General features: G+C 46.2%; 83 protein-coding genes, 1 tRNA gene, 2 rRNA genes and 1 pseudogene (1 of these 87 only partly in view). 42 read left to right on the top strand and 45 right to left on the bottom strand.

From position 1 onward, the window contains the following. From rrf (EOPP23_RS14125) to EOPP23_RS14110, 4 genes are all read left to right on the top strand, one after another. Positions 1–97 (top strand): 5S ribosomal RNA (gene rrf / locus EOPP23_RS14125); the annotation flags it as partial. 83 nt (positions 98–180) lie between these two features. After that, a 5S ribosomal RNA gene (rrf, locus tag EOPP23_RS14120) occupies positions 181–296 on the top strand. Positions 297–641: 345 nt separating this feature from the next. Next, positions 642–1,211, top strand: coding sequence for a GPR1/FUN34/YaaH family transporter (locus tag EOPP23_RS14115; protein ID WP_153766629.1), 570 nt, complete (start codon positions 642–644; stop codon positions 1,209–1,211). Positions 1,212–1,382: 171 nt separating this feature from the next. Then, a tRNA-His gene (locus EOPP23_RS14110) sits at positions 1,383–1,458 on the top strand. Between the two features lie 24 nt (positions 1,459–1,482). On the opposite strand, the gene EOPP23_RS14105 is transcribed toward EOPP23_RS14110, so the two are convergent. Further along, positions 1,483–3,066: an FGGY-family carbohydrate kinase gene (locus EOPP23_RS14105; protein WP_153766628.1), complete on the bottom strand. Its 1,584-nt coding sequence runs from the start codon at positions 3,064–3,066 to the stop codon at positions 1,483–1,485. A gap of 127 nt (positions 3,067–3,193) precedes the next feature. Here EOPP23_RS14105 and EOPP23_RS14100 point away from each other — a divergent pair, with 127 nt between their 5' ends. Further along, a complete protein-coding gene (locus tag EOPP23_RS14100; RefSeq protein WP_153766627.1) occupies positions 3,194–3,910 on the top strand; it encodes a glycerophosphodiester phosphodiesterase family protein in 717 nt (238 codons plus the stop codon). Positions 3,911–3,946: 36 nt separating this feature from the next. Here EOPP23_RS14100 and yjgA read toward each other — a convergent pair whose 3' ends face one another. After that, complete coding sequence (gene yjgA / locus EOPP23_RS14095) at positions 3,947–4,468, bottom strand: ribosome biogenesis factor YjgA (protein WP_153766626.1); 522 nt, start codon at positions 4,466–4,468, stop codon at positions 3,947–3,949. Between the two features lie 163 nt (positions 4,469–4,631). On the opposite strand from yjgA, the gene pmbA reads away from it, so the two are divergent. Next, complete coding sequence (pmbA, locus tag EOPP23_RS14090) at positions 4,632–5,987, top strand: metalloprotease PmbA (protein WP_153766625.1); 1,356 nt, start codon at positions 4,632–4,634, stop codon at positions 5,985–5,987. 14 nt (positions 5,988–6,001) lie between these two features. Here pmbA and mgtE read toward each other — a convergent pair whose 3' ends face one another. The 11 genes from mgtE to EOPP23_RS14035 form a co-directional block, all read right to left on the bottom strand. Next, positions 6,002–7,363 (bottom strand): magnesium transporter, encoded by a 1,362-nt coding sequence (mgtE, locus tag EOPP23_RS14085; protein WP_153766624.1) that lies wholly within the window; start codon positions 7,361–7,363, stop codon positions 6,002–6,004. Between the two features lie 24 nt (positions 7,364–7,387). Beyond that, positions 7,388–7,657, bottom strand: a complete 270-nt coding sequence (locus EOPP23_RS14080; RefSeq protein ID WP_153766623.1) for an HPr family phosphocarrier protein — start codon at positions 7,655–7,657, stop codon at positions 7,388–7,390. Further along, positions 7,657–8,514 carry an RNase adapter RapZ gene (gene rapZ, locus EOPP23_RS14075; RefSeq protein ID WP_153766622.1) on the bottom strand — a complete coding sequence of 286 codons (858 nt, stop codon included), beginning with the start codon at positions 8,512–8,514 and terminating at the stop codon, positions 7,657–7,659. Before rapZ ends, EOPP23_RS14080 begins: the two co-directional genes overlap by 1 nt. A gap of 236 nt (positions 8,515–8,750) precedes the next feature. Beyond that, a complete protein-coding gene (locus EOPP23_RS14070) occupies positions 8,751–9,203 on the bottom strand; it encodes a PTS sugar transporter subunit IIA (RefSeq protein WP_153766621.1) in 453 nt (150 codons plus the stop codon). 15 nt (positions 9,204–9,218) lie between these two features. After that, complete coding sequence (gene hpf, locus EOPP23_RS14065; protein WP_153766620.1) at positions 9,219–9,530, bottom strand: ribosome hibernation-promoting factor, HPF/YfiA family; 312 nt, start codon at positions 9,528–9,530, stop codon at positions 9,219–9,221. A gap of 148 nt (positions 9,531–9,678) precedes the next feature. After that, positions 9,679–11,136, bottom strand: coding sequence for an RNA polymerase factor sigma-54 (locus EOPP23_RS14060; RefSeq protein ID WP_153766619.1), 1,458 nt, complete (start codon positions 11,134–11,136; stop codon positions 9,679–9,681). Between the two features lie 288 nt (positions 11,137–11,424). Beyond that, positions 11,425–12,150: an LPS export ABC transporter ATP-binding protein gene (gene lptB, locus EOPP23_RS14055; RefSeq protein WP_153766618.1), complete on the bottom strand. Its 726-nt coding sequence runs from the start codon at positions 12,148–12,150 to the stop codon at positions 11,425–11,427. An 85-nt stretch (positions 12,151–12,235) separates the two neighbouring features. Continuing rightward, positions 12,236–12,736 carry a lipopolysaccharide transport periplasmic protein LptA gene (lptA, locus tag EOPP23_RS14050; protein WP_153766617.1) on the bottom strand — a complete coding sequence of 167 codons (501 nt, stop codon included), beginning with the start codon at positions 12,734–12,736 and terminating at the stop codon, positions 12,236–12,238. Positions 12,737–12,889: 153 nt separating this feature from the next. Then, positions 12,890–13,462, bottom strand: coding sequence for an LPS export ABC transporter periplasmic protein LptC (gene lptC / locus EOPP23_RS14045; protein ID WP_153766616.1), 573 nt, complete (start codon positions 13,460–13,462; stop codon positions 12,890–12,892). A 229-nt stretch (positions 13,463–13,691) separates the two neighbouring features. Next, on the bottom strand, positions 13,692–14,663 hold the full coding sequence (locus EOPP23_RS14040; RefSeq protein WP_153766615.1) for a KpsF/GutQ family sugar-phosphate isomerase: 972 nt from the start codon (positions 14,661–14,663) through the stop codon (positions 13,692–13,694). 104 nt (positions 14,664–14,767) lie between these two features. Then, positions 14,768–15,718: a calcium/sodium antiporter gene (locus EOPP23_RS14035; protein ID WP_153766614.1), complete on the bottom strand. Its 951-nt coding sequence runs from the start codon at positions 15,716–15,718 to the stop codon at positions 14,768–14,770. A gap of 598 nt (positions 15,719–16,316) precedes the next feature. Here EOPP23_RS14035 and EOPP23_RS14030 point away from each other — a divergent pair. Genes EOPP23_RS14030 through EOPP23_RS14010 form a run of 5 tightly spaced genes read left to right on the top strand, consistent with a single transcriptional unit; the run spans position 16,317 to position 19,415 of the window. Beyond that, positions 16,317–17,129: an ATP-binding cassette domain-containing protein gene (locus tag EOPP23_RS14030; protein ID WP_153766613.1), complete on the top strand. Its 813-nt coding sequence runs from the start codon at positions 16,317–16,319 to the stop codon at positions 17,127–17,129. Between the two features lie 11 nt (positions 17,130–17,140). Further along, positions 17,141–17,923, top strand: coding sequence for a lipid asymmetry maintenance ABC transporter permease subunit MlaE (mlaE, locus tag EOPP23_RS14025; protein WP_194842611.1), 783 nt, complete (start codon positions 17,141–17,143; stop codon positions 17,921–17,923). A 1-nt stretch (position 17,924) separates the two neighbouring features. Beyond that, positions 17,925–18,392, top strand: coding sequence for an outer membrane lipid asymmetry maintenance protein MlaD (gene mlaD / locus EOPP23_RS14020; protein WP_153766611.1), 468 nt, complete (start codon positions 17,925–17,927; stop codon positions 18,390–18,392). Between the two features lie 40 nt (positions 18,393–18,432). Further along, on the top strand, positions 18,433–19,101 hold the full coding sequence (locus EOPP23_RS14015) for a phospholipid-binding protein MlaC (protein WP_153766610.1): 669 nt from the start codon (positions 18,433–18,435) through the stop codon (positions 19,099–19,101). Beyond that, entirely contained in the window at positions 19,101–19,415 is a 315-nt protein-coding gene (locus tag EOPP23_RS14010) for a lipid asymmetry maintenance protein MlaB (protein ID WP_153766609.1), read from the top strand. Before EOPP23_RS14015 ends, EOPP23_RS14010 begins: the two co-directional genes overlap by 1 nt. 54 nt (positions 19,416–19,469) lie before the next feature. Here EOPP23_RS14010 and EOPP23_RS14005 read toward each other — a convergent pair whose 3' ends face one another. The 7 genes from EOPP23_RS14005 to EOPP23_RS13975 form a co-directional block, all read right to left on the bottom strand. Further along, positions 19,470–20,684, bottom strand: a complete 1,215-nt coding sequence (locus EOPP23_RS14005) for a phenylacetate--CoA ligase family protein (protein ID WP_153766608.1) — start codon at positions 20,682–20,684, stop codon at positions 19,470–19,472. Positions 20,685–20,952: 268 nt separating this feature from the next. Next, the gene (locus EOPP23_RS14000; protein WP_153766607.1) at positions 20,953–21,768 is read right to left on the bottom strand and encodes an ABC transporter ATP-binding protein; all 816 of its coding nucleotides are present in this window, start codon (positions 21,766–21,768) and stop codon (positions 20,953–20,955) included. A 76-nt stretch (positions 21,769–21,844) separates the two neighbouring features. After that, positions 21,845–23,095, bottom strand: a complete 1,251-nt coding sequence (locus EOPP23_RS13995; RefSeq protein WP_153766606.1) for an ABC transporter substrate-binding protein — start codon at positions 23,093–23,095, stop codon at positions 21,845–21,847. A 74-nt stretch (positions 23,096–23,169) separates the two neighbouring features. Beyond that, positions 23,170–24,243: a branched-chain amino acid ABC transporter permease gene (locus EOPP23_RS13990; RefSeq protein WP_153766605.1), complete on the bottom strand. Its 1,074-nt coding sequence runs from the start codon at positions 24,241–24,243 to the stop codon at positions 23,170–23,172. Positions 24,244–24,258: 15 nt separating this feature from the next. After that, positions 24,259–25,152: a branched-chain amino acid ABC transporter permease gene (locus EOPP23_RS13985; RefSeq protein WP_153766604.1), complete on the bottom strand. Its 894-nt coding sequence runs from the start codon at positions 25,150–25,152 to the stop codon at positions 24,259–24,261. Further along, positions 25,149–27,170: a long-chain fatty acid--CoA ligase gene (locus EOPP23_RS13980; RefSeq protein WP_153766603.1), complete on the bottom strand. Its 2,022-nt coding sequence runs from the start codon at positions 27,168–27,170 to the stop codon at positions 25,149–25,151. The genes EOPP23_RS13985 and EOPP23_RS13980 overlap by 4 nt, the downstream gene beginning before the upstream one ends. Continuing rightward, positions 27,170–27,970 carry an ABC transporter ATP-binding protein gene (locus EOPP23_RS13975; protein ID WP_153766602.1) on the bottom strand — a complete coding sequence of 267 codons (801 nt, stop codon included), beginning with the start codon at positions 27,968–27,970 and terminating at the stop codon, positions 27,170–27,172. The genes EOPP23_RS13980 and EOPP23_RS13975 overlap by 1 nt, the downstream gene beginning before the upstream one ends. A gap of 413 nt (positions 27,971–28,383) precedes the next feature. Here EOPP23_RS13975 and EOPP23_RS13970 point away from each other — a divergent pair, with 413 nt between their 5' ends. The 5 genes from EOPP23_RS13970 (at position 28,384) to murA (ending at position 34,141) form a co-directional block, all read left to right on the top strand. Next, complete coding sequence (locus EOPP23_RS13970; RefSeq protein WP_153766601.1) at positions 28,384–29,880, top strand: CoA-acylating methylmalonate-semialdehyde dehydrogenase; 1,497 nt, start codon at positions 28,384–28,386, stop codon at positions 29,878–29,880. 10 nt (positions 29,881–29,890) lie between these two features. Then, positions 29,891–31,051: an acyl-CoA dehydrogenase family protein gene (locus EOPP23_RS13965; RefSeq protein WP_153766600.1), complete on the top strand. Its 1,161-nt coding sequence runs from the start codon at positions 29,891–29,893 to the stop codon at positions 31,049–31,051. Between the two features lie 98 nt (positions 31,052–31,149). Beyond that, complete coding sequence (gene mmsB, locus EOPP23_RS13960) at positions 31,150–32,031, top strand: 3-hydroxyisobutyrate dehydrogenase (RefSeq protein ID WP_153766599.1); 882 nt, start codon at positions 31,150–31,152, stop codon at positions 32,029–32,031. Between the two features lie 569 nt (positions 32,032–32,600). Continuing rightward, positions 32,601–32,852, top strand: coding sequence for a BolA family protein (locus EOPP23_RS13955; protein ID WP_153766658.1), 252 nt, complete (start codon positions 32,601–32,603; stop codon positions 32,850–32,852). A gap of 26 nt (positions 32,853–32,878) precedes the next feature. After that, positions 32,879–34,141 carry a UDP-N-acetylglucosamine 1-carboxyvinyltransferase gene (gene murA / locus EOPP23_RS13950; RefSeq protein WP_153766657.1) on the top strand — a complete coding sequence of 421 codons (1,263 nt, stop codon included), beginning with the start codon at positions 32,879–32,881 and terminating at the stop codon, positions 34,139–34,141. Between the two features lie 138 nt (positions 34,142–34,279). On the opposite strand, the gene EOPP23_RS13945 is transcribed toward murA, so the two are convergent. Continuing rightward, a complete protein-coding gene (locus EOPP23_RS13945; protein ID WP_153766598.1) occupies positions 34,280–35,329 on the bottom strand; it encodes a hypothetical protein in 1,050 nt (349 codons plus the stop codon). A gap of 130 nt (positions 35,330–35,459) precedes the next feature. Beyond that, positions 35,460–36,440, bottom strand: coding sequence for a hypothetical protein (locus EOPP23_RS13940; RefSeq protein ID WP_153766597.1), 981 nt, complete (start codon positions 36,438–36,440; stop codon positions 35,460–35,462). A gap of 176 nt (positions 36,441–36,616) precedes the next feature. Between EOPP23_RS13940 and hisG the strand changes: the two genes are divergently transcribed. From hisG to EOPP23_RS13915, 5 genes are all read left to right on the top strand, one after another. After that, complete coding sequence (hisG, locus tag EOPP23_RS13935; RefSeq protein ID WP_153766596.1) at positions 36,617–37,270, top strand: ATP phosphoribosyltransferase; 654 nt, start codon at positions 36,617–36,619, stop codon at positions 37,268–37,270. Between the two features lie 5 nt (positions 37,271–37,275). After that, positions 37,276–38,577: a histidinol dehydrogenase gene (hisD, locus tag EOPP23_RS13930; RefSeq protein WP_153766595.1), complete on the top strand. Its 1,302-nt coding sequence runs from the start codon at positions 37,276–37,278 to the stop codon at positions 38,575–38,577. A gap of 126 nt (positions 38,578–38,703) precedes the next feature. Continuing rightward, positions 38,704–39,954: a serine/threonine-protein kinase gene (locus tag EOPP23_RS13925; RefSeq protein ID WP_153766594.1), complete on the top strand. Its 1,251-nt coding sequence runs from the start codon at positions 38,704–38,706 to the stop codon at positions 39,952–39,954. Positions 39,955–40,231: 277 nt separating this feature from the next. Continuing rightward, entirely contained in the window at positions 40,232–41,257 is a 1,026-nt protein-coding gene (locus tag EOPP23_RS13920) for a protein kinase (protein WP_194842605.1), read from the top strand. Positions 41,258–41,341: 84 nt separating this feature from the next. After that, positions 41,342–42,028 (top strand): TVP38/TMEM64 family protein, encoded by a 687-nt coding sequence (locus tag EOPP23_RS13915; RefSeq protein ID WP_153766592.1) that lies wholly within the window; start codon positions 41,342–41,344, stop codon positions 42,026–42,028. Between the two features lie 15 nt (positions 42,029–42,043). Here EOPP23_RS13915 and EOPP23_RS13910 read toward each other — a convergent pair whose 3' ends face one another. After that, entirely contained in the window at positions 42,044–43,174 is a 1,131-nt protein-coding gene (locus EOPP23_RS13910) for a S1C family serine protease (RefSeq protein WP_153766591.1), read from the bottom strand. Between the two features lie 227 nt (positions 43,175–43,401). On the opposite strand from EOPP23_RS13910, the gene EOPP23_RS13905 reads away from it, so the two are divergent. The 4 genes from EOPP23_RS13905 (at position 43,402) to cysN (ending at position 48,003) form a co-directional block, all read left to right on the top strand. Next, positions 43,402–44,160 (top strand): Nif3-like dinuclear metal center hexameric protein, encoded by a 759-nt coding sequence (locus EOPP23_RS13905; protein WP_153766590.1) that lies wholly within the window; start codon positions 43,402–43,404, stop codon positions 44,158–44,160. Between the two features lie 162 nt (positions 44,161–44,322). Beyond that, complete coding sequence (locus EOPP23_RS13900) at positions 44,323–45,240, top strand: hypothetical protein (protein WP_153766589.1); 918 nt, start codon at positions 44,323–44,325, stop codon at positions 45,238–45,240. 199 nt (positions 45,241–45,439) lie between these two features. Further along, complete coding sequence (gene cysD / locus EOPP23_RS13895) at positions 45,440–46,387, top strand: sulfate adenylyltransferase subunit CysD (protein ID WP_153766588.1); 948 nt, start codon at positions 45,440–45,442, stop codon at positions 46,385–46,387. Beyond that, positions 46,387–48,003: a sulfate adenylyltransferase subunit CysN gene (gene cysN, locus EOPP23_RS13890; protein ID WP_153766587.1), complete on the top strand. Its 1,617-nt coding sequence runs from the start codon at positions 46,387–46,389 to the stop codon at positions 48,001–48,003. Before cysD ends, cysN begins: the two co-directional genes overlap by 1 nt. Positions 48,004–48,106: 103 nt before the next feature. On the opposite strand, the gene EOPP23_RS13885 is transcribed toward cysN, so the two are convergent. After that, a complete protein-coding gene (locus EOPP23_RS13885; protein WP_153766586.1) occupies positions 48,107–48,511 on the bottom strand; it encodes a hypothetical protein in 405 nt (134 codons plus the stop codon). A 273-nt stretch (positions 48,512–48,784) separates the two neighbouring features. Between EOPP23_RS13885 and EOPP23_RS13880 the strand changes: the two genes are divergently transcribed. From EOPP23_RS13880 to EOPP23_RS13865, 4 genes are all read left to right on the top strand, one after another. Further along, a complete protein-coding gene (locus EOPP23_RS13880; RefSeq protein WP_153766585.1) occupies positions 48,785–49,984 on the top strand; it encodes a glycine C-acetyltransferase in 1,200 nt (399 codons plus the stop codon). A 146-nt stretch (positions 49,985–50,130) separates the two neighbouring features. After that, positions 50,131–51,156, top strand: coding sequence for an L-threonine 3-dehydrogenase (gene tdh, locus EOPP23_RS13875; RefSeq protein ID WP_153766584.1), 1,026 nt, complete (start codon positions 50,131–50,133; stop codon positions 51,154–51,156). A 159-nt stretch (positions 51,157–51,315) separates the two neighbouring features. Continuing rightward, the gene (locus EOPP23_RS13870; protein WP_228550714.1) at positions 51,316–52,050 is read left to right on the top strand and encodes an HAD family phosphatase; all 735 of its coding nucleotides are present in this window, start codon (positions 51,316–51,318) and stop codon (positions 52,048–52,050) included. A gap of 316 nt (positions 52,051–52,366) precedes the next feature. Beyond that, complete coding sequence (locus tag EOPP23_RS13865; protein ID WP_153766583.1) at positions 52,367–53,758, top strand: tryptophanase; 1,392 nt, start codon at positions 52,367–52,369, stop codon at positions 53,756–53,758. Positions 53,759–53,826: 68 nt separating this feature from the next. Here the strand turns inward: EOPP23_RS13865 and EOPP23_RS13860 are convergent, their stop codons facing one another. Beyond that, complete coding sequence (locus EOPP23_RS13860; RefSeq protein WP_153766582.1) at positions 53,827–54,165, bottom strand: hypothetical protein; 339 nt, start codon at positions 54,163–54,165, stop codon at positions 53,827–53,829. Between the two features lie 266 nt (positions 54,166–54,431). On the opposite strand from EOPP23_RS13860, the gene EOPP23_RS13855 reads away from it, so the two are divergent. Further along, positions 54,432–55,388, top strand: a complete 957-nt coding sequence (locus EOPP23_RS13855) for an SDR family NAD(P)-dependent oxidoreductase (RefSeq protein ID WP_153766581.1) — start codon at positions 54,432–54,434, stop codon at positions 55,386–55,388. Here the strand turns inward: EOPP23_RS13855 and EOPP23_RS13850 are convergent. The 3 genes from EOPP23_RS13850 to EOPP23_RS13840 all read right to left on the bottom strand — a co-directional run bounded on the left by EOPP23_RS13850 (position 55,382) and on the right by EOPP23_RS13840 (position 59,076). Further along, positions 55,382–57,424 carry a heavy metal translocating P-type ATPase gene (locus tag EOPP23_RS13850; protein WP_228550713.1) on the bottom strand — a complete coding sequence of 681 codons (2,043 nt, stop codon included), beginning with the start codon at positions 57,422–57,424 and terminating at the stop codon, positions 55,382–55,384. The two genes, EOPP23_RS13855 and EOPP23_RS13850, sit on opposite strands and share 7 nt — an antisense overlap. A gap of 353 nt (positions 57,425–57,777) precedes the next feature. Beyond that, complete coding sequence (folE, locus tag EOPP23_RS13845; protein WP_153766579.1) at positions 57,778–58,332, bottom strand: GTP cyclohydrolase I FolE; 555 nt, start codon at positions 58,330–58,332, stop codon at positions 57,778–57,780. Positions 58,333–58,500: 168 nt separating this feature from the next. Continuing rightward, entirely contained in the window at positions 58,501–59,076 is a 576-nt protein-coding gene (locus tag EOPP23_RS13840; RefSeq protein ID WP_153766578.1) for a hypothetical protein, read from the bottom strand. 217 nt (positions 59,077–59,293) lie between these two features. Here EOPP23_RS13840 and EOPP23_RS13835 point away from each other — a divergent pair, with 217 nt between their 5' ends. From EOPP23_RS13835 to EOPP23_RS13820, 4 genes are all read left to right on the top strand, one after another. After that, positions 59,294–60,319, top strand: coding sequence for an amino acid ABC transporter substrate-binding protein (locus EOPP23_RS13835; RefSeq protein WP_153766577.1), 1,026 nt, complete (start codon positions 59,294–59,296; stop codon positions 60,317–60,319). Between the two features lie 93 nt (positions 60,320–60,412). Continuing rightward, positions 60,413–61,573: an amino acid ABC transporter permease gene (locus tag EOPP23_RS13830; protein ID WP_153766576.1), complete on the top strand. Its 1,161-nt coding sequence runs from the start codon at positions 60,413–60,415 to the stop codon at positions 61,571–61,573. Positions 61,574–61,583: 10 nt separating this feature from the next. Beyond that, the gene (locus tag EOPP23_RS13825; RefSeq protein ID WP_153766575.1) at positions 61,584–62,669 is read left to right on the top strand and encodes an amino acid ABC transporter permease; all 1,086 of its coding nucleotides are present in this window, start codon (positions 61,584–61,586) and stop codon (positions 62,667–62,669) included. 76 nt (positions 62,670–62,745) lie between these two features. Then, complete coding sequence (locus EOPP23_RS13820) at positions 62,746–63,513, top strand: amino acid ABC transporter ATP-binding protein (RefSeq protein WP_304598733.1); 768 nt, start codon at positions 62,746–62,748, stop codon at positions 63,511–63,513. A 32-nt stretch (positions 63,514–63,545) separates the two neighbouring features. Here the strand turns inward: EOPP23_RS13820 and EOPP23_RS13815 are convergent, their stop codons facing one another. The 8 genes from EOPP23_RS13815 to EOPP23_RS13780 all read right to left on the bottom strand — a co-directional run bounded on the left by EOPP23_RS13815 (position 63,546) and on the right by EOPP23_RS13780 (position 72,365). Further along, positions 63,546–63,974: a phosphoadenosine phosphosulfate reductase gene (locus tag EOPP23_RS13815; RefSeq protein ID WP_153766574.1), complete on the bottom strand. Its 429-nt coding sequence runs from the start codon at positions 63,972–63,974 to the stop codon at positions 63,546–63,548. A gap of 82 nt (positions 63,975–64,056) precedes the next feature. After that, positions 64,057–65,007 (bottom strand): LysR family transcriptional regulator, encoded by a 951-nt coding sequence (locus EOPP23_RS13810; protein WP_153766573.1) that lies wholly within the window; start codon positions 65,005–65,007, stop codon positions 64,057–64,059. Positions 65,008–65,147: 140 nt separating this feature from the next. After that, positions 65,148–66,440 carry an OmpP1/FadL family transporter gene (locus EOPP23_RS13805; protein ID WP_153766572.1) on the bottom strand — a complete coding sequence of 431 codons (1,293 nt, stop codon included), beginning with the start codon at positions 66,438–66,440 and terminating at the stop codon, positions 65,148–65,150. A 313-nt stretch (positions 66,441–66,753) separates the two neighbouring features. Then, entirely contained in the window at positions 66,754–69,606 is a 2,853-nt protein-coding gene (locus EOPP23_RS13800; protein WP_153766571.1) for a hypothetical protein, read from the bottom strand. 217 nt (positions 69,607–69,823) lie between these two features. Then, positions 69,824–70,390, bottom strand: coding sequence for an elongation factor P-like protein YeiP (gene yeiP, locus EOPP23_RS13795; protein WP_153766570.1), 567 nt, complete (start codon positions 70,388–70,390; stop codon positions 69,824–69,826). A gap of 56 nt (positions 70,391–70,446) precedes the next feature. Continuing rightward, positions 70,447–70,893 (bottom strand): DUF3301 domain-containing protein, encoded by a 447-nt coding sequence (locus tag EOPP23_RS13790; protein ID WP_153766569.1) that lies wholly within the window; start codon positions 70,891–70,893, stop codon positions 70,447–70,449. A 39-nt stretch (positions 70,894–70,932) separates the two neighbouring features. Continuing rightward, complete coding sequence (gene nagA / locus EOPP23_RS13785; RefSeq protein WP_153766568.1) at positions 70,933–72,087, bottom strand: N-acetylglucosamine-6-phosphate deacetylase; 1,155 nt, start codon at positions 72,085–72,087, stop codon at positions 70,933–70,935. Positions 72,088–72,173: 86 nt separating this feature from the next. Continuing rightward, entirely contained in the window at positions 72,174–72,365 is a 192-nt protein-coding gene (locus EOPP23_RS13780; RefSeq protein WP_153766567.1) for a hypothetical protein, read from the bottom strand. 371 nt (positions 72,366–72,736) lie between these two features. Here EOPP23_RS13780 and ald point away from each other — a divergent pair, with 371 nt between their 5' ends. Both ald and EOPP23_RS13770 read left to right on the top strand, forming a co-directional pair. After that, positions 72,737–73,858, top strand: coding sequence for an alanine dehydrogenase (gene ald / locus EOPP23_RS13775; protein WP_153766654.1), 1,122 nt, complete (start codon positions 72,737–72,739; stop codon positions 73,856–73,858). Positions 73,859–73,984: 126 nt separating this feature from the next. After that, complete coding sequence (locus tag EOPP23_RS13770; protein WP_153766566.1) at positions 73,985–74,704, top strand: molecular chaperone; 720 nt, start codon at positions 73,985–73,987, stop codon at positions 74,702–74,704. On the opposite strand, the gene EOPP23_RS13765 is transcribed toward EOPP23_RS13770, so the two are convergent. From EOPP23_RS13765 to EOPP23_RS13755, 3 genes are read right to left on the bottom strand one after another with little or no spacing between them, the layout of a single operon-like run. Further along, the gene (locus EOPP23_RS13765) at positions 74,691–77,105 is read right to left on the bottom strand and encodes a TcfC E-set like domain-containing protein (protein ID WP_153766565.1); all 2,415 of its coding nucleotides are present in this window, start codon (positions 77,103–77,105) and stop codon (positions 74,691–74,693) included. The two genes, EOPP23_RS13770 and EOPP23_RS13765, sit on opposite strands and share 14 nt — an antisense overlap. Before the next feature lie 57 nt (positions 77,106–77,162). After that, positions 77,163–78,176: a hypothetical protein gene (locus EOPP23_RS13760; RefSeq protein ID WP_153766564.1), complete on the bottom strand. Its 1,014-nt coding sequence runs from the start codon at positions 78,174–78,176 to the stop codon at positions 77,163–77,165. Further along, entirely contained in the window at positions 78,173–78,769 is a 597-nt protein-coding gene (locus EOPP23_RS13755) for a hypothetical protein (protein WP_153766563.1), read from the bottom strand. Before EOPP23_RS13755 ends, EOPP23_RS13760 begins: the two co-directional genes overlap by 4 nt. A 331-nt stretch (positions 78,770–79,100) precedes the next feature. Between EOPP23_RS13755 and EOPP23_RS13750 the strand changes: the two genes are divergently transcribed. Further along, positions 79,101–80,375, top strand: a complete 1,275-nt coding sequence (locus tag EOPP23_RS13750; protein WP_153766562.1) for an O-acetylhomoserine aminocarboxypropyltransferase/cysteine synthase family protein — start codon at positions 79,101–79,103, stop codon at positions 80,373–80,375. Positions 80,376–80,547: 172 nt separating this feature from the next. Here the strand turns inward: EOPP23_RS13750 and EOPP23_RS13745 are convergent, their stop codons facing one another. Continuing rightward, positions 80,548–81,387, bottom strand: a complete 840-nt coding sequence (locus EOPP23_RS13745) for a hypothetical protein (RefSeq protein ID WP_153766561.1) — start codon at positions 81,385–81,387, stop codon at positions 80,548–80,550. Positions 81,388–81,660: 273 nt separating this feature from the next. After that, positions 81,661–81,741: pseudogene (locus EOPP23_RS21825) on the bottom strand (DUF3859 domain-containing protein); the annotation flags it as partial. Between the two features lie 429 nt (positions 81,742–82,170). On the opposite strand from EOPP23_RS21825, the gene tnpB reads away from it, so the two are divergent. Together tnpB and EOPP23_RS21815 are read left to right on the top strand one after the other, a co-directional pair. Continuing rightward, positions 82,171–82,350 (top strand): IS66 family insertion sequence element accessory protein TnpB, encoded by a 180-nt coding sequence (gene tnpB / locus EOPP23_RS21820; protein ID WP_370514767.1) that lies wholly within the window; start codon positions 82,171–82,173, stop codon positions 82,348–82,350. Between the two features lie 89 nt (positions 82,351–82,439). Next, the gene (locus EOPP23_RS21815) at positions 82,440–82,592 is read left to right on the top strand and encodes a PLP-dependent transferase (protein WP_153766559.1); all 153 of its coding nucleotides are present in this window, start codon (positions 82,440–82,442) and stop codon (positions 82,590–82,592) included. On the opposite strand, the gene EOPP23_RS13725 is transcribed toward EOPP23_RS21815, so the two are convergent. Further along, positions 82,589–84,598, bottom strand: coding sequence for a hypothetical protein (locus tag EOPP23_RS13725; protein ID WP_153766558.1), 2,010 nt, complete (start codon positions 84,596–84,598; stop codon positions 82,589–82,591). The genes EOPP23_RS21815 and EOPP23_RS13725 overlap by 4 nt on opposite strands. Before the next feature lie 171 nt (positions 84,599–84,769). On the opposite strand from EOPP23_RS13725, the gene EOPP23_RS13720 reads away from it, so the two are divergent. Next, positions 84,770–85,228, top strand: coding sequence for a GNAT family N-acetyltransferase (locus EOPP23_RS13720; protein ID WP_153766557.1), 459 nt, complete (start codon positions 84,770–84,772; stop codon positions 85,226–85,228). Here EOPP23_RS13720 and EOPP23_RS13715 read toward each other — a convergent pair. Then, positions 85,212–85,598: a DUF3859 domain-containing protein gene (locus tag EOPP23_RS13715; protein ID WP_153766556.1), complete on the bottom strand. Its 387-nt coding sequence runs from the start codon at positions 85,596–85,598 to the stop codon at positions 85,212–85,214. The two genes, EOPP23_RS13720 and EOPP23_RS13715, sit on opposite strands and share 17 nt — an antisense overlap. A gap of 123 nt (positions 85,599–85,721) precedes the next feature. Further along, positions 85,722–86,552 carry a DUF4922 domain-containing protein gene (locus EOPP23_RS13710; RefSeq protein ID WP_153766555.1) on the bottom strand — a complete coding sequence of 277 codons (831 nt, stop codon included), beginning with the start codon at positions 86,550–86,552 and terminating at the stop codon, positions 85,722–85,724. A 196-nt stretch (positions 86,553–86,748) separates the two neighbouring features. Here EOPP23_RS13710 and EOPP23_RS13705 point away from each other — a divergent pair, with 196 nt between their 5' ends. Beyond that, on the top strand, positions 86,749–87,327 hold the full coding sequence (locus EOPP23_RS13705; protein WP_153766554.1) for a hemerythrin domain-containing protein: 579 nt from the start codon (positions 86,749–86,751) through the stop codon (positions 87,325–87,327). Positions 87,328–87,578: 251 nt separating this feature from the next. Beyond that, the gene (locus EOPP23_RS13700) at positions 87,579–88,712 is read left to right on the top strand and encodes a hypothetical protein (protein ID WP_153766553.1); all 1,134 of its coding nucleotides are present in this window, start codon (positions 87,579–87,581) and stop codon (positions 88,710–88,712) included. On the opposite strand, the gene EOPP23_RS13695 is transcribed toward EOPP23_RS13700, so the two are convergent. Then, positions 88,709–89,024: the 3' end of a protein kinase gene (locus EOPP23_RS13695; protein WP_153766552.1), read on the bottom strand. 1,031 nt of this gene lie beyond the right edge of the window; only the last 316 of its 1,347 coding nucleotides appear in the window; the start codon falls outside the window, past its right edge — the gene reads right to left on this strand; it ends in the stop codon at positions 88,709–88,711. The two genes, EOPP23_RS13700 and EOPP23_RS13695, sit on opposite strands and share 4 nt — an antisense overlap.

Here is an 89,024-nt window from a genome sequence, read left to right as displayed (position 1 = left end):
TGGAACCACCCGATCCCATCCCGAACTCGGAAGTGAAACGATACATCGCCGATGGTAGTGTGGGGTTTCCCCATGTGAGAGTAGGTCATCGCCAGGCACTTAATTAAAAATGCTGAGTCTATAATTCAGTATTTTTGTTTCAAAGCGATTAAAAGTAAGACTTTGAAACGACCAGTTTTGTCTGATAACCATAGAGTATTGGAACCACCCGATCCCATCTCGAACTCGGAAGTGAAACGATACATCGCCGATGGTAGTGTGGGGTTTCCCCATGTGAGAGTAGGTCATTGTCAGGCATCAAATTCCTTGAGTCTACTCAAGAAAAGATAAAGCCCGGTTGATTATTCAATCGGGCTTTTTTCTTCTCGACTGTTTATTATGCTCCAGCTAGTTTTTCAGCTATTGCTATCCAGCCTGCGAGAAGTTCCCAAACCGAGTGTCGTATTTCTCACATCATTCCGGTTCATATATTCAGAATAACGTTCATTGGTTGTACGTACCCGAGGCAGGCCTGTTGGTTAATACCAGCTAATTACAGGTAGTTGTTTACGGCGCACTTGTTATTCGAATTTTTTACTACAGATCTTCAGAAAAGATCTAATTTCAAAGTTCACCTTTTAATAAGTTGTAAAGTAAACGCTATGACAGCAAAAGATCCATACGCTAATCCGGCTCCTCTTGGTCTGATGGGTTTCGGTATGACCACCGTATTGTTGAATATTCACAATGCCGGTTTTTTCCCTCTCACCGCAATGATCCTGGCAATGGGCCTGGCCTACGGTGGTGCCGCTCAGGTTATCGCCGGTATTATGGAGTTCAAAAAGGGTAACACCTTTGGCGTAACAGCCTTTACTTCTTACGGCCTGTTCTGGATCAGTCTGGTACTACTGCTGGTATTCCCTGAGCAGGGTATTGGTCAGCCGACGTCTGCCGGTTACATGGGCTGGTATCTTGTGATGTGGGGTATCTTCACCTTGTTCATGTTCTTCGGAACCTTGAAAACAAACCGTGTACTGCAGTTTGTTTTTGCCTCACTGACGCTGTTGTTCTTCCTGTTGGCAGCAAAAGATTTTACCGGTTCTGCCGCTATCGGTCACTTTGCTGGGTGGGAAGGTATTATCTGTGGTTTCAGTGCTATTTATCTGGCTATGGCTGAAGTGATTAATGAACAAATGGGCAGAGAAGTGCTGCCAATCGGTTCTGTAGCGTAATCAGTTTTTATTAATCACTTCAGGTACTTGAACAGGTCCTGAAGTGATTTCGGTTTTTACCTGTTATGCAAATTTTTACTTGCATGGGAAGCGGCTTTCCTTATAATCAGCCGCGTCTTCAGGGAGAACAACTTCTCAAACGAGAAAAGCTCTTCCGAAAAGAATGAAGTGGTGGGCGTAGCTCAGTTGGTAGAGCCCCGGATTGTGATTCCGGTGGTCGTGGGTTCGAACCCCATCGTCCACCCCACTTTTAAAAAAGCTGATTGTTCATTCAATCGGCTTTTTTTGTATCTGCATTTTGCATAATTCTTCGATACTTTATCTGGTCATGATAAAGCTCTAGAAACACCTCATATTTCTTGCCGTAATAATCCCGCAGATTCTGGTTGGGAAACAGAGCCCTGTCCGTTGCTGAAAATGCTTTTATAGCCTGTTCAGGTTTGTAGTAACCTGAAGCAACAGAAGCAAACAGCGCGCCTCCAAGTAACATGCTATCTGCCTCTTTTGGCATGCTGGCTGGAAGGCCTAGTACATCAAGATGCACCTGCATAAAGAGTTTATTCTTGGTCAGTCCACCTGAAGGAAAGAGCTCCCTTATCTCAAAATCCAGTTTTGTCAGTGTTTCCAGATTTTGTCGAGCTTCCAGTGCCAGCCCTTGAATAGTGGCGAGATAGATCAAGGCAAGGTTGTCGAGGCTACTGTCCATAGTTAATCCTGAAATCATACCTTTCAGACTCATATCCATGAGAGGTGTTCGGTTACCTGCGAAGTAGGGAAGTACATGGATGTTCCGTGTCAGAAGAGGTATATCTTCTGTATTCCCTGCTATTGATAAAAGACGTTGCTCAAGTATTGATGAATAATGCTTTCCCTTCGTTTTTGTAAGTGCCATTAGTTCGTTGTAAGCAGGATGGCTTTCAATGATGTAGTCGATTAAAGCGCCGACAGCAGACTGCCCAACAATATTATGATTCAAGCCTTCTATAACCGACGGAACTGGCCCCCATATTGCGTCATCTGCAATTGCGCTCTTACTGGTGCTGATATAAATACTGGATGTTCCCACGATCATGCTGAGTCTTTGGCCTAAACTGTTCTCCTCATTCAGCTTTGCCCCCAATACTGTAAGGCTGCCCGCACAGCCATCAACGACGCCTGTGGCTACAACAAGGCCGGCAGAGAGTCCGAGTTCTTCTGCTATCTCATCTGACAAGCCTCCGGGGATGGCTGAGATCGCAGGAAGCATAAGACCTTGAACTTTGTGCTCGAGAAAGATCCCAAGTTTGTGGCAGGGGAGAGATAGTTCGGGGTTGAATAATGAATGTGGCGATCGGGTTAGACGTCCTGTCAGTTTCCAGGTCAGAAAGTCATATAAATCAAGAATGCAGCCGCATTGGTTCCATACGTCCGGATAAGTTTCCTGCAGCCAGAGAAGCTTTGGTATGACCATCTCGGGTATTTGCTTTTTAAAAGGGCTGCCAATCATTTCTGGTAATAACTGGTTTATTTTTTCTGATTGTTTGATAGCTCGATGATCGAACCAGCCCAGTATATTGGCCTTATTGTTTGGCGGGAGTAACAGAGGTTGTAGGGACTCTGTTAAAAATACCTGAGAAGCGGTTGTATCCACACCAATGCCAAGAACAGTCACCGTTTCTGTCTGTTCACTAAGAAGCGCTTTAAGGGAGTTCATCATCGCCTGGAAAATATCTTCTGACGACTGTTCCATTATTCCCGCTGAGCGCCATGTGTGGATAGGCAGGACACTGGTGCGAAGAATCTGACCTTTTGGAGTAACCAGAGCAGTTCTTAAACTCTTTGTACCAACATCGATGCTGATAAATGCTGTCTTCATAATGGCTCTGTAGCGATTTTATAGTGACTTATTAATGGGTGAGTAATGGCAGTGATTGTTATTAAAGATCTAATAATAGACACTCACATAAACTTCAGACTCTGAGCCTTCAAGAGAGCTTCTACATATGATTATGGAACCGGTTATTGGTCATCGAGGGGTTGCAGCCCTTGCTCCTGAAAACACGCTGAGCAGCATTCGAAAAGCGGCAGAGCAGGGTGTTAAATGGATTGAGCTGGACGTGACTTTACTGGGCGATGGTTCTGCAGTGATGTTTCATGACGCCCGTATCAACAGAACAACCAGTGGGACGGGGCATCTTCGTAATACCGATATTGAAATGTTGAGACAGCTTGATGCTGGCAGTTGGTTTGGCAGCGAGTTCGCCGGAGAAAAAGTTCCAACGTTGAAAGAAGCGCTAGAGCTGATCAAAGAGCTGAATTTGAGCCTGAATCTTGAGCTTAAACCCAATCGCTGCAATCTCAAACAGCTGGCAGTAACCGTAACTGAAACTCTGGCAGAAACGAAATTCCCTGAAGAAAATCTACTGGTCTCAAGCTTTAATCATAAAGCGTTGGTTTTGTTTCGAAACCGCTCTTCAGTAAGGGTGAGTTGTCTTTATGAGTCGTTGCCACTGAACTGGCGACATAAGGCAAAACAGGTGAATGCTTCTGCTATTCATCTAAATGGTGGTCGAGTGACAGGGAAGAAAGCAGCAAACGTTAAAGCGGAAGGTTATGAACTTTACTGTTACACAGTGAATGACAGTCAGCAGGCTAAGCGTCTGAAAGCATTGGGCGTCAATGGGGTGTTCAGTGATAATCCGGCTTTGATTCGCGGATAGTAAAGACGACAGGGTTACCTGTCGTCTTCATAGGTTTTAAATACCGTCGAGTTCACGAAGGTATTTAAACAGCTTACGGGAAGTAGCAGGTGGCTTGCCTTCCTTCGCTTCCTTCTGGGCATTACGCACCAGCTGACGAATATGCTGGTGTTCTGCTTCCGGGTATTTTTCCAGATACTCGGTCAGGGCTGTCTGGCCTTCTCCAATCAAGCGGTCACGCCAGCGTTCCAGCTGATGAAAGCGACGGTTGTACTCTTCACTGGAAGAATCAAGACTGGCCAGGAATGTCTTGATGGGTTCTATGTCCTGCTCTTTCATCAGCTTGCCGATAAAGCCGAGGTGGCGTTTACGGGCGTTGTAACTGGTGATTCGTTTGCTCTCATCCAGAGCTCTGCGCAGGCGGTCTTCCAGAGGAAGTTTGTCGAGCATGGCTGGCTTCATGTCCATCAGGCGCGAGCCTATGTCCTTCAGCTCATCCATGTCGCGTTTTAGTTCGGATTTACTGACGTAGATGATTTCTTCGTCGTCTTCTAAATGGGATCGGTCTTTTCTTGCCATTATCTATTGATTCTTAAAAGAAGGTCGCTGCGATGAGCGTTATTTAAAGGGGAATTGAGTACATTCTACTTCAGTTCGAACACTGTGTTGAAAATAATTTCACTCAGAGCAGGTCAGCAGGCACAATAATATAAATTGCACACAAAAGGATGGCAGGTCATTCATGGCTGACACCGGAAATGCGGTACTGGATCCCCGAGCAGAAGAGGATCGTCTGAAAAATCTTGTCAGTGATATTCTGGCTGAAGCAAAAAAACAGGGCGCTGATGCCTGTGAAGTGGGTGTCAGTCTCGACGCTGGCCTGTCGGTTGGTGTCCGCATGGGCGATGTCGAAACCGTTGAGTTTAACCGTGACCAGGGTTTTGGTATCACGGTTTATCAGGGTAAACGTAAAGGCTCTGCCAGCACTTCTGACAGTACGCAGGAAGCTATTCGCGAAACAGTAAAAGCAGCCTGTGACATTGCCGGTTATGGTTCTGAAGACCCGTGTGCCGGTCTGGCTGATGCTGACCTGATGGCAACCAATCTGCCAGATCTTGATCTCTATCACCCATGGGGTATCGATGCAGAGCAGGCCATTGAGCTGGCTCTGAAGAGTGAGGAAGCGGGTCGGAAGTTCAGTAAGAAGATCATTAATTCCGATGGCGCCAATGTGGGTACTCACCAAGGCTGTCGTGTATATGGTAACAGCCATGGCTTTATTGGCAGCTATGTCTCCAGTCGCCACAGCTTGAGTGCTGTTTTGATCGGTGAGAAAAATGGCGAGATGCAGCGTGACTACTGGTACACCGTCGCCCGTGATGGTAATGAACTGGACTCCGCTGTTGAGGTTGGTGAAAAGGCTGCACAGAGAACGGTAGATCGTCTGGGACCAAGAAGAGTGCCAACCGCTCAGGTGCCTGTGCTTTTTGCTGCAGAAATCGCATCAGGATTGATTGGTAGTCTGATGGGTGCTATCAGTGGTGGTAACCTATATCGTCAGTCTTCCTTCCTGCTGGATCATCTGGGTAAACAAATATTCCCGGAGTGGGTTCATATTCATGAACAACCGTTGCTTAAGAAAGCCATGGGCTCAGCCAGTTTTGATAACGATGGTCTTGCGACCCGGGCAAAAGACTTTATCACTGACGGTGTACTGTCCAGCTACCTGTTGAGTACCTACTCTGCTCGTAAACTGGGTATGGAAAGCACGGCTAATGCCGGTGGTATTAATAACCTGTTCATGGACAGTAATGCCGGTGATCAGCAGGAATTATTAAAGCAGATGGGTACCGGTTTGCTGGTAACTGAGCTGATGGGACAGGGCGTAAATACAGTAACGGGTGACTATTCTCGTGGTGCAGGTGGTTACTGGGTTGAAAATGGGGTTATTCAGTTCCCGGTTTCAGAAGTGACCATTGCCGGTAATCTCAAAGATATGTTTATGAATATGGTTGCGGCTGGTAGTGATTATGACCGCCGAGGCAATGTTCAGACAGGCTCTATTCTGATTAGCGAGATGCAGCTGGCGGGCGAGTAAATTGCAGTAAGTCCTTATCCGCCGTAGAAGATGGTTGCCAGTCCCAAAAAGGATAGGAAACCAACGACGTCTGATACGGTGGTAAGAATGATTGTGCCAGCCAGTGCCGGATCAATATTAAATGACTTGAGAATGACTGGCAGTGTAGCTCCGGCCATTACCGCCACAGTCAGGTTGATGACCATGGCACTGGCGATAACCAGCGATATAATCGGATCATGAAACCAGAGATAGGCGATTAAGGAAACGCAAAGCGCCCAAAGCAGTCCATTCAAAAAACCTGCAACCAACTCTCTGCTCAATAACCAGCGCAGGTTAGTCGTACTGATCTGCCCTAGCGCCATGCCGCGAATAACCAGCGTTAAAGCCTGTCCGCCAGCATTACCACCCATGCCAGCAACAATGGGCATCAGTACTGCAAGTGCAACGACTTTGTCGATAGTGGCCTGAAACATGCCAATCACTGATGCGGCGATAAAAGCTGTGATCAGATTGATGCCCAGCCAGACGGCTCGACGCCGGGCTGTTTTCAGGGCAGGAGCAAAGGTATCCTCATCGTCATCGAGACCGGCCATGCTCATCATGGAGTGTTCGGCTTCTTCACGAATAACGTCAACAACGTCATCGATGGTGATACGACCAAGAAGGTGTCCACTCTTAGAAACGACAGGGGCCGAGACCAGGTCTTCCCGTTCAAAGCGCTGAGCAACCTGACTGTCTTCCATATTGGCCTGAATCGGCTCCAGATCAGACTGCATTACTTCGTAGATAGTGGCGCTGGGATCTGTAGTCAGTAGTACAGTAAGCGGTAGAGAACCGATGTATTGATCGTGACGATTGACCACGAACAGGCTGTCAGTCGCTTCGGGAATATCCTGGTGACGCCTCAGGTATCTGAGTACAACATCGACCGTGTTGCTGGGGCGTACGGTAATAATATCCGTATTCATCAAACCACCAGCTGTGTCTTCCGGGTAGGAAAGAACGGCCTCTACCCGCTGCCGGTCCTGGCTGTCCATGGAATCCAGAACTTTACGGGTGATGGTGCCTGGCAGCTGTTGCAATAGGTCGGCGATGTCATCAACATCCTGACCTTCAGTGATTGCCTTGAGTTCGGCAATGTTCATCTGATCGAGAAAGAACTGCCGAACCTCATCACTGAGCTCCTGCAATACATCACCCTCAATTTCCCGGTCAATCAAACGCCAGAGCAGACTACGAAGTTTAGGGGGGGATGATTCCAGCAGGTGAGCAGCATCCGGTGCGGGTAGACTGTTCAGCATGCGCCTGAGCTCCGGAGACACACCATGCTCAAGAGCTTCGTTCAGCTCTCGCAGCTCTTTGTCACCAATGCTCAGTTGCAGTTGCTGAACCATAGACTCACACCGGGTTAGAGAAGGTTATTCACCTTCATCAAAATAGTTGTTGATCAGCGCACTGAGCGCGTCACAAGCAGTCTGTTCGTCATCACCGTCAAAAGTCAGGGTCAGTAAGGAACCCTTGCCAGCCGCCAGCATCATAACAGCCATGATGCTTTTGCCATCTACTTCCCTGCCGTTAAAGTGGACCTTTACCTGGCAGGTATAGGAGGACGTGCTAGAGACAAACTTGGAAGCCGCACGGGCATGAAGCCCTAACTTGTTGATGATTGTAATTTCTTTTTGGACCATTACCTGGATAGCTCCCTGTGTCGGACCTGTACCCGTTCAAAGCGTTCTTTCAACCACTGCCCCAAGTACTCGCTGATGAACACTGAGCGGTGTTGGCCACCGGTACAACCAATGGCGATGGTCAGGTAGCTGCGCTGGCCGGATTCAAACCGGGGAACCCATTTTTCAGCAAAGGCTTTCAGGTCATCCAACATATCGTTAACTTCGGGTTCTGAGGACAAAAAGTCCTGAACCGGTTGCTCCAGACCATTATAGGGTCTCAGGGATTCGACCCAGAACGGATTGGGAAGACAGCGTACATCAAAGATAAAGTCGGCATCGGTAGGGGTTCCATGCTTAAAGCCGAATGACTGGATCATCAGGGTCATGGACTTACCGGCTTCACCACAGATACGCTGACAGATCTGTTGGCGGATATCGTGAACAGAGAGTGGTGAAGTATCGATGCGAATGTCAGCTTCTTCAGCCAGGGGGGCCAGCAACTGTTTTTCAAGATTGATGGCTTCAATCAGTGAGGTTGTGTCGTTGCTGAGCGGGTGCTTCCTTCGGGTAGAGCTGTAACGCTTCATAAGCGTATTACTGTCAGCATCCAGAAATACAACCTGGCAGTTGATGCCCTGGTCTTTAAGGTTGGCCAACAGTGAGGGGAAGTGTTCCAGTGAGCCGGGGACATTTCTGACATCAATGCTGACGGCCATTTTAGGTGGCTCGTCGCTGCCCGATTTCAGGCTGACTGGCAGATCCTTCAGCATACTGGCTGGTAGGTTGTCTACACAGTAGAAGCCTTCGTCTTCCAGTGCGTGCAGGGCAGAGCTTTTACCGGAGCCTGAGCGTCCGCTGATGATAATCAACTTCATGGTGTGTTTGCTTCCCACGGTTGGGCTGTGCGGTCTCGATGGGTTTTGAATGGCGGCAAGTCTATCAAAACCAAATGAGATTAAAACCAACTGCCTTTTATTCTTTCAAGCATAGGTAATAGTACCGAAGGTTTCTATCCATTTTTAAAACATGGAATAGAAACGCCTGCTGTAATGCTTTAGCCAGGATGCTTTTATGCAGGGTTAAGTGGGAAGGGTAACGACTCCGGTACAGATTAAACCGGAGCAGTAATAAGCTCAAAAAGTTGTTGAGGGGTTGTTGCTGAGCGAAGGCTTGCTAACAGTTCGCTTGAATGAAAGCGCTCTGCAAGAGCCTGTAAAATATTGAGGTGCTCTTGAGTGCTCTCTTCAGGGACGACCAGAGCGAAGAGCAGATCAACGGGTTGTTTGTCGACAGCATCGTAATTCACCGGCTCTGCCAGTCTGACCATAAAGCCGGTAGGCTCCTGACAGGCTTTACTGCGGCAATGCGGCAGGGCGATACCGTCGCCAAGGCCAGTAGTTCCCAGTTTTTCTCGGCAGACGAAGCTGTTGAACAGATCCTTACCATTGATGGCAGGAACCTGTTCACTGATGCTTTCGGCAATGAGTTCCAGGACTTTTTTCTTACTGGCCCCCTGAGCATCGCAGAGGATACGCTCAGGGGTAATTACTTTTTCAATAATCATACAACGGTGAGTGATCTACAGGTGGCCAGCGGCACCCTGAGAACGGTTGAGGGCCTTTTCCTTATGTTTAACCAGTTGTCGGTCGAGCTTGTCAGACATATTGTCGATGGCAGCGTACATGTCATCAGACTCGGCGGCAGCATTAATGTCTGCTCCACGCACGTGTAGACTCGCTTCAACCTTGTGCTGTAATTTTTCAACACTCAGGGTGACCTGAACGTTGGTTATATTGTCAAAGTGAGCTCCAAGGCGGTCGAGTTTTTTGGTGACATAATCTTTCATAGAGTCAGTCACTTCTACATGATGTCCACTGATGTTGACTTGCATGTAACGCTCTCCTGCTAATCCCGATTCTCGACAATTGACCTGTTCACGGGATCTGTTGAACAGGGTCGATTAAAAGTTTACCACTGTAACTGTCACTTGGCTCTGCTCTGAAGCAAAAAACATTATGCGACTTTTGTGGTATATTTCGCTAGATCAACTGCTTCCGTTCATTGGAAGGAGGTATGTTCAGCGCTTCACGATATTTTGCGATAGTCCTGCGAGCCACCTTAATTCCCTGTTCATCGAGAAAACCGGCAATTTTATTGTCACTCAGAGGCTTTTTCGGACTTTCTTCCGAGACCAGTTTTTTGATCAACGCTTTTATCGCTGTTGAAGAGCATTCTCCACCTGAATCCGTATTCACGTGACTGGAGAAAAAGTACTTCAGCTCAAACACACCTCTTGGTGTATGCATGTATTTCTGGGTCGTTACCCGGGAAATTGTTGATTCGTGCATCTCAACTGCCTGAGCAATATCGGCAAGAACCAGAGGTTTCATAGCTTCTTCGCCTTGCTCCAAAAAACCCTGCTGAAACTCTACGATCTTGCTGGCAACTTTTAGAAGTGTTTCATTACGGCTCTGAATGTTCTTCATAAACCAGCGTGCTTCCTGCAGCTGGTTCTTCATAAACACATTATCGCGACTGTTGTTGGCTCGCTGTATCAGTGAAGCATAGCTGTTATTGATGCGAATTTTCGGCAGAGACTCTGAGTTCAGTTCAACGACCCAGCGATCTCTTGATTTGGTGACAGAAATATCCGGTGTCACGTATTCAGTTTCACTCTGGCCGATATCGGCGCCTGGCTTTGGATTCAATCCTTGAATCAAAGCCAGAGCTTCTTTCAGTTGATGCTCTTTGAGGCGAGCCCGTCGCATGATCTGTGCATAGTCACGGCTGCCCAGAGCCGGGAGGTAGTTGCTCAGAATTAACTTGGCTTCCCGCAGAAAATGCGTGTCTTCAGGCAACTGCTCCAGCTGTACTTGCAGACAATCCTGTAGACTTTCACTGGCACAGCCAACAGGATCAAACTGCTGAATTCTGTGCTTAATCACCAGCAGTTCATCAAGGTCCAGATCTTCCAGTTGTGTTGCCAGAGACTGAAAGATCTCACTCAGCGGTGAGTTGATGTAGCCATCAGTATTGGTCGCTTCAATCAGAGCGATGCCCATAAGGCGATCCCGGTCTGACATCGGTGCGAGATCGAGTTGCCATTGCAGATAATCCTGAAGTGACTCAGAACTGTGTGAACGGGCTAAAGGATCATAATCTTCATCGGGGCTTGCAGCGGGCAGACTGGAATACACATCGTCCCAGCCAGAATCAGTCGGCAACTCATTGGGAATACTGTCAGCCCATTCGGTTTGTTCGGGCTCGGCAGGTGCTTCCTGTCGTTCGTTGAAATCAACGGGTTGCTCACCTTCAGAACTTTGCGATCGTTCCTCTCGGGCGTTCTCATCCGGTTCCAGCATCGGGTTGGATTCCAATGCTTCCTGAATTTCGTGTTGAAGGTCCAGAGTTGACAGCTGTAGAAGCCTGATAGCCTGTTGCAGCTGAGGCGTCATGGTCAGCTGCTGGCCCATTTTTAGCTGTAGGGATGGCTTCATAGGAACAACCGTATACCTTCACTTGGATTTTACACTGAAGACAGTTTCTGCGGTGTACTGTTTCGTACTGCAGGAATCCGCTCCTCCGTGCTGCTCATTATTCTGATGAGGCTGGTTTCAGTGTCATTCGGATTTAATCACAACTGCCAGTTGGGGGGAAGTCTTGAGATTTGATGGAAAAGTTTGGTATGGGCAGTCGAAAAAGGCGGTAAAAGAAGGTAAATAACCCGTTATCAGCCCGGTAAAACTGGGCAAATAACGGTGTCAGGGGAGAAACTGATCAGCAAACTAGAGACTGAACTGATGACCCAGATAGACGTCACGCACTTTCTGATTGGCAAGAACCGTCTGGCTGTCACCTTCAGCAATGATGGTGCCCTCACTGACGATGTACGCCTTCTCACAGATATCAAGTGTTTCCCGAACATTGTGGTCAGTGATCAGAACACCGATGTCACGTTCTTTCAGGTGAGTGATGATGTCTTTGATGTCACCAACGGAGATCGGATCAACACCGGCAAAAGGTTCATCAAGAAGAATAAACTTTGGGTCGGTGCAAAGTGCACGGGCAATCTCTACACGACGCTTTTCGCCGCCCGAGAGGCTCATGCCCAGGTTGGAACGAATATGGCCGATGTTAAACTCTTCCAGCAGTGATGCCGCCTTTTGTAAACGATCCTTTCTGGACAGGTCTTTACGGGTTTCCAAAATGGCCAGCAGGTTATCGGTTACCGTCAGTTTTCTGAAAATAGATACTTCCTGAGGAAGATAGCCAACGCCCGCTCTGGCGCGCCCATGCATAGGTTCGAGAGTCAGATCCTGGCCGCTCAGTTCAACCCGGCCTCCATCGGCTTTCACCAGCCCGACAAACATATAGAAACAGGTGGTTTTACCTGCACCGTTTGGGCCAAGCAGCCCCACGATCTGGCCACTGTCGACAGCCAGTGATACGTCCTTGACGACTTGCCTGCCTTTATAGCTTTTGCTGAGATGTTCTGCCTTGAGCGTTGCCATTCAGAAGAAAACCTTTACCTGTCGATCAGGTTGTACCGCTTAGACAACCTGACCTGAATCTATTTAGTGGGTATGAAAAAGATAGTTATTGAGTTTTATCAGACTTCGGCTGAATAACCATCTGGACACGACCTTTCTGCTTGCTGCCCTGGGCATTGACTGTCTGCTGTTTGAGATCGTAGTCAATACGTTCGCCCTTGAAGGTATCGCCCTGCTGTTTCAGCTGGGCATTTTTGAGCAGATGTACCTTGTCGCCTTTGATACCATAATCGATAGTGTGCCCCCAGGCTTGCAGCAGACCTTTCTTGTTGGCTTGCTCTTCCTGATAGTAAGCGCGCTGTTTATCGCCTTCCGCAACAATCCTGTTTACCTCATTATTGATAGAGTAAACAGTGACCTTGTCACCGGTAATGCGAGTGGTTCCCTGGGTCATGACAACATCACCCTTGTAAACGGACACACCTTTATTGTTATCAATATCCGCTGTATTCGACTCAATCTCAATGGGCTTGTTGCGGTCTGTTGGCAGAGCTGAGACCACAGTAGGAACAATAAGAAGGAGGCTCAGCAGCAGGTTTTTAGTCATCTTCAAATTAATACCGTATTTTGTTTGTAACAGTCGTACTTCTGTCTATTTAAAAATAAGTCAGGATGTCAGCTTTACATTTATCAGGCTGAACATATCTTGTGAACAAGTCATATCGTAAGGTTTAAATATGACATGAGTTGTTCACCGTTATTACTGTTGAGGAGTATGGTTTCCCCGCACTCTTGATTTCAGCTTTACCAGCCCCTGGTTGTAATAGGCTTCCATACCTATAGCCCTTGTTGTACCGGTTGGGCTGGTGATCAATACCGGCTGGTTGGTAACGGCCAATGCCTTCTTCGAATATATAGTCAGGAAATCAGTGTCCATACGCTGTTGCTTGCCGTTCTGTTTAGTGGTTTCGGTAAGAACCACTTTGTCCCAGAGTTCAATATCCAGATTGCCTGGCAGCATTTTGCCATTCAGGGCATCTGCAACGACCCGTTTTTTCGGGTTACTGAAGTTTTCCAGGTGAGGCAGCTGCACAAGCGTTGTGTCATTGTGAGGGTAATGTGTAATCGCTTTGGCATTCAGCGTATAGCTCAGTGAACCTTGAGCATTGTACTGGGTCACATCGGCATTGAGCAGGTAATAGTCAGCGTTCTTGCGAATCGCTGCGGCTTTTTTCTGTGGAACGATATTCAGGCCACTGTCATAGGACCAATAGCCAGCACCAACCAGTGTCAGTAATAGTAAAGCAAGAAGTAGTGAGTTCCGGTTGGGCATCCGTTATATAGCTCCGGGATAAACGTGTGCTCATTGAGAATTAGTCTGAGCTACTTGATAGAATTATATAAGTCTATCATCAAATTCAAACAGTCAGATACCGACACAGAGAGGTATTGATACTGATGATCAGTGCAAAGAGTTCAGGCTGCATAGTACCGACTGAACTCAATGACTAACCAAGGCCGGTTCAATACATCTATCGACCGGCTCAGGCAATGATTTCGACTTAAACCACGCCAGACTTCAGCAAGTCGTGCATATTAATTGCACCTACTACTTTATCATCGCTATCAACACAGATCAGAGCATTGATCTTTCTATCATCCATAATTTTCAGGGCTTCTGCCGCCAGAATATCCGGAGTGATGGTCTGGCAGTGAGACGTCATAACTTCATTGATAGGCGTAGATTTAGGATCGACTCCCTGGTCAAGAGCACGACGAAGGTCTCCGTCAGTAAAGATGCCGGTTACCTTGCGTTGCTCATCGATAATAGCGGTCATACCTAGGCCCTTGCTGGTAACTTCCAGTAGAGCGTCACTCAGAGAGGTACCTTCTATAACGGCAGGAATCCGCTTACCGGCGTGCATGATATCTTTGACTTTCAACAGCAAGCGCTTACCCAGTGAGCCGCCTGGGTGGGAAAAGGCAAAGTCTTCTTCGGTGAATCCCCGGGTCTCAAGCAGTGCAACGGCCAGTGCGTCTCCCATCACCAAAGCTGTGGTAGTACTGGAAGTAGGAGCAAGATCAAGCGGACAGGCTTCTTTCTCTACGCCGGTATTGAGGTGTGCTTCGGACTCTTTTGCCAGAGTTGACTCAGGGTTACCGGTCAAGCTCACCAGCGGTGTACCAAGACGCTTCAGTAATGGCAGCAGGGTAACAACCTCTGCGGTTTCTCCGGAGTTGGAAAGCGCAATAACGACATCTTCACGGGTAATCATACCCATATCACCGTGGCTTGCTTCACCAGGGTGAACGAAAAATGCAGGGGTTCCGGTACTGGCCAGAGTTGCAGCGATCTTGCGGCCGACATGTCCGGATTTGCCCATGCCGGTGACGATAATACGTCCGCGACACTCGAGCATGATACGGCAGGCTGTGGCGAAGCAGTCGTCGATTCTGTCGACCAGGGCCTTAACTGCTTCCAGCTCCATCAGGATTGTACGTTTACCAATGGAGATGAATGGCTCGTCTGTCATGTTTGATATCTTTCAGTCAGGTTATGCCAAGGGTAATTAGAGCCAGAATTGTCAGTCTGGTTCCTTCTTCATGCAGATATTGTTTTATTAACCATACCCGCAGGTTACTGGCTGATAAACAGCCAGAGGTTATAAAGAGCGTAAATTGTCAGTAAAAGGACGCCTGTGGCCCGGCCAATGGATCTTGGTTTTTTACCAACCATGCACAATAGTGCAATTAATACCGTCATTCCCAGCATCACGGGGTAGTCTCGTATCACTACACCAGATTCCAGTAGTGAAGGCGCAACCAGGCCCGGCATGGAAAGTACAGCCAGCAGGTTGAATATATTGGAGCCAATGACATTGCCCAGGGCTATATCGTGGTGCCCTTTCAGTGCGCTGGTTACGGAGGCTGCAAGTTCTGGAAGACTTGTACCAATAGCAACAATGGTCAGGCCAATAATCAGTTCACTGACACCGAGGAATCTGGCGATTTCTGTTGCTCCCCAGACCAGTAACTGAGAACTGCCGAGTAATAACAATAAACCGGATGCAAGCAGGAACCAGGCTTTGCCGGGTGACATTTCAGGGATTTCTTCATCTTCGATCAGTGGATCTTCCGGGTGTTGCTTCTGCCAGCGAATCATCAGATAAAGGGTAACTATCAAACCCATAAGAAGAATGATGCCATCAGCGGCAGTCAGAGCTCCGTCCAGCAGGCAGACACCTGCAGCGAGAGTAATTATCAGCAGCAGCGGGATTTCTTTTTTTGCCAGGGCTTCCTTAACGGGCAGTGGTGCTATCAGCGCTGTTACCCCAAGCACCAAACCCATATTGGCAATATTGGAACCTAAGGCGTTACCGACAGCCAGCGTGGGAAAACCTTGAAGAGCGGACACCAGGGAAACGAGTATTTCTGGAGCTGAAGTACCAATCGAGACAACTGTCAGTCCGATCAACATCGGAGAAATATTCATATTGCTGGCAGTGGCTGCGGCTCCTGCTACAAAGCGATCAGCGCTCCAGGTGAGAATAATAAAGCCGGCAAGAATGGCTAACAGCGCGATCAGCATGTATAGATATACTCTGTAAATTTGTTATTACTAATATTGGATATTTGCCGAAAAACAGTGAAGATTAAGCGGTTGTTGCAGATTTATTTCACTGGTGATCCGCTATAACAGGTTTATGTTGTACGACCGTGATGTAAATACATCGAAAAAATGTAACCGGAAGGTTACCGAATGACGGATAATATTGGTAGCTCTATGGAGTTGTTTCAGTAAGTATCCGAACATATGAATTCATATGTCATTTCCCCGCCAATGGTGGGGAAATGACAATCTGGTATTCGATTAAGTGTGGCTACACACTCAACGAGTTCTACTAGAGAATTCTACTAATAGTTCAAAAAACGTGTGAAAAACGACATAATTATCTGAATGGACATTTTGAAGGCAGCCCTTGTCAGTTACGGTGGCGCTCTTTTGCTGGAGCGTACCGGAAGAGATGTTCCATTGATGCTTTTTAATGCGAAAGCTTTTCCATCACTCTTGGTGAAGGGAATATATGTATTTCGCTTAAAGCTGTTTTTAGCAGTGTTCAGCTGGTCTTATTCAGGGAGAAAGCCATTGAATACTGTACTACCAAGATGCAAGGAATCGCCTGCTCATGTCTGAGGCAAGTGACAATTTTATCGAGATTCGCGGTTTGTCATTCCATCGCGGTGATCGAGCTATTTTTGACAATATTGATCTGACTATTCCCCGTGGCAAGGTGGTCGGCATCATGGGGCCTTCCGGTACCGGTAAAACAACATTGCTGCGCCTGATAGGCCGTCAGTTACGGCCTGATGCAGGTTCGATCATTGTTGATGGGCAGGATCTGGACGACCTTTCAAGGGAAGAGCTGTTCAAGGCTCGCCGTAAAATGGGCATGCTGTTTCAAAGCGGTGCTTTATTCACCGATTTGTCTGTTTTTGAAAATGTGGCCTTCCCCATTCGAATTCATACCAAGCTTCCTGAAGCCATGATTCGGGACATCGTTTTTATGAAACTGGAAGCTGTTGGGCTTCGGGGTGCATGGAACCTGATGCCGGCTGAGCTTTCCGGCGGTATGAATCGACGTGTTGCACTGGCACGTGCTATTGCATTAGACCCTGCCATGGTTATGTACGATGAACCTTTTGTTGGCCAGGATCCGATTGCTATGGGGGTACTGGTTAAATTGATTCGTATGTTGAATGAATCTCTGGGTATTACCAGCGTAGTGGTCTCCCATGATCTGCATGAAACAGCGTCTATCTCTGATTACCTCTATCTGATTGCTGATGCCAAGGTGATAGGGCAGGGAGCACCTGACGAGTTGATGAATTCTGATGAGCCAAGGGTTAAACAGTTTATGAACGGGCTGTCCGATGGACCTGTGCCATTCCATTTTCCTGCGGAAGATTACCGCTCGGCGATTCTTGGGCAGGAGGTCTGATTTTGACGGGTTTGAGTGAACGATTGGCTCAACTTGGGCGATTTGGTCTGGAACAGATTCAATCTGTAGGGCGTTCCGGAATTTTTCTGTTTCTGGCTATTTTCTCCAGAGCCGGTTTCAGTAATCGCTTTTCGCTGCTGACACAGCAGTTATACAGCATTGGTGTGCTGTCGTTGATTATTGTCATCATGTCCGGATTGTTTATCGGTATGGTACTGGCACTGCAGGGCTATAACATTCTTATTCGTTATGGTTCGGAAGGAGCTGTTGGTCAGATGGTGGCGCTAAGCCTGTTAAGAGAGCTTGGTCCTGTTGTAACAGGTTTGTTGTTTGCGGGTCGTGCCGGTTCTGCTCTGACAGCTGAAATTGGTTTGATGAAGACCACAGAGCAGTTGTCCAGTATGGAAATGATTGGTGTTGATCCCCTTAAACGAGTGATTGCCCCACGGTTCTGGGCGGGTGTGATAGCCATGCCTTTACTGGCTGCCATTTTCAGTCTGGTGGGTATTCTTGGTGCCGCTATGGTGGGCATTGACTGGCTGGGAATTTATGAAGGCTCTTTCTGGTCCAGCATGCAGTCTTCCGTCAGGGTGGTAAATGATATCGGTAACGGCATGATCAAGAGCCTGGTATTTGGTTTTGTAGTGACCTGGATTTCTGTTTACCAGGGCTATGATGCGGTGCCTACTTCTGAAGGCGTAAGCCGAGCCACAACCCGGACGGTTGTGTATTCCTCCATGGCCATTCTAGGACTGGATTTTATTTTGACCGCTGTCATGTTTGGAGATCTCTGAAATGCGGATGAGAACAATCGAAATTAGTGTCGGCGGCTTTATGTTGGCAGGGGTGCTGGCACTGTTGGTTCTGGCACTTAAGGTAAGTGGCCTGTCTCTGGACTCAAGTAAGCAAACCTATACTGTCACCGCTATGTTTGATAACACCGGTGCCCTGAAGCCAAGAGCTAAAGTGGTCATGGCCGGGGTTATTATTGGTCGTGTTACCGAGATCGGTCTGGATAAGCACACTTACATGGCTAAGGTTGAGATGGAAATTGACTCCAAGGTCGACAATATTCCTCTCGATAGTACTGCAGCTATCGTGACTGCTGGTCTCTTGGGTGAGAAATACATTGGTGTCAGCATCGGTGGCGAAATTGACTACATCAAGAATAATGGCCGGTTCGAGGACACTCAATCTGCCGTTATACTGGAAGAGTTAATAGGCAAGTTCCTGTTAGGGTCAGTCAACAAGGACGACCAGTGAAACGGGCTTCTCAATAGCAGTTTATTGATGAGAGATAACTATGAGACTGATCAGCGTATTTCAAAAATTCCTTTTAGCGACGGTTCTGCTCTGCTTGGCGGCCAGAGCAATGGCTGCTCCGGTTATGGAGCCGCCAGAGGTAGAAGTTCAGCAAATTACTAAAGAGTTGCTGGATAAGTTTCAGAGCAATAAGGCAGCTTATAAAAAGAACCCGGAAGGTTTCTTTAAAGAGGTCGATCGCCTGTTGTCGCCAGTAGTAGCCTTTGATCAGATCTCCCGCTACGTAATGGGACGATTTGCACACCGTGATCCTGCTCAGGTAGAGAGATTTCAGAAAGAATTTAAAACCAGTCTGATTCGTTTCTACGGTAGGGCTCTGTTGTCACTGGATGACACGACTTTGGAAATCGAAAGTGTTGATAAAACATCCCCTGAAGTCCTGAAGCAGTACCGAGAAGGCAAGCAGGGACGTATTGCGGTCAAGATGAAAGTTAAGACCAGCAACCGCAGTGTTGAACTGTTCTACTCCATGGTTTACATCGACGGTCGCTGGAAAGCCCGTAATGTGACCATCGAAGGCATCAATATCGCCAAGCAGTTCCAGGGACAGTTTGCAGACGCTATGGATAAGCACAAAAAAGTGCCTTACGTAGTGGAGCACTGGTCGGAAATTCTTGAATCCGGCAATAAGAAGGGTGATAAAAACTGATGTCACTGGAACGAATGGATTCAGGCCGCTATTTGCTGAAAGGTGCTGTGAACTTTGAGAATGCTGCTCAGGTTGAAGTTGAAGGTAAGCAGTTGATGGCCAGCGATCTGAAGCAGGAAGAAACGATTCGTATCGACCTGTCTGATTTGCACAAAGGAGACAGTGCGACTCTGTCCCTCTGTCTTTCATGGATTCGTGAAGCACATCAGCATAATACCAGCCTGTGTTTCTCCTCGGTGCCTGATGAGTTAGCTTCACTGGCTAAGGTCTGTGGTCTTGAATCTGTGCTTCAGGACTCTTCCTGCCCTGTTTAATACTCTAAATTTAATGCTCTGAGTTTAATACTCCAGATGATCTGCGCTGAATGATCAGCGCAGATCCTCAATCAGACGTCCATCACTGGTTACTTTTCCAGGTTCAAGCTGACTTACTTTTCCCTTCAAACGACAAACAGCATTAAGGCTGCTTTCTACCAGTGGCAGGTCAATTTCTTTGTCACTTTCGCAGACCAGAGTCATGGCATCACGACCATTAATAGTTTCAACCAGCAATCGTGCTTTACTGATTTCCGGATGACGCTTGATGACTTCCATTACCTGGTTAGGGTGCACAAAAAGACCTTTTACCTTAGTGGACTGATCAGCTCTGCCCAGCCAGCCTTTTATACGACGATTGGTTCGGCCAGAACTTCCGGTTTTAGTTAATTCCGCGGTCAGGTCACCTGTCGCAAAACGAATCAGTGGATATTCTGTGTTAAAGGTGGTGACAACGATTTCCCCTGTTTCACCGGATTCAACAGGTTCACCGGTTCCAGGCTTGAGTATTTCAAAAATAATATCCTCCGCAACCATCATACCGGCTTCATCAACCACCTCATAAGCGATTAAACCTGCGTCAGCCGTCGCATAGGTCTGAAGACAGGAAATACCACGATCTATAAAGGATTGTCTCAGAGCTTCAGGCAGAGGTTCTCCCGTTACCAGAGCTTTCTCGATAGAAGACACATCAATGTTTTCAGCATCGGCTTTATCCAGAAGTATCTTCAAAAAGGAAGGTGTTCCCGCATAGCCATTAGGTTTCAGTGATGAGATAACCTGCAACTGTTGTTCGGTTTGACCAACACCAGCAGGAATGACTGCACAGCCGCAGGCTCTGGCACCGGAATCAATAATAAAGCCGCCAGGACTGAGGTGATAAGAGAGCGTGTTGTGAACAATATCTCCTGACCTGAAGCCTGCTGCGTAGAAGGCTCTGCCCAAACGCCACCAATCTGCTGCTTTGCCTTCGGGTTCATTAATAGGGCCGGGAGACTGAAACAGTCTTGCAACTTTTCCGGGAGCCATCCCGTTCAAACCACCAAAGGGTGCGCTTTGCTGTTGCTGGTGGATCAAATCCGACTTCCTGGTAACAGGCAGTTGTTGTAAATCTACCAGTGATTTAAAAGAAGCCGGATTAATCTCTCCAATAATGTCTGGATAATATTCAGTCTGCTCCTGAACAAGAGTCAGAGTCTCTCTCAAACGTTCAAGCAGATACTCTTCTCTTTCTTCAGGAGAGAAAGTTTCTTTCTGATCAAAATACATAGGTTAATCTCCCTAAAGTACCCAGACATATGAATTTATATGTCATTTCCCCGGCTAAGGCGGGGAAATGACAATCTAGGAGCCTGTCGGACTTAGCCGACCGTAGCGAGAAAAAATCCGGTTTGAGACAGTTTTTATGATTATTTGAGGCGAATAGCGAGCTATTCAACGAAAAGGATCATAAAAAATGGCCAAATCCGGCTTTTTCGCAGTAGGTCAGTGGTAAGTCCGGCAGGCTCCTAATATTCGATTATGTGTGCCTACACACTTACAACCAGCGCTTGCGACGTTTGTAGGACTTAAGGTTTTTAAAACTCTTACGCTCATCAGAGCCGCCAAGGTAAAACTCTTTTACGTCCTGATTGTTCAGAAGCTCGGATTGAGTACCGTCCAGAACTACTTTGCCGGATTCCATGATGTAACCGTAATCAGCGCACTTGAGAGCAAAGTTGGCGTTCTGCTCAACCAGCAGCATGGTGATGCCCTGCTCTTTGTTGATCTTCTCGATAATGCCAAACACTTCTTTTACCAGTAGCGGTGAAAGCCCCATGGAAGGTTCATCCAGCAGAATCATCTTGGGTTGTGCCATCATGGCTCGACCAATGGCCAGCATTTGTTGTTCGCCACCGGACAGATAACCAGCTAGACCAGTTCTTTCTTTCAGACGAGGGAAGTAGTGAAAGACCTTTTCAATCTCGTCTTTAATATTGCTTTCTTTGCGCGTGTAAGCACCGAGGCGAAGGTTTTCGATGCAGGTCATATCTTCAATAATACGACGACCTTCCATCACCTGAAAAATACCGGAACGAACAATATCTTCTGCGTTCTTCTTATCGATACGCTCACCCATAAAGGTGATTTCGCCACGACTGACTTCGCCATCTTCTGTTTTCAGTAGACCGGATATGGCTTTCAGGGTAGTCGACTTGCCAGCCCCGTTAGGCCCAAGCAGAGTAACGATTTCACCTTGAGGTACATCAAGGCTGACACCACGAAGCACCAGAATAACTTCGTCGTAAACCACTTCAATATTATTGATACTGAGTAACGGCTCTGCCGTCTCTATTTTTCTTGCGGGTTCCATAATTCGCTCCGAAGTACCGGAATCGACAGACTCCGGTACGGCTTTTCAGTAGAGGCTAGAGAGTGCTCAGTAAAAATTAATATCCCAGCCAGTCATCACGACGAGGCAGCTCAACTTGGGATATACGGCCCACATCAATATCGCCATTGTCCCACTTGGCCTGATAGATATTGACGGTGTTGATACCACGATGATCATCGCTGGCCCAGTTGGCTGGCAGACAAACACCTTCCATACCTTCAGGTACCCAGTTCTTCTTCACGTACATGCCATTCTTAACGTTCTCACCGGTAATACCGCCATTGTCCTTGGCCCACTTCATGGCTTCAGCCATATAGAGAGTGGTGCAGACACCGCGGATATAATGGTGGGTCTGGAAACTGTCATCGCGCTTACTGCTACGTGCTATCTTTTTTACGTTTTCCAGAGCGGGGACATTGTCTGTCCAGAACGGTGTCATGGCCGGGAATACATAGTTGTCTATGCCTTCGCCTACCGCTTCAAAGGTCAGTTTGTCACCGCCCCAGATGTTGGCCATCAGCTGAATATCGGTACCGACGGTATCGCAGGATTTGATCAGAGAAACTACTGAACCACCAAGGTTAGCTACATAACCATAGTTAGCGCCGTTGGTCTTGATGGATAGACACTGGGCTTTAAAATCACCGGGCTTCATGGAAACAACAACCGGTGGTTTTACATCAAAGCCAATTTCCCGAGCGTATTCGGCACAAGCTTTTTTCGGGGCGTTCGGATAAGGGTGGTTATCACCAATATGCACGAAGCCAGGTTTGCCCGATTTACCTTTCTGCTCCCAGTCATTCTTGGCCCACTGAACCAGTGCACGACAAGTGTCGGAGTAAGACGCACCGTAGAAGAAGTTATACGGCGCAGGCTTTTTGGTTTTAGGGTTCTTGCCTGTTGGGTCTGTCAGGTGACCAGAGTAGGAGGCTGAAAATACTGCCACCTTGTCTTTTGAGGCAAAAGAGATCAGAGCTTCAGTATCGGCAGTTCCCCAACCCTGCATGGCCACCATATCTCTACGGGAAGTCCACTTTTTATAGTTGCTGATAGCCTGTGGAACCTTATAGGCGTAATCGACTGATTCGAATTCCAGCTCGGTGCCATCGATGCCGCCATTTTTATTCAACCAGGACAGGGTGTCCTTGATGCCATCAGCGTAGTGCTTGCCTACTGCAGCCGTCGGACCTGAGTAATCAGCCAGGTGGCCGACAAAAACCTTTTCCTTGGCGTTTGCGTGCATAGTAAGCAGGGTGCCTACTGCAGCAGCAATAACGGACGCCTTTAGAATTCTGGTTTTTTGCATCGGAGTTTCTCCTTTTTATTATTGTTGTTTTGCTTCTGGATTAAGTGTCAGAACACTTTGGTCGTATGTCTGGCTTAATACGCAAAGGGATAAAACTTCCAGTACGACTTGATCTGTTTCCAGCGATGAGCCAGACCATCCGGCTCAAAGATAAGGAACAGGATAATGACCAGGCCGATGGCCATCTCTTTGAAGTAGGCAAGGTTCTCTACCAGAGTGCCCGGCTCCATCAAACCTGTAGAGCCAATCAGTGAAACCGTCGCTTCCAATACTTCCGGCAACAGTACAATGAAAATAGTGCCCAGTAGTGCGCCCTGAACTGAACCCAGACCACCGATAATAATCATGGCCAGAAACTGTACCGACATCATCAGGGTAAAGCCCTCTGCCGAGACAAAGCCGAGATAGTGGCCATAAAGCGCTCCACCAATACCGGCATAGAAAGATGACACGCCAAAGGAAAGCAGGCGATACCAGGTCAGGTTTATGCCCATGATTTCTGCAGAGAGGTAATGATCACGAACCGCCACAAAAGCCCGGCCATCTCGGCTGCGCATCAGGTTAGTGCCCCAGAGGTACATAAACACCAAGGCGAACAGAGCTACATAGAAGAAGGACTGATCACTGTCGAAGTTCATTCCGAACAGGCTGACTGGATCAGCAGCAGCACCGTAAGAACCACCAGAGAACCACTCTGCGCGGGCAAAGAAGTCTTCGATAATAAACTGTGCTGACAGTGTCGCGATGGCCAGATAGAGCCCTTTGATTCGAGCGGCAGGCAGACCAAACATCATACCTACGGCCATGGTCAGTACACCTGCCAAAGGAATGGATAACCAGACCGGAATAGCAAAACTGTTACTGATCCAGGCTGAAGCAAAGGCACCGAAGCCGAAAAAAGCACCATGACCAAGGGATATCTGGCCGGTAAAGCCCACTAGAATATTCAGACCCAGAGCGGCGATACCCAGATAGGAAATCTGAATAAACAGAGTCAGATAGTAGGCATCCAGAAACAGTGGTGCAAAGCACAAGGCTACAACACTGAGGATGGTAGCGAGCAGAATAAAGCGGGTTTCAAATATCCGCGTATCGGCCTTGTATGTGGTCCGAAAGTCACCACAGGGACGCATGGATAGAGTAATCATATTCAACAATCCCTGTTATATACGTTCAATGTCTTTGGTACCGAACAGTCCGTAAGGCTTGAACGCCAGAATGATCAGCAGCACATAGAAAGGCGCAATAGTGTAAAGGTTACCGACGTGTAAGTACTGGCTGTCTATAAACTCGGCCAAATTTTCCAGCACACCGATAATCACACCACCCACTACACCACCAACGATGGAGTCGAGACCACCAAGGATGACCGCAGGGAATACCTTGATACCGATAAACGACAAAGCATCAGATACACCGTTAACCATGCCCATAACAATCCCGGCCGTAGCCGATACCATGGCCGAGATAGCCCAGCTGGCAGCAAAAACTTTGGAGACTGAGATGCCCAGACTACTGGCCACCTGCTGGTCGAAGGCTGTGGCGCGCATGGCCAGACCCATTCTGGAATAACGGAAGAACCAGTAGAAGCCTGCCATCATCAGGAAGGAGAAGATCAGACTCATGATATAAGCCAGTTCGACATTCAGACCACCGATGGTGACGGTGCTGGTTTCAAACACCTGTGGATAACTCTGAGCGGAAACACCAAAGATCCACTTCATCAGCGCCTGAAAGAACATCGACAAGCCAATGGTCACCATAATTACCGAAATAATCGGTTCACCAATCATGGGCTTTAAAAAGATGGCCTGTATCAAAATCCCGAACAGCGTCATAAAGGCAAGGGTTATAATAAAGCCCAGCCAAAAGGGCAGCTGTAACCAGACCAGTGTTGCCCAGCAAATCCAGGCGCCAATTAACAGGAATTCACCCTGAGCAAAGTTCACTACCTGAGTGGACTTATAGATAAGTACGAAGCACATGGCGATAACGCCATAGAGCAAGCCGACAATCAGACCATTGATGGTCAGCTGAAGTAACAGTTCAGTGTTCATGATGCCTGCCTCCAGTCGTTTTTATTAGGTTTTACTTTCAGACTGTTCTTTTCTATAGCTGCATTAATAGCTGCGTCCGAAGTGTGCAGATTGACCACGTCCAGAGTGGTTTGTACACGACTTTGACTGCCATCCTGAAAGGTAATCATGGTGTCGATATCCACCTTCTCCTGACCACCATAAAGCGCATCAATAATGTCAGCGTACTTCTCGGCAATCACGCTTCGACGTACTTTACGAGTACGGGTCAGCTCACCATCATCGGCATCCAGCTCCTTATAGAGCAGCATAAACTTGTTGATGCGCTGGCTTTCCGGCAGGGACTCGTTGACTTCATCAACCGCTGTCTTCACCAGTTCTCTGACTTCGGGTTGTGCCGATAGGTTGGTGTAGTTGGTAAAGGAAATACCTTTCGCTTCCGCCCACTTTGAAACAATGCTGAAACGAATACAGATAATGGCAGTCAGGCATTCACGACCTCGTCCTAGTGCAACAGCCTCGGCAACATAAGGTGAGAACTTCAGTTTGTTCTCAATATATTGAGGGGAATAGCGAACGCCTGAAGCGGTTTCTGCCATATCCTTGATACGATCAATAACGACCAGGTGGCCATTGTCTTTTAGATAACCTGCATCGCCAGTGTGCATCCAGCCGTCACGAACGTCTTCATCGTAAGCTTCCTGATTTTTGTGGTAGCCGGTAAACATGCCAGTGGTTTTTGAAACTATTTCGCCAACACCGTTTTCATCAGGGTCGATAATCTTCAGATCGGCATTATCAAAAACAACACCTACGGATTCGTAATCTATGTCATCGCCCTTGTGTATGGTGTAGGCACCGGCCATTTCTGTCTGACCATAAAGCTGTTTCAGGGGAACACCCATGGCATGGAACAGCTTAAAGGTGTCAGGTCCCATGGCTGCGCCACCGGTAGCGGCTGAACTCAGGTTGGAAAAGCCAAGCCTGTCTTTAAGCGCATTCATTAATACCCAGTCAGCTATTACTGAATGCCGGCCTTGTTCCTTGGCCTTGACAGCTTTGTCCATCGCCCATTTGAACAACTTCTGCTTCAGAGGCTGGGCATCCATCATTCGGGAATGAACCTCTGCTGCCAGGTTTTCCCAGACTCTGGGGGCTAGCAGGACAAAGTTCGGGCCTATCTCCCGAAGGTCTGACATCAGTGTTTCCTGAGTTTCAACGAAGTTAATAATCTGTCGTTGAATCAGTGCCTGACCAACGGCGTAAACCTGTTCCATAATCCACGGCAGTGGCAGTACAGAGACATAGTTATCACCCGGTGTTTTTGGATCAGCTCTGAGGTAAGCAGAGCAATGATCAAGGAAGTGTCCTGAGTGCAGTTTTGCCAGCTTTGGTCTAGAGGTTGTACCAGAGGTGGTGCAGAGAATAGAAAGCTCTTCACCACTGGTCAGTGACAGCATTTGCCGATAAAGGTCGGGCAGCTGGAAATCAATCTGTTTGCCGTGCTTGATCACATCATCGATATCTATCAGGCGTGAGTCCTGATACTTACGCATGCCTCTGGGATCACAGTATACAATCAGTTTCACGTGAGGAATGGTGTCTTCCAGTTCCAGCAGCTTGTCACACTGTTCTTCATCTTCCGCAATCACAACAGAAGCTTCAGAGAAGTTCAGCAGAAACTCAGTTTCTTCATGCAGCGAGTCCTGATAAACACCCATGGAGTAACAGCGCAGAGCGTGAGCTGCGATTTCACCCCAAAGCCATTCCGGACGGTTTTCACCCTGGATAGCGATAACCTCGTGGTCTTTTACACCGAGATGTTTCAGACCAAGAGCCAGCCATTTAACCTTGTTGTGATAATCCTGCCAGGTGTATTCCTGCCAGATACCGAATTCTTTTTCCCGCATGGCAATATCATCGGGGAAATGTTCGGCATTCCAGGCCAGTACTTTTGGAAAGGTATCCTGAACCTTAACGTCAACGGTTGTTTTTCTAAGGAGCCGTGAAGAAGATGATTTAAAATTTGCAAAGGCCATTACGCTTCCTCCATCAGTAATTCATCTTCTTCACCGAGGTAGGCTTTTTTAACATGTTCGTTTGCCATGATCTCGTCAGGCAGGCCTTCAGCAATTTTGCGACCGAAGTCCAATACCATAACGCGATTTGAAATACCCATTACCACGCCCATATCGTGTTCAATCATGGCTACGGTCATTCCAAACTCTTCATTTAAATCCAGAATAAAACGAGCCATGTCTTCTTTTTCCTCCTGATTCATTCCTGCCATGGGTTCATCAAGAAGAATTAAATCGGGTTTTAAGGCAATTGCGCGAGCCATTTCCACACGCTTTCTTAAACCGTAGGAAAGTGTGCCCGCCTGTTTTTTGCGAATATGGGAGATTTCCAGAAAATCAATAATGTCTTCCACTTCACGACGATGACTTAATTCTTCCTTCTGTGCACCTGAAAACCAATAGAGTGGGCCAGTAGCAAAGTTGTTATCCAACAGGTGATGACGACCCACCATAATATTGTCGAGTACCGACATATGGCCGAACAGCGCCAGGTTCTGAAAAGTTCGACCCACCCCCAGTACCGAGCGTTCATTAGGCTTCAGGCCGATCAGCTCTTTGTTTTTAAAACGAATAGAACCATTTCCGGGGTGATAGCGTCCGGAAATACAGTTCAGCATGGAGGTTTTGCCAGCCCCATTGGGGCCAATAATTGAGAAGACTTCACCCTGATTGACCGAAAAACTCACATCGGTCAGTGCTTTGACTCCGCCAAATGCCAGGGACACATTCTCGATGACAAGGAAAGGTTCCTTTTGACTCATCGTTACGCCTTTTGTTTTTGTTATTTTTCTATTGAGCTTGGCTATTGAGAATGGGCTGTACGGTAACAGCCAGATTACTTTTTATTGTTATTATTTTGTTTTTTCTAAAAGTCGCTATCGAGGCTAGCATAGTGGTTTGTATTGGGTAAATGCTGATCAGGGTGAAACTACCTACGACCATGGTAGTAGAAGAGCGCAGCAGTCTTGCTCTGATATCGAATTAAAACATTTTAAATCATCAGGTAACCCATTCTTAAATAAGAAAAATCTAATATGGTTCGATTTTTAAATAAGTAATGTTAATCAATTGGCTTAATTTCGCTGATAGGTTGGATATTGACATACAGGTAAGCGTTTAGGGTAAGGTTTGTCATAAATTCCTACACCGAACAATAATAAATACAGGATGCACCATGACCCATCAGGTACCACTATTTCTCAATGGCGAATTTGTTCAATCTGCCAGCACACAAAAACTTCCTGTTCTCAATCCAGCCACACAGCAATTACTGGCTGAAGTACCCATGGCAACACCAGCAGAAGTTGAACAAGCCGTAGCAGGCGCAAAAGAGGCCTTTAAAACCTGGCGTAATGTGCCTGTTCCGGAACGTGCCCGTTTGATGATGCGCTATCAGGCCCTGCTGAAAGAACATCACGATGAGCTGGGTGAGCTGCTGTCTCAGGACACGGGAAAAACCTTTGAAGATGCCAAGGGGGATGTCTGGCGGGGCATCGAAGTGGTTGAGCAGGCCGCCAATATTCCTTCCGGCATGATGGGTGAAACGGTAGAAAACGTTGCCAACAGTGTCGATACCAACAGTTATGTGCAACCACTGGGTGTCTGTGTCGGTATCACCCCATTTAACTTCCCGGCCATGATTCCGCTCTGGATGTTCCCGCTCTCTATTGCCTGCGGTAATACCTTTGTTCTCAAGCCCAGTGAACAAGTGCCTCTGACGCCTGTGCGTCTGATTGAACTGCTGGTGGAAGCCGGTGTGCCTAAAGGCGTGGTGCAAATGGTTCATGGTGGTAAGGAGCAGGTTGATGCGTTACTGAAACACCCGGATACAAGAGCTGCCTCTTTCGTGGGTTCTACTCCGGTTGGTCGTCATATTTATGAAACCGGTACTGCCAGCATGAAGCGTGTTCAGTGCATGACAGGCGCCAAAAACCATTCCGTGATCATGCCGGATGCCAGTAAAGAGCAAGTGCTGAACAACCTGGTAGGTTCTTCTGTTGGTGCGGCTGGTCAGCGTTGTATGGCCATCAGTGTTGCGGTGTTTGTCGGTGAGAGCAAACAGTGGGTTGATGAACTGAAAGACCGTCTCGCAGAAGTACGTCCGGGCGCGTGGAATGATCCTGAAGCGGGCTATGGCCCTCTAATTAATAAAGCCGCCAAAGAACGAGTGCTTGGTTTTATTCAGGCTGGTAAGGAAGAAGGTGCGACCTGCCTGCTGGATGGCAGTGATGCAGTGGTTGAAGGACACCCTGATGGCAACTGGGTTGGTCCAACTCTATTCACCGACGTTAATGAAGAGATGAGCATTTACCGTGAAGAAATTTTCGGGCCGGTACTTTGCTGTGTGACTGTTGATACGTTGGAAGAAGCTATCGCATTGGTGAATCGCAACCCATACGGAAACGGTACATCCATGTTCACTCAATCCGGCGGAGCCGCCCGCAAGTTTCAGCATGAGATTGAAGTGGGTAATGTCGGTATTAATGTTCCGATCCCTGTGCCTCTGCCGTTCTTCTCATTTACAGGCTGGAAAGGTTCGTTTATGGGCGACCTTCATGCGTATGGTAAGCAGGCTGTGCGTTTCTACACCGAAACCAAAACGGTCACATCCCGCTGGACTTACCAAGAGACTGAAAGCAAACAGATGAATCTGACCATTAACCTGAAGTGAGGTGGAAGGAATGGACTTTTCGCTGAATGAAGACCAGCAGGCGTTTGTAGACTCGGCCAGAGCCTTCTCCGAAGGTGCACTGGCTCCTAATGCTGCAAAGTGGGATGCAGAACATATATTTCCAAAAGAAGTTCTGAAACAGGCGGGTGAGCTGGGCTTTATGGCGCTTTATGCGCCAGAAGGCATTGGAGGTCTTGATCTACCAAGGCTGGATGCAAGTCTGATTTTTGAAGAGCTGTCTCAGGGTTGTACGGCAACGACCGCATTTATGACCATCCATAATATGGCGACTAATATTGTTGGTCGTTATGGCAAAGAGGCTTTCAAAGAGCAGTGGTGTCCTGAGCTGGTGACAGGTGAGAAGCTGGTTTCCTATTGTCTGACCGAACCGGGTTCAGGATCTGATGCGGCTTCATTACGAACGTCTGCTGTCGTTGATGGTGATGATTATGTGATTAATGGCAGCAAAGTATTTATCAGTGGTGCAGGCGATACTGACCTGCTGGTGGTAATGACTCGAACAGGTCAGGATGGACCGAAAGGTATCTCTGCCATTGCGGTGCCTGCTGATAGTGAAGGCATTCATTATGGCAAGGCAGAAGAAAAGATGGGCTGGAATGCTCAGCCGACTCGAATGATTACCTTTGAAAATGTCCGTGTACCAAAAGCGAATCTGCTGGGTGACGAAGGCAAGGGTTTTAACATCGCCATGGAAGCACTGGACGGTGGTCGTATCAATATCGCCACCTGTTCCATTGGTACTGCACAGGCTGCTTTGAATCATGCGGTAGAGTACTGCAAAGACAGAAAACAGTTTGGTAAACCGATCAGTGATTTCCAGGTCACTCAATTCAAACTGGCTGATATGGCCACTGAGCTGGTCGCTGCAAGGCAGATGGTTCGTCTGGCGGCTTACAAACTCGATCAAAAAGACACAGAAGCTGGCATTTATTGCTCCATGGCAAAGCGACTGGCTACCGATCTGGGTTTTAATATCTGTAATGAAGCTCTGCAGCTTCATGGCGGTTATGGCTATATACGGGAATATCCGATGGAACGTTATGTTCGAGATGTTCGGGTTCACCAAATTCTGGAAGGCACCAACGAAATCATGCGGGTCATTATTGGTCGTCGTCTATTAGCCGACGGTGCGCTTGAGCTGATACGTTAAATTTACCATATGCCTGTAGGTTGGTGTTGAGCGCAGCAAAGCCCAACACCGATACAGAATAGCCATATAAGAAAGAATAGAGAACAAGGAAGAGTGACATGGCAAGAGTAGCATTTATCGGCCTCGGCAATATGGGCGCGCCAATGGCTGAAAATCTGTTGAAGGCGGGACACTCTCTGAAGGTCTTTGACCTGAATCCGGAAGTGGTTGACCGACTGGTTTCCAATGGTGCTGATTCTTCTGAAACAGCACTGGCCGCTGCTCAACAGGCCGAAATCGTGATTTCCATGTTGCCTGCAGGGAAGCATGTGGAAAGCGCTTACCTTGGTGAAGAAGGCTTGCTGAGTATGCTTTCTTCCAGACCTCTGCTGATTGACTGCAGTACCATCGAATCTGAAACTGCACAAAAGGTGGCAGCTGCTGCAGAAGAACAGGGTTTCGATATGCTGGATGCGCCAGTATCTGGCGGTGTTGCCGCTGCTGCGGCAGGAACCCTGAGTTTTATGTGTGGCGGTAAGGAAGCAGCCTTCAAACAGGCTACCGAAGTGCTGGATGCCATGGGTAAGAACCTGTTCCATGCCGGTGATCATGGCGCGGGGCAAACTGCCAAGGCCTGCAACAATATGCTGCTGGCCATATTAATGGCAGGTACTTCCGAAGCATTGCAGCTGGGTGTGGATAATGGTCTTGATCCAAAAGTCCTGTCTGACATCATGCTGGCCAGCTCCGGTAAAAACTGGACACTGGAAGTTTATAATCCTTATCCGGGTGTCATGGAACAAGCACCGGCGAGTAATGACTATAAACCAGGATTTATGGTTGACTTGATGGCGAAGGATTTGGGACTGGCTGAAGAGATGGCTTTAAAAAGTGGTTCTGCTATTCCTATGGGCAGTAATGCCAGAAATCTCTATGTAGCACATCAGAAAAAAGGAAATGGTACTAAAGATTTTTCAAGCATCCTCGAAGAACTGAAATAGCAAAGAGTAGAGATAGCACTCCATTTTTCAGTTATTTAGGCTGAAATCCAAACCCTATATCGGTTGGCATTCCAGCCTGACCCATACAATTGTTATAGGCTTCCATAGGAAGTCTATGACAGTTTTCGTGTATCAAGCTTTGAAGAAAACCATACCAAAGGTACTGTGCAGAGCAGCCACTCAACATTGAATGTAAAAAAATAATTGTAACCAGTACCAAGAATCGTTTCTTCATTCATTACTCTCCCATGAATTATTAACATAGTTGTGTACGAACTCTCTGCAATACTGATTTTGTTCTAGAACCCTCTGCTTTAGTGGAACTTACTATAGCGCTGAAGGTCTGATCTCTCTGGTTTAGAACGTTTTTTTCAGGGCATGCGGTTATCAGTGTCATACAACCTGAAGTGGTTATGCTGCGGGCGTCTTATCATTGCCAGCATTGTTGCTGGTCAGTGTGCTGAATGTTCGATATTATTTCCCGATTTCCCCGCGATAAATGCCCTTTCTGCCCAATACTGGTGGAAAGCCTGTGCGCAGGCGGGATAAACGGTTTAAGAGGTAGAGGCATGCAAGCCACTGAAGTAAAGGCGTTACTGGAAGACAACATTTCTGAAGCGAAAGTATTGGTCGAAGGCGAAGGCTGTGATTTTCGTGTTACCGTTGTCAGCGAACAGTTTCAGGGTGCCATGCCAGTGAAGCGCCAACAGATGGTTTATGCGCATCTTAACGCTCACATCTCCAGCGGTGCTATTCATGCCGTTACCATGACCCTGCTGACACCAGCAGAAGCAAAAAACAAAGGCCTGGAACTGGCTTAACCTGACGGGAAAGGTAACTGATTATGATGGATAAACTGATGATCACTGGTGGTGCCCGTCTGGACGGTGAAATCCGTATCTCCGGTGCCAAGAACTCTGCATTGCCTATTTTGGCTGCAACTCTGCTGGCCGACGATCCGGTCACCGTTTGCAACCTGCCTCACTTGCACGATATTACCACCATGTTTGAGCTGTTTGGCTGCATGGGTATCGATCTGATGGTTGATGAGCGTATGAACGTTGAAGTTCATGCCAGCACTATAAAGCAGCTGCGTGCGCCCTACGAACTGGTTAAAACCATGCGTGCGTCCATTCTGGTTCTGGGCCCATTGCTGGCCCGCTTTGGTCGTGCTGAAGTATCCCTGCCGGGTGGCTGTGCCATTGGTAGTCGTCCGGTTGACCTGCACATTCGTGGCCTTCAGGCTATGGGCGCAGACATCGTGGTTGAAGATGGTTACATCAAGGCCAGTGTTGAGAAGCGCCTGAAGGGTGCTCACATCTTTATGGATACCGTTACGGTAACCGGTACTGAAAACCTTCTGATGGCTGCTACCGTTGCTGATGGCGAAACCATCATCGAAAACGCGGCTCGTGAGCCGGAAGTGGTTGATCTGGCTAACTGCCTGATTGCCATGGGTGCGAAGATTGAAGGTGCGGGTACTGACATTATTCGTATTCAGGGTGTTGAGCGCTTGCACGGTTGTACCTATTCCGTGCTTCCTGACCGTATTGAAACCGGTACTTATCTGATTGCTGCTGCAGCAACCGGTGGCCGTGTGCGTTTGAAAGACACGCAGCCGGATATTCTCGATGCCATTCTGATGAAGCTGCGTGAAGCCGGTGCGACGGTTGAGTGGGGCGAAGACTGGATTGAGCTGGACATGCACGGCAAGCGTCCAAAGGCCATCAGCCTGAAGACTGCCCCTTATCCGGCCATGCCAACAGATATTCAGGCGCAGTTCACTGCTCTGAACCTGATTGCCGAAGGCGTTGGCAGCATCACGGAAACCATCTTTGAAAACCGCTTCATGCATGTTCAGGAAATGAACCGCATGGGTGCGGATATGCAGATTGAAGGCAACACCGTCATCATCAAAGGTGTTGAGGGGCTGAAAGCTGCACCGGTAATGGCCACAGACCTGCGGGCTTCTGCCAGTTTGGTTATTGCTGCGCTGGTGGCGGAAGGTGATACCCTGATCGAACGTATCTACCACATCGACCGTGGTTATGAGTGTATCGAAGAGAAATTACAGGCTCTGGGTGCGAAGATTCGTCGAGTTTCGGCATAAAAGACGGCTCCGGGTATTGGTGGTTGAACCAATACCCGGGGAAAAATATTATTTTAAAAATCTAATTCGTATTTTTCCTTGTCTGCGCTCTAAATTTCTGAGAATCATATCCCTCTCTGTTTGTTGGCAGTTCTGTTTTTAATTATTAGAGTGCAGTATTTGACACTTAAGTTCACTTCCTAATTCTGAAGTCTGTTTCATATCCAGAATTATCCATCCCCATTTCTTTTGATATATATTTTCCAAGTGATGGCAGTCACAAACTGTATATGAATCCATATTCTTACATGGTTCTTTACTATTTCCAGTGCTGCTTAAGTAAGATATGAAGTCCATGGCAGAACTATTTACTGCGATTGATAATGGAGCGTGCTTTGAGGTATATGCCGTATGATGGTTTTCTTCCTGGCAGTTTTCGGTATCGCAATCATATGAAAGAATCGGATCAGCATCAGATATACCTTCAGGAATCTGAAAGTCAGCTGTAATATAATCAAAATAAAAATATTGTATGTAAGAACCAAAACTCCTCCCTCTTATTTTATAGGGGAGAGTAAGGTAACTGTCATTCTTCAAGCAATCGACACCATTCTGCGATTTTTCCAGGCATGCATCATCTCTTGAAAAATACCATGAGAATCTATGCGGTATCATTCTACACATAGTTTGATCGTGGCAGTGTATCTCTTCGTAATTTTCGTCATTAGGTGTGGTTTTTCCGCCCGATGGGCCCCTTGGGTGCAGTATCAAATTAACTTCAGGTGATTCTTTTAGTGAGATCGAATCTATATTTAAATCAACTTCTAGTTTTTCATTTGTTAGAGCATTATATCTGCACGTTATAAAGTGGTTGTATGAAAATGCTCGAGTAGTTTTTGGTGTGGTTATCATACTTTTGAATTTTAGTTTTGATTCTTCAAAAGGATTGGCAAGTTGTTGTTCTGAAATGTTGAGTTTTTTAAGAGTTAAATAATCTTCTTTAAAGGGGATGCTGATTTTGGCAACCAGAGTTGGTTCTTCATCATTCGGTGCGGTTTCATATAACCCACTCCATAATCCAGTCGCACTATCTCTGCTGAGTGAGATGGATTCAAAGTTTGGGCAGGTGAACTCTAATGCGTCGATAGTTGGCGATAAAGCCAGTATGGCGAACACAAAGCTATTGGTAGTTATTCTTGTTAGGTTCATGCAAATACTGTTGTCTGTTATTTTCTAATAAAGTAGTTCATATTAAAGTGAGTCTCATATTATTTTTCCAAAAGAGATGGGTTTGCATTTCATCCGAACATTAAGCTGAGTTATTTTTATAAAAACCACCTTATAGCTCGCTCTTTTTATTATTTAGTTTAAACTCTGCTGCCTCATGGTTAGGCATATACTGAATTTTGCATTGAAACTGTTCTTTATCAGTATCTTGATTAATATTCAGTTGTACCCACTCATACTCACCGATAATAGTTTGAAGCATTTCCGGACTGCACTCACAGCTAATAATACTGCCTTGCTGTGTGCAAGGGCTATCGAGTTCATCTCTTCCCTGTTGAACAAGGTTTTTATCCTCTGGGAGGAAAACGGCATCCTCTGTAATCAGGGCGGTATTCGCACCAGCGTTCACTGACACCTTAGGCCAGTTCTTAGCGTCTTCACTAAGGTGTTTGTAATAAAAGTTATAGTATCGAGTCCTGTTTTCATAACTCAATTCGATATTTGAATGATGAGTGCCTACGTAAATATCATAAAGTGTAATGTTTCTGCCTCGTTCTTTACCTGATGCATTTGTAACTATTGAAAAGGGAGGGGTTTCAAAAGAACAGGCATTATTAGATGCGTCGCAGATTAATGAACCACTGCTTTTTTGAAAAAAATCAGAAGGGTTGAGTGCTAATGAGATCTCAGGGTTTTTACGGAAAGATACTGACGTTATTGTTAGCTCTATCATCAGGGAAGAAAATAACGTGCTCTGGTAAAAACAGGTTATTTCAGGGAAGGCATAGCGGTCAGTTTGATGATGCCTGACATAAGTCAGAGATAGATGATCAACCATAGCTGTGTCTTCAAGTGTTGCGTTATCGACGCGACTGTTTCCCTCCGATATGATGCCGTCAGAAGAATAATGTGCAGTGAGAATAAAATTATTTAAATGAATTTTTTTCGGGAAGCTCGCCTCCCAAAGGCCGCTTTTATTATTTTTAGTCAAGGTGACTGATTTGGTATCAGGACAGGTAAACTCAAAACTGTATACGAATGAAGATATCGTTGTTAATAGCAATAAAGCTAAATGCAGCTTGGCTTGTTTCATTCCAGTACTTCCTTATGTGAACTAAATAATAAAATGGCACAGAAAAATATAAGTCGCCTGTTATATTTGGTGGCTTTCTGTGCGCTGGTGTTGAGCTATAGAGACTGTTCAATTCAGTGATTTGCTATAGAATACGGACTCTCTGACCGCAATAACGAGAAGGAATACTGAGTCGGATGTCCAGACAGATTACAATCGCCTTATCCAAGGGGCGAATCCTGAAAGATACCCTGCCGCTGCTGAAAGCTGCCGGTATTGAACTGGTTGAAGACCCGGCTAAGAGCCGAAAGCTGATCATTCCTACCTCTCATCCAGATGTAAACTTGCTGATCGTTCGTGCCAGTGATGTGCCGACCTATGTTGAGTACGGTGCGGCGGATGTGGGTGTGGCCGGTAAGGATGTCCTTCTCGAACATGGCTCCACCGAGCTTTATGAACCCCTGGATCTGAATATTGCCTGCTGCAAACTGATGACAGCGTGCAGAACGGGTTATGAAGTACCGGAGCAGGGCCGCTTAAAAGTCGCTACCAAATTCGTTAACGTGGCTAAGCGTTACTATGCCTCTATTGGTCGTCAGGCCGATGTCATCAAACTCTACGGTTCCATGGAGCTGGCTCCACTGGTTGGGCTGGCAGATATCATTGTTGACGTTGTTGATACCGGTAACACCCTAAGAGCCAATGGCCTTGAACCTAGGGATATGATTGCTGAAGTATCTTCCCGTCTGATCGTCAACAAGGCTTCCATGAAAGTGAAATTTGAAGCCATCAACCAGCTGCTTGATCAACTGGGTACTGCGGTTAATGCAGGATCCGCATCCGAGGAGTGATTGGCATGATTAAGCCCGTAGAGCTGGATTATGCCAGCAGTGATTTTCAGGAACAGTTACAGAAACTGCTGGCCTGGGAAGCAGTTTCTGATAAAACAGTACAACAGAGAGTCAAACAGATCATTGCTGATATTCAGCAACGGGGTGATCAGGCGCTGGTAGATTTCACCTGTCAGTATGACCGTGTTTCAATCAGTTCTATGGCTGAGCTGACGATTGATGAAAGTCAGTTGTCAGCAGCACTTGAGCGCATCCCGCAGGAGCAACGTCAGGCTCTTGAAACTGCAGCTGGTCGAATTCGCAGTTATCATGAACGACAGGTTCAGTCTTCATGGAACTATAAAGAAGACGACGGCACTATGCTGGGGCAACAGGTGGTTGCTATGGATAGGGTGGGCCTGTATGTGCCTGGTGGTAAAGCCTCCTATCCGTCATCTGTTCTGATGAATGCTATTCCTGCCCATGTAGCCGGTGTAAAAGAAATCATTATGGTGGTGCCGACGCCGGACGGTGTGGTGAACGATATGGTTCTGGCAGCAGCAGCGGTTGCTGGTGTAAAACATGTCTTTACCGTAGGCGGTGCTCAGGCTGTAGCGGCTCTGGCTTATGGTACGGAAACCGTGCCGAAGGTGGACAAAATTGTTGGACCGGGCAATATCTACGTAGCGACCGCCAAGCGGGAAGTCTTTGGTCAGGTTGGTATTGATATGATTGCTGGCCCGTCTGAAATCATGGTGGTCTGCGATGGTAAAACGAATCCTGACTGGATAGCCATGGATCTGTTTTCACAGGCAGAACACGATGAAGATGCTCAGGCGATTCTGGTCTCACAGGACAAGGGTTTTCTGGAGCAGGTAAAAGAAAGCATCAGTCGTCTGTTACCGACCATGGAGCGCAGGGACATTATCAGCGAATCCATAAATAATCGCGGTATTCTGATTCATGTGCCGGATATGGTGGCAGCCTGTGAAATGGTGAACCGAATTGCACCGGAACACCTGGAACTTTCTGTGGATAAGCCGGAAGAACTACTGAAAGATATACGTCATGCTGGCGCTATCTTTATGGGCCGCTATACCGCAGAAGCTTTAGGTGATTACTGTGCAGGCCCTAATCATGTTCTGCCGACCTCGGGTACCGCTCGGTTCTCATCGCCTTTAGGGGTTTATGACTTCCAGAAACGCTCATCTCTTATCTACTTCTCACCGGAAGGTGCGTCTGAAATGGGTAAGGTCGCTTCTGTGCTGGCCAGAGGTGAGTCTTTAACAGCGCATGCCCGTTCTGCTGAGTACCGTATTAAAAAATAAAGTCATGCTGTTTATGTGGGGGCGGACCCGCCTCCACGTTCTTTCTGTTAGTTAATCTAACACCCTCGTTATGAACCATCTGTTGTCGTTTTAATCCAAGAATAAAATTCAAACAGGATTACAGGCATGGATGTTTTTGGAATAGCTGCAAATTCGTACTCTCCTGAGAAAATGGATGCACCACCAAAGAAGCTTGTAGGTGCACAGCCATTTTCTTATAAAAAATTACCTGAGGCAGTTGAGCTTCCCGCCACTGTTTTTGAGCAAACAAAAACTGAATCCATCTCTGGCGCTGGAATTGATACTCGAGAAGTTACTGCTGTTAAAGGGGCGAAGTCAGCGGCTATAAAAAGTGGGGTGTATCGTGATCGCTGGGCTGCTTTAGAGGGGCTATATGGACTCAAGAAGGGGGGCATTATTTCCAGTGAAGGTGGCTTTTGTGATGTTTTCAGCTGTATGTCGACTGAAAATGGAGATAAGTATGCTGTCAAATACTGGAAGTTCAAACTGAGATCGAGTGACACGTCTACCCATGAATTTATGGGGTTGAAAAAAGGTGAGATATCAGCACTGAGAGTACCTGAGCATGAAAATTTAGTTAAGACTCATGCGATCGTGTTTCAGCCCAAGCCTTTTCGTACAAATGAATACATTCTTGTAAAAAGTCAGAATGAACTGGATGCTCTGCGTGCGGAGCCGGGGCAATATGAATTGAAACTTGTAGTTTGTGATCTGATTGATGGTGAGAGCCTTGATAAGGCAATGAAGCCCACTTCAGGGAAATGTTATGGATCATTTTCACCAGAGACTGCCATAAAGGCAGGTTTTGACCTGGCAAAAGGAATGAGTCATTTGCATTCGTCAGGCGTCGTACATAGAGACATTAAACCTGAAAATATTTTATATGACGGGATCAGATTGAAGCTGATCGATTTTGGCCTGAGTAAGCCATTGGGAGGGCAGGATATAACCAAAACATCTTGTGGTAGCCCTCTTTATGCGGCTCCAGAGCTTTTTTCATCGGATAAGTACGACCACAAACTCGATGTCTGGAGCCTGGGAGCTGTCATGCTGGTACTTGCTACAGGTTATGTTCCCGGTGAGCTTAGTGCTACGGGACCTAAGCACAAAGTAAAAACTCCTGAGATGATCAAGAATGTTTCAAATTTTGTGGACATGTCTGATTCTCAGAAGAAGGAATTTCTGAATGTTCACTGCAAGAATATGTGTATTGATTATCCCGGTTTTGCTGATTTATTGGTCTTAATGTTCAGGAAGAACTGCTCTCTTCGAATTAGTGCGTCGGATGCAGTAAGGCATTTGGAACAACTTCGAAGAGATCCTAAAGCGAAGGAACTTACTCCTCTCGATACCTGAAGAAGGAGTTAGCAGATTCCATATTTTCTGATTTGTCGGTAGCAAATACTTCATGGAGAAATTTATGATTACAGACAGGAGTACTGAATTAGGGGCATTGCTAACAAATTCGGTCGCGGGCAGTAAATCACCTTGCGCACGTTTTGGGCCAAGGAGGGTTTTACAGGCTTCTTCAGGTAGCACAGCTGTAACAAATCATTATGGCAAAAGCAGTGCAAAACCTGCGATTAGCTCCCCTGAGAGATCGCTCAAACGAAAGCAGGGTTCTGCAAATAAGATGTCAAAGTCCAATAATGGCTTTGGTGTTCTGGACAAAATCGGCATAAAACGTTTTGGCAAGCTTTCTGCTCCCGGTGTTATGGCGACTGTATATGAAGGTTTGGATACGACTGCAGACCAGAAAGTAGCGATTAAAAAGGTGGCGGTGAACGATCTTTGGTTTACAAACCTTGAAAGAGGTGAAACTGAAGGCTTGAAAGCCACCAAGCATCCGAATATAGCAAAAACCCGTACACTTGTTGTCCAACATAAGGCTAAGTCAGACACCAAAGGTGAGTATCTTGTCATTACTGATTATGAGCAGGTGCGGAAAATTCCAAAAGAGACATTCAGGGAATATAAAGTAGAGCTGGTTGTCAGTGATTTTATTGAAGGTGAGAATCTTCAGGTGCTAATTGAAGATGAAGCATTACCGGATGCTAATGTCCCTATGGCTATACGTATTGGAATTGATGTTGCCAGTGGTCTGTCATGTCTGCATAACAACAATATAATTCACAGAGATCTGAAGCCGGGAAATATTATGTGGAACAGTCAGAGTGAGCAGTTTCAGTTGATCGACTTTGGTTTCAGTAAATCTGTAGGGAAGGAGGATCTGACAAAAACGAGTTGTGGGAGCGGCAAGTATCTTGCACCTGAAATGATAAAAGTGATTTATGGGAGACGAGGAGTTTCTGGCTATGGACAGAAACTCGATGTCTGGGCGCTTGGGGCTACTTTGATGGGAATAGCCGGTGGTAAAACGCCAGAATCCTTTTCTGAGAAAGGGGTAGTTGATACTCCAAGGATCGGTCAGGATTTCCGTAATATTCTGTATTTTGGAGAGCTGAATGATCAGGAAAAAATGGATTATATTAAAAGGTACTTTAATGACGTATACCTTGAGTCTCCCGGGTTGGTGGATTTGATTATCCTGACTTTACGGGGTAATCCAAACGAACGAATTACTGCGGCTAAGGCTTGTGAATTTCTGACACTACTTCGTGATAATCCGACTCTACGTTTTCCGTTAACATCGGCATAGAATAAAATGGAGGAGCATGCACACTATTGACAATTGCCTGCATCCCGATAGGGTTTTGAGCCTTTAAGGCTGTAACAGCAAAGAATGTTGAACACTCAGTTTCTAAAAGCAAACCAAAAGTCGATACTTGGTTATTCGATACTTGGTTTAGTCCCTTTAGCTTTCAGTGCGTATCTGGCGAATGAAGCTCTTGAGCATCATCGTATGTTGCAACAACTATCTGATTCGGGCTGGCAAGTTCTGTTTCTGCTCAGTAGCCTGACCATGGCCGTGGCGTTAACGCCCAGTACTTTTATTGCACTGGTTTCCGGTTTTTTTCTGGGTTGGCAAGCAGTAGCTATGATGTTGCCTGCTTACATGCTGGCCTCACTATTAGGCTTTTTCATAGGGCGATGGCTGGATGGCGGCAAGATGCTTGAGAGTGTCAGAAACAGCCCTAAAGTGCATCAGGCTTTATTAAATCTTAATAACAGCAAGTGGAAACTGATGTTTCTGGTTCGCCTCTCTCCGGTGTTGCCTTTTGCTTTGATGAACCTGTTGATGCCGGCTATTCGAATGCCATTGAAGGTGTTTCTGGTAGCAGGTTTTGTTGGCATGCTGCCAAGAACATTGTTGTCTATCTGGGTAGGCAATCAGGCTGCTGATTTACTCGATGTATTACAGGGGCAGGGCAGCAGTAATGAGTTAATACTGGTGAGCTTGCTGACGGTTGTCACAGTGGCAGGGCTGGTTCAGATTATGATCAGAGCTTTCAGGTCAACCTTAAGCTGAAAGCTCTACAAGATTTTATTGGTTAACGATATTAGGTCGTGTTGCCACTCTGGCTTTTACTGATACCGGTTTATTGTTTCGAATGATCTTAATGATCAGGTCACTGCCGGGAGGCTGTTGAGCCACCATATTCATTACCTTTTTACCGTCACTGGTACTGACGCCATTGATACCTGTAAGAATATCACCCCGCTGTAGACCAGCCTGATCTGCCGGACCGTTGTTGTATACACCAGTAATTAGAATGCCGGAATTAGGCTCTACACCATACGCATCAGCCAGCTGTTTACTGAGTGGTTGCGATTCAATGCCCAGCCAGCCTCGAATAACACGACCGTGTTTAATGATGGACTTGGTGACAAAGCGCGCCATGCTGGACGGTATGGCAAAGCCTACGCCTTCGTTACCACCGCCGCTGGAAAACAATAAGGTATTAATGCCAATCAACTCGCCTCTGGCATTGATAAGCGCACCACCCGAGTTACCTACGTTAATGGCAGCATCGGTCTGAATAAAGTCTTCATAGGTGTTCAAACTGAGATCATTTCTGCCCGTAGCACTGATAATACCCATGGTCACGGTCTGCCCCAGACCAAAGGGGTTACCAATAGCCAAAACCACATCGCCGACTTCTGCTTTCCCTGAATCGGCAAGGCTCAGGTGGGGCAGTTTTTTCAGGTCCAGTCTAAGCACCGCAAGGTCGGTTTCCGGGTCTGTACCCGCTACTTCAGCAATGGCTTCACGACCATCCTTTAGCACTGCGATAATACGATCTGCACCGGCGATAACATGATTATTGGTCAGCAGAAAACCGTCGGAGCTGATAATGACACCAGAGCCCAGGCTCTTCTCCGATTTTTCATCCTGATTGTAAGTCGTAAAGGCAGGGTTATTCTGATGGTTTGATTGCTTCGCACCCTTGGTAAAAGTAGTGGTGGCAATATTGACGACGGCCGGTGCCGCTTTTTTAACTGCGGTGCTGTAGGTCACCTGGCCTACGCCCAGTAACTGTTCACCCTTATCCACCAGATTGGAAAAACTCAACTGGGGCATTCCCGAAATACCCGGAAAGAAAAGCAGGACCAGAAGTCCAAAGATAAGCCCGACAAGGCCGGGTAGCAGCAGTTGGCTCAGTAGCTTTTTCATTATGCGAGTATTCAATCGTCCCGTTATGGAGAGCGTCCGGCTCTTTTACAAGGCTGTTACTCTCTGTATTCTTTAATATTACCCATAATATCAGGTCAACAGGTAGTGTCGGCTAAGTGTGCCTGCACACTTAATGGGATATCTGATCATTATTAGTCCACCTCGGTAGGCTGATAATCCATGAATTCATATGTTCTGGCATATAAAAGCTGCCCCATGGAGTCATTATGAGCGTGTTATTAAAAGACCTGATGCAGGCTTTGGATGAAGAGCTTCAACCGCAATTATTCAGGGATTACTGCCCTAATGGTTTGCAGGTCGAAGGAAAAAACGAAGTAAAGAAAATCATTACTGGCGTTACGGCGTGTCAGGCTCTTATTGATAAAGCGGTAGAACTGAAGGCGGACGCTATTCTGGTTCACCACGGTTACTTCTGGAAAGGAGAGGACGCCAGTGTTGTGGGAATGAAGAAACGCCGTATTGAAACACTGCTGAAAAATGATATCAGCCTGATTGCCTATCACCTGCCGCTGGATGGTCACCCAACCATGGGCAACAATGCCCAGCTGGCCAAGCTGATGGGCTGGCAGGAGAAAGGCGGGATGGAAGCAAAACCTCGTTCTGTTGGTAGCTGGGGTGAAGTTGATTCACCGTTAACGCTTGATGAGCTGGGTCGCAAACTGGAAATCAAACTGGGAAGAAAACCCTTATTGATCTCCGGTGGTGATCATCCGGTTAAAACACTGGCCTGGTGTACCGGTGGTGCGCAGAAGCTGATTGAAGATGCTGCGCAATTGGGTGTTGATGCTTACGTCAGCGGTGAAATTTCGGAATCTACGGTGCATTTTGCCCGTGAGAATGGCATTCATTATATCAGTGCCGGACATCATGCCACTGAGCGATACGGTGTTCAGGCGTTAGGGAAATGGCTCGAAGATAAGTTTGGTGTCGAACATATTAATGTCGATATTGACTCTCCTGTTTGACGTTTAACCGAGACCAATCTCTCCCCTTTTCATGTAAGTCTATTTTTATTGAATCTGCTGGTCGCTTTGTCTATCAGTAGATTCAATCCTGTCACTGTTTCTCAAGTTTAATTATCTGGTCTATATACATACGCTTCCCAACTAAAATAGTGGTCAGGAAAAATGCGTATTAAACACTGGACAGTTATTTTTTTGCTTGGTCTCTCTTGTTATACAGAATGGGGTTTTGCTCAGTTTGATGAAGATTGCTCTGACTCTAGTATCTCTATTGCAGTGATATTTACGGAGGCTACCGTAAACAGCGACATTCTACTGGATCAGTTTGGCTATGAACTGGCTTTTCTGCGAGAAGCTGTCAGAAACAAGGTAGATGGGCTCTCGATACAGTGGATCACTGACCGGCTAAGACTCCTTGATCTGCTCTGGCTAAGAAAAAAGACCGACAACTTTTCTGAACTGAGCCTGTTTCATGATGAACATTATCCGGTATTCACTCAGGAAAAAGGCTTGATTGGGTCAGAAGAGGAAGAATCTGTCTCGACAAACTCACACCAAGTCAGCTTTGATGAGATAAAAAGACTCTTCCTGAATAAAATATATCAATATTACTCTGAGTTGCGCGGCCAGAAATCACTAGAAGATAAAGATAAGTTTAAAGTTGCTGTTGAAGCAAAAGCAAATCAATGGCGATCCCTTCAAAATCGAGGGAGTTTTCTTGCTCGGGTTTGTGAGCTTCTGCCAGACCAGGAGCATACCTGCACTCATGATAAAATTCTGTTGCACCAGTTAGCAGCAAGTCACGCCTGCCAGAACACAGCTGCTATGGATGTATTTCTGAATGAATATGTTAAGAACCGTTCACCGTCTTCGTTAGAGGTGACAGGTAAGGAAGGAGCGCTTGCTTTCTCCGATTTGTTAGAGCTCTCAGACAGCAAACTGGACGAGCAGTTAGGGCAGCTTGAAACGGAATATCGTGACCGAATGAATTCAACCAAGGGTCTGCAGATTCTTTTAGTGAACATGGTTTTTCAATACTTGGGCGAGGAGCTGGGAGCTGAGGAGAAGCTCAGTACTGAATAACCCTGATAAGGTTTATCTCCAGCCATGGATGGCAGCAACCCGCAAAGGGGTAAGTATATTGTTATAAATTATTGATCTAGGTTTTTTGTTTTATATATCAAAACCGCTGCTAATATTCGACTCATAGCAATTCCAAAAATAGTGATCTCAAAAACCGCTATTCCACAAGAAGAATCAGAGTCAGCTTCAGGTCGGGTCAATGCCAGCAAATAACAGGTCAGCCAGTGCAAGCCAGCCGCTGTCGAGTGAACGTCTTAATCACTTGAAGCAGCTGGAAGCAGAAAGTATTCACATCATTCGGGAAGTTGCCGCCGAATTCGATAATCCGGTCATGCTTTACTCCATCGGTAAGGACTCCGCAGTGATGCTGCACCTTGCCATGAAAGCTTTCTATCCGGGCAAACCGCCTTTTCCGCTGATGCACGTAGACACCACCTGGAAATTCCGCGAGATGATTGAGTTCCGTGATGAACTCGTCAAGAAATACGGTCTCGATCTGTTGGTTCATATCAATCAGGACGGTGTTGAACAGGGCATAGGCCCATTCACTCATGGCAGTGCCAAACACACCGATGTGATGAAAACCCAGGGCTTGAAACAAGCACTGAACAAGTACGGCTTTGACGCCGCTTTCGGTGGCGCACGTCGTGACGAAGAAAAGTCCCGCGCGAAAGAGCGCGTTTATTCCTTTCGTGACAAGAACCACCGCTGGGACCCAAAGAGCCAGCGTCCTGAACTCTGGAATATCTACAACAGTGAAGTGGAAAAAGGCGAAAGCATTCGAGTCTTCCCACTGTCCAACTGGACCGAGCTGGATATCTGGCAGTACATCTATCTCGAAGATATTCCCATAGTGCCTCTGTATCTGTCGAAAGAGCGCCCAGTGGTTGAGCGCGATGGTGTGCTGATCATGGTGGACGATGAGCGTATGCCTATCGAAGCTGACGAAGAGATTCAGATGAAGAACGTACGCTTCCGTACTCTGGGCTGCTATCCATTAACGGGTGCTGTTGAATCCGAAGCGGCAACGCTGCCGGAAATTATTCAGGAAATGCTGCTGACTAAAACCTCTGAACGACAGGGGCGTGTTATCGACCACGACAGTGCCGGTTCCATGGAGAAGAAAAAGCAAGAGGGGTATTTCTGATGAGTCACCAGTCGGATTTGATTGCCAGCGACATTCAGGAATACCTGCGTCGTCACGAGCAAAAAGAGATTCTCAGGTTTTTGACTTGCGGCAGTGTCGATGACGGTAAAAGCACGCTGATCGGTCGTCTGCTGCACGACACCAGTATGATTGCTGAAGACCAGTTGGCCGCTATTGAAAATGACAGTAAGCGGGTTGGTACTCAAGGTGAGAAGATTGACCTTGCACTGCTGGTGGACGGCCTTGCGGCAGAACGTGAGCAAGGCATTACCATTGATGTTGCCTACCGTTACTTCTCCACCGAGTCGCGCAAATACATTATTGCTGATACTCCGGGGCACGAGCAGTACACCCGCAACATGGCTACAGGCGCATCTACCTGTGATCTGGCGATTATTCTGATCGACGCCCGTGAAGGTGTGCTGACTCAGACTCGTCGCCATACTTATATCGCCAGCCTGCTGGGCATCAAGCATCTGGTTGTAGCCATCAACAAAATGGATCTGGTGGGTTTCAGTCAGGAACGTTTTGAAGAGATTCGAAACCAGTATCTGAATTTTGCTGAATCACTGGATCTGGGTGATGTGAAGTTTGTGCCTATCTCGGCTCTGGAAGGCGACAACGTAGTTAATCGCAGTTCTCAGGCGGATTGGTACACTGGCCAGACGCTGATGGAAGTGCTGGAAACTGTTGAAGTGGCCAATGATCGTAATCTGGACGACTTCCGTCTGCCAGTACAGTACGTTAACCGTCCGAATCTCGATTTCCGTGGTTTCTCCGGAACCATTGCTTCCGGCATCGTTAAGCCGGGTGATCGGGTAAAGGTTCTGCCTTCCGGTCTGGAAAGTGACGTTGATCGTATTGTTACCTTTGATGGTGATCTTGATAAAGGCTTTGCCGGCCAGGCAGTCACCCTGACTCTGAAAGACGAAATCGATATCAGCCGTGGCGATATGCTGGTCAAAGCGGAAGATGATATTCCGGTGTCCAGTCGTCTGAATGCCAGTGTCGTCTGGATGGCAGAGCAGGCCATGAAACCGGGTAAACAGTACCTGGTGAAGTTTGCTTCAGCCAAGGTCGCGGGCAGTTTTGCTGCGATTAACCATCGTGTTGATGTCAACACTATGGAAAAGCATCAGGCCGATGAACTGGCTCTGAACGAGATTGCGTCCTGTGAACTGTCACTGACTCAGCCAGTAGCTTTTGATCCTTATGGCAATAACCGCCAGACTGGTGCCTTCATTGTCATCGATCGACTGACCAACGCCACTGTTGCCGCAGGTATGATTGAAGGTCAGGCTGATGCCAGTCGCAAGCTTGAGCCAGTATCAGATACTGAGCGAGCCAGTCGTCTTGGTCATAAAGCAGCAACAATTTCCGTGAGTTCTGACTTGAATCTTGATCTGGTTGAACGCGAACTGTTTGATGCCGGTATTCTGGCTGTTCAGTTAAGCGACTGCTCTGAACAAATCGCTGTTCAGGTGTCAGCGTTGAATAAAGCCGGGTTGGTCGTTCTGCTTGATCAGGCTAACAGTGAGTCTTTGGCAGAGCAGACTTTGTTCAGTTTGAATCAGGTAAGCGAGTTACCACAGCTGATTAAAGAGTTGGCTGAATAAAGTTTAAAAAAAACTTTATTGGTTAAACATATCCAGCTGGAAAGAATCTATTGAGTATTCTTTCCAGCTGTTTTGGTTTTAACCGGGGAGAAAACTCTAGGCTTTACGGATTACAGTGATGCTCTGTAATTTCGTAGTCTCCTTTTTTGAACAGGATGGGGGGAGCGCTGTAGTCTACACCTCCATTCTCATCTATTACTGACATTGGCTGCTCAACAATGCCACTCCCCTTCTTATCATAAGGAATGACCATCATCATTTCCTTCATCCCTTCAGATGGCATGCCTTCATCTATGGTGTTATTAACGTAATACAGCTTAATTAGTGGATTTAAAACCAGCTCTTTTTCATGGACATGCGGAACTGGAGTGGTGAAACCGGTTTCTTTCATAGAAACATTGTATGAGCATTTTGTATTGAAGTGAGACGTACTATCCAAATCAAGAGTTACGGAATCAGCTGATGCTGTTATTGAGCAGAGTGCAGTAAAAGGCAACAGGCTTGCCATACAAGCTTTTCTTAATATGTTTCTCACGTGTTCGCTCTCTTTTAATTAATGAAATAGCTGGAGGTATATGACTTATGTGATTTGAGAAAGTTCCAACAGGCCGGTTGCGACTACTTCCTGTTTCAAAAGAGTGAATTTCTTGTAATAAATGTTCTTATCTGGTGAAAATAAGTACAAATGCTGGTACAGCACAGAGGGTTACTACTTCACTATTGCGCTTCATCTACAATTGGGTGTTCATTCACCTACTTTTTCACTTCTTGCGGAGCTGAAATGAAAGCCGATTTTTACGCTGGACTGCGTGAGCAGCTGGAAGAGCTGAAGACCGAAGGTCTGTATAAATCCGAACGGATTATTAATTCCCAGCAGCAGGCGGATATCACCGTAACCACCGGTGAGCAAGTTATTAACTTTTGCGCCAACAACTATCTTGGTCTGGCCAATGCGCCCGAGCTGATTGAAGCGGGAAAACTGGCGCTGGATAAATACGGTTACGGCATGGCTTCCGTACGTTTTATCTGCGGTACCCAGGACGTTCATAAAGATCTGGAAAAGCGCATTTCCGAATTTCTGGGTATGGAAGACACCATTCTTTACTCTTCCTGCTTTGACGCTAATGCTGGCCTGTTCGAAACCCTGCTGGGTCCTGAAGATGCCATCATCAGTGATTCTCTGAACCACGCCAGCATCATTGATGGTGTACGTCTGTGCAAGGCCAAGCGTTTCCGTTACGCCAACAATGATATGGCTGACCTGGAAGCGCAGCTGAAAGCTGCCACTGAAGCTGGTGCCCGCTATAAGCTGATTGCTACTGACGGTGTTTTCTCAATGGATGGCGTGATCGCCAATCTGGAAAGTGTCTGTGATCTGGCTGACAAGTACGATGCCATGGTGATGGTTGATGATTCCCACGCCGTAGGCTTCGTTGGCCAAGAAGGCCGTGGTACTCATGAACACTGTGGCGTGATGGATCGTGTTGACATTATTACCGGTACTCTGGGTAAGGCGCTCGGCGGTGCTTCCGGTGGTTACACGGCTTCCCGTCATCCGGAAATCATCGACTGGCTGCGTAACCGCTCCCGTCCATACCTGTTCTCTAATACTCTGTGCCCAACCATTGCCAGCGCCTCGATCAAGGTTCTGGACATGCTGGAAACCGGCGGAGCCCTGCGCCAGAAACTGCGTGATAACTCTGCATTCTTCCGTACCGAAATGGAAAAACTGGGCTTTACCCTGTCTGGTAAGGATCACGCCATTATTCCGGTTATGCTGGGTGAAGCGCCTCTGGCAGCAGAATTTTCGGAACGAATGCTTCAGGAAGGCATCTATGTAGTAGGTTTCTCCTTCCCTGTAGTACCGAAGGGCGCGGCTCGCATTCGTACCCAGATGTCTGCGGCGCACAGCAAGGAACATATGGAAAAGGTTATTGCTGCTTTCGCCAAGATTGGTCGTGAGCTGGGTGTGATCTCTTAATCAGAGAGTCCACCTGAGAACCTCCTGAATGAATTGCCGGCATTGTGAAGATCTCACTATGCTGGCAAAGTTATGAGTAGTAGGTGGTTGCTGCCGACACAATTGAGTAGCAGTCATTTTCATACAAGCAGGTAAAAGATTTCGTAATGAAAACCCTGGCAAAACTGAAAGCCGAAAAAGGCATCTGGATGGCTGAAAAGTCCAGGCCTGAACCAGGCTACAACGATGTTCTGATCAAGATCCGTAAGACGGCCATCTGCGGAACGGACATGCACATTTATAACTGGGATGAGTGGTCACAGAAGACTATTCCGGTTGGCATGCATGTAGGCCATGAGTTCATCGGTGAAATCGTTGAGATGGGCGATGGTGTTCGTGGTTTTGAAATCGGCCAGCGTGTTTCCGGTGAAGGCCACATTACTTGCGGACATTGCCGTAACTGTCGTGCCGGTCGTCGTCACCTGTGTAACTTTACCGTTGGTGTAGGCGTGAACCGTGAAGGTGCCTTCGCAGAATACCTCTGCATTCCGGCCACCAATGCTTTCCCTATTCCTGATGATATCAGCGATGACCTGGCGTCTATCTTTGACCCATTTGGTAACGCGGTTCACACCGCGCTGTCCTTTGATCTGGTCGGTGAAGATGTACTGATCACCGGTGCTGGTCCTATCGGTATTATGGCCGTAGCCATCTGCAAGCATGCAGGTGCTCGAAACGTCGTTATTACTGACGTTAACGAATACCGTCTGGATCTGGCTCGCAAGATGGGGGCAACCCATGCAGTTAACGTGGCTAAGGAAGAGCTGCCGGAAGTCATGAAAGATCTGGGCATGGTCGAAGGCTTTGACGTTGGCCTGGAAATGTCTGGTAATGGTCGTGCGTTCCAGCAGATGCTGGAAGCGATGAACTACGGCGGTAAGGTGTCTCTGCTGGGTATTCCTTCCAGCGATACCACCATTGACTGGAACCAGGTCATCTTCAAAGGTCTGGTGATCAAGGGTATCTATGGTCGTGAGATGTATGAAACCTGGTATAAGATGACCAGCATGCTGCAGTCCGGTCTGGATATTTCTCCGGTTATTACTCACCGCATGAGTGTGGACGACTTCGAGAAAGGTTTTGAAATCATGGGCTCCGGTCAGTCCGGCAAAGTGATTCTTGACTGGACCTGATCCTTAAATAGAGTTGATTATTGATTGAAGCAGATAGCTCCAGTCAACATTCTCAGAAGCGCTGCTTTCATTAGTGAAATCAGCGTTTTTTTATGTCTATCTTTTTTACGAGTAAAAAAAGCAATAAATTAGCCGCCAACTGCACTATATTGACCACTTATGTCGGTCTGGAATTGCTCTCTCAGAGTAAACTCTGTAGAGCGGATTATCCTGAAAATACCGGAGAAAAAACGTCTGATGCCTGAGTCCCTGAAAGCTGCGCTGTTCGATATGGACGGTGTTATTGTTGATAATAATGACTTTCATCGTAAAGCCTGGCAGCTGTTTTTAAAGCGTCATGGTATGGAACTTTCTGACAGCGATTACAACCGTCGTATATCAGGGCGGGTGAACTCTGAACTGATGCGTATGATGTTTGGACAACAGCTGTCCGAAGAAGAGGTGATTGCTCTCGGTGAAGAAAAAGAAAAAATGTTCCGTGACCTCTATGAACATCACCTGCGTCCACTGAATGGTCTGAGAGACTTCCTTAAACTGTTGAAAAAAGCGGGCTTCAAACTGGCGGTGGGTACGTCTGCTCCTGTGTCCAATATGGACTTTATTATTGATGGCCTGGGTATTCGCGACATGTTTGATGCGCTGGTGCATCAGGGCATGATTGAACGGGGTAAGCCGGACCCGCAAATCTATCAACTTTGTATGGTAAAGCTTGGCGTTGAACCACATCAGAGCCTGGTGTTTGAGGACTCTCTGGCCGGCATCAAGGCTGGCGTAGCGTCCGGAGCCAAGGTCATCGGTGTAACGACGACCCATCAAAGTGCCGAATTGAAAGAAACACTGTTTAATATTTCTGACTATATGGATGTTCAGTTGGAGTCACTGTTTCCACAGTAGCTAATTGAAAACGTCCCCCCAGGGCTGAGCCTTCATCAAATACAGCCCGTAAACCTTGACGGGCTGACCCAGCTTTGAAATAGTTGGGCTATGGTTGCTATAAAGCAGTCACGAACGAAAAAACATAACAAAAACAGTCCTGATCCGAGTTGTAAAACGACCGTTATGAAAATGATTTCCCTACCATGCATAAGTTTTTGGTACGTGATTGATCAATCACGTACCGCTGCCCGTCTCAATTTCTGATAGCCCTCTGACTTATTGACTAGACTGCTTCCGGGCAGGGATTTCTATGATTTAGTGGATTCTCAGAACAATGAAAAAAATATTACCACCACCGTTTCGAATCAAGATGGTTGAGCCTATCCGTATGACCTCTCCTGAGGAGCGGAAGAGTGCTCTGGAAGAGGCGGGCTATAACCCCTTTCTGTTAAGCAGCGAAGATGTTTATATTGATCTGCTAACAGACTCTGGCACTGGCGCTATGAGTGACCGTCAATGGGCTGGCTTGATGATGGGCGATGAGTCCTATGCCGGTAGCCGCAACTTCCAGAACCTTGAACGCAAAGCCAGAGAGATTTTCGATTACCAGTATGTAATCCCTGCTCATCAGGGACGTGGTGCGGAACAGGTGCTCTTCCCTTGCCTGATTGAGCGAGTGAAAGGCGATAAGCCAGTTTTCTTTTCTAACTATCACTTTGATACCACTGCTGCCCACGTGGAATTGAATGGCGCCAAGGCGATCAACACCCTTACGCCGATGGCTTTGGATACGGCCAGTTGGTATGACTGGAAAGGTGACTTTGACCTGACGGCTCTGGAGCAGGGCATCAAAGAAAACGGTGCAGAGAATGTGGCTGCAATCATCGTTACCGTTACCTGTAACAGTGCGGGTGGACAGCCGATCTCCATGGCAAACATCAAGGCCGCTAGTGAGATAGCTCGAGCAAACAATATTCCTGTTGTGATTGATTCGGCTCGCTATTGTGAAAACGCTTGGTTTATCAAACAGCGTGAAGAAGGTTATCAGGACAAAAGCATTCCCGAGATCATTGCCGAGATGTACAGCTATGGCGATATGCTGACCATGTCTGCTAAAAAAGACCCGATGGTGAATATAGGTGGTTTGCTGTGTATTCGGGACGATGAAGAGTTGTTCCGATCCTGCCAGATTCGCTGTGTTCCCATGGAAGGTTTCGTTACCTACGGTGGCTTGGCGGGCAGAGATATGGAAGCACTGGCCATCGGTCTTGACGAAGCCATGGATGAGAATATGCTGGCTTATCGTATTGGTCAGGTAGAGTATCTGGGTGAGCGGCTGCGGGAAGGTGGCGTACCTATTCAATACCCTACGGGCGGTCATGCTGTGTTTGTTGATGCTGGCAAGATGCTGCCTCATATTCCAGGTGATCAGTTCCCTGCCCATGCTCTGGCTAATGAGCTTTATCTGGAAAGCGGTGTCAGAGGCGTAGAGATTGGCTCATTGTTACTGGGGCGTGATCCAGAGACAGGAAAACAGAAACACTCACCTATGGAGTTTTTAAGGCTGACTATTCCCCGGCGTGTTTACACTAATGATCATATGGATTTTGTTGCTGATGCTTTGGTATCTGTTTATCAGCGTCGTGAAAGTATCAAGGGCCTGACGTTTGACTATGAGCCACCTGTACTCAGACATTTCACCGCTCGATTAAAGCCTGTCGAATAACTCAAAATATATTATCGAGTAAGAGCCCAGGCCAAGAAGCCTGGGTTTTCAGGTACTTTTAAAGCCTCTTATTTACAGCTTCTGGCCAGCTTCTTGAATACAGCTTTACGCAGTTGTGGTTTATCAGCAAGGCTGTATTCAATCTTGCCAACACCATATCCGATCGCAAAGTTGGTTTCTGTTGCATCCATTTTGTGCAACAGGCCACTCAGTTTCAAAATACCCTGATATTTCTTCTGTTTCTGCGTCTGGCGAGTTACTGCAAAATAGTGGTAACAGCCAACTTCGTTAGCACTGTCTTTTACCAGGGCTTCAACTTTGTCCATATCAGGAACACTGTCAGCAAAAACTGGCATGGTCATACAATTGAGTAATGCCAGAGCAGGAATGAGACGTTTGATGAACATCGAAGGGTACTCTGTCTGAAGCAAACATAAGCTAACAGACAGGGTAGCCGACAATGGTAGTTCTGCTAATTCCTGCTTTATATCTCTGGCTACTAATAGAACGATAGATCTGGTTTAGAAAATCCAATCAAGATCTTTTACAACTTTCAACAGTCCCATCATTCATAACTGCTTTACTGTTCTAAGATTCAGTATGAGCCAGTAAGGCTTGCCAGCAGGTTGCTTACGACAACTAATTTTCAGGCATTCGAGAGCTGTCGGTAATTATGAAGAGAACAATAGTCTCAATTCTATTATTGCTATTGAGCCCATGCTTGCTGGCTCAGCCCAAAGTTGTGCTGGTCACTGGAGCCAGCAAAGGTATTGGCAAGGCGCTGGTTAATTTGCTGGCAGAATACCCTGAGCAGTACCGTGTCTATGGAACTTATAGAACGTCCATGCTGGCTGATGAAAAGATGATTGAGCGTATTCCCATGCTTTATCTTAATCATACCAGTCCGGAAAGCATGACGGCCGCCATTGAAACCATTCGAAAGAAAGAGCGACGGCTGGATGTTTTAGTCAACAACGCAGGAATGGCTGTTTATGGACCTTTAGAAGAACTGCCAGATGATGAAATAAGGCGACAAATTGAAGCTAATCTCACAGGACCCATGTTGTTAATGAAACGTGCTCTGCCTGTTATGAGAAAGAATAACTATGGCCGCATTATTAACGTAAGTTCTTTGGCGGGTGCTTTTGGTATTCCTATGATGGATGCTTACTCTGCAACAAAGTTTGGACTTGAAGGTGCTTGTGCGGCACTGGAAGGGTATCTGGGAACCATGAAACAGTCAGACGGGCAGTTATGGAACTTGCATTGCCAGGTGATAGAGCCTGGTTATACAAGAACCGAGATAAAGAAGTCAGCCTGGTTAGCAGACGATAAGAACCTGCCTGATCATTTTCATACTGAATGGCTAGGCTTTAGAAAGGCGTTGGAAAAGGGCTTGAAAAAAGGGCAGCCGGCGCTTGAGGTAGCAGAAGTTATTAAAAGAATGATTGATGATGAGAGTAGCTGGAAGCAGTTTCGGATGCAGACCAGGCCAGATAGAAAGGAATATATCAAAGAGAAGTATGGTCTTGAGTTTGATGCAACCGGCAAGTCCATGGTTCTAAGACCTGCCGTTACTGATATGAAAGCTAACGATATAAAAGCTAAAGAAGTGAAAGCTAATCAGTAGTCTTTCTTTCGCATTAATCTCAGCGCATTCAGGGTTACCAGAACCGTGCCGCCAGTGTCGGACATAACCGCCGCCATCAAGCCAGTGATACCAAAAACCGTAGTCAGCAATACCAGAGTATTTATGCCCAAAGCCAGGATAATGTTCTGACGAATAATCCGAGCGGTTCGACGAGATAAGCCAATCATATTCGGCAGTTCAGTCAGTCGTTCATGGGTCAGTGCTGCATCCGCTGTTTCCAGCGCTACATCGCTGCCTTTACCCATGGCAATTCCCACTTCAGCCGCTTTCAGTGCCGGGGCATCATTTATGCCATCACCGACCATGGCAACTGGCTGGTGGTAGGTGGACTGGATTCTTCGAATGGCCTTAACTTTATCATCAGGCATCAGTTCTGCTTCGTAGTCGATGCTCAATTGGTTCGCAATCGCAGCAGCAGCACGACGATTGTCGCCGGTCAGCATGACACACTTCACGCCCTGTTTATTCAGATGCTCAATGGCGACAATGGCATCTTTGCGAAGAGAGTCTGCCATCGCAAGAAGGCCAATAACACTGTTGTCAGAGATAACGACAACAACGGTATTCCCTTTTGCTTCGAGTCTGGATACCTGTTCAGACAATGGGTTTTCTATATCAACATGCCGTGGAGCGATGACCTTGATCACTTTGTTTTCAACAGAACCTTTAACGCCACGACCCAGAAGGACCCGAATATCACCGGCTTCAGGAAGGTGAATGCCACGTTTTTCAGCTTCACTGACGATGGCTTTTGCCAGTGGGTGGTTGGAGTTCTGTTCTATTGCAGCAGCCAGACGAAGCACCGTCGCTTCATCTCCGTTTGTCGTATGAATGCCGGTAATTTTCGGTTTGCCTTCGGTCAATGTTCCGGTCTTATCAAGAGCCAGCCATTTTACCAGTCGCATTTGTTCCAGAGCCGCGCCACCTTTAATAAGAGCACCAAAGCGGGATGCGGAGGTCAATGCTGAAGTAACAGCTGCTGGAATTGAGACAATCAGGGCGCAAGGGCAGGCGATCAGTAGCAAGGCCAGAGCTTTGTAAGCCCAGGCATTCCAGCTGGCGTCAGTCAGTAGTGGTGGTAAAAGAAAAACCAGCCCGGCAATAGACATCACAAGTGGTGTATACCAGGCACTGAATTTGTCGACCATGCGTGCAATAGGCGCACGACGTTCATCCGCTTCGTCTATAAGGTCGATGATGCGATCAATAGCGCTTTCGCCAGGTTCGGATACAACAGTCAGGCGTATTGGCTGATCAACCACCAGGCATCCAGCCAGAACTTTCTCACCGGTGTTACGGTTGACCGGAATGGATTCTCCAGTCAGTGCGCTTTCGTCAAAAATGCCTGCTTCACTGATCAGGACCGCATCGACAGGCAGTCGTCCGCCTGCTCGAACCTCGATGGTCTCACCGGGTGTCAGGAAATCTGCGGGCACCTCAATTTTATTGTTACCTTCTATTCTCCAGGCGGTATCTGGAGTCAGCTGCATCAGACTCTTAATGCCAGCCTTAGCCTTGCGGCCAGCAAAACCTTCCAGCAGTTCGCCAATAGTAAACAGGAAGAGAACCAGAGCAGCCTCTGTTGTTTCACCCAGTATCAGTGCTCCGGAGGCGGCCACTGTCATCAGGGTTTCGATACCAAACCAGGTGCCATTTTTAATTTGTGTGAGAGCTTTTCTGGCAAAGGGAATCAGGCCTGCCAGTGTCGCAACCATGAAGCCATTTGAGCCCCATTCAGGATTAATCAGCATCAGCACGAAAGACAGTGTCATCAGCACTGCCATCAGAGTGAAAGTGCTATGGCTTTTCCAGATAGGATCTTCTGTGTCCGGCTGGTCAAAACTCTTCAGACCAAAGCCTAGACCTTTAACGATTTTTTCTACCGCTTCAGTCTTATGCTCATTATTCAGGTCAACGAGTAGTCGCTCCGTGGCAAAAGCAACTTTGACCTGCACTACTCCGGGAGCACTTCTCAAGGCTTTTTCAATTTTTCCTGCGCAACTGGCACAGTCCATCCCAGTCAGCTTCCATTTATGTCGAGTTGCTGAGTCCATCAAAGAGGAAAGAGGCTGGTGTTTGCTTTCTCCGGAGCAGCAACTTTTTTGAGTGGAGCAGGTGGTCATAATGTGACCCTCAGTATACATATAAATATTACTTTATATGTTATGCCGATTTTAGAAAGAGTCAATGAGATTGTATGCGTAGTCAGTTAAGAGGTATGTCAGTTTGACCAGCGGGGAAAAAAGGTTCTAAGCAGGTTTTGTCTACGTACTTTAAAGCTTGGTAGAAGGGTAGAATTTGTAAAGAAGCAGGGGGAGGGGTATAAAAAAACCCGGCATTGCCGGGTTTTCAACGCTCAGAGTGTGAATCAGTTTCTTACAAACTGCAGGAACTCGTCACGACTTGGCTGGTTATCACGCATCATACCCAGCATTACGGAGGAGGTCATAGAGGAATTCTGCTTTTCAACACCACGCATCATCATGCACATATGTTTTGCTTCAATGACTACGGCAACACCCTTGGCACCAGTGGCTTCAATAATGGCATCAGCAATCTGTTTGGTCATGTTTTCCTGAATTTGCAGGCGACGGGCAAACATATCAACGATGCGCGCGAATTTGGACAGTCCCAGAACCTTACCATCAGGAATGTAGCCAATATGGCATTTGCCAATGAAAGGCAGCATATGGTGTTCGCACATGGAATAAAGCTCGATATCCTTGATGACAACCATTTCGCTGATATCAGACTCGAATACGGCACCGTTAACTATTTCTTCCAGACTCTGGCTATAGCCCTTGGTCAGAAACTGCATCGCTTTGGCAGCGCGCTTGGGGGTATCGAGCAGGCCGTCACGGTGAATATCTTCACCAACAGATTCAATAATGGCCTTGTAGTGTTCGCTCAAATGGTCAGTCATGTTGTAACAGATCGCTTGTTAACTTCTGCGGAGTTGCGAAGTTTACCACAAAGTCTATTTCGGTAAATGCGGTTAGGAACCAGAACCTGATTCACTATGGTTGAGAGATGCTTCGTCAGGTGTTTTCTGCCTACAGCTCTCGGTTCCGACAGGTAGATCGGGTAATGCTTACTGCTTCAACCACTCCAGAATGATGACTTTTAATTTTTTCAGTTCTACAACAGTACCAACATTTATGTCCTTCTGTGATTCGAGATCTTCGAATAGATCATAAATATGCTTTACAGAGGCGCTACTGCCTTTTTCAAATAAATAGCCCACTACAGGGCTGCCTGCATTGGGACCAGAAAGCACTTTTTCATCAAGGCCCAGCCACTTGAAGGTTGAATTATTAATCGGTCTGGAATCACATCGTTCGGGAATGGCAGAGCTGATCAATGAATCATTGGTAGCGAAGAAAACTTTACTGATTTCAGTGTGAAGGCAAGCTTTGTAAGGGTCTATGGTAGTCGTTCTGAAGGCTTCGGTGTCTGTTTCAGGGTTATCAAAGTAAATCATCAGGTAGCTGATATGGGCATTCCCATCCGTCACTTCCCCCGTATCAAATACATAACGATCACCACTATCAGCGTCTCTAAATGAGTATTCTGTTTTGTATACTTCCGCGAGAGCAGCCTTTCCAAAAAAGAGCAAAGCGAGAAGAAGAAGGCTCGGAAGCCGTTTTAAAAGTGTATATGCATTCATATAAGCTAATCCTTATATGTTAAATAAATAGCTGAGACACCGGTGGGCTCAATAAGTTTCAAAGAGAGGGGGAGATAGCAAAAATAATTTTGTTCGTTTCCTGAGCAGACAACTGATTCTTTAATCACGAGAGAGCCAGTGCCGTGCGGTTGCCTGCAAATGCTTGAAAGGTTAAGGTTTGGAAGCGCACAAGAATAATAACAGCAGGGAACCCTTTATGTTGAAAGCACTTGTCAAACTAACCTTACCCGCTCTACTGGTTGCCTCAGGCGGCCTGCAGGCTAATGAAGATGGCAGTACTCTGGAAACCGTAAAAGAAAAAGGTTTCCTGAGTTGTGGTGTGAATACTGGCCTTCCCGGTTTTGCCAGTCCTGATGATAAAGGCAAGTGGTCCGGTATGGATGTGGATGTTTGTCGGGGCGTAGCCGCTGCTGTTTTAGGCAATGCGGATAAGGTGAAATACATTCCACTGACCGCCAAGGAACGTTTCACCGCGCTGCAATCCGGTGAAATAGATGTCCTCTCTCGAAACACCACCTGGACGCTGACCCGTGATGCGTCTCTGGGCCTTAACTTTGCCGGTGTTGCCTACTATGACGGTCAGGGCTTTATGGTCAGCAAGGATCTGGGCGTAACCAGTGCCAAACAACTGGATGGTGCTGCTGTCTGTATTCAGTCCGGTACGACAACAGAACTGAACCTTGCAGATTACTTCCGAACCAACGGTATGAAATATCAGCCAGTGGTTTTTGATACTTCCGATGGTACTGCCAAAGGTTTTGATTCAGGCCGTTGTGACGTGCTGACTTCAGATCAGTCACAGCTTTATGCTTTGAGACTGAGATTGTCTAAGCCCGACAAGGCAGTAGTGCTACCTGAAGTGATCTCCAAAGAACCTCTCGGTCCACTGGTTCGTCAGGGTGATGACCAATGGTTCAATATTGTGAAGTGGTCTCTTTCGGCCATGATCAATGCCGAAGAGTTGAAAGTCACTTCTGCCAATATCGATAAGATGAAGTCGTCTACTAATCCTTCCATCAAACGCCTGCTGGGAATTGAAGGTCCTAAGGGTAAAGGGATGGGGCTGAATGATGACTGGTCTTACCAGGTGATCAAGCAAGTCGGTAACTACGGTGAGATTTTTGAAAACAACGTGGGTGAAGGATCACCTCTTAAAATTGAACGTGGTTTGAATGCGCTGTGGAGCGATGGCGGCATTCTGTACGCACCTCCATTCCGTTAATAGCAGATGCGTTTTTTATAACCTGACATGCCAGCCTTGGCTTTTATCAAAGATAAGGTTGGCAACAAAAAATAATAATAAAAAAGAAGTTCTATGTTACTAAGACTCTGGCGAGATCCGGCCTGGAGGGCGGTGTTTTTTCAGGTACTGTTGATTGCACTGGTTTTCCTGGGTGGAGCCTGGATCGTCAACAATACTCTGACCAATCTTGAAAGCCGTGGTATCAGCACGGGGTTTGATTTTCTCTCGCAAACCGCAGGGTTTGGTATCAACCAGACACTGATCGAATACGACGAATCGTTCAGCTTTATGCATACCTTTGTGGTGGGGTTGCTGAATACGCTGTTGGTTTCTTCTCTGGGAGTGCTGTTCGCTACTGTTCTTGGTTTTTTGATGGGCGTTGCCAGGCTCTCTTCTAATTGGCTGCTGGCAAAGATCGCAGCTGTTTATATCGAAATATTCAGAAACATTCCGCTGCTGCTACAAATTTTTTTCTGGTACTTTGCGGTTCTGGGTGTACTGCCGAGTCCAAGACAAAGTATTTCTCTTTTCGACAGTGTATTCCTCAATGTTAGAGGTGTGTTTTTCCCCGCTCCGGTACTTGATTCCGGCGGTATGGTCGCTTTCTGGGCGTTTCTTGCCGCTGTCGTTATTGTTGGCGTCATTGTTCTTCTAAACAGACGTCAACGAAAGAATACCGGCAGACCTTTACCCTGGATTAAAACTATCAGCCTGGCTGTTCTGCTTGGTTTGCCGACGCTGAGTTTCTGGCTAACCAATGGCAGCCTGCACTGGGACTTTCCTGCCTTAAAAGGCTTCAACTTCAGAGGTGGAGTAGGGTTGCTACCTGAGCTGGTAGCGCTTTGGTTTGCACTTACTATCTACACAGCGGCCTTTATTGCTGAAGTAGTCCGCTCTGGTATTGAGTCGGTCAGTAAAGGTCAGAAGGAAGCTGCTGCTGCTTTAGGCTTAAGGCCGGGCAGGGTGATGAACCTTGTTGTGATTCCTCAAGCCATGCGAGTGATTATTCCACCGCTGACCAATCAGTATCTCAACCTGATTAAAAACTCCTCGCTGGCAACAGCTATTGGCTATCCCGATCTGGTCAATGTATTTGCAGGAACAACGTTGAACCAGACCGGTCAGGCTATTGAAGTTATTGCCATGACCATGGCTGTTTATTTAACCATCAGTCTGACGGTATCCCTGTTAATGAATATGTATAACCGCTGGGTTGCACTGGTTGAACGCTGAGGGCTAAAGAATGCAAAGAGAAATGATTGAAGCCCGAAAACCACCGGTGTTATCTGTGGGCTTTATTGGCTGGTGTCGTGAAAAGCTGTTTGCGACACCTACAAACAGTCTGGTTACGGTTGCCATCCTTTACGGACTGTTCAGTCTGATTCCATCGTTTATTCAGTGGGCTTTTGTTGACGCTACATGGGCAGGAGCAAGCAGCTCGGAATGCAGTTCTGAGGGAGCCTGCTGGGCCTTTATCTCATCCCGTCTTGATCAGTTTATCTATGGCTTCTATCCACAAGAGCTGAGCTGGCGTGTAGATCTGTTCTTTATTCAGTTGGCAGCGGTGCTTGCATGGCTGATGATTCCAGTACTGCCTGGCAAAAAGTACAGCCTTGCTTACGGCCTGATTGTGATGCCAGTGACTTCCTGGATCATTCTTGCTGGTGGACTATTAGGCCTTGAGCCGGTTGATACCCATGACTGGGGTGGCCTGATGGTGACGCTGGTGCTGGCCATGTACGGTATGCTGGCTTCGTTGCCTATCGGTGTTTTGCTGGCGCTTGGCAGGCGTTCGGAAATGCCGGTGGTTAAAACCTTCTGCACTGTTTACATCGAGCTTTGGCGCGGTGTTCCTCTGATTACTGTTCTTTTTATGGCTTCAGTTATGCTGCCTTTGTTTGTTCCGGAAGAAATTGTCTTCGATAAGCTGGTACGGGCAATGATTGGTATTGTTATGTTCCAGTCCGCTTATATGGCGGAAGTCGTAAGAGGTGGCTTGCAGGCGATTCCCAAAGGTCAGCAGGAGGCCAGTGATAGCCTCGGAATGGGGTACTGGCAAAGTATGTGTCTGGTAGTTTTACCCCAGGCCATTCGACTGGTTATCCCCGGCATTGTGAATACCTTTATCGCCCTGTTTAAGGACACTAGTCTGGTATTGGTTATTGGTCTTTTTGATCTGCTGTCTATTGTTCAGGCTGGTCTCAATGACCCTGCCTGGCTGGGTACGTCAACGGAAGGATACCTGTTTGTTGGTTTTGTATTCTGGATCTTCTGTTTCGGAATGTCCCGCTACAGCCAGAGTCTGGAAAATAATAGGCAGGAGCACTAGATGAATTCGGGTGCTCTGGCATCACGGGTTTTAAGTGATCTCTTTATTGAAAATCATGGACTTTGAGAATAAAAATATGCTGAACATGGATAACAATAAAGATGCTTTGTCGCCTGTTATTGAAGTTTCTCAGGTCAACAAATGGTATGGCCAGTTTCATGTGCTCAGGGATATAAATCTGAAGGTCATGCGAGGCGAGAAAATCGTTATCTGCGGTCCTTCCGGCTCCGGTAAATCAACACTGATTCGCTGTATTAATGCCCTTGAGGAGCATCAGGAAGGGCAGATTATTGTTGATGGTACCGAGCTGAACCGTGACCTCAAGAATATCGAAAAGATACGTCGCGACGTAGGAATGGTATTTCAGTCGTTTAATCTGTTTCCACATCTGACGGTACTGGAAAACTGCACTCTGGCTCCTGTCTGGGTCAGAAAGGAGAGCCGGGCTGAAGCAGAAAAAACAGCGATGCAGTTTCTGGAACGAGTACAGATTCCTGATCAGGCTAATAAATACCCTGGCCAGCTATCTGGCGGTCAGCAGCAGCGAGTGGCAATCGCTCGAAGCCTTTGTATGAATCCCGAAGTCATGCTGTTCGACGAGCCTACCTCAGCCCTTGACCCGGAAATGATCAAGGAAGTGCTGGACGTCATGACGGAGCTCGCCCATGAAGGTATGACTATGATCTGTGTCACTCATGAAATGGGCTTTGCCAGGACTGTAGCTGATCGAATGATCTTTATGGACGATGGCCAGATTATTGAAGAAGCCTCTCCTGAAACTTTCTTCAGTAATCCGGCATCCGAGCGTACTCAGCAGTTCCTGGGACAGATATTGAGTCACTGATTAAAAAGGACAGATACTTTTCAAACAGCCTCTTACACAGGCAACCCTGAAATGACACTTCTGACCGTTGCTATAGTGACCAGAGACAGCAGAACCAGAATGGTGGAAAAAATACCGGCTCGTTTTGAACGAAGCCAACCCACCAGACCAATAGACAGGATAAATAAAAAGAAAGCTGATGTTGCAATGGAGGTGCTGATAGATCGTATGGTCGCAATTTGCTTCAGTGTTTCATCGGCAAAGTTCTCTATACCTATCAGGCGAAGGTTTAAAGATACATCAACATAGAGTGCAATCAGGAAAAGAAGGGCTGTTAGGGTAAAGAGGATATAGCTGACAGTTGCGATGCCCTGAAGGTTCTTACTGCGAATGATTTGAACAGCAATAGACAGGGAGAAGCCCGCCATTAAACTACTGATGTAGGCTACTTGTCCTGACTGCAACTCCAGTATTTCATTCATTATCGTGCTTATTCTTACAGAATTTGAAGAAGTATATTACCTGCACGATGTCTTCGTTCAAGTGTTGATCAAAAAATAAACGCTATGCTGCGCCTTTTTGCGAAACCTCAGCGTGCAGCAGGCTTTGACACTCTTCAAACAACAGACTACGAAACCACATATGAGCAGAATCCTGATTCATCAGACGATGCCAGGTTAACTGGTAATGGGAAAACAGGTCGGTCATTTCATCAGGCAGTGATACCGCTTTTAACTGATAGCGATCCAGCAATAAACGACTGAGGGATGTTGTACCAATCATCAGGGCATCGGTCTGGCTGACCACTTCAAAAGCCAGATGCGGGTCAGCTGTCGACAGCATAATATCCCTGTTGGCCAGCATCATAGCTATTTTATTGGCAAACGGGTTTTCGGCGTATTCGGCAATGGTCAGGCTGACATGAGGATAAGCCAGATACTGAGTTCTGGTCAGCTTTTCCAGTTTTGCATACGGGTGTGCTTTGGCGACCAGAACTTTCGCAGTAACCGGCCCTATTACCTGACGATGAAGGTCTGGTCTCTCGAGTGGAATGATATTGATGCTCATATCCAGCTTGCCAGTCGACATATCATTCAGGCTATGACGAGACCATGGGGAAACCTGTACCTTTACGTTAGGCGCTTCCTTCCGCAGTCTGGCCAGTAGTGGCGGCATGATCTGCATGGAAAGGTGTTCCATGATACTGAGAGAAAACTGCTGATTACAGCGGGATGGATCAAACTCGGGCGGAGCAACTACTCTGGACACCATGCCCAGTACATCGGCCAGTTCAGCCTGAAGTTCTACGGCTCTGGTCGTTGGTTGCAAACCATGGGGGCGTCGTACAAAAAGTTCATCTTCAAAGATATCGCGAAGACGACCAAGTGAGCGGCTGATAGCGGACTGGCTGAGATGAAGACGGTCTGCTGCACGGCTGACACTGCACTCATCGAGCAATACGTGTAGAACAACCAGCAGGTTGAGATCATAACGACGCAGATTGTCAGGCTTCATAAACAACTCCAAAAGCTCGAGCCGTATAGAAACATTTTATTACAAACGGCCAAACCCGCTTATCCTAACCGGAGAAGCGGGTTTGGTGTTTAAGTAATTGCCGTAGCTGTGTGTTGCGGATTACTCAGGCAATCAAACAGTTAGAATGTCTGGTTGTACTGGATGCTGAAGATGTGGGCGTTGCCGCTGACAACTTCACCTTCGAATTTAGCCAGACTATTACCAGCAAACTCAAACTCATCTTCAATCTTGGCTTTATCAGCCTTCAGGAATGCATAACCCAGATCAATGCTCTGTTGGCTATTGAGTTTGTATTTAGCACCAAAGCTGTACCACTGTCGATCAGTGTCTGGAATACGGAAGCTACGGTCTACGTTGCCAACAGGGCTATTATCATAGGCGTAACCTGCACGAAGAGTCCATGCTTTGGAATACTTATATGTTGCACCAACAGCCCAACGGGAAGCGTCGTTATAACCTTGTTTATCAACAACTTTTGCGCCGTTATCAAGATCGATTACGATTTCTTCAAAGCTGGACCAGCCAGTCTTCATATAACTGGCATGAACGGCCAGGTTTTCATTAATCTGCTGATATACGGAGAGTTCAGCAATAGACGGTAGCTCTAGGTCGACAGAACCTTTGCTGTTGTAATCTGTTGGAGTAATAGTGCCATTGACAATGTCAGATTTGGCCTTGCCTTCCAGAGTCGTTTTAACAGAAGAGCGATAGCTGGCACCGATGCGAGTTCCTGAAACAGGTTCCCAGAGAATGCCAACATTCCAGCCATAGCCCCAATCGTCACCTTTAACATCCATTAATGTTCCAGCTTTAATTCCCATGGTCGGAATATCAAAACCAAGAGTATTGGTAAGCTGAGCCTTAACATAAACAGCATTCGCACCAAAGCCAACGCTCAGGTTGTCCTGAAGTTTATAGGACAAACTGGCATTCAGGTTGTAGCTCATTACTTCTGAATAGTCTGCAGCAGGGGTAACACCAGTGCTCTTGCTGAAGTCAGTAGTAAAGCCGTAATTAGTAAAGCCACCAACGCCGTAGCTCAGTTTGTCATTGACAGGAGCTACATAGTAGAAAACAGGAACAATCGCTTCATTGGCTACAGCTTTGTCTTTACCACTCGGAGATAGTGGGCTCAGCGCGCCACTCACATTATTCTCAATCTCAACAACCGGCTTAATATAAGACACTGCACCAGTAAAAGTACGACCTTCCAGGAAAGACATACCAGCAACGTTACGGGCAACCACAGAAGCATCATCAGCAATAGCGGCTTCACCGGCAAAAGCACGGCCCAGACCGGCAGCACTGTGTTCGCCTACCTGAAAACCAGCTGCATTGGCTTGCATAGCTGGAATCATGGCAGCAAATACTGCTGAAAGTGCGAAAAGTTTTGTGGTCCCGTTCTGGGTCATAGATGCCTCAATGCGTGTGCGTCAATCAATCTGTTTATTGATCTGTTGCTCTGTGGCAACACAGTCGCCATGAGCAGAAATACAGCGGCTTTTGACAGCTGTTTGCTATAAGGCGACAGATCTTTTATATCGCGGCGCACTTTACGCAAAAGACTCTTATGCATCCAATGAATTCTCAGACTATCAGAGTTGCGTTTGGGTAATATGAGTAGACTGTCTGACTTGGCAATAAATTTTTATGTTCAGAAAGGTAATAAAAAAGGCCGCTGAATTCACATCCAGCTGCCTTTGAGGTGCTTTAACGCTCTGACTGTTAAGGGTTTAACTGCTTTTTCGCTTCCTCTGGAAGCAGCTTGTTCATCTGCTGGCAGAACTCATGCTCATTCTGCCCTGTCAGACACTGTTGTAACTTTGTTTGTCTGGCTTTGGCATCGCTTTCGCATTCCTCATTCTGGCAACTGTCAGCCTGAATGGAGGCGCAATAGCCAGTGGCCAGGTCGAAAGTCTCTGCGCCTTTCACTGTCGGTGTGTAATGACAGCTTGCGGCGAGAACAGCTTGACTCACGAAAGGATCCAGTTCTTGTTGCGATGGCGAGTCACCCAGAGCGACATATTCTTCCAGAGAGTAATGTTGCTGCCCCTGCTCGGTTAAAGATGGAGACACAGTGCTCATAACTTCGGGGAAGCCCGGACTCATGGTGAAGGCAGCAATCATGTCGACATCTCCCTGCTCAACGATGGACTTTATCTGACGAGCCTGTTCGGAAGCCGTCAGGAAAGGCAGCATGTAGCGAGCCAGTGCGACACGATTTTCCAGTCTGTGATCAGTGAAGTCGGTATCTTCGACGTCGTACTTTTCTTCCAGAGTTGCACCATGTTGTACCAGGAATTCTGTACCAGGCATCAGGACTAAAGCCTCATTAGTTTCTGTGTAATTCAGGGCAAAACTCAGTGCCCAGTTGAGCAGTTTGGTTGCCGTTTCTGGAGATAGCTCATCGACATGGTTTGGATAATAGTGTTCGATCAAATAGACAAGACCTGATGGTATTGTTCTGTAATTGCCACCATAAGGTTGAGCGCATAGAAGCATTTTCTCTGCATCTGCCGTTACCGACTCAGAAGCTTTGGCAAGCCGGTTGATAGTGGCCATCAGTTCGGCATTATATGGTGACGTACAGATTTGATGATTGAGATTGATTGCAGGTACAACCTCATTTTCGTTTCTTTCCAGGCGGGCTGATAAGAGATTCAGAAGTTCAATCGAGCTACCTCTCTTTCGTGCGACTGTTTCAGAGAGTTCAATGAGTTGAGCAACACTCAATTCATCCAGTTTACTTTGAAAGTGTGCACGAGCCTGTTCAGATAGATCACGCTGCATGTTGAAAAGGGGTTTGATTTTGCTGTAAAGCTCAAAAAAATCTTTTGTCTTGAAGAGAGGCATAAGCTTTTCAAGCATACCCGCACTCTTTAAATTGAGTGCTTTTTGGATCATCACAACTCTGGAACTGTCCATTAATTCAGGAGTCTGGCTGAAGATCCAGTCTAAGGTTTCATTATCACCCGCTCCGATTGCCGCTAGAGCAATACTTTCTGCACTGTTCGTAGATGGGTTCTGCTGATAGAAAAACTGGATGAGTTCTCTGTCAAACTTTTCGCTGATAACCATCGTCAAAGCATTTTGGCCGTGATCATTCAATGGTTTGGAGAAATCAGCGCCTTTATTTACAGCGTCCTGAATAAGTTCAATTTCTTTTGTTCTATAGAGTTGCAATAGAACGGTTTTCTCGTCTGGAATGCCTGAGTATGACTTAACCTGATTAAGCATTAACTCGGCCATCTTCCAGTAACGATCGTCACTTGCCTCGTTGTACTTTATCAAGGCTTCCAATAACGGTGACTGGTTCTCGTCTGACTTTGCAGTGAAGTCAACCTGAAGTGCATTCAACTTAGTTAAGGTATTCATGTCATGCTGGCTGGTAGCCTGTAAAGCAAAGTCAGCCAAACCTGCGATTTTTGTGATACCGGTTTCGGCCATTTTTTCTGTGCCAGCCAGCTCAAGCAGTGAGGAGAACTGGCTGAAGTTATCCGTGGTAAGGCTCTTCTTGTTGAACTCGGCAGCCAGTTCAGCAGCATAGGTAGTATATGTATCAGGGTGATGTTCAATGACCAGTTTATAGAGGCTGTTCCGTGAATACTTAATAGCGTACTGAGCCATCTGATAGCTGGCACTGTCGGCCAGACTTTCATCTTCAAGGGCTGCCTGATAAAGAGTTTCTACTTTTTCAATGCTTCCCGTATCAAGGTAGTTCTGTAAAACAGACTCAAAGGGAGAAACCTTACTTTCATGAGGACTAAAGAAATCTGTTTGTTTCGCTATAAACTTATTGATTATGCGGATATCTGATTGAACGACTTCCGAGATTACTTTATCTATATCAACTATTTCAGAAGCGGTAGGAAGCGTCTGCAGATAATAATCAAGAAGTGTTATCAATGTGTTTTTTGTTTCATTCTTTTTTGTGCTGTTGTATTTCTTCAACAGTGACAAAAGTGGTGTCTGGTTGTCATCTCCCAGACGCTGGTTGAAGTCGGCTCCCTGCTCAGCAAATGCTTCCAGAATAGTAATGTTTTCTGACTGTACCGCCATGGCGACAATTGTTTGATTCTGAGCCGGATTTCGGGCGCTGTCTTTAGAGGGGGTCGAGAGATAAGCTTTTAAAAGTTTAGTAAATAGCTCGAGTGTCTTGTTTCGATTGTTACTTTCTCTGGTCTTAGTGGGAGTAAAATGGAGTGCTTCAAGGTAGTTACTTAAGGTGATTTCAACCGGTGACTTGCCATTAAGCAATGCGGATGAAAAATCAATGCCACGGGTAGCAGTGTATCCAACGATATCAGGCTCTTCGGATTCAATAATACGCTGAGTGAGAAGTTCCCTGTCATCAATCTCACTGAAATTTTCAATGTCGAAAAAGGACCGTTTGGTGTTCAGATGAACAGTCCAGTGGCCACTGCCATTCTCCCTCAATGGGCCATGTTTCAGCTGCTTGGTGCTCAGTTTATCCAGCTTCTTAAGTAGACTTTCCGACTCGGGTGAAGCGAAAGCAAAACCGCTTATTGAAAAGCAGAGAGCTAGAGCCAGAGCTGATTTCTTGAAATTCCTTTTCATAGTACACCTCCAATTGAATAGTTACTGCAATATTTGAGGCATCAAATAAGCATAAGTTCATATATGTGGAGGTTTAATCTAAAGGAGTACCGTGATTTTGCTTAATATCTATTTGAAATGGTTTTTTTGAATCTTAAAACTTTAATTGAAACAATGAGATAGCCGTTCTTGGGAGGGAAGGTAGTACCAGGTACTACCTTAGTCTGAGAATGGGCAATCAGGCGCGGGACATAAACTTCCCGGTTTCAGTATTCACCTTGATGATTTCACCAATAGCCAGATATTCAGGCACCTGAACTTCCAGACCTGTGCTCAGAGTGGCAGGCTTCGTGCGGGCAGCGGCAGATGCACCTTTAATAGCCGGAGAGGTATCGACAATCTCAAGGGCAATAGAAGTTGGCAGTTCAATGGCCAGCAGTTGGCCTTCAACCAGCATAGCGGTCAGGTTCTCCATGCCATCGTTGATATAAAGAAGTTGCTCTTCAATAGTGCTGCCGTTAACCAGAAACTGGCTGTAGTCTTCGCTGTCCATAAAGGTGTATTCATCGCCTTCTTTATAAAGAAGAGAGACATTACGGCGCTGAAGATCAACATCGGTGAACTGGTCATCGCCCGTGCAGGTCATTTCCAGTTTCTGGCCACCGGGTACAGAGCTGAACCGGAACTTATAAAGAGTGGAAGCACCACGAGCCGATGGGCTCTTGGTGTCCTGAGTACGAACAATGTAGTAGTTGTTTTCAATTTGAACGATGTGACCTTTTTTCAGGTCTTTGGCATAGGCCATGGATACAACCTCATTAATTAATGAGGTTATTTTATCATAGCCTTTGCCTGCGGGAATCAGTGTTTCCTGCTGTCTCTGAAGTCAGTCAGGTTAACGACTTTAGGTCTTTCTTCGTGTTCTTCTGCAGAAGCAGCCTGACTCTGACGAAGCTTTGAATATTCAGCGTCCATAATCAGGTTGGAAGAGGCTTCTTCCTCTCCTTCACGATGGTAGTCCAGATTCATTTTCTTCAGACGTTGACCGAGCAATTGAATGTGTCCGGTATAACGACGAATACCATCATCGGTAAACTCAAAACCAAAGTCTCGACAAAGACACATCTGACCATTGGGGCCACGCTTAGGTCGGGTTGAGTATCGAATAACAGTTCCATCGAGAAACTGCAGGTTCATATCCTTGCAGGCTCGTCGGCCGTGTTGAATTGCGACTTCCCGGGCTTTACTGGTATCAGACCAGTACCATATCACTGCCGCCCCAAGCAGTATCCAGAGTAATACATCCATTGCTACAGCTTACATGAAAGTTACCGTCTATTTGAAAGTTTAAAGGCTAAATACCTTTTTACCCTTTACCCAGGTGGCCTGAACATTAAAAGAAGAGTCCACGGCGCAGAAGTCTGCCCGTTTACCCACAGTAATGCTGCCATGGCTTTTATCGATGCCTATGTGTCTGGCGGGAGAAAGGCTGGCCATATGCACGGCTTCGATAGGTGTAACACCAGCCAGTTCAATCATATTCTTTACGGCATTGTTCAGGGATAAAGTGCTGCCTGCCAGTGAACCGTTGGCAGTTCTGGCCACGCCATCCAGAACGTTGAAGTCCATGCTGCCAATCTTGTAGTCACCGTCAGGCATCATACCCGCGCAGTTGCAATCGCTGATCAAAGCCGTTTTCTGCCAGCCTTTAACTCTGGCGACGAGAGAGAGAATGGCAGGGTGAACATGAATACCATCTGCTATCAGTTCTGCCAGAACATGGTCTTCAGTTAATACAGCGCCGGTACAGCCTGGCTCTCGGTGGTGCAGGCCTTTCATACCATTGAATACATGCACGCCAGCTTCAGTACCGGCTTTAATGGCAGCCATAGCCTGTTCATAACTGGCATCGCTATGGCCAATGCTTGTTTTAATGCCTTGTTCTTTCAGGTAGTGAATAGCGTCAATGGCTTCAGGTAGCTCCGGTGCCAGAGCCAGTTGTTTCAAGGCGCCATCTGCAGCTTTTATAAGAGCAGACAGCCTTTCTTTAGTGGGTGATAGAAAGAGCTGACTGTCGTGAGCGCCTTTATTTTTCTCGGTAAAAAATAGACCTTCACTGTAAATGCCCAGCATTTGAGCACCGGGCAGCACCTGCTTTGATGCTTTGCCTAATCGTTGAAAGCATTGCAGAGTCCGTTGCCATTCAGCGGTAGCCGTCGTCGCAAGAAAGGCGGTAACGCCACGGGAAGCAAGAGCAGATGATATTGTCGGAACAGCCTGATCATTGTCGTCCATTACATCGTGTCCGGCACAGCCGTGGATATGAAGGTCAATCAGGCCGGGAAGAAGCGAATGTTGTGTCAGGTCAATGGTAGGGATATCCAGGTTTCTGATATCAGGGTTAATGGCTGTAATGAAACCTCTGTCGACTTTAAGGCAGGCATTGCCAAGAATGCCTGCTTCGCTGAAGATTTGCTCTGCTTCTATATAGTAGCTATCCATTACAGCCTTTCCTGGTCAGTCATCATTCCAATTTACCAGTAAGTGAAAGTGATTAGGAAATTTCTCTGGCTGCAGTTTTTTCAGATTTAGTGAAGAACCTTTCTCGACGGCTTCGTACGCACTTTTAGCTTACCTTCAGTATCAACGATAGTGTCCCGGGCATCTACCCGATATATGTGGCGAAGATATTCCGACTTCAATGCTTTCTCATCAGTGAACTTCTTCACATCGACGCCTACGCGGTCGAGATATTCCAGCATAAATTGAGGGTCGGTCATTTCAGCCTCCTGCTTGTGACGTCAGTTAATGTTTCGAGCTGCTCTCAATAAAAATGTGACAATGTGTTAACAGGGAAAGTAAGTGTAACTCGAGAACAGCCCTGTTTTCGGCGCGTAGAATAGCATCGGCATATTACGGTTTTTTGACGTGTGGCAGTTTTTATTGCTGTTTTGGGGTCTTTACACGATGCTTAATGTACTAATAGATAGGTATTAGCTACCTGTTTAATTAATGAACGATGTTTTTCTTTGTGAAAGTTTTGATAACTGGTGATATTTTCTTAAAGTAGTTTCACAACAGTGACTTTTTCTGGTGAAAAGCCTTTAGACTGGAACATAAGTCCAAAGAACAACCCCGCTTGGAGAAGATTATGCTGGTAGGTGTGCCGAAGGAAATCAAGAACCACGAATATCGTGTAGGTCTGACTCCTGCTGCTGTAAAAGAGCTGACTGATAATGGTCATCAGGTAGTAGTTGAAACTCAGGCTGGTGCCGGTATCGGTTTCAGCAATGAAGACTACGAGAAAGTGGGCGCTACTATTCTGGCCACTGCTGAAGAAGTTTTCGAAAAAGCGGAAATGATCGTTAAGGTTAAAGAACCTCAGGCTGTTGAGCGTGCCCGTCTGCGTGCTGACCAGGTTCTGTTCACATACCTGCACCTGGCTCCTGACGCGCCACAGACTCAAGATCTGATCAACTCCGGTGCTACCTGCATCGCTTACGAAACCGTCACTGACAACAGTGGTCGTCTGCCACTGCTGGCACCGATGTCTGAAGTAGCTGGTCGCATGTCCATTCAGGCCGGTGCTCACTGCCTGGAGAAAGCTCAGGAAGGCCGCGGCGTATTGCTGGGTGGCGTACCGGGCGTTGAACCTGCCAAGGTTGTAGTCATCGGTGGTGGTGTTGTAGGTCAGAACGCTGCAGCCATGGCTGTAGGCATGGGTGCTGAAGTCGTAGTTCTGGATCGCTCTCTGGACACTCTGCGCAAGCTGGACGCTCAGTACAACAACCGTATCAAAGCTGTTTACTCTACTCAGCACTCCATTGAAGAGCACGTACTGTCAGCTGATCTGGTGATCGGCGGTGTACTGCTGCCAGGCGCTGCTGCTCCTAAGCTGGTGACTCGTGACCTGATCAGCCGTATGAAGAAAGGCTCTGTCATCGTAGACGTAGCAATCGACCAGGGTGGTTGTGTAGAAACCTCCAAGGCGACCACTCACGCTGAACCTACTTTCATTGTTGACGGTGTTGTTCACTACTGTGTAGCCAACATGCCAGGTGCTGTTGCCCGTACTTCTACCATTGCCCTGAACAACGCTACCCTGCCATTCGTAATGCAGCTGGCTAACAAGGGTGCTCGCAAGGCTCTGGAAGACAACGCTCACCTGCTGAACGGTCTGAACGTAGCCAAGGGTGTTGTAACTTGTGAAGAAGTTGCAGAAGCTCAGAACCTGCCTTACCGTTCTGCGAAAGAAATGCTGACCGAGATCTGATTTCAGATTTTCATCGTATTCAGTTGAAAGCCCGGCTCTTGGAGTCGGGCTTTTTTGCGTCTGGATGGCAGAAAAACTTGGACAGTCTATCTTGGAAGCAGTTATTTCCAGATACTGAATATAGTTATGAAACGAGTGTCTTCTCTTCTTATCTTGCTTATGTTGTTGATTGCTCAGTTGTCACTGGCAGATATGAGCCTGGATCGTTCAATCGTTTATTTCGACAAAAAAGGTTGGAAGCGACAGGACGTTCAGGTGAGTAACCTTTCCAATGAAACGATGTATCTTCAAACCGAAGTTTTCCGGGTAGTCAATCCGGGTAAAAAGGATGAAGCCAAAATACCAGCCACGACACCAGAAGAAATGAAACTGATGGCAACTCCTCATAAGTCCAGTATCAAGGCTCAGGGAATGAGAGCAGTAAGGCTGTTCAACAGGGAAAATAATCTCAAAGAAGAGAAGGTATACCGTGTGCTTTTCCGGCCTGTTGTAGGTCCACAGAAAAATCAGGAACAGGTAGTAAAAATACTGGTCGCCTATGAAATACTGGTATTTGTTCGTCCAACTCAGCCAATCTTCAAAGTTGAAGGGACGATTAAAGATAAAAAGCTTGAGCTGACTAACACCGGAAATTCAAGTGTGCTACTGCGCCGGGGGCAGCAGTGTATTACCAAGGATAATTGTAAGTCTGTCTGGAAGAGTAAGCGACTTTATAGGGGCCAAACATGGAATGTAGATCTTGCTGGAGAAGGTGAGGTGAAGTTTGCACTTTTTGATGGTCACTTCGAAACATCTCAAACGGTAAAATCAGTCAAAAAAGCAGTTGCTCAGGTCAGGGACAAATAATAGCCCCTAAATCCAGAAATCCATCCATCGCTTGGCTGGGGTCGATTGGGATTACGCATTTTTCAGTTCCCCGCTTGAGCGTGATGCTTGTTTCACTGTCTGAAATTTCTGCTTGAAAAAGACCGAATTCGTTAGCGCAGGAAATAAACTCTCTCGAGTAGGCACAGTAATTCTTCTGGGAAATGTTATTACTGTCTACGACCTGACCAAATACTGTAATACTTTTCCAAACCTTAAACGACAAATGTTTTATATTTCCCGGATAGAGAGTGACTGCAGAACGCTGTCCTGAAATTTCATACAGGCTGGCACCGGTATTTTCGAGAGTCACCCGGTAGTTGCTAAAGGTTGTGAGAGGTATTGATGTGGCAGTGCCTCCTTTTGCAAAGCCTGCAAACTGGCCGTTGACGAGAACCCGGAACATATCGGTAGAATTTGCTCCCTCAATCGAGACCGTTATAGCACTGCGAGCTCTGTCTGCTCCTCCAAAAGCAAAGCCGTACTTATTGATAGAGAAAGATGTACTGAAAGACCCGGCATAACTCGTTGTATCAGAGTCATTCTGACGGTCGTGATTGATAGCAAGAGAAAGGTTCCCGACACTGGAAGTGTTGTCATAGACGCCAAAAAAGATATTCCTGTCTTCGGCTATATCAACACCAAACCTTGTCTGTTGATCCATCTTTCGATCCTGATTTCTGTCGTGCCATTGATTTTGATAGGTCGTTTGCAGGTCTCGACTTACAAGACCTTCCTGACGGCTCTCGGTATATTGACCTCTGACGTAATGCTGAAGGTTAAAGAAATCCATGCTCAGACTCAGGGATATCTGAAAACTAAGCTTGTTCTCTGACTCTGTTACATTACAGCCAAGCCGCAGTGAGTCTTTACGACTTGCCTGTAAATTGCTCTGAAAACTCAGGGATTTCAGATGTTCAGTACTGCCCTGGTTTTCCCGAAAACTGTACCGGGCTGTGATAAAGCCATTTGTGACAGGAATACCTAAAGTCATTGTGTCGAGAATGTTTTGGTTACTGATAAGTCTGGTCTGTCGGCTGTCAGGCAGGTTTGCGTTTTGCCAGACTCTTCTCGATTCAGCGCTCAGCCAGAATAGTCTTGATTGATTCCAGCTAATGGACAGGTAGCTTCCGAGCTGTTTTTGCAGACCAGCCATAAGGCTTGAGGAAACAGAAATGGCAGGAAGGAAGTAACCTAAGCTCATTTCGGCCACTTGTTCTGCCCGTGAGGAGGCCATGGACAGACGCATGCCTGAGTTCTGGGACAATCCGTGCTCATAGCCTGCTCGCAGTAAGATCTGATGGGACGTATCGGGTAACAGGGAATCTGATGAGGAGAGAGTCTGCCCGGCTTCGAGAAACCAGGCTGACTGATTACCTGTTTTGATTCTGCTCTGTTTGACGAACATTTTTTTTTCGCTGTGGAAGGGGACTCCCGCGGTTGATGTGATTTTTATATCCAGTTCATAGGTGCCACTGGGAAAACCACTGGTATTAATGGTCTGGTAGCCGGCGTCCAGCAGTTCACTGTGAATGAGGTGCTGGTCTCTGAAGACTTCTACGATGCCTCTGTCGGGCATGACGACCTCAATCGGTGTCGAGTTTGTTTTTTGTTTATCCAGTAGTGTGTCTTCTGAGCTGCCAAAGCTGATGCCTGCAATATCACGACTTAATAAGAATCCGGAGCTGTTAAAACGAGAGTGCAGATAGCCAGCAGAGTAATGCATTCCCATATTGTCATAAGCCCAGAACAAACTTTGAATTTTCAGACTTTTCTGATTGGTAATGCTCCAGTTGCTTTCAAAATGCTCCTGTTGCCAACCAATAAGTGTATTTGCTGACAGGTTATAATTTTTGCTGTCTGAACTACCGGCGTAATTGAAAGCAAACCCTTGCAAAAGGCCAATTCCGGAATCTGATGAGGGTAAGTAGATTGAATGTGATTCTGAAGATTCGAGGTAGTCAGGATGAATGAATAAATCAGCCCTGAAAGACTCATCGTCAAAAATGACGCCTACTACATCAGGTGTAATTAAACCGCAGTTTTTTTGTGTTTGATGATGGCAGATTTTTCCGGGATGGCCACTGCTCCAGCCGGTGAAATGCTGAATAACGGTGGCTCGTTCTTTCAGGTTGGCAATTTGTTGTAATATGTTTTCCGGGTTATGGAAGAGTATTGAATCTGAGGTGTATGTTGCGTAAGCGCTGATGATCAACTGACCCTGAAAATAGACATCTATGATAGAGCTTTGTGGTTGATCGAGAAACTCAAACCCTGGTGGAGCTTCTACTGAAGGTGAGTTTTCTGCAAGTACGACTCGACAAAAAAGCTGACAAGAGCAAATAGCAATAACTGTAATCAGTCTCACAATGGTGTGAGTCATTTGCTCCACTTCTGCGTCTTGTTTGGAAAATTAATATAGCTTTAATAAGAAAAGAGATTATTCCGTCTCAACAATCAGGGTAATTGTATCGGAGTAATCGCCACTTGGAATTTTAATCAGTGACGAGTGATTAACTATCGCTTTTATCTCAGCATTAGCATTAAACCTGGAACATTGGTCAAAGTAACTGTCTGAGCCTGGTAGGCGGTGACTACTGTGCCTTGGGTGAATAAAGTCAAATGGAGCCCTTTGGTAGGCATCATAGGATATTTTGTAAGGCAGGTTTGCAGACCAGCAATCGTTTCCTTTTTTGCCTGCGCACAAATGATAGTTACCATGCCAGTAATTTGCGCTGTCAGCTCTTATACGGTATTCACCGCCATCGTTGGTGTAGACACAGGCATGGGTTGTACCCACTGTATATTGTGCCTGTTTCTCGTTTATTTTTATGTCTCCCGTCACTCCTATTTTAATCAGCCTGGGTATAAACAACCTTATATGGAAATGTTTGTGCAATTGTTCTCCACGATCGTTTTCAAGAAAAAAATCAAAATGATTCTGATAGTGACCAAAAGGTAAACGAGCCAAAATATAATCAGATATTTTTATTTGAAAGTGGAAGTCTCTGGTTGTGCAGTCTGTTTGAGGATTCAATATCTTTATATTGTGTTCGGGGTTTTCATAGACAAGTTTTTGATGATTAGAACCCTGCCCCAAAGCAATTTCTATTGGTATTAGTTCATCATTATAATCAGCCAGCCTGAGTGCATAAGCGTATTGTCCGGAATAAGAACCCTGTAAACGACTATGTGCTTTAATTGGCTGATGTTCAGTGTCTGCTGAAAATATGCACATCGGGTCTGATTGCCAGTAAATATCGTATCGACCATTCCAACGTTCCAGATTGATTCTATGTGGAAAGTTTTGGACCAGTATCTGATGCTGTTCGGCCTGAGCCTCAGGGAAATAACTTGCTGAAATAACGAATAAAACCAAAAGATAGAGATAGCACTTCAGCCTCACTGATTTGGAAAGAGTGAAACTGAAGTGCCTGAGGAGTCGAAGACTCACGCTTCCTCTTCGATGCTTACTATCATGGTCAAGGTATCAGTGAATGTGCCTGAATCAACCCCTTTTGGAGTTGGCACATTGATTCGGATCGCCGTGGAGGTATCTGAGCCAGTGATATCCTGCACTGTTGATGTCATAGCGGTAACTTTCTGACCACTAGAAGTGATCTCATCTCTGGGTTTCTCTTCTGAGTTAGAATCAAACAGTTCGATGGTATAGGGAACTGTTTTTGCTGTTTCCCCGCTACCGGATTTCAGATTGAGACTGGCAGTCTGTTCATTACCCTCACTACTACCAGGGTTGGCAGACTGAAAAGTGATGCTGTATTTATCGCCTGCCTGATTTCGAAAGACACTGAATTTTGACAAACGAGAGACAATTGAATTTCCGCCTTCCGCCTTGTTGGCCTGAAAAGACATGGTAATGTCTCTGAGGTTATATATTTTTATTCTGTCTTCAACAGTGAGGGTTACCTCTACCGAACCTTGTGAGCCTGTAGTGGAATCACCTAAATCACCCTGCACAGCAGCAAAGGTGGCACTACTGAATATACATAAAGGAAGCAGAATACTTTTCGAAATTTGCTTGAGCATAACGAGCTACCTGATTGGTTGAAACTCCGCACAAAACATAGTTGCCAACAGATACTCGGCCATAAGGATAAACCGAAATGGAAAAGTGTGGTGATTAGGCTACATCGAGAAACTTAGGGTGATTTGTTATGTAATTTCACATTTGCCTTTTTCATCGGGCAGCGGCTATCGCAAATAGATCTAAAAAATAAGTCTAAAAATAGCGAGGCAAGCGGTACGGGTTAATGATGCGCCTGAGAAGTTACTTTTAAAATCAAATGAAGGATGACATTCGACAACGCTCTTGTATGATCACAGACTCAGAAGAATAAGCAGAAATCAGGTAACAATAATGAAGCCGGAAACTATTGCTCTGCACGCCGGGTACGAAGGCGATGCGACAACTAATGCAGCAACCACTCCGATCTATCAAACCGTTTCTTATACCTTTGATGATACCCAGCACGGTGCAGACCTGTTTGATCTGAAAGTGCCGGGAAATATCTATTCCAGAATCATGAACCCGACCAATGCTGTGCTGGAAGCCCGGCTGGCGGCTCTGGAGGGTGGTATTGCTGCACTGAGTCTGGCGTCCGGTATGATTGCCATTACCTATGCTATTCAAACCATTGCCGATGCAGGTTGCAATATCGTTTCGACCAGCCAGCTTTACGGTGGTACCTATAACCTGTTTGCTCACACCTTTCCAAGACAGGGCATTGATGTTCGCTTTGCTTCCCATGATGACTACGCCGGTCTTGAAGCCCTGATTGACGAGAACACTCGTGCAGTGTTCTGTGAATCCATTGGTAACCCGGCCGGTAATATCGTTGATATTCAGAAACTGGCAGAGCTGGCTCATCGTCACGGTGTGCCACTGATTGTGGATAACACCGTAGCAACGCCTCTTCTTTGCCGTCCTATTGAACATGGTGCTGATATTGTTGTGCACTCTCTGACCAAATACATTGGTGGACACGGAACAACTCTGGGTGGTGCCATTGTCGACAGTGGCAAATTCGACTGGAAAGCCAACAAGGAACGTTTTCCAATTCTGAACGAACCCGATCCTTCCTATCACGGTGTCGTATACACAGAGGCGTTGGGTGAAGCCGCGTTTATTGGTCGTGCTCGCGTTGTTCCTCTTAGAAATACCGGTGGTGCTTTAGCCGCGCAGAGTGCATTCCAGTTAATGCAGGGTTTGGAAACTCTGGCGCTGAGAATGGAACGACACTGCGAGAATACCGTGAAAGTTGCACAGTTCCTGGAGCAGCATCCACAAGTGAACTGGGTTAACTATGCAGCACTGGAGAACAGTTCATACTTTGAGACCGCTCAGAAGATTACAAGTGGTAAGGCTTCCGGAGTGGTCAGCTTTGGTATCAAGGGTGGCAGAGAAGCCGGCGGTAAGTTTATCGATGCCTTACAGATGATTCTTCGTCTGGTAAATATTGGTGATGCCAAGTCACTGGCTTGTCATCCCGCTTCCACTACACACCGTCAGTTGAGCCCTCAGGAGCTTGAATCTGCCGGTGTTAGTGAAGATATGGTTCGTCTATCCATAGGTATTGAACATATCGAAGATATTCTTGCGGACGTTGATCAGGCGCTGAAGGCCAGTGCATGATTTTGGCTGAGTAATGATTGTTAGTGGCAGACTTTGGTCTGCCATTTTTTTGGTTCAATGGACATGATCAGTTATGTGAGAGTTAAGAAATAAGGTATCGATCCGGTAGCAAAAACTCCACACAATGGGTGGAGTCCTTCAGCTGCGGCACCTTACTCTGTTTATAGAATTTTCATTCATCATTGTTAATTGGATAATGACCTATGAGGAGGTTTTGCTTTTCTGCAGAATCCATGGATTCAAGTGACTTGTCGAACCAGTCTTGAAATACCTCTGTACTTACATCTCCACATATTTTCTTGGTATTACCGTAAACATGATGTGTTCTAAAAAAATTACCTGTCATATTATGAATAAATGTTGAGTGTGGCTCTGGAAGATCTAAAAATTTTTGTAATGATTCATTAAATTGATTTGGTGCTCCCCACTCCTTTAAACAAACAGCAACCAGTGGACTGTAGTTTTCACTGGTTAAGGCCTGTAAACAATTGGACTCTGATAACATGCCATTTTCTGCTAATATAGCTAAACAATCAGGCATATAAGAAAGGCTGGTTGGTTCAGGCGGCGCTATTTCGTAGTAAAGGCTTACTAAATCTCTGGTTAAAGCATTCTCTGGATTTGGACCAAACCTACAATCATAGGTTCTGAAAACTTCCTTCATATCTTCGGAAAGTAAAATCTTGAGAAACTTACTTTGAAGCTCTGTTTTTTGCTCTTTAAGAGTCCCCTTATCATATGATCGAACCAGGGCTTGAAGCTTTTTAGTTGCTTTCTGAACAGCTCGGTGAGATTTATTCACAGGCTGCCCTTGAAGTACTTCTACAGTACGACTCATCAAACTTAAAGCGAAAAAGCAAAAAGCTTTTACTCTTCTAGCAGTAGGAGTCAAATACGAAACGGTGCGACTGGCCCAGGATTTTGATTTATGATTCGCTGCTGACGTATGTTTGGTTTCCGGATGGGAAACTTGAGGGGTTTGATGCACCGGTGATCTATTGGATGGCTCCATTTTAAAACTCCTTATATTGTTTAATATATCTGAACTTTTTATATAATATGTTCGAAATCTATATGGTTTAAATATAGGGTGATTAGTCTGAAGATCATTACAATATGTTGTTAAACCCATTTAGTACTGATAATTAACCACTTGTTTTGCTTTTTTCAAATAATTTGAATTAAAAAATGACTGAGGATTCGAATAATTAAAGTATTTTTTACTTATTTAGAACTTAACTTTCTTATTGGACTAATCAGTTAGTAAAGGAGTTTGTTCAGGTTTTTAATAAAACACCTTAAAGGTTTTCTCTGAGACTACTTTGCCATTCATTTTCAGCGTCATTCGCCAGTTGCCGGTCTTGTTACTGACCGGTGCTCAGATAAAAATTCCCAGTCGTTGTCATTTACGAATTCACTCTGTAAAAACCTCTGATTATTTCCAAGGTTATGCACCAGTCACAATAAATGACTTCAGCAGCTTCTCCAGGTAGTTATTGCTCCACCCAGCTTTCTTCCTTTTACCTTTAATACTGAGCTTGCTGATTTGATTTAGTTGCAGAATGTTCCGGCCGATGCGGCGCAATTTTGAGAGTTTGTCTGCAGCATTTTCATTTTTCGTCTGACAGGCATCCTCCGAGAACGCGATATCCAGCATCCAGTGCAGACTATTCTCTATTTCTCAATGCATTCTGGTGGCAGGCAGCATGGCTTTCCCGCTGTGTCAGGATAGGTACCACCCTTCAGTTAGACTATCTTTGTCTTCTGAAATCGCCAGCGAGGTAAGGTCAAGCTGTTGTATTGGGAACGCATTGGCTTCGTGCACTGGTATAAACGGCTGGAGAAATTTCGCTTTAAATGGCCTGATGATGATGCGCCTGAAACAATAGGTGGTGCTTTGCTCAACCAGCTGTTGAATGGCTATGAAATCCGTCACACTGAGATTACCGAGAAGGTTGCACAATTCCTGGAATAGCACCCACAGGTGAGTTGGGTGAACTATGCGGCCCTGGAGAACAGTCCATACTTTGAGACCGCTCAGAAGATTACAGGTGGTAAGGCGGAGTGGTCAGCTTTGGTATCAAAGGTGGCAGAGAAACCGGCGGTAAGTTTATCAATGCCTTAAAGATGATTCTTCGTCTGGTAAATATTGGTGATGCCAAGTCACTGGCCTGCCACTATCTAAGTGAAAAAAATGATCAACGATGTGAGTACTAAGCAGTAAGGTCAGGGTCCAAACGTGTAAATTCAACGAATTCTGTAAAATCCTCCAGGCTGTGTTCTGAACTCTTTTTAAAGAACTCACCAAACTCATCATTCATTCGCGCAACTACAGCGCTCTCAATAGCTTCCCATGCATCGGTGTTAACCCCTTCCTTACTTAGCATGACTCTAGCGTTTCCTTGTTCTTCTTCAGGTAAAGTGGAAAGCCATTTACGAATTTCGTCATTGACAACTCTGGGGAATTTAAGCGTTGCAACTTCATTGCCAGTAACGATAACTTCACAGCAAGTATGAACGCCCTGCATTGAGTTAATTAATTTACTGAAAGCACCCATTTTACAAATCATAAAGTCTTTTATATCGTCATCGTCTATACCGCTTTCAGATAGATTGTTACCGCGCTGGCACTCATAAAGTCCCTGAATAAGAGCTATACGACTGTCGGCAACAGATGTCTCTTTAACGAGTTTGCTTTGGTCATGAGCACCTATGATAGTCAAAGCTAATAACTGTTTTAGTGTGACTTGAGATCGGTCATCCGTGAAATCAGTTGTTCTAAAGGTATGTTTGATAAATCGTTTAGCCGCCTGTGTTTGAGGGGTGTGTTCACTGCTTTTTTCCAGGCGATGAAGAAAGCGACTCAGGATAAATTTCTCACTTAGAGTCTTTCCGGCATCACTCTTGTTGAGTAAATCAGGTAATAACCCTACAGTATCCAATGTAATGCTTGAATTCAGTAGACTGCCATATTGGGTTTCTAACATTGTCGCAGATTCTGATGCACCTTCTTCGACACTTTTTTTATGTATACCTTGAGAATCATTTAATTGCTCTCTGGCTGCTTGTTGCTGATTTTCGATCGGTGCAAATTTTATTAGCAGTCTTTCATTTCTCTCGGGTGGTATGTCTAATTGATACTGTTGAGCGTACCTGTCTATAATGGCCTTTCCCCTGTGGGTGAATTCTTTAAGGTTGGGCTCTTCTATTGCTAATATTAATAATTCACTGAAGATGTGTTCAGAATGTTCACTATCAATTGGTATACGGTTCCATACATGATATCGAGCAGTATCTGAATCAAGCCAATCGCAATCTGATTCAGCCAATTTTACAAAATTCTCATTGGATAAAAAAGTGGCATATGGGTTGCTTAAACCACCGTCTCTCATAGTAACTAAATATTGATATCTAGAAGCAAGGGAGTAAAGTTGTTCTGCGTTTCTTTCTGAGGCGACTAAATAATCGAACCATCGTTGAAAAGAAACAGCAATATTTTTATTAGTAATAATCTTATGCTTTTCAAATTCAGATCTTTCTGTAAAAACTGCTGATATCAGTGATTCTACTTCACATGAATGTTCTTCAGGCAGCTCTGATAGCTTTTTAATAGAATCTTCCAGTTTTTCTGGAGTTCCAAATTCATTTAAACAAACTGAAGTGTGTACTCTGTAATTTTCTTCACTGAGTACCTTTAAACAGTTTGAAGTTGAGAGTAGTTCGTTTCCTGATAATATTGCTAATCTATGCGAAGTGTTTGAAAATTCAAGATCTTCTAGAGATCTAGATGCAGAGGGACATATCTCGCAATAGAGTTTTACTAAATCTCTGATCAGTGAGTTTTCGATAGATTCATTGGAGCGGTAATCATACACTTTGAAGATTTTTCTCATATTGTCTGATTGTAAAATATCAAAAAAACTTTTTTTCAGTTGTTCTTGATGCTCTTCACGAGCGTCCTCGTCATACGACTGAACCTGTTCTCTCAGTGCCTTCGTTGCAGATTGAATGGCATAATGAGTATCATTCCATAGTTGGCCTCTTAATACTCTCGCTGTTCGGTTCATTAAATTGAAAGGCGCTGCCCCTAAAGTTTTCATTGTTTTAACTGCAGGTAAAAAATACCCAGAAACAGCATGACGTCCCCAAGAGCCAGTTTTATGAGCAGATTGAAGGTCGATATCTTGTGTATGAAGTTGTTCTGCTCTTTTGAGTGGATCCATTTTAAATCCCTGTATGACTTTTATTCTGTTAGGTTATTTTTAATATTCTCGCTTATCTGCGTGATCTGAATATAGACTGACTGATTAGTAATTTATTGATACTTGTTAGAAAATCCATTTAACCCTTAAAATTAACCGCTTATTTCAGATCTTTCTCGTGAGGTACCGCTTTTGATTTGTTGGCAATGGTGTCAGTTTAGTGAGCTGGATGTTAGTCAGCTCTATGACTTGCTTGCTTTGAGGCAGAGAGTATTTGTGGTTGAACAGAACTGTGTCTATCAGGATGCTGATCATCTTGACCAACAGTCCTGGCATTTATTGGGTTGGGAGGAGGATGAGCTGGTAGCCAGCTTGAGAGTGATTTCATCGGTGGCAACAGATGATCAGGTAACACTTGGCCGTATCGTTACCGCACCTGAAATTCGTGGTACAGGTGTTGGCCAGGATATGATGCACAAAACACTGGATATCCTGACAAGAGAGTTTCCTGAAAGAACAATAGGTATGAGTGCTCAGGCACATTTACAGGATTTTTACAGCCGTTTTGGTTTTCAGTCTCAGGGTGAAGAATACGACGAAGACGGTATTCCTCATATCCATATGAGCAAGGGTGCTAGTCAAACACCTTAAAGGTTTTCTCTGCGACTACTTTGCCATTCATTTCCAGCGTCATTCGCCAGTTGCCGGTCTTGTTACTGACCGGTGCCCAGATAGTATCACCCAGGTAAAATTCCCAGTCGTTATCATTTACGTATTCAATGCCTTCAAAAGGAGGCATGATTTCACCCTCTTCGTCAGGGATATCCGGGTGGTAGATGCAGAAGCGCACTTGCTCACCTTTGGCTTTTTTTATCTTTACGATAAAACCGAACTCGATATCAAGCTCAGCAGGGACAAGTGTCGTGAAGTCCTGGATTTTTGGAAGCTCTCGGGATTTCGAATCCCAGGTGGTATAGATGCCGTAGGAAATTATTTCTACAGAGCCGGAACGTTTTGCCATCAATTCAAGTCGGTCGTTGGATGAGTGGTGAATCTTACTCAGAATCCAAATATTTGTAATTGAATTTCTGATAACTGTTTGTCCGCTTTGGCGAGCAAACAGTACCAGAGTCTACCCGACAGCTTATTCCGTAACTGTTTTAAGAACCCGCGATGGCGAAGCGTCACGAAGCTTTTGACAGGCTTCCTGATCTTTTACCAGTAACAGGCCGACAAAGCCGAGAGAGTTAACCGAAATACCTTCGAACCTTCCCTTGGTTCTGGGAACGATCATTAACCACTCTTCAGTCATTAACAGGTTATATGGACCGGGTTGGCCATCGAAATCGAGAAGGTCCAGCTGGTTCAGCATCTCCAGATACAGAGCATAAGCTGAGTGCTCCGGGTTTCTCTGATCAATTTTGCTGATCAGGTGTCTGAAAGGCAGTGCTTTTAATTGTTCCGGGCTGTCTGGAAGAGCTCTCAAGGCTTGCGAGATGGGAAGGTCGCAGACTGGCATAGCCTGCAGGTGGCGATGGGGTTGACTGGCTCCAGCCTCTCTTCCGGAATTGTAAAAGATCAGTTGTGGAAAGGCGGATATCACTTCAGCAGCAGCCTGAAACTCCTTTTCTGCCAATAAGGTTTCCTGCTCCTCATATTCCGGGGTCACAATCAGGTAATGATTATCGACAATGCAGAATTTGTTCAATAACAATACGTGACCAGACTCAAGACTAGCGACGTACATTTCAGGTTCGAAGGGTAAAAAAGGGTTTTGGCTGGCACCTTTCTTGGCATTGCCAGACGGTTTATTTCTGAAAGCCTTTAGTATGCGGACTTCATAACGATAGCCGTCATCACAATATTCAAGTGTCGTCAGGCCTGTTTTCAGGTGCCCGGAAGTGGCAGCAGCGTTACTCGCTTCAGTCAACCACTGTTGTAACTGTTCGACCTGCAGGCTTCTTGTTGGATTCATATCTGGCGGCTCGAATCGATTATTTATCTCACAGCATAATAGATTCACCTGAATAAAGTGAATGCGCCGATTGGAGTAATTATTGATTCTGGAGGCTGAAATCGTTGACTTGTATCAACGGCCATTGAAGTTGCACTGGTCGCTGTAAGGCTTGTGGGAGTAAGCTCAATAGGAAATAACAATAATAGGCAGCAATATGGATAAGTTAATTGAGCGGATAACGATTGACCATGAACACATCCTGAAGTTACTGCAGGCGGTTGATTATGAAATCAAAGCCTATGATGCAGACAATGATCGAACTCCCAGGCTGGCTATTATTGTCGGAGCCTTGGATTACCTGCAAAACTACCCTGACAGCTTTCACCACCCTCTTGAATCCCAACTGATGAAACGGCTTAAGCCAAGAGTAACGGACAGTGATTTACTCCAGTCCATGGTGGAAATCGATCAGCAGCATGACCAGATTCGAGAGCTGACTATCGAGCTGGTGGAAACGGTCAATGCGATTTCTACAGACCACGTAGTTCCCATTAAGAAACTGGTAAGCAGTTATCAGAGTTATGTTGACCTTCAGAGAGCCCATGTGCAGAAAGAAAATCGCGTGATGATTCCTGCAATGAAAGCTTATCTGACGAGTGAAGACCTTGAACTCGCAGAACAGGAGCTGCTTGCCACCCCTGACCCTCTGTTTGGTAAATATCTATGGGAGAGCTATGAAGGGCTTTATCAGTATTTGCTGGAGGCTGATGCAAGACAGGAAACAACAGTCTGACTTAGCCCGTATATCTGTGACGAAACTGATAATTATAAAGCATCAAAATATCAGCGGTTCGTACAGGCGATAAGAGGCTAACGACCGGTTACCACCAGTTAGCCTGGAATGTCGCTGAAAGCCTCGTCCTGAGTGGGTTGCTGTATAGTGGCTCTGCTTTAGTCTAATAGCCTTATGTGGAAGATACTTTGCAATGCAATAACGATAAAGTTACCTCAACTGACAAGTTTTGGAAGTACATGGAGGTCTTTATGGATACGGCAGTTGGAGGTGGATTGGTTCATGGAATTGCTACTGGGTTTTCCCATGTACTATCAGGTCAGGGTTTAAAGGAGATTAAAGCCAAATATAAGGAAAGAGAAGTTGAAGCATTCAGGGAAAAATACCCTCACCTGTTTAAAGCGAGTGAACAGTTAAGGTCAGAATCAAAAGAGAAACTGACTAATAAGCAATTGCATGAGCGAAGGTCTTCTCAGGCTAGAAGGCCCGTTATCAATTTGACAGATGAAGCTGTAAATAATTGCGCTAGAGGTGAGTATAAAGACGAGTATGTTGATAGTTTGAAAACTGGTGAGCTAACTTACAGTGCTATGGGAGGTGGCATGAAGAAAGCTCAGGTGTTTTTGAACACTTGTTTTGATGAAGATAAGCCGGGTAGAAAAGATAGGAAACAAGAGTGCACAAAGGAACAGGTGGATCATAAAGTAGAGAAGATAAAAGGATATGCATACGACTTTGCAGCATTGAAGGATTCACGGTCAGCCTATCTTATTACCTGGCCTGATTGTGAGCATACTTCGCTTGTAATTGGTGACCCTGACAATAGTATTTGGGCTGGCTTTGCTGGTTCAGAAAACTATGTTAACTGGGTGCCAGGCCAAGAAGCCGGAACACTTGCAGAGGTTGGGAACTTTTCAATCTTACCGAGTGACGGTGTTGAAACACCTTATACTCTGGATTGTCACCATCATGGTAAACCTGATATTACTGAAGTTCATGGTGTGGATACGGTAAAAATGAAGAAAGAGTGGAATACGATAAGAGAAAATGAGTGTTATAGACCCAGGGATAATGACTGCACTGCAGTAACCGCCAGAGTTCTGTTAAGTGGCTTGAAGGAAGAAACCAGAGAAAAAATGGGCCAGCCCCGTATGGGTATATGGTCAACTCGGAATGTGGATATACTCAAGAATCGTCTGATGAGAGAGGCTAAAGAAGGGAAGGTTCCTCAAGCAAATCCGGACTTGATACCAGAATCTATATACGAAACTGCAGGACAACTTAAAGAAAAGGCGATTACAGTCGCAGATGATCTGGGTCTTATTGATTGGCTGGGTCAGACAGCGGGCAGTCTCTATAACAGACTGACTCTTGATACAGTTTAAGGCTTATCAGGTTCAGCCTTTATTACCAGCTGTTTTGTTAGAGCACTTATTTCTTCACAGGCATCTGCTGCTGATATCCGTGTTTTTGGGCCAGGATCGAAAACCCGGTTAAGCAGAGACTCAATAGCTGTCCTGTGTGTTTGGTCTTCCACTGTCAAAGAGTCATCAAGAAATGCTTTGATGGTTTGTTTGCAGTGGGTTTCTAAGCTTGTTAGCTGCTCAGCGGTCAGTTTGTCAAAAGGGATGCCATTACTGCCTTTATTTTCCAGCGGTTGGTTATTAAGACGGCTAATGCAGTCCTCAGCCTTTGCC

Source organism: Endozoicomonas sp. OPT23 (assembly GCF_009653635.1).
Taxonomy (GTDB): Bacteria; Pseudomonadota; Gammaproteobacteria; order Pseudomonadales; family Endozoicomonadaceae; genus Endozoicomonas_A.
Note: the sequence above shows the minus strand (reverse complement) of the source record. Positions and strands in the feature narration are given on the sequence as shown.

Bases quoted from the DNA above. Each gene is read 5' to 3' on its own strand.
- pmbA (WP_153766625.1), top strand. From the start codon at position 4,632: ATGGCTGACACCGGAAATGCGGTACTGGATCCCCGAGCAGAAGAGGAT.
- lptA (WP_153766617.1), bottom strand. From the start codon at position 12,736: ATGACTAAAAACCTGCTGCTGAGCCTCCTTCTTATTGTTCCTACTGTG.
- EOPP23_RS13755 (WP_153766563.1), bottom strand. From the start codon at position 78,769: ATGCTCAAGCAAATTTCGAAAAGTATTCTGCTTCCTTTATGTATATTC.
- yjgA (WP_153766626.1), bottom strand. From the start codon at position 4,468: ATGGCAAGAAAAGACCGATCCCATTTAGAAGACGACGAAGAAATCATC.
- EOPP23_RS13770 (WP_153766566.1), top strand. From the start codon at position 73,985: ATGAAACGAGTGTCTTCTCTTCTTATCTTGCTTATGTTGTTGATTGCT.
- hisD (WP_153766595.1), top strand. From the start codon at position 37,276: ATGATTAAGCCCGTAGAGCTGGATTATGCCAGCAGTGATTTTCAGGAA.
- EOPP23_RS13980 (WP_153766603.1), bottom strand. From the start codon at position 27,170: ATGGCCTTTGCAAATTTTAAATCATCTTCTTCACGGCTCCTTAGAAAA.
- EOPP23_RS14115 (WP_153766629.1), top strand. From the start codon at position 642: ATGACAGCAAAAGATCCATACGCTAATCCGGCTCCTCTTGGTCTGATG.
- EOPP23_RS13790 (WP_153766569.1), bottom strand. From the start codon at position 70,893: ATGGATGTATTACTCTGGATACTGCTTGGGGCGGCAGTGATATGGTAC.
- EOPP23_RS14040 (WP_153766615.1), bottom strand. From the start codon at position 14,663: ATGACAGACGAGCCATTCATCTCCATTGGTAAACGTACAATCCTGATG.
- ald (WP_153766654.1), top strand. From the start codon at position 72,737: ATGCTGGTAGGTGTGCCGAAGGAAATCAAGAACCACGAATATCGTGTA.
- EOPP23_RS13705 (WP_153766554.1), top strand. From the start codon at position 86,749: ATGGATAAGTTAATTGAGCGGATAACGATTGACCATGAACACATCCTG.
- cysD (WP_153766588.1), top strand. From the start codon at position 45,440: ATGCCAGCAAATAACAGGTCAGCCAGTGCAAGCCAGCCGCTGTCGAGT.
- EOPP23_RS13940 (WP_153766597.1), bottom strand. From the start codon at position 36,440: ATGAAACAAGCCAAGCTGCATTTAGCTTTATTGCTATTAACAACGATA.
- EOPP23_RS13910 (WP_153766591.1), bottom strand. From the start codon at position 43,174: ATGAAAAAGCTACTGAGCCAACTGCTGCTACCCGGCCTTGTCGGGCTT.
- rapZ (WP_153766622.1), bottom strand. From the start codon at position 8,514: ATGAAGTTGATTATCATCAGCGGACGCTCAGGCTCCGGTAAAAGCTCT.
- EOPP23_RS13855 (WP_153766581.1), top strand. From the start codon at position 54,432: ATGAAGAGAACAATAGTCTCAATTCTATTATTGCTATTGAGCCCATGC.
- EOPP23_RS13990 (WP_153766605.1), bottom strand. From the start codon at position 24,243: ATGATTACTCTATCCATGCGTCCCTGTGGTGACTTTCGGACCACATAC.
- cysN (WP_153766587.1), top strand. From the start codon at position 46,387: ATGAGTCACCAGTCGGATTTGATTGCCAGCGACATTCAGGAATACCTG.
- EOPP23_RS14100 (WP_153766627.1), top strand. From the start codon at position 3,194: ATGATTATGGAACCGGTTATTGGTCATCGAGGGGTTGCAGCCCTTGCT.
- mmsB (WP_153766599.1), top strand. From the start codon at position 31,150: ATGGCAAGAGTAGCATTTATCGGCCTCGGCAATATGGGCGCGCCAATG.
- EOPP23_RS13865 (WP_153766583.1), top strand. From the start codon at position 52,367: ATGAAAAAAATATTACCACCACCGTTTCGAATCAAGATGGTTGAGCCT.
- EOPP23_RS13830 (WP_153766576.1), top strand. From the start codon at position 60,413: ATGTTACTAAGACTCTGGCGAGATCCGGCCTGGAGGGCGGTGTTTTTT.
- EOPP23_RS13765 (WP_153766565.1), bottom strand. From the start codon at position 77,105: ATGACTCACACCATTGTGAGACTGATTACAGTTATTGCTATTTGCTCT.
- EOPP23_RS13975 (WP_153766602.1), bottom strand. From the start codon at position 27,970: ATGAGTCAAAAGGAACCTTTCCTTGTCATCGAGAATGTGTCCCTGGCA.
- EOPP23_RS14010 (WP_153766609.1), top strand. From the start codon at position 19,101: ATGTCACTGGAACGAATGGATTCAGGCCGCTATTTGCTGAAAGGTGCT.
- hisG (WP_153766596.1), top strand. From the start codon at position 36,617: ATGTCCAGACAGATTACAATCGCCTTATCCAAGGGGCGAATCCTGAAA.
- EOPP23_RS13995 (WP_153766606.1), bottom strand. From the start codon at position 23,095: ATGCAAAAAACCAGAATTCTAAAGGCGTCCGTTATTGCTGCTGCAGTA.
- EOPP23_RS13715 (WP_153766556.1), bottom strand. From the start codon at position 85,598: ATGGCAAAACGTTCCGGCTCTGTAGAAATAATTTCCTACGGCATCTAT.
- EOPP23_RS13725 (WP_153766558.1), bottom strand. From the start codon at position 84,598: ATGGATCCACTCAAAAGAGCAGAACAACTTCATACACAAGATATCGAC.
- EOPP23_RS13985 (WP_153766604.1), bottom strand. From the start codon at position 25,152: ATGAACACTGAACTGTTACTTCAGCTGACCATCAATGGTCTGATTGTC.
- EOPP23_RS14000 (WP_153766607.1), bottom strand. From the start codon at position 21,768: ATGGAACCCGCAAGAAAAATAGAGACGGCAGAGCCGTTACTCAGTATC.
- EOPP23_RS13880 (WP_153766585.1), top strand. From the start codon at position 48,785: ATGAAAGCCGATTTTTACGCTGGACTGCGTGAGCAGCTGGAAGAGCTG.
- EOPP23_RS14105 (WP_153766628.1), bottom strand. From the start codon at position 3,066: ATGAAGACAGCATTTATCAGCATCGATGTTGGTACAAAGAGTTTAAGA.
- EOPP23_RS13970 (WP_153766601.1), top strand. From the start codon at position 28,384: ATGACCCATCAGGTACCACTATTTCTCAATGGCGAATTTGTTCAATCT.
- mlaD (WP_153766611.1), top strand. From the start codon at position 17,925: ATGCGGATGAGAACAATCGAAATTAGTGTCGGCGGCTTTATGTTGGCA.
- EOPP23_RS13945 (WP_153766598.1), bottom strand. From the start codon at position 35,329: ATGAACCTAACAAGAATAACTACCAATAGCTTTGTGTTCGCCATACTG.
- EOPP23_RS13860 (WP_153766582.1), bottom strand. From the start codon at position 54,165: ATGTTCATCAAACGTCTCATTCCTGCTCTGGCATTACTCAATTGTATG.
- EOPP23_RS14030 (WP_153766613.1), top strand. From the start codon at position 16,317: ATGTCTGAGGCAAGTGACAATTTTATCGAGATTCGCGGTTTGTCATTC.
- nagA (WP_153766568.1), bottom strand. From the start codon at position 72,087: ATGGATAGCTACTATATAGAAGCAGAGCAAATCTTCAGCGAAGCAGGC.
- EOPP23_RS13920 (WP_194842605.1), top strand. From the start codon at position 40,232: ATGTCAAAGTCCAATAATGGCTTTGGTGTTCTGGACAAAATCGGCATA.
- lptC (WP_153766616.1), bottom strand. From the start codon at position 13,462: ATGCCCAACCGGAACTCACTACTTCTTGCTTTACTATTACTGACACTG.
- tdh (WP_153766584.1), top strand. From the start codon at position 50,131: ATGAAAACCCTGGCAAAACTGAAAGCCGAAAAAGGCATCTGGATGGCT.
- EOPP23_RS13840 (WP_153766578.1), bottom strand. From the start codon at position 59,076: ATGAATGCATATACACTTTTAAAACGGCTTCCGAGCCTTCTTCTTCTC.
- EOPP23_RS13750 (WP_153766562.1), top strand. From the start codon at position 79,101: ATGAAGCCGGAAACTATTGCTCTGCACGCCGGGTACGAAGGCGATGCG.
- EOPP23_RS13850 (WP_228550713.1), bottom strand. From the start codon at position 57,424: ATGGACTGTGCCAGTTGCGCAGGAAAAATTGAAAAAGCCTTGAGAAGT.
- EOPP23_RS13965 (WP_153766600.1), top strand. From the start codon at position 29,891: ATGGACTTTTCGCTGAATGAAGACCAGCAGGCGTTTGTAGACTCGGCC.
- EOPP23_RS13915 (WP_153766592.1), top strand. From the start codon at position 41,342: ATGTTGAACACTCAGTTTCTAAAAGCAAACCAAAAGTCGATACTTGGT.
- lptB (WP_153766618.1), bottom strand. From the start codon at position 12,150: ATGGCAACGCTCAAGGCAGAACATCTCAGCAAAAGCTATAAAGGCAGG.
- EOPP23_RS14035 (WP_153766614.1), bottom strand. From the start codon at position 15,718: ATGCTGATCGCGCTGTTAGCCATTCTTGCCGGCTTTATTATTCTCACC.
- EOPP23_RS14080 (WP_153766623.1), bottom strand. From the start codon at position 7,657: ATGGTCCAAAAAGAAATTACAATCATCAACAAGTTAGGGCTTCATGCC.
- EOPP23_RS13745 (WP_153766561.1), bottom strand. From the start codon at position 81,387: ATGGAGCCATCCAATAGATCACCGGTGCATCAAACCCCTCAAGTTTCC.
- EOPP23_RS13810 (WP_153766573.1), bottom strand. From the start codon at position 65,007: ATGAAGCCTGACAATCTGCGTCGTTATGATCTCAACCTGCTGGTTGTT.
- EOPP23_RS13820 (WP_304598733.1), top strand. From the start codon at position 62,746: ATGCTGAACATGGATAACAATAAAGATGCTTTGTCGCCTGTTATTGAA.
- EOPP23_RS13925 (WP_153766594.1), top strand. From the start codon at position 38,704: ATGGATGTTTTTGGAATAGCTGCAAATTCGTACTCTCCTGAGAAAATG.
- EOPP23_RS13905 (WP_153766590.1), top strand. From the start codon at position 43,402: ATGAGCGTGTTATTAAAAGACCTGATGCAGGCTTTGGATGAAGAGCTT.
- EOPP23_RS13900 (WP_153766589.1), top strand. From the start codon at position 44,323: ATGCGTATTAAACACTGGACAGTTATTTTTTTGCTTGGTCTCTCTTGT.
- EOPP23_RS13885 (WP_153766586.1), bottom strand. From the start codon at position 48,511: ATGGCAAGCCTGTTGCCTTTTACTGCACTCTGCTCAATAACAGCATCA.
- EOPP23_RS14005 (WP_153766608.1), bottom strand. From the start codon at position 20,684: ATGTATTTTGATCAGAAAGAAACTTTCTCTCCTGAAGAAAGAGAAGAG.
- EOPP23_RS13805 (WP_153766572.1), bottom strand. From the start codon at position 66,440: ATGACCCAGAACGGGACCACAAAACTTTTCGCACTTTCAGCAGTATTT.
- EOPP23_RS13780 (WP_153766567.1), bottom strand. From the start codon at position 72,365: ATGACCGACCCTCAATTTATGCTGGAATATCTCGACCGCGTAGGCGTC.
- EOPP23_RS13815 (WP_153766574.1), bottom strand. From the start codon at position 63,974: ATGAATGAAATACTGGAGTTGCAGTCAGGACAAGTAGCCTACATCAGT.
- EOPP23_RS13710 (WP_153766555.1), bottom strand. From the start codon at position 86,552: ATGAATCCAACAAGAAGCCTGCAGGTCGAACAGTTACAACAGTGGTTG.
- EOPP23_RS13700 (WP_153766553.1), top strand. From the start codon at position 87,579: ATGGATACGGCAGTTGGAGGTGGATTGGTTCATGGAATTGCTACTGGG.
- folE (WP_153766579.1), bottom strand. From the start codon at position 58,332: ATGACTGACCATTTGAGCGAACACTACAAGGCCATTATTGAATCTGTT.
- EOPP23_RS13800 (WP_153766571.1), bottom strand. From the start codon at position 69,606: ATGAAAAGGAATTTCAAGAAATCAGCTCTGGCTCTAGCTCTCTGCTTT.
- EOPP23_RS13825 (WP_153766575.1), top strand. From the start codon at position 61,584: ATGCAAAGAGAAATGATTGAAGCCCGAAAACCACCGGTGTTATCTGTG.
- murA (WP_153766657.1), top strand. From the start codon at position 32,879: ATGGATAAACTGATGATCACTGGTGGTGCCCGTCTGGACGGTGAAATC.
- EOPP23_RS13835 (WP_153766577.1), top strand. From the start codon at position 59,294: ATGTTGAAAGCACTTGTCAAACTAACCTTACCCGCTCTACTGGTTGCC.
- EOPP23_RS14060 (WP_153766619.1), bottom strand. From the start codon at position 11,136: ATGAAGCCATCCCTACAGCTAAAAATGGGCCAGCAGCTGACCATGACG.
- yeiP (WP_153766570.1), bottom strand. From the start codon at position 70,390: ATGGCCTATGCCAAAGACCTGAAAAAAGGTCACATCGTTCAAATTGAA.
- EOPP23_RS13955 (WP_153766658.1), top strand. From the start codon at position 32,601: ATGCAAGCCACTGAAGTAAAGGCGTTACTGGAAGACAACATTTCTGAA.
- hpf (WP_153766620.1), bottom strand. From the start codon at position 9,530: ATGCAAGTCAACATCAGTGGACATCATGTAGAAGTGACTGACTCTATG.
- EOPP23_RS13870 (WP_228550714.1), top strand. From the start codon at position 51,316: ATGTCGGTCTGGAATTGCTCTCTCAGAGTAAACTCTGTAGAGCGGATT.
- EOPP23_RS14015 (WP_153766610.1), top strand. From the start codon at position 18,433: ATGAGACTGATCAGCGTATTTCAAAAATTCCTTTTAGCGACGGTTCTG.
- mgtE (WP_153766624.1), bottom strand. From the start codon at position 7,363: ATGGTTCAGCAACTGCAACTGAGCATTGGTGACAAAGAGCTGCGAGAG.
- EOPP23_RS14070 (WP_153766621.1), bottom strand. From the start codon at position 9,203: ATGATTATTGAAAAAGTAATTACCCCTGAGCGTATCCTCTGCGATGCT.